This window comes from Amycolatopsis sp. NPDC028719, assembly GCF_055565395.1.
On record NZ_JBVHUL010000006.1, the window covers coordinates 110,104 to 221,608 of the forward strand.

The 111,505-nt window shown below is 72.4% G+C and carries 103 protein-coding genes and 1 pseudogene (2 of these 104 running past the window's edge); 67 read left to right on the forward strand and 37 right to left on the reverse strand.

All coding sequences use genetic code 11. The annotated features are described in order from the left end of the window. The 3 genes in view from ACZ4TR_RS28405 to ACZ4TR_RS28415 are tightly spaced (at most 41 nt apart) and all read left to right on the forward strand, a layout consistent with a single transcriptional unit that may run on beyond the window. On the forward strand, positions 1-205 hold the end of the coding sequence (locus tag ACZ4TR_RS28405; protein WP_465289973.1) for a hypothetical protein. 671 nt of this gene lie to the left of the window's left edge; only the last 205 of its 876 coding nucleotides appear in the window; its start codon lies off the left edge, out of view; its stop codon occupies positions 203-205. A gap of 41 nt (positions 206-246) precedes the next feature. Next, a complete protein-coding gene (locus tag ACZ4TR_RS28410; RefSeq protein WP_465289975.1) occupies positions 247-1,089 on the forward strand; it encodes a serine hydrolase in 843 nt (280 codons plus the stop codon). Positions 1,090-1,124: 35 nt separating this feature from the next. Continuing rightward, positions 1,125-1,706, forward strand: a complete 582-nt coding sequence (locus ACZ4TR_RS28415) for a hypothetical protein (protein ID WP_465289977.1) — start codon at positions 1,125-1,127, stop codon at positions 1,704-1,706. A 29-nt stretch (positions 1,707-1,735) separates the two neighbouring features. Here ACZ4TR_RS28415 and ACZ4TR_RS28420 read toward each other — a convergent pair whose 3' ends face one another. Beyond that, the gene (locus tag ACZ4TR_RS28420; RefSeq protein ID WP_465289979.1) at positions 1,736-3,664 is read right to left on the reverse strand and encodes a LamG-like jellyroll fold domain-containing protein; all 1,929 of its coding nucleotides are present in this window, start codon (positions 3,662-3,664) and stop codon (positions 1,736-1,738) included. A gap of 162 nt (positions 3,665-3,826) precedes the next feature. On the opposite strand from ACZ4TR_RS28420, the gene ACZ4TR_RS28425 reads away from it, so the two are divergent. Next, positions 3,827-4,585, forward strand: a complete 759-nt coding sequence (locus ACZ4TR_RS28425; protein WP_465289980.1) for an MBL fold metallo-hydrolase — start codon at positions 3,827-3,829, stop codon at positions 4,583-4,585. On the opposite strand, the gene ACZ4TR_RS28430 is transcribed toward ACZ4TR_RS28425, so the two are convergent. Genes ACZ4TR_RS28430 through ACZ4TR_RS28440 form a run of 3 tightly spaced genes read right to left on the reverse strand, consistent with a single transcriptional unit; the run spans position 4,574 to position 6,415 of the window. Beyond that, positions 4,574-5,323, reverse strand: a complete 750-nt coding sequence (locus tag ACZ4TR_RS28430; protein ID WP_465289982.1) for a phosphatase PAP2 family protein — start codon at positions 5,321-5,323, stop codon at positions 4,574-4,576. The two genes, ACZ4TR_RS28425 and ACZ4TR_RS28430, sit on opposite strands and share 12 nt — an antisense overlap. A 43-nt stretch (positions 5,324-5,366) precedes the next feature. After that, complete coding sequence (locus tag ACZ4TR_RS28435; RefSeq protein ID WP_465289983.1) at positions 5,367-5,633, reverse strand: hypothetical protein; 267 nt, start codon at positions 5,631-5,633, stop codon at positions 5,367-5,369. Continuing rightward, positions 5,633-6,415: a family 43 glycosylhydrolase gene (locus ACZ4TR_RS28440; protein ID WP_465289985.1), complete on the reverse strand. Its 783-nt coding sequence runs from the start codon at positions 6,413-6,415 to the stop codon at positions 5,633-5,635. Before ACZ4TR_RS28440 ends, ACZ4TR_RS28435 begins: the two co-directional genes overlap by 1 nt. Before the next feature lie 200 nt (positions 6,416-6,615). Between ACZ4TR_RS28440 and ACZ4TR_RS28445 the strand changes: the two genes are divergently transcribed. The 5 genes from ACZ4TR_RS28445 (at position 6,616) to ACZ4TR_RS28465 (ending at position 10,802) form a co-directional block, all read left to right on the forward strand. Beyond that, complete coding sequence (locus ACZ4TR_RS28445) at positions 6,616-6,846, forward strand: hypothetical protein (protein WP_465289987.1); 231 nt, start codon at positions 6,616-6,618, stop codon at positions 6,844-6,846. A 255-nt stretch (positions 6,847-7,101) separates the two neighbouring features. After that, a complete protein-coding gene (locus ACZ4TR_RS28450) occupies positions 7,102-7,827 on the forward strand; it encodes a (Fe-S)-binding protein (RefSeq protein WP_465289989.1) in 726 nt (241 codons plus the stop codon). 17 nt (positions 7,828-7,844) lie between these two features. Next, positions 7,845-9,293: a lactate utilization protein B gene (locus ACZ4TR_RS28455; RefSeq protein WP_465290703.1), complete on the forward strand. Its 1,449-nt coding sequence runs from the start codon at positions 7,845-7,847 to the stop codon at positions 9,291-9,293. Then, positions 9,290-9,862, forward strand: coding sequence for a LutC/YkgG family protein (locus ACZ4TR_RS28460; protein ID WP_465289991.1), 573 nt, complete (start codon positions 9,290-9,292; stop codon positions 9,860-9,862). The genes ACZ4TR_RS28455 and ACZ4TR_RS28460 overlap by 4 nt, the downstream gene beginning before the upstream one ends. A 31-nt stretch (positions 9,863-9,893) precedes the next feature. Further along, positions 9,894-10,802 carry a trypsin-like serine peptidase gene (locus ACZ4TR_RS28465; RefSeq protein WP_465289993.1) on the forward strand — a complete coding sequence of 303 codons (909 nt, stop codon included), beginning with the start codon at positions 9,894-9,896 and terminating at the stop codon, positions 10,800-10,802. Here ACZ4TR_RS28465 and ACZ4TR_RS28470 read toward each other — a convergent pair. Then, positions 10,756-12,792 (reverse strand): HelD family protein, encoded by a 2,037-nt coding sequence (locus ACZ4TR_RS28470; RefSeq protein ID WP_465289995.1) that lies wholly within the window; start codon positions 12,790-12,792, stop codon positions 10,756-10,758. The genes ACZ4TR_RS28465 and ACZ4TR_RS28470 overlap by 47 nt on opposite strands. 364 nt (positions 12,793-13,156) lie before the next feature. Further along, positions 13,157-14,116 (reverse strand): LysR family transcriptional regulator, encoded by a 960-nt coding sequence (locus ACZ4TR_RS28475; RefSeq protein ID WP_465289997.1) that lies wholly within the window; start codon positions 14,114-14,116, stop codon positions 13,157-13,159. Positions 14,117-14,257: 141 nt separating this feature from the next. Between ACZ4TR_RS28475 and ACZ4TR_RS28480 the strand changes: the two genes are divergently transcribed. From ACZ4TR_RS28480 to ACZ4TR_RS28495, 4 genes are all read left to right on the forward strand, one after another. Then, positions 14,258-15,058 (forward strand): alpha/beta hydrolase, encoded by an 801-nt coding sequence (locus ACZ4TR_RS28480; RefSeq protein ID WP_465289999.1) that lies wholly within the window; start codon positions 14,258-14,260, stop codon positions 15,056-15,058. A 2-nt stretch (positions 15,059-15,060) separates the two neighbouring features. Then, positions 15,061-15,855, forward strand: coding sequence for an SDR family NAD(P)-dependent oxidoreductase (locus tag ACZ4TR_RS28485; protein WP_465290000.1), 795 nt, complete (start codon positions 15,061-15,063; stop codon positions 15,853-15,855). Between the two features lie 61 nt (positions 15,856-15,916). After that, entirely contained in the window at positions 15,917-16,264 is a 348-nt protein-coding gene (locus tag ACZ4TR_RS28490; protein ID WP_465290001.1) for a DUF3253 domain-containing protein, read from the forward strand. A gap of 87 nt (positions 16,265-16,351) precedes the next feature. Then, positions 16,352-16,693 (forward strand): VOC family protein, encoded by a 342-nt coding sequence (locus tag ACZ4TR_RS28495; RefSeq protein WP_465290002.1) that lies wholly within the window; start codon positions 16,352-16,354, stop codon positions 16,691-16,693. A gap of 36 nt (positions 16,694-16,729) precedes the next feature. Here ACZ4TR_RS28495 and ACZ4TR_RS28500 read toward each other — a convergent pair whose 3' ends face one another. Both ACZ4TR_RS28500 and ACZ4TR_RS28505 read right to left on the reverse strand, forming a co-directional pair. After that, positions 16,730-17,446, reverse strand: a complete 717-nt coding sequence (locus ACZ4TR_RS28500; protein WP_465290004.1) for a zf-HC2 domain-containing protein — start codon at positions 17,444-17,446, stop codon at positions 16,730-16,732. A 41-nt stretch (positions 17,447-17,487) separates the two neighbouring features. Beyond that, on the reverse strand, positions 17,488-18,063 hold the full coding sequence (locus ACZ4TR_RS28505; protein ID WP_465290005.1) for a sigma-70 family RNA polymerase sigma factor: 576 nt from the start codon (positions 18,061-18,063) through the stop codon (positions 17,488-17,490). Between the two features lie 143 nt (positions 18,064-18,206). Here ACZ4TR_RS28505 and ACZ4TR_RS28510 point away from each other — a divergent pair, with 143 nt between their 5' ends. From ACZ4TR_RS28510 to ACZ4TR_RS28530, 5 genes and pseudogenes are all read left to right on the forward strand, one after another. Beyond that, complete coding sequence (locus ACZ4TR_RS28510; RefSeq protein ID WP_284741503.1) at positions 18,207-18,413, forward strand: heavy-metal-associated domain-containing protein; 207 nt, start codon at positions 18,207-18,209, stop codon at positions 18,411-18,413. Positions 18,414-18,496: 83 nt separating this feature from the next. After that, positions 18,497-20,695: a heavy metal translocating P-type ATPase gene (locus ACZ4TR_RS28515; RefSeq protein WP_465290705.1), complete on the forward strand. Its 2,199-nt coding sequence runs from the start codon at positions 18,497-18,499 to the stop codon at positions 20,693-20,695. 119 nt (positions 20,696-20,814) lie between these two features. Then, a pseudogene (locus ACZ4TR_RS28520) lies at positions 20,815-21,157 on the forward strand (acyl-CoA dehydrogenase family protein); the annotation flags it as partial. Between the two features lie 77 nt (positions 21,158-21,234). Beyond that, positions 21,235-21,792 carry a carboxymuconolactone decarboxylase family protein gene (locus ACZ4TR_RS28525; protein ID WP_465290007.1) on the forward strand — a complete coding sequence of 186 codons (558 nt, stop codon included), beginning with the start codon at positions 21,235-21,237 and terminating at the stop codon, positions 21,790-21,792. Further along, positions 21,785-22,579 carry a helix-turn-helix domain-containing protein gene (locus ACZ4TR_RS28530; RefSeq protein ID WP_465290009.1) on the forward strand — a complete coding sequence of 265 codons (795 nt, stop codon included), beginning with the start codon at positions 21,785-21,787 and terminating at the stop codon, positions 22,577-22,579. The genes ACZ4TR_RS28525 and ACZ4TR_RS28530 overlap by 8 nt, the downstream gene beginning before the upstream one ends. Positions 22,580-22,582: 3 nt before the next feature. On the opposite strand, the gene ACZ4TR_RS28535 is transcribed toward ACZ4TR_RS28530, so the two are convergent. Beyond that, positions 22,583-24,028 carry a hypothetical protein gene (locus ACZ4TR_RS28535; protein WP_465290010.1) on the reverse strand — a complete coding sequence of 482 codons (1,446 nt, stop codon included), beginning with the start codon at positions 24,026-24,028 and terminating at the stop codon, positions 22,583-22,585. 171 nt (positions 24,029-24,199) lie between these two features. Here ACZ4TR_RS28535 and ACZ4TR_RS28540 point away from each other — a divergent pair, with 171 nt between their 5' ends. Next, positions 24,200-24,571, forward strand: coding sequence for an STAS domain-containing protein (locus tag ACZ4TR_RS28540; RefSeq protein ID WP_465290012.1), 372 nt, complete (start codon positions 24,200-24,202; stop codon positions 24,569-24,571). A gap of 31 nt (positions 24,572-24,602) precedes the next feature. Here ACZ4TR_RS28540 and ACZ4TR_RS28545 read toward each other — a convergent pair whose 3' ends face one another. The 7 genes from ACZ4TR_RS28545 to ACZ4TR_RS28575 form a co-directional block, all read right to left on the reverse strand. Further along, positions 24,603-25,346: an ATP-binding protein gene (locus ACZ4TR_RS28545; protein WP_465290014.1), complete on the reverse strand. Its 744-nt coding sequence runs from the start codon at positions 25,344-25,346 to the stop codon at positions 24,603-24,605. A 164-nt stretch (positions 25,347-25,510) separates the two neighbouring features. Next, on the reverse strand, positions 25,511-30,193 hold the full coding sequence (locus ACZ4TR_RS28550) for a DUF6531 domain-containing protein (RefSeq protein ID WP_465290016.1): 4,683 nt from the start codon (positions 30,191-30,193) through the stop codon (positions 25,511-25,513). Between the two features lie 173 nt (positions 30,194-30,366). Beyond that, positions 30,367-31,302, reverse strand: a complete 936-nt coding sequence (locus tag ACZ4TR_RS28555; protein WP_465290018.1) for an acyl-ACP desaturase — start codon at positions 31,300-31,302, stop codon at positions 30,367-30,369. Between the two features lie 417 nt (positions 31,303-31,719). After that, entirely contained in the window at positions 31,720-33,138 is a 1,419-nt protein-coding gene (locus tag ACZ4TR_RS28560) for an MmgE/PrpD family protein (protein WP_465290019.1), read from the reverse strand. Beyond that, a complete protein-coding gene (locus ACZ4TR_RS28565) occupies positions 33,135-33,956 on the reverse strand; it encodes a cyclase family protein (protein WP_465290021.1) in 822 nt (273 codons plus the stop codon). Before ACZ4TR_RS28565 ends, ACZ4TR_RS28560 begins: the two co-directional genes overlap by 4 nt. Further along, positions 33,953-34,768 (reverse strand): HpcH/HpaI aldolase/citrate lyase family protein, encoded by an 816-nt coding sequence (locus ACZ4TR_RS28570; protein ID WP_465290023.1) that lies wholly within the window; start codon positions 34,766-34,768, stop codon positions 33,953-33,955. The genes ACZ4TR_RS28565 and ACZ4TR_RS28570 overlap by 4 nt, the downstream gene beginning before the upstream one ends. Beyond that, positions 34,765-35,952, reverse strand: coding sequence for a CaiB/BaiF CoA transferase family protein (locus ACZ4TR_RS28575; protein WP_465290025.1), 1,188 nt, complete (start codon positions 35,950-35,952; stop codon positions 34,765-34,767). The genes ACZ4TR_RS28570 and ACZ4TR_RS28575 overlap by 4 nt, the downstream gene beginning before the upstream one ends. Before the next feature lie 245 nt (positions 35,953-36,197). Here ACZ4TR_RS28575 and ACZ4TR_RS28580 point away from each other — a divergent pair, with 245 nt between their 5' ends. The 9 genes from ACZ4TR_RS28580 to ACZ4TR_RS28620 are packed head-to-tail and all read left to right on the forward strand — an operon-like array spanning position 36,198 to position 45,752. Then, positions 36,198-37,442 (forward strand): ABC transporter substrate-binding protein, encoded by a 1,245-nt coding sequence (locus ACZ4TR_RS28580; protein ID WP_465290027.1) that lies wholly within the window; start codon positions 36,198-36,200, stop codon positions 37,440-37,442. Then, complete coding sequence (locus tag ACZ4TR_RS28585) at positions 37,439-38,452, forward strand: branched-chain amino acid ABC transporter permease (RefSeq protein WP_465290029.1); 1,014 nt, start codon at positions 37,439-37,441, stop codon at positions 38,450-38,452. The genes ACZ4TR_RS28580 and ACZ4TR_RS28585 overlap by 4 nt, the downstream gene beginning before the upstream one ends. Next, the gene (locus ACZ4TR_RS28590; protein WP_465290031.1) at positions 38,449-39,498 is read left to right on the forward strand and encodes a branched-chain amino acid ABC transporter permease; all 1,050 of its coding nucleotides are present in this window, start codon (positions 38,449-38,451) and stop codon (positions 39,496-39,498) included. The genes ACZ4TR_RS28585 and ACZ4TR_RS28590 overlap by 4 nt, the downstream gene beginning before the upstream one ends. After that, on the forward strand, positions 39,495-40,229 hold the full coding sequence (locus ACZ4TR_RS28595) for an ABC transporter ATP-binding protein (RefSeq protein WP_465290032.1): 735 nt from the start codon (positions 39,495-39,497) through the stop codon (positions 40,227-40,229). Before ACZ4TR_RS28590 ends, ACZ4TR_RS28595 begins: the two co-directional genes overlap by 4 nt. Next, positions 40,216-40,917 (forward strand): ABC transporter ATP-binding protein, encoded by a 702-nt coding sequence (locus ACZ4TR_RS28600; protein ID WP_364521293.1) that lies wholly within the window; start codon positions 40,216-40,218, stop codon positions 40,915-40,917. Before ACZ4TR_RS28595 ends, ACZ4TR_RS28600 begins: the two co-directional genes overlap by 14 nt. Then, positions 40,914-42,263, forward strand: a complete 1,350-nt coding sequence (locus tag ACZ4TR_RS28605; RefSeq protein ID WP_465290034.1) for an MmgE/PrpD family protein — start codon at positions 40,914-40,916, stop codon at positions 42,261-42,263. Before ACZ4TR_RS28600 ends, ACZ4TR_RS28605 begins: the two co-directional genes overlap by 4 nt. After that, positions 42,263-42,898 carry an aspartate/glutamate racemase family protein gene (locus ACZ4TR_RS28610; RefSeq protein ID WP_465290035.1) on the forward strand — a complete coding sequence of 212 codons (636 nt, stop codon included), beginning with the start codon at positions 42,263-42,265 and terminating at the stop codon, positions 42,896-42,898. The genes ACZ4TR_RS28605 and ACZ4TR_RS28610 overlap by 1 nt, the downstream gene beginning before the upstream one ends. Further along, positions 42,895-44,274: an FAD-dependent oxidoreductase gene (locus ACZ4TR_RS28615; protein ID WP_465290037.1), complete on the forward strand. Its 1,380-nt coding sequence runs from the start codon at positions 42,895-42,897 to the stop codon at positions 44,272-44,274. The genes ACZ4TR_RS28610 and ACZ4TR_RS28615 overlap by 4 nt, the downstream gene beginning before the upstream one ends. Positions 44,275-44,282: 8 nt before the next feature. Further along, a complete protein-coding gene (locus ACZ4TR_RS28620) occupies positions 44,283-45,752 on the forward strand; it encodes a dihydroorotase (RefSeq protein ID WP_465290039.1) in 1,470 nt (489 codons plus the stop codon). A 55-nt stretch (positions 45,753-45,807) separates the two neighbouring features. Here ACZ4TR_RS28620 and ACZ4TR_RS28625 read toward each other — a convergent pair whose 3' ends face one another. Next, positions 45,808-46,623: an IclR family transcriptional regulator gene (locus tag ACZ4TR_RS28625; protein WP_465290041.1), complete on the reverse strand. Its 816-nt coding sequence runs from the start codon at positions 46,621-46,623 to the stop codon at positions 45,808-45,810. Between the two features lie 104 nt (positions 46,624-46,727). Beyond that, positions 46,728-47,123: a RidA family protein gene (locus ACZ4TR_RS28630; RefSeq protein ID WP_465290707.1), complete on the reverse strand. Its 396-nt coding sequence runs from the start codon at positions 47,121-47,123 to the stop codon at positions 46,728-46,730. Positions 47,124-47,216: 93 nt separating this feature from the next. On the opposite strand from ACZ4TR_RS28630, the gene ACZ4TR_RS28635 reads away from it, so the two are divergent. Further along, positions 47,217-48,224, forward strand: a complete 1,008-nt coding sequence (locus ACZ4TR_RS28635) for a helix-turn-helix transcriptional regulator (protein WP_465290043.1) — start codon at positions 47,217-47,219, stop codon at positions 48,222-48,224. Here the strand turns inward: ACZ4TR_RS28635 and ACZ4TR_RS28640 are convergent. Continuing rightward, positions 48,185-49,213 (reverse strand): epoxide hydrolase family protein, encoded by a 1,029-nt coding sequence (locus tag ACZ4TR_RS28640; protein ID WP_465290045.1) that lies wholly within the window; start codon positions 49,211-49,213, stop codon positions 48,185-48,187. The genes ACZ4TR_RS28635 and ACZ4TR_RS28640 overlap by 40 nt on opposite strands. Positions 49,214-49,250: 37 nt before the next feature. Between ACZ4TR_RS28640 and ACZ4TR_RS28645 the strand changes: the two genes are divergently transcribed. After that, positions 49,251-49,811 (forward strand): TetR family transcriptional regulator, encoded by a 561-nt coding sequence (locus tag ACZ4TR_RS28645; RefSeq protein WP_465290047.1) that lies wholly within the window; start codon positions 49,251-49,253, stop codon positions 49,809-49,811. A gap of 2 nt (positions 49,812-49,813) precedes the next feature. Here ACZ4TR_RS28645 and ACZ4TR_RS28650 read toward each other — a convergent pair whose 3' ends face one another. Next, positions 49,814-50,383 (reverse strand): TetR/AcrR family transcriptional regulator, encoded by a 570-nt coding sequence (locus tag ACZ4TR_RS28650; protein ID WP_465290049.1) that lies wholly within the window; start codon positions 50,381-50,383, stop codon positions 49,814-49,816. 39 nt (positions 50,384-50,422) lie between these two features. Here ACZ4TR_RS28650 and ACZ4TR_RS28655 point away from each other — a divergent pair, with 39 nt between their 5' ends. Both ACZ4TR_RS28655 and ACZ4TR_RS28660 read left to right on the forward strand, forming a co-directional pair. Then, the gene (locus tag ACZ4TR_RS28655) at positions 50,423-51,334 is read left to right on the forward strand and encodes an SAM-dependent methyltransferase (RefSeq protein ID WP_465290051.1); all 912 of its coding nucleotides are present in this window, start codon (positions 50,423-50,425) and stop codon (positions 51,332-51,334) included. Between the two features lie 65 nt (positions 51,335-51,399). Then, complete coding sequence (locus ACZ4TR_RS28660) at positions 51,400-53,163, forward strand: glycoside hydrolase family 3 protein (protein WP_465290053.1); 1,764 nt, start codon at positions 51,400-51,402, stop codon at positions 53,161-53,163. Here the strand turns inward: ACZ4TR_RS28660 and ACZ4TR_RS28665 are convergent. Genes ACZ4TR_RS28665 through ACZ4TR_RS28680 form a run of 4 tightly spaced genes read right to left on the reverse strand, consistent with a single transcriptional unit; the run spans position 53,132 to position 56,632 of the window. Continuing rightward, positions 53,132-53,830 (reverse strand): prolyl oligopeptidase family serine peptidase, encoded by a 699-nt coding sequence (locus tag ACZ4TR_RS28665; protein ID WP_465290055.1) that lies wholly within the window; start codon positions 53,828-53,830, stop codon positions 53,132-53,134. The genes ACZ4TR_RS28660 and ACZ4TR_RS28665 overlap by 32 nt on opposite strands. Continuing rightward, positions 53,827-55,086: an amidohydrolase family protein gene (locus ACZ4TR_RS28670; RefSeq protein ID WP_465290057.1), complete on the reverse strand. Its 1,260-nt coding sequence runs from the start codon at positions 55,084-55,086 to the stop codon at positions 53,827-53,829. The genes ACZ4TR_RS28665 and ACZ4TR_RS28670 overlap by 4 nt, the downstream gene beginning before the upstream one ends. 31 nt (positions 55,087-55,117) lie before the next feature. Beyond that, positions 55,118-55,882, reverse strand: coding sequence for an SDR family NAD(P)-dependent oxidoreductase (locus ACZ4TR_RS28675; protein WP_465290059.1), 765 nt, complete (start codon positions 55,880-55,882; stop codon positions 55,118-55,120). A 12-nt stretch (positions 55,883-55,894) separates the two neighbouring features. Next, the gene (locus tag ACZ4TR_RS28680) at positions 55,895-56,632 is read right to left on the reverse strand and encodes an SDR family NAD(P)-dependent oxidoreductase (protein WP_465290061.1); all 738 of its coding nucleotides are present in this window, start codon (positions 56,630-56,632) and stop codon (positions 55,895-55,897) included. A 121-nt stretch (positions 56,633-56,753) separates the two neighbouring features. On the opposite strand from ACZ4TR_RS28680, the gene ACZ4TR_RS28685 reads away from it, so the two are divergent. The 3 genes from ACZ4TR_RS28685 to ACZ4TR_RS28695 are packed head-to-tail and all read left to right on the forward strand — an operon-like array spanning position 56,754 to position 59,013. Next, entirely contained in the window at positions 56,754-57,320 is a 567-nt protein-coding gene (locus ACZ4TR_RS28685) for a carboxymuconolactone decarboxylase family protein (protein ID WP_465290063.1), read from the forward strand. Beyond that, positions 57,317-58,183 (forward strand): fumarylacetoacetate hydrolase family protein, encoded by an 867-nt coding sequence (locus ACZ4TR_RS28690; protein ID WP_465290064.1) that lies wholly within the window; start codon positions 57,317-57,319, stop codon positions 58,181-58,183. The genes ACZ4TR_RS28685 and ACZ4TR_RS28690 overlap by 4 nt, the downstream gene beginning before the upstream one ends. Beyond that, complete coding sequence (locus tag ACZ4TR_RS28695) at positions 58,183-59,013, forward strand: fumarylacetoacetate hydrolase family protein (protein WP_465290066.1); 831 nt, start codon at positions 58,183-58,185, stop codon at positions 59,011-59,013. The genes ACZ4TR_RS28690 and ACZ4TR_RS28695 overlap by 1 nt, the downstream gene beginning before the upstream one ends. Here ACZ4TR_RS28695 and ACZ4TR_RS28700 read toward each other — a convergent pair. The 3 genes from ACZ4TR_RS28700 to ACZ4TR_RS28710 form a co-directional block, all read right to left on the reverse strand. Then, positions 59,002-59,511 (reverse strand): roadblock/LC7 domain-containing protein, encoded by a 510-nt coding sequence (locus ACZ4TR_RS28700; RefSeq protein ID WP_465290068.1) that lies wholly within the window; start codon positions 59,509-59,511, stop codon positions 59,002-59,004. The genes ACZ4TR_RS28695 and ACZ4TR_RS28700 overlap by 12 nt on opposite strands. Next, a complete protein-coding gene (locus ACZ4TR_RS28705) occupies positions 59,508-59,876 on the reverse strand; it encodes a hypothetical protein (RefSeq protein ID WP_364521272.1) in 369 nt (122 codons plus the stop codon). Before ACZ4TR_RS28705 ends, ACZ4TR_RS28700 begins: the two co-directional genes overlap by 4 nt. 309 nt (positions 59,877-60,185) lie before the next feature. After that, positions 60,186-61,829: an ArnT family glycosyltransferase gene (locus tag ACZ4TR_RS28710; protein ID WP_465290070.1), complete on the reverse strand. Its 1,644-nt coding sequence runs from the start codon at positions 61,827-61,829 to the stop codon at positions 60,186-60,188. Between the two features lie 169 nt (positions 61,830-61,998). On the opposite strand from ACZ4TR_RS28710, the gene ACZ4TR_RS28715 reads away from it, so the two are divergent. The 3 genes from ACZ4TR_RS28715 (at position 61,999) to ACZ4TR_RS28725 (ending at position 64,389) form a co-directional block, all read left to right on the forward strand. After that, entirely contained in the window at positions 61,999-62,130 is a 132-nt protein-coding gene (locus ACZ4TR_RS28715; protein ID WP_364521270.1) for a hypothetical protein, read from the forward strand. 15 nt (positions 62,131-62,145) lie between these two features. Beyond that, positions 62,146-63,336: a cupin domain-containing protein gene (locus tag ACZ4TR_RS28720; RefSeq protein WP_465290072.1), complete on the forward strand. Its 1,191-nt coding sequence runs from the start codon at positions 62,146-62,148 to the stop codon at positions 63,334-63,336. Between the two features lie 126 nt (positions 63,337-63,462). Further along, complete coding sequence (locus ACZ4TR_RS28725; protein ID WP_465290073.1) at positions 63,463-64,389, forward strand: sucrase ferredoxin; 927 nt, start codon at positions 63,463-63,465, stop codon at positions 64,387-64,389. 34 nt (positions 64,390-64,423) lie between these two features. Here the strand turns inward: ACZ4TR_RS28725 and ACZ4TR_RS28730 are convergent, their stop codons facing one another. Then, the gene (locus tag ACZ4TR_RS28730; protein ID WP_465290075.1) at positions 64,424-64,846 is read right to left on the reverse strand and encodes a hypothetical protein; all 423 of its coding nucleotides are present in this window, start codon (positions 64,844-64,846) and stop codon (positions 64,424-64,426) included. Positions 64,847-64,922: 76 nt separating this feature from the next. On the opposite strand from ACZ4TR_RS28730, the gene ACZ4TR_RS28735 reads away from it, so the two are divergent. Beyond that, positions 64,923-65,870, forward strand: a complete 948-nt coding sequence (locus ACZ4TR_RS28735; protein ID WP_465290077.1) for an NAD(+)/NADH kinase — start codon at positions 64,923-64,925, stop codon at positions 65,868-65,870. Positions 65,871-65,927: 57 nt separating this feature from the next. Here the strand turns inward: ACZ4TR_RS28735 and ACZ4TR_RS28740 are convergent, their stop codons facing one another. The 3 genes from ACZ4TR_RS28740 to ACZ4TR_RS28750 form a co-directional block, all read right to left on the reverse strand. Further along, positions 65,928-66,605, reverse strand: coding sequence for a hypothetical protein (locus ACZ4TR_RS28740; protein ID WP_465290078.1), 678 nt, complete (start codon positions 66,603-66,605; stop codon positions 65,928-65,930). After that, complete coding sequence (locus tag ACZ4TR_RS28745) at positions 66,602-67,867, reverse strand: hypothetical protein (protein WP_465290079.1); 1,266 nt, start codon at positions 67,865-67,867, stop codon at positions 66,602-66,604. The genes ACZ4TR_RS28740 and ACZ4TR_RS28745 overlap by 4 nt, the downstream gene beginning before the upstream one ends. Before the next feature lie 81 nt (positions 67,868-67,948). Then, complete coding sequence (locus ACZ4TR_RS28750) at positions 67,949-70,759, reverse strand: AbfB domain-containing protein (protein ID WP_465290081.1); 2,811 nt, start codon at positions 70,757-70,759, stop codon at positions 67,949-67,951. Between the two features lie 186 nt (positions 70,760-70,945). Between ACZ4TR_RS28750 and ACZ4TR_RS28755 the strand changes: the two genes are divergently transcribed. Continuing rightward, a complete protein-coding gene (locus ACZ4TR_RS28755; protein ID WP_465290082.1) occupies positions 70,946-71,263 on the forward strand; it encodes a hypothetical protein in 318 nt (105 codons plus the stop codon). 13 nt (positions 71,264-71,276) lie between these two features. On the opposite strand, the gene ACZ4TR_RS28760 is transcribed toward ACZ4TR_RS28755, so the two are convergent. Together ACZ4TR_RS28760 and ACZ4TR_RS28765 are read right to left on the reverse strand one after the other, a co-directional pair. Then, positions 71,277-71,909 (reverse strand): CoA transferase subunit B, encoded by a 633-nt coding sequence (locus tag ACZ4TR_RS28760; protein WP_465290084.1) that lies wholly within the window; start codon positions 71,907-71,909, stop codon positions 71,277-71,279. Between the two features lies 1 nt (position 71,910). After that, positions 71,911-72,690, reverse strand: a complete 780-nt coding sequence (locus tag ACZ4TR_RS28765; RefSeq protein ID WP_465290086.1) for a CoA transferase subunit A — start codon at positions 72,688-72,690, stop codon at positions 71,911-71,913. A 104-nt stretch (positions 72,691-72,794) separates the two neighbouring features. Between ACZ4TR_RS28765 and ACZ4TR_RS28770 the strand changes: the two genes are divergently transcribed. The 5 genes from ACZ4TR_RS28770 (at position 72,795) to fahA (ending at position 77,610) form a co-directional block, all read left to right on the forward strand. After that, positions 72,795-73,562, forward strand: a complete 768-nt coding sequence (locus ACZ4TR_RS28770; RefSeq protein ID WP_465290088.1) for an IclR family transcriptional regulator — start codon at positions 72,795-72,797, stop codon at positions 73,560-73,562. A 196-nt stretch (positions 73,563-73,758) separates the two neighbouring features. Beyond that, the gene (locus tag ACZ4TR_RS28775; RefSeq protein ID WP_465290090.1) at positions 73,759-74,280 is read left to right on the forward strand and encodes a MarR family winged helix-turn-helix transcriptional regulator; all 522 of its coding nucleotides are present in this window, start codon (positions 73,759-73,761) and stop codon (positions 74,278-74,280) included. 170 nt (positions 74,281-74,450) lie between these two features. Next, a complete protein-coding gene (locus tag ACZ4TR_RS28780) occupies positions 74,451-75,650 on the forward strand; it encodes a cupin domain-containing protein (RefSeq protein ID WP_465290092.1) in 1,200 nt (399 codons plus the stop codon). Continuing rightward, on the forward strand, positions 75,617-76,447 hold the full coding sequence (locus tag ACZ4TR_RS28785; protein WP_465290094.1) for a hypothetical protein: 831 nt from the start codon (positions 75,617-75,619) through the stop codon (positions 76,445-76,447). Before ACZ4TR_RS28780 ends, ACZ4TR_RS28785 begins: the two co-directional genes overlap by 34 nt. Next, positions 76,444-77,610, forward strand: a complete 1,167-nt coding sequence (gene fahA, locus ACZ4TR_RS28790) for a fumarylacetoacetase (protein WP_465290096.1) — start codon at positions 76,444-76,446, stop codon at positions 77,608-77,610. The genes ACZ4TR_RS28785 and fahA overlap by 4 nt, the downstream gene beginning before the upstream one ends. 392 nt (positions 77,611-78,002) lie before the next feature. On the opposite strand, the gene ACZ4TR_RS28795 is transcribed toward fahA, so the two are convergent. Both ACZ4TR_RS28795 and ACZ4TR_RS28800 read right to left on the reverse strand, forming a co-directional pair. Further along, entirely contained in the window at positions 78,003-78,728 is a 726-nt protein-coding gene (locus ACZ4TR_RS28795) for an AfsR/SARP family transcriptional regulator (RefSeq protein ID WP_465290098.1), read from the reverse strand. 112 nt (positions 78,729-78,840) lie between these two features. Continuing rightward, positions 78,841-79,047, reverse strand: coding sequence for a hypothetical protein (locus ACZ4TR_RS28800; RefSeq protein WP_465290100.1), 207 nt, complete (start codon positions 79,045-79,047; stop codon positions 78,841-78,843). Between the two features lie 180 nt (positions 79,048-79,227). Between ACZ4TR_RS28800 and ACZ4TR_RS28805 the strand changes: the two genes are divergently transcribed. The 21 genes from ACZ4TR_RS28805 to ACZ4TR_RS28905 are packed head-to-tail and all read left to right on the forward strand — an operon-like array spanning position 79,228 to position 103,144. Further along, positions 79,228-79,800 carry a Pvc16 family protein gene (locus ACZ4TR_RS28805; RefSeq protein ID WP_465290102.1) on the forward strand — a complete coding sequence of 191 codons (573 nt, stop codon included), beginning with the start codon at positions 79,228-79,230 and terminating at the stop codon, positions 79,798-79,800. After that, positions 79,797-80,525 carry a carboxypeptidase regulatory-like domain-containing protein gene (locus ACZ4TR_RS28810; protein WP_465290104.1) on the forward strand — a complete coding sequence of 243 codons (729 nt, stop codon included), beginning with the start codon at positions 79,797-79,799 and terminating at the stop codon, positions 80,523-80,525. Before ACZ4TR_RS28805 ends, ACZ4TR_RS28810 begins: the two co-directional genes overlap by 4 nt. A gap of 18 nt (positions 80,526-80,543) precedes the next feature. Further along, positions 80,544-82,832 (forward strand): phage tail sheath family protein, encoded by a 2,289-nt coding sequence (locus ACZ4TR_RS28815; protein ID WP_465290106.1) that lies wholly within the window; start codon positions 80,544-80,546, stop codon positions 82,830-82,832. Positions 82,833-82,851: 19 nt separating this feature from the next. Next, positions 82,852-83,310 (forward strand): phage tail protein, encoded by a 459-nt coding sequence (locus ACZ4TR_RS28820; protein WP_465290108.1) that lies wholly within the window; start codon positions 82,852-82,854, stop codon positions 83,308-83,310. Positions 83,311-83,320: 10 nt separating this feature from the next. Then, positions 83,321-84,793: a phage tail sheath subtilisin-like domain-containing protein gene (locus tag ACZ4TR_RS28825; RefSeq protein ID WP_465290110.1), complete on the forward strand. Its 1,473-nt coding sequence runs from the start codon at positions 83,321-83,323 to the stop codon at positions 84,791-84,793. Beyond that, positions 84,790-85,290, forward strand: a complete 501-nt coding sequence (locus ACZ4TR_RS28830) for a phage tail protein (RefSeq protein ID WP_465290112.1) — start codon at positions 84,790-84,792, stop codon at positions 85,288-85,290. The genes ACZ4TR_RS28825 and ACZ4TR_RS28830 overlap by 4 nt, the downstream gene beginning before the upstream one ends. A gap of 11 nt (positions 85,291-85,301) precedes the next feature. Next, positions 85,302-85,484, forward strand: coding sequence for a putative phage tail protein (locus ACZ4TR_RS28835; RefSeq protein WP_465290114.1), 183 nt, complete (start codon positions 85,302-85,304; stop codon positions 85,482-85,484). Then, positions 85,481-86,149 carry a CIS tube protein gene (locus tag ACZ4TR_RS28840; RefSeq protein ID WP_465290116.1) on the forward strand — a complete coding sequence of 223 codons (669 nt, stop codon included), beginning with the start codon at positions 85,481-85,483 and terminating at the stop codon, positions 86,147-86,149. The genes ACZ4TR_RS28835 and ACZ4TR_RS28840 overlap by 4 nt, the downstream gene beginning before the upstream one ends. 13 nt (positions 86,150-86,162) lie before the next feature. Next, on the forward strand, positions 86,163-87,356 hold the full coding sequence (locus ACZ4TR_RS28845; RefSeq protein ID WP_465290118.1) for a phage late control D family protein: 1,194 nt from the start codon (positions 86,163-86,165) through the stop codon (positions 87,354-87,356). Then, positions 87,353-87,985: a phage baseplate assembly protein V gene (locus ACZ4TR_RS28850; RefSeq protein WP_465290120.1), complete on the forward strand. Its 633-nt coding sequence runs from the start codon at positions 87,353-87,355 to the stop codon at positions 87,983-87,985. The genes ACZ4TR_RS28845 and ACZ4TR_RS28850 overlap by 4 nt, the downstream gene beginning before the upstream one ends. Then, positions 87,982-88,386 (forward strand): GPW/gp25 family protein, encoded by a 405-nt coding sequence (locus ACZ4TR_RS28855; RefSeq protein WP_465290122.1) that lies wholly within the window; start codon positions 87,982-87,984, stop codon positions 88,384-88,386. The genes ACZ4TR_RS28850 and ACZ4TR_RS28855 overlap by 4 nt, the downstream gene beginning before the upstream one ends. Next, entirely contained in the window at positions 88,383-90,272 is a 1,890-nt protein-coding gene (locus tag ACZ4TR_RS28860) for a baseplate J/gp47 family protein (protein WP_465290124.1), read from the forward strand. The genes ACZ4TR_RS28855 and ACZ4TR_RS28860 overlap by 4 nt, the downstream gene beginning before the upstream one ends. Continuing rightward, on the forward strand, positions 90,269-92,305 hold the full coding sequence (locus ACZ4TR_RS28865; RefSeq protein WP_465290126.1) for a putative baseplate assembly protein: 2,037 nt from the start codon (positions 90,269-90,271) through the stop codon (positions 92,303-92,305). Before ACZ4TR_RS28860 ends, ACZ4TR_RS28865 begins: the two co-directional genes overlap by 4 nt. Further along, complete coding sequence (locus ACZ4TR_RS28870) at positions 92,302-94,218, forward strand: phage tail protein (protein WP_465290128.1); 1,917 nt, start codon at positions 92,302-92,304, stop codon at positions 94,216-94,218. Before ACZ4TR_RS28865 ends, ACZ4TR_RS28870 begins: the two co-directional genes overlap by 4 nt. 13 nt (positions 94,219-94,231) lie before the next feature. Beyond that, on the forward strand, positions 94,232-95,431 hold the full coding sequence (locus tag ACZ4TR_RS28875) for a hypothetical protein (protein ID WP_465290130.1): 1,200 nt from the start codon (positions 94,232-94,234) through the stop codon (positions 95,429-95,431). Next, complete coding sequence (locus ACZ4TR_RS28880) at positions 95,428-97,461, forward strand: hypothetical protein (RefSeq protein WP_465290132.1); 2,034 nt, start codon at positions 95,428-95,430, stop codon at positions 97,459-97,461. Before ACZ4TR_RS28875 ends, ACZ4TR_RS28880 begins: the two co-directional genes overlap by 4 nt. Further along, complete coding sequence (locus ACZ4TR_RS28885) at positions 97,458-98,585, forward strand: hypothetical protein (RefSeq protein WP_465290134.1); 1,128 nt, start codon at positions 97,458-97,460, stop codon at positions 98,583-98,585. Before ACZ4TR_RS28880 ends, ACZ4TR_RS28885 begins: the two co-directional genes overlap by 4 nt. Then, a complete protein-coding gene (locus ACZ4TR_RS28890; protein WP_465290136.1) occupies positions 98,578-99,093 on the forward strand; it encodes a hypothetical protein in 516 nt (171 codons plus the stop codon). The genes ACZ4TR_RS28885 and ACZ4TR_RS28890 overlap by 8 nt, the downstream gene beginning before the upstream one ends. Next, positions 99,090-100,787 carry a hypothetical protein gene (locus ACZ4TR_RS28895; protein WP_465290138.1) on the forward strand — a complete coding sequence of 566 codons (1,698 nt, stop codon included), beginning with the start codon at positions 99,090-99,092 and terminating at the stop codon, positions 100,785-100,787. Before ACZ4TR_RS28890 ends, ACZ4TR_RS28895 begins: the two co-directional genes overlap by 4 nt. Position 100,788: 1 nt before the next feature. Continuing rightward, positions 100,789-102,855, forward strand: coding sequence for an ATP-binding protein (locus ACZ4TR_RS28900; protein WP_465290140.1), 2,067 nt, complete (start codon positions 100,789-100,791; stop codon positions 102,853-102,855). Beyond that, the gene (locus tag ACZ4TR_RS28905; RefSeq protein WP_465290142.1) at positions 102,848-103,144 is read left to right on the forward strand and encodes a hypothetical protein; all 297 of its coding nucleotides are present in this window, start codon (positions 102,848-102,850) and stop codon (positions 103,142-103,144) included. Before ACZ4TR_RS28900 ends, ACZ4TR_RS28905 begins: the two co-directional genes overlap by 8 nt. 32 nt (positions 103,145-103,176) lie before the next feature. Here ACZ4TR_RS28905 and ACZ4TR_RS28910 read toward each other — a convergent pair whose 3' ends face one another. Both ACZ4TR_RS28910 and ACZ4TR_RS28915 read right to left on the reverse strand, forming a co-directional pair. After that, positions 103,177-103,770 carry a hypothetical protein gene (locus ACZ4TR_RS28910; RefSeq protein WP_465290144.1) on the reverse strand — a complete coding sequence of 198 codons (594 nt, stop codon included), beginning with the start codon at positions 103,768-103,770 and terminating at the stop codon, positions 103,177-103,179. Further along, complete coding sequence (locus ACZ4TR_RS28915) at positions 103,767-107,015, reverse strand: phage tail protein (RefSeq protein ID WP_465290146.1); 3,249 nt, start codon at positions 107,013-107,015, stop codon at positions 103,767-103,769. The genes ACZ4TR_RS28910 and ACZ4TR_RS28915 overlap by 4 nt, the downstream gene beginning before the upstream one ends. A 162-nt stretch (positions 107,016-107,177) precedes the next feature. On the opposite strand from ACZ4TR_RS28915, the gene ACZ4TR_RS28920 reads away from it, so the two are divergent. Continuing rightward, positions 107,178-111,505 carry the 5' portion of an SDR family NAD(P)-dependent oxidoreductase gene (locus ACZ4TR_RS28920; protein ID WP_465290148.1) on the forward strand. 2,035 nt of this gene lie beyond the right edge of the window, so 4,328 of the gene's 6,363 nt are visible here — the first part of the coding sequence; the start codon lies at positions 107,178-107,180; its stop codon lies beyond the right edge, outside the window.

The following is a 111,505-nucleotide window of genomic DNA, read 5'->3' on the forward strand; positions in this document are numbered from 1 at the left end:
GGCGAGGAAGACCCCGCTCGACAGCCGCTGTTTCTCGCTGACCGTGTCGCTGACCGGCAAGGCCGCGACCAGCACGTTCCCGCAGGACCCGCTGCCCGTGCACCAGCACCGTGAGCTCGGCGCCTACACCGTCGAAATCGACAGCTCACCCGCCAACGAGCAGGCCGCGTCGACCTTGCTGGATTCCGTTCAGCTCAAGCGATAGGCCGGCCGGAACGCAGTCGGTCTTCTGCCGAAGGAGTTTCGATGCGTGTTCTCGTGGTCGTCATCCTGGTGGCCGCCGTTCTCGGCTCGCTCACCGCGGCGTCCAGTCTTCGCTCCGCGAAGGTGAACGCCGCGGCGGAAGAGCCGGTTTCGTCCGGGCAACCGGACACCGCTCCGCGCTTCTCGGGTACGCGCCCGGGCAACGCCGACGTGGCGGTCGACGTCCGGGGCGAATGGTCCTGGGCGTTGCGTGAGCTCACCACCGGTGCCGTGGTCGGCGGCGGAATCCTGCGCACCACGGCCGAATCCCTGATCAAGATCTGGCTCGTCGTGGACTTCCTCGCTTCGCGCGAGTCGCGGATTTCGGCCGCCGACGAGGCCCGGGTGACCCGGATGATCCGGGTCAGCGACGACCGCGCCGCCCAGACGCTGTACCTCCGGCTCGGCGAGGACGACTCGATCACGCGGATGATCCGGACCTGCGGGTTGCGGGAGACGGTGGTCCGCCCGCATTGGTGGTCCAAGACCACGATGTCGGCGGCCGACGCCAGCCTGCTCGGCCGGTGCGTGGCCCGCGGTCCGGGCGTGAGCCCGCAGTGGCGGGGCAAGCTGCTCGACCTTATGCGCTCGGTCGATCCCGGCGACGCGTTCGGCATCGCGGAGGCCCCGGCGCTGGCGGGCGAGCGTCCGGCGGTCAAGAACGGCTGGACCCGGCACGGGAGTTCGTGGACGGTGAACTGCCTGGCGATCTGGGACCACTGGGTGCTCGCGGTCCTGGTGCACTACCCGGACCAGGGCGACGAGCACCGGTACGGGGCCGAAGTGTGCAAGGCGGTCGCCCAGCAGCTGTTCGGCCGGACCGGCGCCGGGTTCGCGCCGGGCTGACGACCCGGGCGATCACCCGGCGGTACGGTCGGCGGATGGGGTTCGGGGAGCGGGCGCGCCGGGTGCGTGACGGGAGCCTGGCGCACGGCCGGCGCGTCGCGGCGCTGTGCTCGTGCGTGAGTCTGTATCACCCGATCGGTCACCGGGCCACGTTGAGCTTCCTCGCGGAGCTGGCCGGGCCGTACCAGCGGCACGAGCGGGCTCTGCTGCGTGCGCTGGAGGAGCTGGAGGCCAGTCGCGCGGTGTGGCGCGTGGAGGCCACCGCCTACGCGAATTCGCGCTTGACGCAGAAACGGCTCGGCCGGCGGGTGCCGCCACCGGGCGATCCGCCGCCGCGGGGCCGGCTGGGCGGGCACTGGTACGCGGCGGTCCCGGAGGTGTCGCGACGCGCGGTCGTGCACGCGCTGAAGCTCTGGGAGCGGGACCTTCGGCCGGACTTCGCGCAGGACGAGGTGCGGTCGGTCGTCCGGTCGTGCATCGCCGCCGGTGGCCGGCTCGGCGACGAGCTTGCGGACACCGTCTCGAGCCTCCGGGCGCAGGACGAGAGCGCGGAAGTCCGCCGGGCGCTGATCCTGCTGCGCGGTGCGTCGCGGAGTGACCCGCCCGGCAGCGGGTGACCACCGGGGTCACCCGCTGCCGGGGGAGATCACCGGGTCATGAACTCGTCCGGCCGCAGCGCGCGGCCGACGATCCGGACGTCGCCGATCCAGCCGTGGAACACGTTGTCGAGCGCGCCGCCGTATTCGTGGCCGCCGAGGAGCCACGGGAGACCGAGGGAGGCGATGCCGACGGAGTCGGTGAAGGGGTTGTCGGCCACCGGGGAGCTTTCGACGTAGACCTTCGTGTGGTGCCCGTCGTTGACGACCGCGATGTGCCACCACTGGTCTTCGGCCAGGCCGTGGCTCCAGTTGGTGGTCGGGTAGGTCTGGCTGAGCGGGTAGCAGTTGAACTGCACCTCACGACCGTTGTTCGTGGTCATGAGCTGGGCCACCGGCTCCTTCGGGTCGGTGTTCTTGCCGTGCTTGCCCGCGTCGCCGGACGCGCCGCGGCGGACCAGGACGGGCATGTTGCCGTTGGCGCCGCCGTCCCAGTCACGCGGGATCTTCACGAACGTCTCGATCGTGTAGCCGCGGGTGAACGTCTCGGTGTTCAGCGGCGCGCGCGAGCCCGTGGTCAGGTACCCGCCGTGCAGCGGGTTCCGGCCGCCGGCGAACCGGAGGCTGGCGTGGCCCGGCTGGTCGGCGTGGTGGTCGTCGGTCCAAGTCAAGGCGCCGGGGGCGGTGCCGGCGACGGACTGCAGCGTGAGGTCGTTGCCGTGACCCGACAGATCGCGCACCTTCTGGCCGGAGGTCACGGCGCTGCCGTTCGCGCCGACGTTGTCGAACCGCCAGTACGCGAGCGTGCCCGGTACGAGCACCGCACCGGCCGGACGCGCCGGGCGGATCGGCACGGGGATGAAGCCGGAGAACCGCTGTTCGAAGTCGATCGGCGTCGAGAAGCGGTCGACGGACGTGGTGAGCCGCGACTCCAGCACCTCCAGGCGGTTGCGCTTCGCGGGGTCCTTCTCGAGGATCCACGGCGAGATCGTCTCGACGTCGATGGTGTTGCGTTCGAGGTCGAAGTGGTACAGGCGCAGCATGCCGCCGCCGCTCATGTAGCGGTTCTGGTAGTTCGTGATGTGCAGGTGCACGTCGTTGCCGGCGGCGTTCTTCTTCGTCATGCGACCCGAAGGCCAGTAGTGGCCGTTGAGCGTGAGGAAGATCTGGTCGTTGTCCTTGATCAGCGAGTCCCAGACCGTCTGGCCGTAATCGGTGATCTCGGCATTGTTCTCGGCGTCGCCCGACTCGTACGGGTAAACCTCGTCGCCGTAGGTCGGCGCGACGATCTCGTGGCAAGTCAGGATCACGGGCAGGTGCGGGTTCTTCTTGATCACGTCGTTGGCCCACGCGAAGCCCGCGGCCGAGGTGCGCCAGTCCATGGCCAGCAGCAGCCACTCACGCCCGGCGGCGCGGAAGACGTGCGCGGTGTTGTAGCCGCTCGCGTCGGAGCCGAGGAACGACTTCCGGCGGCGGAACCGCTGCGGGCCCATCGTCTGCAGGTACGGCGTGGTGCCGCGGGTGTCGTCGCCGGACACGTCGTGGTTGCCCGCGAGCACGCTGTAGGCGACGCCGGCCGCGTCGGCCGCCTTGAACGTCTTGTCCACGGCCTGAAACGACGTGACGTCGGCGTCTTGGGTCAGGTCGCCGAGGTGGGCCAGGAAGACGATGTTGCCGTCCGGTTTGCCGCTGTTCTCGATGACGTACCGCAGCGACGCTTCCTGCGGTTCCGGGTTGATGCTGTTCTGGCTGCCCCAGTAGAGGTACTGGGTGTCCGGCATCACGGCGACGGTGAACTGACGGCTCTCGCCGTCCGGGTTCCACCGGCCGCCGCCCCGGTTCGCGCTGTCCGTGGTGTTCGCGGGGCCGGCTTCCGCCGGTGCGGCGCCGAGCGCACCCAGCGCCGTCGCGCCGACGCCGGCCAGCCCCGCGGTGCGCAGGAAGGACCGCCGGTTCGGGCCGGCCTGGTTTTCGCGCATGATCTGCCTCATTCGGTTTTCGGGAGAATCCTTCGGCGATCCGGACGCTAATCCCGCCTGCTTGAACCGATGCGAACACCAGATGGCCGGTTCACGTCGGCTCCCTTACCCGGAGGGGGTGGACCACTCGCGTCGGGCGATGGCACCTGACACAGTGGACCGATGCTGAAGCAGGTGGCCGACGGTGTCTGGGTGCGGCAGAGCGCATGGGTCTCGAGCAACGCCGTCGTGGTGCGGGCGGACGACGGCCTGGTGCTGGTCGATCCCGGCATCGACGGCGCGGACCTGGACCAGCTCGCCGACGACGTGGACCGGCTCGGTGTGCCGGTGGTCGCCGGGTTCGCCACCCATCTCCACTGGGACCACCTGCTCTGGCATTCCCGGTTCGGCGACGTGCCGCGCTACGCCACCGCCGCCTGCGCCGAAGCCGCCGGGGCGGTCCGGGAGCGGGCGCGGGCGATGGCGGCGGAAAGCGCGACGGGCATCCCGCTGGAGCTGATCGGGCTCGTCACCCCGCTGGCCGCCGGCGGGGGACCGGTGCCGGGGGAGATCGTCCCGCACGAGGCGCACGCCATCGGCCACGCCGCGGTCCTGCTGGCCGACCGGGGTGTCCTGCTCGCCGGGGACATGCTCTCCGACGTCCTGATCCCGATGCTCGACCCTCGCCGCCCCGGTCAGGTGGACGCCTACGAGACCGCGCTCGACCGGCTGGGCGAGGCCGCCCGGCACGTCGACGTCGTGGTTCCCGGCCACGGCGCCGTGGCCGAAGGGCCCGAGGTGGCGGCGCGTTTCGCCGCCGACCGGGCCTACCTCGGCGCGCTGCGGCGCGGGGAAGAACCGGTCGACGCGCGTCTCGAGCAGGACTGGCTCGCCGGACCCCACCAGGCGAACCTGGCGCAGGCCCGAGCCTCAGCCGGGTAATTCCCGCGCAGGAACAGTCTTCCGGGCGACGCGGCCCCACAGAGACGCGGCGGCGATCGCCACGGCCAGGAGCGTGACGCTGCCCGCGATGTCGAGAACGTAGTGGTTGCCCGTGGCGAGCACGTCCGCCGTCATGAGCAGCGGGTACACCCACGCCACCAGCGCCAGCCGCGGACGCGTGTCACGCAGCGCCGACCACACGGCGTAGGCGCACCACAGCGACCAGCCCACGTGCATGCTGGGCATGGCCGTGTAGTGGGTGGGACTCGTCCAGCTCGGCACGTCGAAGATGTCGTACCGGGCAACGATGTCGACCGCGCCCGGCAGCGCGAACCGCGGCGGCGACATCGGCACCGCCCAGTAGACGGGCAGGACGAGGGCCATCATCGCGACCATCGTCCGGCGTACCCGGCGGTAGACGCCGGCGTGCCGGACGAACACCCACAGCAGCACCCCGGCGATCACCACGTAGTACAGCCGGTACAGGTACACCGCGAGCTGGCTGAGGACCGGGTTTCCGGCGAGCCGGCTGTTCACGCTCCGCTCGATGTCGAGGTGCACCGCGTGTTCCGCGGACTGGAGGGTGAGCGCGTTGGCGGTGGCGGCCGCGAAGTCCTTGCCCACAGCGGCGTCGAGGCGCGCGAAGAGCAGGAACCAGAGCACCAGCAAGATCAGCTCGACGAGTACGGCAGGCCGCGCGCCGGTACTCCGGAAGAGCACTCGACGGTAGCGACGCACGCGGTCACCCTAGCGGTCGCCCGAGCCGGTGTCCTGGGTTCGCTCATTCGAAGAACTTGAGGCTCCAGCCGGTGTCGGCGGTCGCGCCCGGGACGTTGGCGCGGCGGTACGTCGTCGAACCCCACCAGCAGAACGTTCCCGTGTACCAGGAGCGGTTGGCCCACGAATACGGCGTGCCCTTGGGGACGGCGTGGAACATCAGCGGAAACTTCGGTCCGGCGGGCGGGCTCGTCGCGATGTCGCCGTTCAGCAGGACGAAGCTGTGGCTGCCCGGCCCGTCGACGGAGAGCGTCGGGTCCCAGCCGGCCATCATCGTCTCGCGGTGGGAGCCGAAGAGGCAGCCGTTCGACTTGTACCAGTCCCAGACGTACGTCGGGTCGCCGCCGGCGCGCAGGCGGACCTCGGCGATGCAGTACTGGTCGCTCCAGCTGCCGTTGGCCGAGTAGGTGATGTGCAGCTGCCGTTCGGGTCCTTGATCACCGCGGGTGCCTCGTTGATGAACGGGTTGCCCACCACGCGTTCCCAGCTTTCCCGCGGTTGGGAGATGACGTACCGCGCGCCCGTCGGGGTCGTGGGGCTGCTCATCCGCGCCAGGTAGAGGTTCTGCTCGACGTTGGTGTCCCCGGCCCAGCCCGACCAGACGAACCACCGCTGGCCGCCGAAGGTGAACAGCGTGCCGTCGATCGCCCACTTGCCGTCGGGCAGCGCCAGCTGCGTCTCGGCCGTGTAGCCGCTGTCGGCGGCGGCAGAGCTGATCACGTACATCCGGTGTGCCGCACCGGTCCCGGCCGAGAAGTAGACGTAGAAGCGGCCGCCGTCGAGGACGATCTCCGGGGCCCACACTTCGCCGCGGCCGCGGGTGTCCGACCAGATCCGCCGGGCGGGCGCGCTCGCGAGGCCGTCGGGTGAGCCGGCCTGCCGCGCCACGATCCCACCCCCGGACGACTGCACGGCGACGTAGGTGGAGCCGACCCGGAGCACGCTGGGATCGGCGGCCCGCAACGGGGTCTGCCCGGCCTCGGCGGCGGGGGAGGCCATCGCGGCGATGAGGGCGAAAACGGCGGCGGGGTACAGGAACCGGGAGAGCTTCATGACCACATCCCTCGGTCGATCCGGGGCGGGAACCGACAGGATCACCCGTGCTCGGGTCCGTCCGGTAGGGCCGGGGGTGCTTGCTCGATCAAGATCGGCCGAAATTGGTCTGAACCGGTGAGGTCCGGCGGGAGGACGCCCCGTCGCGGCGAGGTGCGATCACCGGCCCGTCGAGCACCCGGCCCGACGCGCTCGTGGCGGTGGCCGCCCTGCTGGCGCCGGACGCTCCGGAAGTGGCCGCCCGCGCGGCGGCCGCCCACGACGCCTGCCTGCGGGAGCACGCCGACCGGCTCGACGACCGCGGCGTCGACGCACCCCTCCCGGGCTGCCGCGGATCGCGCTGGTGGACGTGCTCGCCGACCACGGCCTGCTGGCCGAGGTCGACGGGAAGGAAGCACCCGGCGAGATCCCCGGCCGCGCCGATGCAGTGAATGACCCATTTACTGCATCCGACGCCATGAATGACCCATTCCTGTCGTCAAGACCCGCCGCCCGAGCCTGCACCGTCAACGAACCTCAGACGCGTGACACCGGTGGGGGCCGGGGGCGCGTGCGGCGCGCTCCAGCGCATGGCCCGAGTGTTGAAACGTAGAAATCTCCCCCGGCAGTAGCGCGTTGACTTGGCCAAGTCCTTCGTAGTAGCGTCGCCGAACGATACATTGAAACGTTTCGATCCGGAGGCGCGCATGAAGGTCGCCGTGCTCGTCACCTGCATCAACGACTCGCTCTTCCCGGACACGGGCAAGGCGGTGTTCCGGCTGCTGCGCCGCCTCGGCGTGGACGCGGACTTCCCCGAGGCACAGACCTGCTGCGGCCAGCCGATGGTCAACACGGGCTACCTCGACGAGGCGGTGCCGGTAGTGCGCACCTTCGCGCGGGCGTTCGAGGGTTACGACTACATCGTCACCCCGTCCGGTTCCTGCGCGGGCTCGGCGCGCCACCAGCACGGCCTGGTCGCGCGGAGAGCCGGCGACCCCCGGCTGGCCGAGAGCGGGCCGAAGGTCCGCGAGCTGAGCGAGTTCCTCGTCGACGTCCTCGGCGTGACCGACGTGAACGCCTACTTCCCGCACCGCGTCACCTACCACCCGACCTGCCATGCGCTGCGCATGCTCGGCGTCGCCGACAAGCCGGTGCGGCTGCTGCGCAACGTCCGCGGGCTCGACCTGGTCGAGCTGCCCGCCGCCGAGGAGTGCTGCGGCTTCGGCGGCACCTTCGCGGTCAAGAACGCCGAGACGTCCACCGCCATGGGCGCGGACAAGGCCCGGCACGTCCTCGGCACCGGAGCCGAAGTGCTGGTCGCCGGCGACAACTCGTGCCTGCTGCACATCGGCGGGCTGCTGTCGCGGCAGCGGTCCGGCGTCCGCGTGCTGCACTTGGCCGACGTGCTGGCTTCGACCGAGGAGGACGCGTGAGCGCCACGTTCGTCGGCATGCCGGCCTTCCCGGCCGCGGCCCGGGAAGCGCTGGCCGACACGCAGCTGCGCCGCAACCTCGCCCACGCCACCGGCACCATCCGCGCCAAGCGCGCGGCCGTCGTCGGCGAGGTGGCCGAGTGGGAGGAACTGCGCCTCGCGGGCGCGGCGATCAAGGACAACACCCTGCGCCGCCTCGACGAGCACCTGCTGACGCTCGAAGCCGCGCTGCGGGCCGGGGGAGCGACCGTCCACTGGGCCCGCGACGCCCGGGAAGCCTGCGACATCGTCGCCCGCATCGCGAAGGACCACGACGTCGACGAGGTCGTCAAGGTCAAGTCGATGGCGACGCAGGAGATCGGCCTCAACGAGGCCCTGGCCGAGCACGGCGTCGCCGCCTGGGAAACCGACCTCGCCGAGCTCATCGTGCAGCTGGGCGACGACCTGCCCAGCCACATCCTGGTACCGGCGATCCACCGCAACCGCGCGGAGATCCGGGAGATCTTCCGCCGCGAGATGGCCGCGGCGGGCCGCCCGGCACCCGACGGGCTCACCGACGATCCGGCCGAGCTCGCCGGCGCGGCCCGGCTGCACCTGCGGGAGAAGTTCCTGCGGGCGAAGATGGCCGTGTCGGGCGCGAACTTCGCCGTCGCCGAGAGCGGCACCCTCGTCGTCGTCGAATCCGAAGGCAACGGCCGCATGTGCCTGACGCTGCCCGAGGTGCTCGTTTCGGTGGTGGGCATCGAAAAGATCGTGCCGACGTGGTCCGATCTGGACGTCTTCCTCCAGCTCCTGCCGCGCTCCAGCACGGGGGAGCGGATGAACCCGTACACCTCGACGTGGTCGGGCGTCACGCCCGGCGACGGGCCGCAGGAGCTGCACGTCGTGCTGCTCGACAACGGCCGCACCCGGGCGCTCGCCGACGAGGTCGGCCGCCAGGCGCTGCGCTGCATCCGCTGCTCGGCGTGCCTCAACGTCTGCCCGGTGTACGAGCGGACCGGCGGGCACGCCTACGGCTCGGTCTACCCCGGCCCGATCGGGGCGATCCTCAACCCGCTGCTCAAGGGCGTCGGCGTCGACGAGCAGACCGACTCCCTCCCGTACGCCTCCAGCCTGTGCGGCGCCTGCTTCGAGGCGTGCCCGGTGCGCATCGACATCCCCGAGGTCCTGGTGCACCTGCGGTCCCAGGTGGTCGACGCGCATCGCGGCGGCCCCCCGAAACCCGAGGCGGTGGCGATGAAAACGGCGTCGTGGGTGCTGTCCGACGCGCGGCGGCTGGGGCCGGCCGAACGCGGGCTCGGCGTCGCGAACCGCGTGCTGACCCGGTTCGGCCGCCGCGTGCTGCCGGGGGGCCGCCGTGGGGTGTCGCGGCTGCCGTGGCCCGGTTCGATGTGGACGAACGCCCGTGATCTCCCGGCCCCGCCGCGCGAGTCGTTCCGCGCCTGGTGGCGAAGGGAGAAGCGGTGAGCGCGCGCGAGGAGATCCTGGCCGCCGTCCGAGGCGCGCTGCGCGACGCGGACCGGGCCGAAGCGCCGGTCCCGCGCGGCTACCGGTCCGTCGCGGCCGCGGACGTCGTCGAGCTGTTCGCCGAGCGCGTGCTCGACTACCGCGCGGCCCTCACCCGCTGCACCGCGGCCGAGCTGCCCGGCACCGTCCGCGCCGCGCTCGGGCCGGCGCGGAAAGTCCTGGTGCCGGAAGGGTTCCCGGTCGACGTCGGCCGCACGGAAGGAGAGCTCACCGAGTTCGACGCCGTCGTCACCACGGCCGCGCTCGGCATCGCGGCCACCGGCACCATCGTGCTCGACCACGGTCCCGGCCAGGGGCGCCGCGCGCTGAGCCTGGTGCCGGACGTGCACGTGTGCGTCCTGCGCGAAAACCAGATCGTGCCGGGCGTGCCGCAGGCCGTGGCCGCCCTCGACCCGGCGCGCCCGCAGACGTGGATCAGCGGGCCGAGCGCCACCAGCGACATCGAGCTCACCCGGGTGGAGGGCGTGCACGGGCCGCGGACCCTGCACGTCATCGTCGTCGCGGAGTGAACCTCACCGGCGGCCCGCGCGTCTCCTGGTCATGATCACCGAACCGCGTTCCCGGGTCGCTGCCTCGCTCGTCGCCGTCGCCGTCACGCTGGTGGTGGTGGCCGCCCCGGCGAGCGCGGCCGACGACCTGGTGGTGACCCGGGTGAGTGCCGCGGACCGGGCCGCCGCACTGGCCCACTGGACGCCGGAGCGGATGCGGCAGTGGGTGGGCGACGACTCCTTGCCCCCGGCCGAGAAGATCGGCCGGGAATGGCCGGGGCCGGTGCCGGCGGGCGTCGGGCGGCTGTTCTTCACCGCCGAACCGGGTGTCGACGAGTCCTGCACCGCGACCGTGGTTCCCAGTGCCACCAAGGACGTCGCGCTCACCGCCGGGCACTGCGTCAACGGCGGCCTGGACCGGTTCGACAACCCGATCAAGATCGTCAACGTCGTGCTCGTGCCGGGTTACGACCACGGGCAGGCGCCGCACGGGGTGTTCCCGGTCCGGGCCTTCGCCTGGCCGAGCACCTATTCGGGGCCCACGAGCGGAACGGACGACGACGCCGTGCTCGCCCTGGACCCGGTCGACGGCCGGCACGTCGCCGACGTCGCGGGCACCCAGGACCTCTCGTTCGACCGGCCACCGTCCCCTGTGGACACCACCATGCTCGGCTACCCGGTCTCGCAGGCGGCGGGCGGCGAGGCATTGTTCTCCTGCGTCCGCCCCGCCACGCTGAAGGCCAACTCGGTCACCACGACGTGGAACACGGACTGCGACCTCGCCGGCGGCTCCAGCGGCGGCCCGTGGCTGCGCGACTTCGACCCCGCGACCGGCCGGGGCACGATCTTCAGCGTCACGAGCCGGGGAACGATGACCGAGGACGGCGTGACGACGGACCTCAGCGGCGCCGCGTTCACCGGTCCCGTGCGGGCGCTGTACGAACGCGCAGGGGAACTCTGAGCAGTTCCGCCGGGGGCGGGCCGGGGTGCACGATCCCGAGGTGGCGGGTGGCTCTGGTCATGGCGACGTAGAGGTCGTGGTGGCCGAGGGGCGGATCGAGGATCGCGGCCGGGTCGGCGATGAGGACCGAGTCGAACTCCAGGCCCTTGGCCTGGGCGGGGGAGAGGACCACCACCCGGCCGGTCAGGTCCGGGTGCGCGGTGAGCGACAGCGCGTCGCCCAGTGTCTGCGGAGTGATGATCGCGAGCCGGCCGGTGGTGTGCGCCGCGGCAAGCTCGGCGACGACACCGGGCAGCTCCGTGCGGGTGGTGCCGAGGCGCCAGGGCGGTTCGCCGGTCGAGCGGACCGACCGGGGCGGCGTCGTGCCGGGGTGGTGGGCGGCGAGCAGATCCGTGGTGGCGGCCATGATCTCGGCGGGCGTGCGGTAGTTGACGCTGAGCCGGACGAGGTGCCGGCGGTCGCGCACGTACGGCCGCAGCACGTCGTCCCACGAGGACGCGCCGGCCGGGCTGCCGGTCTGCGCCAGGTCCCCGACGATGGTCATCGACCTGCTGGGACACCGGCGCATCAGCATCCGCCAGTCCATTGCGGACAGTTCCTGGGCTTCGTCGACGACCACGTGCCCGAACACGGCGGTGTCCTGGCCGAGCAGAGCCGCGGCTTCGTCCAGCAGCGGGACGTCCGCGGCGCTCCAGCCGCCGGTCCGCTCGCCGAGGAGGTCCGCCACCACCCGCTCCGGGGTCAGCGGCGGCCACAGCGCGTCGAGGGCGGCCTGGACGGCCGGGTCGGCGAGCAGGGAGCGCCGCAGCCCGGCCCGGGCGGTCTCGTCCAGCATGGTTCGCGGTCCGTCGCTGTCGTCGACGATCACGCCCGCGGCGGCCAGCGCACGCAGGTCGGCCTCGCCGAGCCGGCCGTCCGGGCTGCCTCCGTCGATCGCCTCGCCGGTGTCGGTGAGCACGATCGCTTCCAGGTCGTCGGCGAGCCGCCGCGCGAGCACCTCGACGACCTGCCGCTGGAAGACCAGCCGGGCCTGGTGGTGCGGGAGCCGGGTCCGCCGGGCCTCGGCCGCGGCGCGGTCGCACGTGGCCGGGTCGAGCCGCAGCGTTTGTTGCTCGAACTCGATGTCGACGGGCTCGTCCGGGATCCGGACCTGGGCCCGCACCGCTTCCGCCAGCCGTCCGGCCAGGTCCGCCCGGCCCTTGTCCGCGGCGACCCCGGGCGGGTCCACCGTGCTGACCTCGGTGCCCGGCCGCAGGTCGGCGAGGGTGGCCGTGACGACGCTGTTTTCGCCGAGGCCGGGGAGAACCTGGCCGATGTAGTCGAGGAACACCCGGCTGGGGCCCACGACGAGGACACCCCGGGTGCGCAGGTGCGGCCGGGTGTAGAGCAGGTAGGCGACCCGGTGCAGGGCGACGGCGGTCTTGCCCGTGCCGGGACCGCCCTCCACCACGAGCACGCCGCCGGTCTCGTGCCGGATGATCCGGTCCTGTTCGGCGTGCAGGGTGGTGACGATGCCGGGCATCCGCCCGGTGCGCTCGGCGGTCACGGCCGCCAGGAGCGCCGCGTCCCCGACCAGGACGTCGTCGCCGGCGTCGGCGAGCAGTTCGTCGTCGAGTGCGACGACCGTGCGGCCCCGCGTGGTGATGCGCCGCCGTCGCCGCACATCGCCGGGCGCGGCCGCCGTCGCGGTGTAGAACGCCCGGGCCGCCGGGGCGCGCCAGTCCACCAGCAGCGGCTCGCCGTCGTCGTCGCGGAACAGCCCCAGCCGGCCGACGTAGACGCGCCGTCCGCCGTGCAGGTCCAGCCGGCCGAAGCACAGTCCCTGCTCCACGGAGTCCAGCCGGGCGACCTCCGCCTGCCAGACGGCCGCCGCCTCCCGGTCGTCGGTCACCGCTCGCGCGGCGGCGGTTTCGCGCAGGGCGTCCACCCGGGCGTAGAGGCCGGCGACGTAGTCACGTTCGAGTTCGAGCTCACGGTCTTCGCCGGTCACAGGCGTTCTCCCCCAGGTCGGTGCCGTCGAGGGTGCCCGGCGAATCCGGAGAAGAACAGTCTTGTTCTTTCCCGGCGGCAGGACGCCGTGCCCACGGCCTGTTCCAAAAAATGGGTTTCACCGAGTGGAGGTACTCTGCTGGCGGCTGCAATCCCGGTGCTGCAAAGACGGGCGATCGGGTGCCGGATACCGGGAGTTTCCGTCACTCGCGCCCGTACCAAGCTTCGGTCAAATCCCGCAGTGGCTTCAGCGCCGCCCACTGAGTGGCCCCAAGGTGGCCTTCGGTGCGTCAGACGCACCCAAGGTGGCCTTCGGTGCGTCAGACGCAACCAGGGCCGCTTTGGGGCGCTTGCCACCCACGGCGCTAAGCGGTGGTCAGGTCTTCGGGCGGCACCCACAGCGGCGCGGCGTCCGCACGCTCCGGATGCAGCCACCCCCGCTGCTCGGCCGTCTCGCGCGCGATCCGCAGGTAGGCCCGGACGGTTTCCGGCTGCTCGCCCTCCCGCCAGGCCAGCGACCACGGGTAGACCGGCTGCAGCTCCCGGGGCCGGTGGACCGGGACGCCGCGGTCGGCGTAGCGGCGGGCGTAACTGTCGAATTCGAGCAGGTACGCGCTGTCCCGCGCGCGGCTGACGATGGCGTGGCAGGTGTCGAACGTGCCCGGGTTGCCGAGCCAGCGCAGGGCGACGCCGGTGTGCTGTTCCCACGAGCTCAGGTACCGGCCGTGGACGTTGTACAACGCCGTGCCGGGGCCGTCCGCGAAGACCTCGACGGGCCGCTCGTGCACCGACACCGCCGGCCGGCTCGGGTCGCCGGGGCGGCCGACCAGCCAGAACGGCTCGAGCCGGAGCAGGGCGTGGTGCCAGCCGGCCGGGTGGGCGGCCTTGAGGGTCGTGGTGACGCGCAGGACCGCGACGTCGAGGTGGTCCTCGAGCAGGGCGGTGAGCTGGCGGGCGCTGTCCATCTGGCTCTGGACGAGCCGGATGCCGGCGTGGGCGGCGTGGAACGCGTCGGCGACGACCCGGCTGGTGTCCAGTTCGAAGATGTGGGCGATCCGCAGGTGGTCCGGCGCGGGTTCGCGCAGCATCTGGTCGGCGGTGGCCAGCAGCTGCCGCGCGTGGTGCAGGAACCGCTCGCCGCGCGGGGTCAGCGCGACGTGCCGGCTGTCGCGCACCAGCAGGGGCGCGCCGACGTCGGCTTCGAGCCGGCGGATCTGCTTGGACAGCGCCGGCTGGCTGATGAAGAGCTTCGTGGCGGCCCGGCCGAAGTGCAGCTCGTCGGCGACGGTGACGAAGTACCGCACCAGCCTGAGGTCGAGGTCCATGCGGGCCTTCCGGCGCGAAGGGGGTGACGTGGAGCGCCAACGATGCCATCCCGGCTATCGATGCGCACCCAACGGGTCTTGGACGCCGGTGCCGCGGTTCGTGTTGGCTTCGGGAAAGCACCGCGCTGACTGGAGGATCCGATGGCCGATCCGGGCACCCCCGTTGTGTTCGTCCACGGTCTGTGGCTGCACGCCACCTCGTGGAACCCGTGGATCGACCACTTCCGGGCGGCCGGCTACGCGCCGATCGCCCCGGGCTGGCCGCACGAGCCCGAAACCGTCGAACGGGCCCGCGAAAACCCCGAAGCCGTCGCGGACATCGGGATCGACGACGCGACCGATCACTTCGCCTCGGTCATCGCGGGCCTCGAGCAGCCTCCGGTGATCGTCGGCCACTCCTTCGGCGGCCTGATCACGGAGAAGCTGCTGGGCCAGGGCATCGGCCGGGCCGGCGTCGCCATCGACCCAGCCCAGATCAAGGGCGTCCTGCCCCTGCCGCTGGCGCAGCTGCGGGCCGGGCTGCCGGCGCTGGGCAACCCGGCCAACCTGCATCGGGCCGTTTCGCTGACCGAGAAGGAGTTCCGGTTCGGCTTCGGCAACGCCTTGACCGACGAGGAGTCGTCGGAGCTGTACCGGCGCTGGACGATCCCGTCCCCGGCCCGGCCGCTGTTCCAGGCCGCGGCCGCCAACTTCGTGATGCACTCCGAGGCGCGGGTCGACACCCACCGCGCGGACCGCGGACCGCTCCTGCTGATCTCCGGCACCGCCGACCACACCGTCCCGGACGTGGTCACCCGCTCGACGTTCAAGCAGTACCGGGATTCGGCCGCCGTCACCGAGCTGAAGCAGTTCGAAGGCCGGGGCCATTCGCTCACCGTCGACAGCGGCTGGCGCGACGTCGCCGACGCCGTGCTCGGCTGGCTGCGCGAGAAGGGACTCTAGACGTGGACCTCGGACTGGACGGCGCGGTCGCCGTCGTCACCGGAGCCGGGCGGGGGATCGGGCTGGCCGTCGCGCAGACCCTCGTCGCGGAAGGCGTCCACGTCGTGGCCGGCGCCCGCGACCCCGGGCCGGACCTCGAGGTCCTCGTCCGGGCCGGGAAGGCGCACACCCTGGCCGTGGACCTCGGCACGGCCGACGGGCCGGGGCGGCTCGCCGAGCTGGCGCTGACCGAGTTCGGGCGGATCGACATCCTGGTCAACAACGTCGGCGCCGTCACGCCGCGGACGAACGGCTTCCTGCTCGTCACCGACGAGGAGTGGACCCGGTCGCTGACCTTGAACCTCGTCAGCGCGGTCCGCGCCACGCGCGCCGTGCTGCCGGCGATGGTGACCGCCGGGCGCGGCAGCATCGTCACGATCGCCTCGGTCAACGCGAGCCTGCCCGATCCCGGCGTCATCGACTACAGTGCGGCGAAAGCCGCTCTGGTCAACTTCACGAAGTCGGTGTCGAAGGAGTTCGGCCCGCACGGCATCCGCGCCAACGCCATCAACCCGGGCCCGGTCGCGACGCGGTTGTGGCTCGGCAGCGGCGGCGTCGCCGAAACCATCGCCGCCACCACCGGCGCGAATCCCGAGTCGGTCGCCGAAGAAGCCGCCGCCCACGCGGTCACCGGGCGCTTCACCCAGCCCGCCGAGGTCGCGAACCTCGCGGCCTTCCTCGCCAGCGACCGGGTGGCCGGCAACATCACCGGCGCCGCCTTCGCCATCGACGGCGGCTACTCCACCGAGACGCACTGACCCACCGAAAAACACTGATCCATCGAAAGCGCTGGGGACCGGGCCGTGCGACCCTGACGGCATGACGGATCGGCCCGGACCGCGACGGGAACTGGAGCGGACCCGGGACGGCGGCGGCCCGGGCGCGGGGCACGCCCGCGTCGCGTTGACCGCCGATACGCCGGCGGACCGGCTTCGCGCGGCCATCCTCGCGTTGGCCACCGCGCGTGGCGCGGACAGCAGCACCTGCCCGTCGGACGCGGCGAGGGCGGTGGCCGCCGACTGGCGTCCGCTGCTGCCGGAAGCCCGGGAACTGGCCCGGGAGCTCGCCCGCGCCGGCCGGGTGCAGCTGACCCAGCGAGACCGGCCGCTCGACCCGGACGGCGAGTGGCGGGGGCCGATCAGGATCCGGCTGCCCCGCGGTGAGTGACGGCCCGGTCAATGGTCTTCGTCTTGACCTGGGGACCGCGTCCTGGCTACGTTCCGGTATTGCCGTCCGCAGAACGGAAACCCCGTCATGACCGCGATCCACCACGTGGCGGTCGTCGTCGACGACCTCGAGAAGGCCATCGGGTTCTACACGGGCGCGCTGGGCTTCCGGCTCTCCGACGCCCGCCCCGGGAACCTCGGGCCCGGGGCCTGGCTCGACGTCGGCGACCAGCAGCTGCACCTGATCGCCGGGGCGCCGGGACCTTCGCGTGGGCAGCATTTCGCGGTGCTCGTCGACGATCTCGACGCGGAGGTCCGGCGGCTGCGCACCGCCGGGTTCGCGGTCAGCGACCCCGCGCCGGTCGGCTCCGCGCGCCAAGCCTTCCTCGCCGATCCCTCGGGCAACGCCATCGAGCTCCACGAGAAATAGCCGCACGGCAGCCCACGGCCCGCGTGGTGCCGATCGTCAAGCCGCGCGGTGCCGGCTGGCCGGCCTGCGTGGGAACCGCCGAACCGGCGCGAGCGGCGCCGGCGCGTCGTGTTCCGGAAGCCGCACATCGTCCTCCGTCCCGAGTGCATCGGCGTTCACCGGCGCCGGTGCCGGCCGCCGCCGGTGTTGCCGGTGGACCACGACCATCAACACCACCCCGACCACCAGCAAGCCGTGGGTCAGCAGGCGCCCGGCGCCGACCTGGCCGCCGGACACGTCGACCACCGATACGACTCCGAGTACCAAGGCGAAGCCGGCGACCAGCGGCAACTGCGCTCCGGCGGTCCGGGGCCGCAATGCCGCCCACAGCAGGCCGATGCCGAGCGCGAGGTTCCACGCCGCGCTCTCGTTGCTCAGGTGGAGCGTGCCGGTGTGCGCGGCGTGCGCGTCCGCGGGCACCAGGAACTCGGCGAACCCGAGGCCGGACTGGACGAGCCCGACGAGCCCGAGCGCAACCCGCGCCGCCCACTTCTCGCGGGACGGCAGCGGGGCCCGCTCGAGGATCGCCGCCGTGAGGTCGGGCACCGCGGGCGCCTGGCGCACCATCGAGCGGCGCAGCCGCTGGGCCTGCTCCCGCCAGGCCTGGCACGCGCCACAGCCCCGCAGGTGGCGTTCCACTTCGGCTTCGGGCAACGGGCCGGTCTCGCCGTCCATCGCGGCCGAGAGCGATTCCCGGAAGAGTGCGCAGTCCACGTCTCCATAGTCGTCCACGGTCCCCGCCCGGTTCCCGCGGATCAGCCGACGACGCTGCGCCGGCGCGGCGCGTCGGCCATCGCGGCGAGGAGGTCGTCGCGCGCCCGGGCGACCCGCGACCGGATCGTGCCGACCGGACACCCGCACACCTCGGCGGCGTCCGCGTACGACAGCCCGAGGGCCTGGGTGAGCACGAACGCGGCCCGCCGCTCCGGATCCAGCGCACCGACCAGCTGGTCCAGCACGACCTGCTCCTCCAGGAGCGACCGCGTCACCGGCTCGTCGCGCTCGGAGAGGGTCTGCCAGTCGGTCGCGGACACCGACCGCGGCCGGCAGCGCGCGGCGCGGATCTGGTCGGCGACCGCGCGGCGGGCGATCGAGAGCAGCCACGTGCGGGCCGACGACTCGCCCTTGAAGCGGCTCAACGACCCCAGCGCCCGCAGGTAGGTCTCCTGGACCAGGTCGTCCGCGGTCTGCACGTCACCCAGGCTCGCCACGAACCGCCAGACGTGCGGCTGCGTGGCACGCACGAAGTGGTCCAGGGCGACCCGGTCGCCGCGGCCGGCGAGCCGGGCCCAGCGCGTGATCTCGTCGTCATCCGCACGAAGTGGCCTCACACCCGCTGATACGGCTCCGGAGGCGAAACGGTTGAAGATGATCTTGCCGGATATTCGCGGGAACCAACCGGGCCCGCCGGCCGACCTTGTCACGGCAAGGCCACTGCCCGATCTCGGGAAGGCCACGGCCGGAAGGCGGCACGATGACTCAAAGTACGTACGCGGTGACAGGGATGACCTGCGGGCACTGCGCGGCGTCGGTCCGCGAAGAGCTCGGCGAGCTGCCCGGCGTCCGGGACGTCGACGTCGACGTGCCGACCGGCCGCGTCGTCGTCACCAGTGAGTCGGCCCTGGCTCTCGAGCACGTCGAGAGCGCCGTCCGGGTCGCGGGCTACCAGCTCGTCCGATGACCAGCGGGTACCTGCGCGACCCGGTCACCGAGCCGCTCGCCGCGTTGCGGCCTCCGCGCGACGTGGAACTGGTGGTCGGCGGCATGACGTGCGGCTCGTGCGCCGCGCGGATCGAACGCAAGCTCAACCGCGTCGACGGCGTCCGCGCCACCGTCAACTACGCCACCGGGAAGGCCGCCGTGTCGGTTCCGGCGTCGCTCACGGTCGAGGACGTCGTCCGGACGATCGAAGCCGCCGGCTACACCGCCCAGCTGCCCGCACCGCCGGAGCAGGAGCCGGTTCCGGCGGCCGACCCGCTGCGGCAGCGGCTGCTCGTGTCCGCCGTTCTCGCGGTGCCGGTCATCGTGCTCGCGATGGTGCCCGTGCTGCAGTTCCCGGCTTGGCAGTGGGTTTCGCTGGTGCTCGCCACGCCGGTCGTGGCCTGGGGCGCGTGGCCGCTGCACCGGGCGGCGTGGGCGAACCTGAAGCACCGGACGGCCACCATGGACACCCTCGTCTCGATCGGGGTCGCCGCGGCCTACCTCTGGTCGCTGTACGCGCTGCTGCTCGGCGGGGCGGGCGAAATCGGGATGCGGCACGAGTTCGACTTCTCCCTCGCCGCCGACCACGACGTCGACGGCATCTACTTGGAGGTCGCCACCGGCGTCACGCTGTTCATCCTGGCGGGCCGGTTCTTCGAAGCCCGGTCGCGCCGGCGCGCCGGCGCCGCCTTGCGGGCGCTGCTCGACCTCGGCGCGAAGTCCGTCTCCGTGCTGCGCGACGGCCGCGAAGAACGCATCCCGATCGGGGAACTGCGCACCGGCGACCGGTTCGTGGTGCGGCCCGGCGAGAAGATCGCCACCGACGGCGTGATCGAGGACGGCACGTCGGCCGTCGACCTGAGCCTGGTCACCGGGGAAGCGGTGCCCGTCGAAGTGGCGGCCGGCGCCGAGGTCGTCGGCGCGACGGTGAACATGAGCGGGCGGCTGGTCGTGTGCGCCACCCGCGTCGGCGCCGACACCCGGCTGGCGCGGATCGCCGTCATGGTGGAGCGGGCCCAGAGCGGCAAGGCGGACGTGCAGCGGCTCGCCGACCGCGTTTCGGCCGTGTTCGTGCCGGTGGTGATGGCGCTTTCGCTGGCCACGCTGGTGTTCTGGCTCGTCTCCGGCGCGGAGACGGCGGCCGCGTTCACCGCCGCGGTCGCCGTGCTGATCATCGCGTGCCCGTGTGCCCTGGGCCTGGCGACGCCGACCGCGCTGCTCGTGGGCACCGGCCGCGGCGCCCAGCTCGGCGTGCTGGTGAAAGGCCCGGAGATGCTCGAGTCGACGCGGCGGGTCGACACCGTCGTGCTCGACAAGACCGGCACGGTGACCACGGGCAAGATGAGCCTGGCCGCGGTCCGGACGGACGACGGCACACCCCGCGACCTCGCGCTGCAGCTGGCCGGGGCGCTGGAAAACGCGTCCGAGCACCCGATCGCGGTCGCCGTCACCGCCGCGGCCGTCAAGCGGTTCGGCTGGGTGGGCCCGGTGCGGGAGTTCCGCACGGTCGCCGGGTTCGGCGTGCTCGGCCGGGTCGAGGGCCACCGGGTCGTCATCGGCCGGCCGGAGTTGCTGCAGCGGTTGAACGTCCGGCTGCCGCAGTCGTTGCTGCGCGCCAAGGAGCGGGCCGAACAGGAGGGGAACACCGCGGTGATCCTCGCCTGGGACGGGCTGGCGCACGCGGTGCTGGTGGTCTCGGACAGCGTCAAGCCGACGTCGGCGCCCGCGGTGTTCCAGCTGCGCCGGCTCGGCCTGAACCCGGTGCTGCTGACCGGCGACAACGAGACGGTCGCCCGCGCGATCGGCCGCGAAGCCGGGATCACCGACGTGATCGCCGGGGTGTCCCCGGAGCGGAAAGTCGAAGTGATCCAAGGGATGCAGGCCGAAGGCCGGGTGGTCGCGATGATCGGCGACGGCGTCAACGACGCGGCGGCGCTGGCGACGGCGGACCTGGGCCTGGCGATCGGCACGGGCACGGACGCGGCGATCGAGGCGAGCGACCTGACGCTCGTCCGCGGCGACCTCCTGGCGGCGGTGGACGCGATCCGCCTGAGCCGCCGCACGCTGGCGACGATCAAGGCGAACCTGTTCTGGGCGCTGGCGTACAACGTCGCGGCGTTGCCGCTGGCCGCGGCGGGCCTGCTGAACCCGATGATCGCGGGCGCGGCGATGGCGATGTCAAGCTGTCTCGTGGTGTCGAACAGCCTGCGGCTGACGCGGTTCCGGGGTAGTGCGGCGGGACAGCAAGGGGTTCCTGCCTGATCCGGCGTGGCATCGCGGGCGGCCGGTCCCAGCGCGCGGACTCCCGTTGACACTCCCCAGCCCTCCCGGTGTACTCGGGATCATGAACGGCGGCCAGGCGACCGCGAAGGACGTCGCCGCTCGCCGTCGACGCCGTCGAGCGTGACCGGCGCAATGCCACGCCGGACCAGGAGGTCCAGCTGCTCAAGGATGCCGGCCTGGTGACCCTGCTCGGCCCGGCCGAGCACGGCGGGGGGCGGGCAGACCTGGGAGACCGCCTACCGGGTGACCCGGGAGATCGCCCGCGCCGACGGCTCGATCGGGCAGCTGCTCGGCTCCCACTACCTCTGGGCCTGGGCGGCCCGGCTCGTCGCCACCGACGAGCAGGTCGCCGCCGTCGAAGAGCTCTACACCACCAACAACTTCTTCTTCGGCGGTGCGGTCAACCCGCGCGACTCCGACCTGACCATCACCGAAGACGGCGCCGCGCGGCAGCTGCGCTGAGGATGCTTACCTCCGAGGGAATTGTTTCCCCGGCGCGGCCGGGCCAAGCTTCCGGCATGACCAGTTATCCGATGCACACCGTGGACACCGCGCCGGACGCGGCGAAGGCGCCGCTCACCGTCCTGCGGGAGACGTTCGGGTTCGTGCCCGGCGCCGCGGCCGTCATGGCCACCTCGCCGGTCCTGCTCAACTCGTTCTTCTCCGCCTTCGGCCACTTCCGCGGTGACGGCACGTTCACCCCGGCCGAGCGGCAGGTGCTGCTCCTCTCCAACGCCGTCGCGAACGCGAGCGAATGGGCGGTCGCGTTCCACACCCTGGAGGCGCTGGCCGACGGCGTCCCTCCCGAAGCCGTCGAGGCGCTACGCCGGGGAGAGCGGCCCGGCGATCCGCGGCTGGCGGCGCTGGCCACCCTGACCACCGCATACCTCGAAAAGCGCGGTCACCTCGACGAATCCGACGTCGAAGCCTTCACCTCGGCCGGGTTCGGCGAGGACCACCTCTTCGAGGTGATCACCGGAGTGGCCATCTCGGCGATGACGAACTACGCCGCGAACGTCGCGCGGCCACCGCTCGAGCCGGTGGTCGAGCCGCACGCGTGGACCGCCGTTGCCTGACGTCGGCCCGCTGCTGAAGCACTGGCGGGCCGCCCGGCGGCTCAGCCAGGTGGCGCTGGCCGCCGAGGCGGCCGTCTCCCTGCGGCACCTGAGCTTCCTCGAGACCGGGCGCGCGAAACCCAGCCGGGCCATGGTGCTCAAGCTCGCCGACGTGCTCGACGTGCCCCTGCGGGACCGCAACACCCTGTTGCTGAGCGCCGGGTTCTCGCCGGAGTACGCGGAGTCCGCTTTGGACGCTCCGGCTCTGGCGGCCGTGCGGGACGCGCTCGAAGCCATCCTCGGGCAGCAGGAACCGTACCCGGCGCTGGTCATGGACCGCAGCTGGGACATCCGGCACACCAACGGCGCCGCCCGCCGGTTCTCCGCGTTCCTCCACAGTGGACGCGACGGGGAAGCGCCCGGCCCGCCGAACGTGCTCCGGCGGATGTTCCACCCGGACGGCGTGCGGCCGCACGTGACGAACTGGCCGGAGGTCGCCGGGGCCCTGGTCGCGCGCGTGCGCCGGGAGGCGCTCGGCGGCGTGACCGACGAGCGCGCCCGGCGGATCCTGGACGAGGTGCTGCACTACCCCGGGGTGCCGGCGACCCTGCGCGCCCTGGACGCGACCGGCCCGCTGCTGCCGATCGTCCCGATCCGCTACGCCCGCGACGGCCTGCGGTTCGGCTTCTTTTCGACGGTGACGACGCTGGGCACACCCCAGGACGTCACGCTCCAGGAACTGCGGATCGAGTGCTTCCACCCGATGGACGACGAAACCCGGGAGAACGTCCGGAGCCGGCTGGGCTGAGCGTCACGCCCGCATCAGGATGAAGTCGCCGTGGCCGCCGTAGCCGAGGACGTCTTCGGCGTACTGGGTGCCGTTGAAGGTGGGGAGCCACCACCGGCCGCCGATCCGTACCAGCATCGGGTGCGGGATGTTGGTGCCGTACGGCGCGTTCAGCGTGCCCAGCTTGCGCAGCCGCAGGTCGTAGACCGGGTACTCGCGCGCGTCGCCGTCGCTGGCGAACAGGTACCAGCGGCCGCCGACCCGTTGCAGGATGGGGCCTTCGGTCTGGCTGACCGACAGGTCCGCGCCCAGCAGCGTCAGGCCCTGGTCGTAGTCGGCGCCGCGGGGCGCGGCCGCCAGCGCGGGGTGGAACACGAACGCGGGCTGCTGCGCCGGGCTTTCCACGAACCCGATGTGCCAGCGGCCGTCGATCTTCGTCAGTCCCGGATCCCACGAGCTCACGGTCGTGGGCAGCGGGAGCTGTTCGGTGGGCAGGACGTGCACGCCCGAAAGTACGTCGGCGCGGGTGGTCGTGTGACGCACGTGGACGCCGGTGAAGGCGAAGTCACCCCAGGAGCTCATGAGCAGGATGAAGCGGTCGTGCTCGTCGTCGCGGACGATCTGGCCGGCGTGGTCGCCGAGCACGACGCCGTCGCGGGCGAAGAACAGCGTCGCCACCTGGTCGAGTTTCGTCGGGTCGGCGAGGTCGAGCGTCCACACCGCCCAGTGCGCCTGCTGGAAGAACCCGAGCCCGGCGTTGGTCATGGTCAGGTAGAGCTTGCCGTGGCGGATGTACGGCCGGCCGTCGGCGTACTGGACGACGTGGGGGTCGCGGACGCCGGCCTGGCCGAAGTAGCCGGCGCGGACCCGGCCCAGCCGCGCCGGGCCGCGGCTGCCGTAGGCGTAGCCGAGCCTGCCCAGCACGGCCGGGTCGCGCAGGTCGATCCGGGCGCGGACCCCGTCGCGCTCGGTCAGCAGCGGCCGCCAGCCGGTTCCGGTGTCGGCCAGCACCGTGACCGCGTTTTCGTTGACCACCACGGCGAACCCGAACGCCGCCGGCAGGTCAGCCGGAGCGGTCTTGACCACGGTGGTGCCGCCCGGCGTGGTGATCTCGATGGCTGCTTGCTTCGCGACGGCGTCGTAGGTGCCGAGCACCGACGTCGTGTCCCCGGCCAGCCCCGCGACGACGGAAGCGCGCTCGCCGGACACCTCGACGGTCACCGTCCCGTAGGGCGCCTTCGGCCGTACGCCGGTCTTGACGAGCGCGCCGGGCCGGGCCCGCGTGTCGACCTGGACGAACTTCGGTGCGATCAGGTCGAACGGCCGGAACTGCTCCGCCACCTCGAACTTCAGGTCCAGGGGGCTGGTGCCGGACGCTTCGGCGGTGCCGCCGAAGAGGCTCGCCGTCACGCCGGTCACCCCCAGCGCGGCGAGGGTGCTCAGGACGGCACGTCGATCGAAGTCGGTCACCTTTGACCTCCGGGGTGGGGGAGCGGGCACGACAGCGGGGCCCGCCCAGTTTGCAACGTGGCACACTCCGTGGCAAGAGTGGCCGGTGCCGTCGTGGGCCGTGCTTCACTGGGGAGCCGAGCCGGCCGCGCGTCCGCGCGACGGGCCGGCCCGGGACGGGAGGACGACGTCGTGTCCTCGAAGAGCCCGTGGCAGGCGGCGGCGAAGATCCTTTCGGTCGGGCGCGCCGAGGTGCGCCCCGGCCTGCTGGTCATCAGCGCCGTCGGCGAGATCGACGCTCTCTCCGTCCGGCTCCTGCAGCGCGCGACGGGGCCGGGCCCGGCCGCGGTCACCGTGGTGGACCTGTCCCGGGTGACCTTCCTCGGCGCGGCCGGCCTGCGGGCGCTGGGCCACGCGGCGCGGCGCGCCCACGCCGAGCGGCGGCGGCTGTGCCTCGTCACGCCGCCCCACCCGGTGTCGGTCGTGCTGCTGATGTTCTGGAACGACGATCGCGTCTCCCTGTACTCGACGCTGGCCAAGGCGCTGCGGGCGAACCCGGGCTGACGCTGTGCCGGGCGCGCGGTGCGCCGCGGCCTTACTCGCCGGCGTGCCGCTCGCTGGTGAGGACGGCCCAGACGACCTTGCCGCCGGACCACCGGGGGCTGCAGCCCCACGCGTCCGCCGAGCGCGCCACGATGTGCAGGCCCAGCCCGGCGGCGCCGGGGCGCGACCGGGGGAGCAGCACGGCCGGGTGGGGATCGTCGTCGAGCACGGCGATGGTCAGCCGTCCGCGCCGCAGGTCCAGCCGCAGGGTGGCCGCGGAGGTGGTGTGCTGGGTCGCGTTGGCCGCGAGCTCGCCGGCGACGAGGATGCCGTCGTAGACGAACTGCGGGACCGCCCACCGCGCGCACGCTTCCCGCACGGCGGCGCGGGCCATCGCCGACGCTTCGGGGGCGCGGGGCAGGACCAGTTCGGTCCGCTGCCGCGAAGGTTTGCACAGCGCGCGTTCGGCGCTCCCGACGTCCTCGCCGATCGCGACCCGGCGGTGGATCCCCTGCTCCCGCAGCGCCCGGGTCCGGTTCGCGGCGCCGGCCAGCGCGAACGGGATCCCCGGCCAGGTCCCGAGCCGCCGGGCGACCAGCCCGAACACCCCGACCGGCGCGACGGCGTCGAGGTCGAGGCCGTCGACCCCGGCGATCACGGCTTCCGGCTCGTCCGCCGCGACCTCCAGGAGGCCGTCGCGCAGGTGCCGGTAGCTGCCGAGGTGCAGGCCGCCGGTGACGGTGACCAGGGTGTAGAGCGGCTGGGACGTCACCTCGAGGTCGAGCGTGCCCAGCATCGTCTCTCCTCAGGCGAGCAGCAGTGCCGTCCCGCTCCACGCTAGGTCCACGGCGCCGGAATCGGTAGGCCCGCCACCCGCGTGCCCGCCCGATCGGGGCCGGCCGGCTTTCGGCGCCGGCCCGGCTACGCCGACTTCGCCGTCGCCGAACCTGCCTCGCCCGGTCAGGGTTTCCGGTACGGGCGCGTTGCGCCGGTCTCGGCGTTGTGCTCGGTGACCTTGATGCCGTTCTGCTCCAGCTTCGGGTACTCGATCTTGTCGAAGATGTTGTCGGGCCGGCGGTAGGGGTAGATGTCGCCGTTCGGGTTCGGGATCCCGGTGCTGGTCTCCTTCCCGGGCTTGTCCGGGAAGACGACGTGGGTGTCCGCCGTCGAGTTCTTCGCGAACGTTTCCGACGCGTGGTCCCACTTCTCCTTGACGAAGTTCTTCTGGTCGAGGTTGGACGTGCCGTGGTCGCCGTGCGACCAGTACCCCTTGTCCGGGTCCTTCATCATCTTGTCGTCGACCCAGCCGGGCATCTTCAGGTGGTTGTCGGCGACGAGACCCTCGAGGGTGTTGCCGCCGTGCTGCTTGGCGACCGAGTTCGCCTTGAACTCGATCGAGCCCAGGTACGGGTCGTCCGGCCCGCCGTGGCCCTGCTTGTACCCGCCGGACCAGAAGAAGTGCTTGTCGGCCTTCATCATCTCGTCCAGTTCGGGCTTGAACTTCTCCCACTCCTCGCGCGTCATGCGGTTCACGTCGACGCCGAGGTCGGGCTTCTTCGCCGGTGGCGGCTTGAGGTCCGGGTGCTGGTCGAAGTCGTCCGGGCGGGGCCGCTTCGTGCTCGACGGCCCGCCGGTCTTGCCGCACGCGCCCACGAGCCCGAGCGGGTCGCCGGTGAGCAGCGGTTCGGCGACGTACCCGACGGGGTCGGGCGCGGCGGCGAGCCCGAGCGGGTCCTGGCTGAGGTACCGCGCGGTTTCCGGGTCGTAGTAGCGGAACACGTTGTAGTGCAGCCCGGTTTCCTCGTCGCGGTGCTGCCCGGGGAACGCCAGCGGGACGGCCGCAGCGTCGGCGCCGGGCAGCGGCGCGCCCCAGAAGCTGCTGCGGTCCCGCCAGACCAGCGCGCCCCGCGCGTCCAGCAGCTCGGTCGGCGTGCCCGCGGGCGAGGTGATCACGCAGTGGAACCGTTCCTCGGAGGCGGTGCGCTCGACCTGCACGACCGGGCGGCTGTCGGCGGGATGCCGTTCCCACGTGAGGATCCGGCGCGAACCGTCCGGGCCGGATTCGACGCGCTCCACGAGGTCGAAGCCGCTCCAGAGGAACCGCGTGTCGGCGGCGAGCTCGGGTTCGCCGTCGGCGCCGGTGACCCAGCGCCGCTTGGCGAACCGGCGGCCCAGCGGGTCGTAGTGGTAGGTCCAGCGCGCGCCGTCCGGGGTCCGCACGCCGCGCATCCGGTCCAGCTGGTCCCACGAAAACGTCCAGGACCGCTCGCCGCGGTGCCGGCCGGTGACCCGGCCCTGCGCGTCACCGGTGTAGCGGGTGCCGCCCGCCGAGACCAGCGTGTTCCCGCGGTAGGTCCGCGGACCCGGCAGCGACGGCGAGTCGGCCGAGGTGACACTGCCCGCGGCGTCGCGGGCGAACCGCTCGGCCCCGCCGGGACCGCGCGCCTCGCCGACCCGGCCCGCGGGGTCGAACTCCAGCCGCCAGGTGTCCCCGACCGCGGCGAGCCTGCCGTCGGGCCGGTAGCCGTAGGTGCGCTGCCCGACGCCGGCGATCTCCTCCGCGGCGAGCCGGTCCTCCGCGTCGAACCGCCGCCGGAGCAGCACCGTCCCGTCGACGCCGCGGGCGACCTCGCGCCCGGCCGCGTCGTGCTCGAACCCGACGTCGTGCCCGGCGATCCGCAGCGAGCGCGGCAGGCCCGCGTCGTCGAAGGTCCATTCACTGTCCACACCGGACGAGGTGCGGCGGCGCAGGAGCGTTCCTTCGTAGCTCCAGGCCACGCCGAGCCCGTTGACCGTCTCGGCGATCACCCGGCCGTGCCCGTCCCGGAGGATCTCCAGGCGGGACTCGGCGTTCTCGGCGAGGGCCAGCCGGCCCAGGGCGTCGTAGGCGTAGCGGGTGACGTCCTCGGCCGTCCGCCGTTCGACGACGTTGCCGAGGAGGTCGTAGGCGAACTCGGTGGGTTCGCCGAGGCCGTTGGTCATGCGCCGCAGCTGCCCGGCCGCGTCGTAGGCGTAGGTGAGCCGGCGGCCGTCGTAGTCGGTCTCCTCGACCAGGCGCCCGGCCGGGTCGTAGGTGTAGCGCCAGGTGAGGCCCCGCGGGTTCGTCACCGCGGTGAGCCGCAGTTCGGTGTCGTAGCCGTACGTCGTCCGCGCGCCCGCCGCGTCGATGTCGGCCACGGCGAGCCCGAACGGCCCGTACTGGCGGCGCCGCACGCCGCCTGCCGCGTCGCGGTACTCGACGACCTGCCCTTCCGCGTCGTGCAGCCAGGTTTCGCGGTCGCCGTGCGGGCCGATCCGCCAGGCGCGGCGGCCCTCGGCCGTCCAGCCCAGCCGGGCCGCGCCGCCGGAGGCGGTGTGCACGAGTTGCGGCCGGCCGAAGACGTCGCGGTCCCCGGGGCGCCCGTCGGTCGCCGGTGCGTCGGCGAGCGGGTCGGGCGCGGCTGCCGGATCGCCCGCTCCCGCGGCACCGGGCAGGCCGGTGAACGGGTCGGCCGCGGGCACCACCCGGTGGACGGCGGCGTCGCCGTCGCCCACCTGCAGCCGCACCTCGCCCTCGGCGGCGGGTGCCGTCCGGACCACGGACCCGTCGGGGCGGATGACGGTGGCGAGCTCGCCGTCGCGGTAGTCGTACCGGGTTTCGCGGCCCAGTTCGTCCACTTGGGACAGCAGCTGGTCGTAGCGGCTCCAGGTGTAGCGGCGGGAGCCGCCCAGCGGGTCGATCCGTTCGACGAGCTGCCCGGCGTCGTTGAGCCGGTAGGTCCAGGTGTGGCCGAGCGCGTCGGTGTGCCGGGTGGCGCCGGGTTCGTAGGCGAACGTCGCGTTGTAGAAGCCGTTCGCCCCGACGGTGCGCACGCAGCGGCCGGCGGCGTCGTAGACGTAGCGGTACCAGGTACCGGTGCGGTCCTGCCAGCCGACGAGCCGGTGCTCGAAGTCGTAGTCCAGCGTCATCGGGCGGCCCGCGAAGTCCGCGACGGTGGTCAGCTGGCCCAGCCGGTTGTAGCCGAACCGGACCAGCGGCGCGGCGTCGGGCGCGCCCAGGGCGACCACCCGGCCCTCGGCGGTGCCGATCCGGATCTCGACGCCGTCGTCGCGGCGCAGCGCGGTCGGCGTGCCGTCCGCGGCGTACGCGATCTCGGTACGGCTGCCGTTCTGCTCGATCGCCGTGAGCGCCGCGATCCGGCCGCTGCCGGTGAAGTGCAGTTCACGTTCGCCGGTGGCGAGCCGGTAGCCGCCGGGGGAGCGGTGCAGCGGGTGGCGCGGGCCTTCCAGCGGCAGCGTGGGTCCGTCGGCGGGCACCGGGTAGACGAGGACCATGCCGTCCTCGGCGTAGAACCGGACGTGCTCGGGGCCGACCTCCAGCCGCTGGTCCAGGGTGGAGGTCCAGGACCGGCCGAACCAGCGGCCCGCGCGGTAGGACGACAGGTGCGTGCGGGTCAGTTCCAGGTCGCCCGCGTCGCCCGGCAGGGTCAGGTCGACCTGGGTGACCACCACCTCGCCGGTGGCGACGTCCACCGGGTCGGAGACGCAGACCTTCTTGTCGTCCGGCACCGCGCGGTCGCGCGGGCCGTCGCCCTTGGGGTCGCCCTTCGGCTTGGCTCCGCCGTCGGGGCCGCCCTTCGGCGTGCCCCCGGGCGGGTCGGCCTTCGGCGGCGGGCCGTCGGCGGGCGGGTCGCTCTTCGGCGGGGGATCGGTCTTGGGTGGTGGGTCGGTCTTGGCGCCGGAGGGTGTGGTGTCGTCGCCCTTCGCGCCCGAGGTGGTGGTGCCGTCGCCCTTCGGGGGTGGGTCGGTCTTGGGCGGCGGTGCGTCCGGGCCGCCCTTGCCGTTGGGCCCGTCGAGGCCCTTGGGGTTGCCGTTGATGTCGGCGTGCTTCGGCGGCGGCGCTGACTTGCCCGGCTTGATGTTCTTCAACGCCTTCGCCGCGTCGGAAAACAGGTCACCGGCGCGCTTGAGCAGCGGGATCAGCGCCTGCAGTGCCTTGACCAGGCGTTTGGTGAGATCGGCGATCTTCGACGCGGTCTTCGCGACGGCGGTGATGACCTGGGGGACGACCCAGGTCATGCCGATGCCGAGGGTGAAGATGACTTGCAGGGCCCAGCTGATGAGGTGGCCGACGAGTTCGGCGATGATGTCGCGGACCAGCGCCCGGACCGCGGCGACGACCTCACCGGCGGTTTTGACGCCGCTGGAGGCGCCTTCGCAGCCCTTTTGAGCGGTTTCCAGCAGAACGACGGTGTCTTGTGCGCGTTGGCGGTAGGCGTCCCCGGCGGTGCCGGTCCAGGACGAGACGTCCGTTTTGACCATGCCGGTCAGGTCTTGGCCGATGCTGCCGAGTTCGGTGGCGACGTTCTTCCAGGTCTCGGACTGGGCGGCGATCTCGTCGGCGTTGCCGGTGAGGCCGTTGAGGGCTTCTTTGAGCGGTCCGACGTGTTCGATGAGCCAGCCGACGCCGGCGGCGAGGATCGCGCCGAAGGGGTCCATGGCCATGGAGAGGGCGTCGAGGGCGGTGCCGACGGCGCCCATGGCGACCGAGGCCCAGTCGCCGCTTTCGATCGCGGATTTCAGGTCGGCTGCCGACTCCAGCAGCGAAATGCCCGAATACGCCTTGGTGGAGTCTTTGGTCTCCGCGACCAGCGGGTTGCCCACTACGCGACCTTCCTGACGTCACGGCGAACGTTCGTCAAACTTTCAAGCAAGCTTGACGCGAAGGTAGCAGCGCGGGAACGCCAGGTGTCGCGAAGGTGAACCGGATGCCCGAAAATCCGGCGGTTGCTGTCCCGGGCGGGCAACCGTCAGCTCAGGCCGCCCGCCCGGCCGCGTCAGCCGTGGGCGAGTTTGTTCCGCCGGGCCTCGGCGGCGTCCCGGCGCTCTTCGAAGCGGGCCGCCTGGGCGTCGAGGGTCTTCAGGAAGGCCGCCAGCTCGTCGCGCGCGGCTTCGCCCTCCGGGCCGAGGCCGGTCAGGTCGAACACCTTCCAGTACCGCAGCAGCGGCAGGACGACGTCGTCGTGGTGGATGCGCAGGTCGTAGATGCCCGCCTTGGCGATCAGGGCCGCCTTCCGGGCGAAGCTCGGGATCACCGCGCCCGGCATCGCGAACGACACGACCTCGTCGGTGATCGCGCGCATCATGGCGTCGGGGGAGATCTCCAGGGAGGCCTTCACCAGGTTGCGGTAGAAGACCATGTGGAGGTTCTCGTCCGTGGACACCCGGGCCAGCAGCCGCTCGGCCAGCGGGTCCTGGGTGTAGCGGCCGGTGTTGCGGTGCGAGATCCGGGTGGCCAGCTCCTGGAACGAGACGTAGGCGCAGACGTGGAGCAGCGGCTTGTCGCCGGTTTCGTAGCCCGCCTGCATCGTCTCCATCCGCATGCGCTCCAGCTCGACGGGGTCGACGGCGCGGGTGACCAGCAGGTAGTCGCGGATGCAGATGCCGTGCCGGCCCTCTTCGGCCGTCCAGCGGTGCACCCAGGTGCCCCAGGCGCCGTCGCGGCCGAACGCGCGCTCGATCTCGCGGTGGTAGCTGGGCAGGTTGTCCTCGGTGAGCAGGTTGACCTCCAGCGCCGTCCGCGCGATCGGCGTGACGCGGGACTGCTCGGGGTCCCACGCCTCGCCGCCGAGCTCGGCGAAGTCCCGCCCCTGGCTCCAGGGGACGTACTCGTGCGGCATCCACTCCTGGGCGGCGGCGAGGTGCCGGTTGAGGTTCTCTTCGACCGTCCCTTCCAGCTCGTACAACAGGCGCGTGCTTTCCGGAACCGGCATGGGGACGTCCTTCCGTACCTACGCGACCGTAACTTACGGTGCCGTAGGTAGCGTAAACGGACGTGGGGGCCGAGTGGTTCCCCCGGGTGGGCACGGTCACGATTCCCGGGAGGTCGCTACCGGCGGGTAGCGATCTCCCGGTGAGCCTCGGTCAGGTGCGCAGCCCGAGGTGGTCAGCGGCTGGTGCCGCAGCGCCACCACCCACCTAAAAGCACGCCGGCGCGCAGCGGGGACGACTTCTCCTGCAAGCGCGGCAGGGGTCGCTGCACGCGCTCAAGACGAAGTTCGTCCTGCGCGACGAGCCGACGTACCTGGCCTGCCGCGATGAAGGCCCACCTGCCGCGGATCGGCATGGCGCTCACCCGCGCGTACCTGCCGGACACGGACCCTGCGCACCCTGGTGAAACTGGCGACCACTCAGGGGTGAGCGGGCCCGGTGCGCAGCAGGCTGGTCAGCTCCGTGAGGTCGCCCAGCTCGGCCAGGCCGTAGGTCAGCTCCGTGATCCGCGCGCTGACCTCGGCCGGGAGGACCCGGGCCGCGTTGAGGCGGAACTTCGTCGCCAGCTCGTCCGCCGAGAGCGGGTTGCCCGGCCCGCCCCGGTTGACGTCGACGCGTTCCTCCAGTTCCCGGCCGTCCTTCAGCCGCGCGCGCAGGACCGCCGGGAACTGCTGGGGGAAGATCTCGTCGCACCGGGCGTCCGGGACGCAGCGGACCTTCGCCGCCAAGGCCAGGCGGGCGGGGTCCGCGGCGGCTTCGTCGGTGAAGTCGTCGTGGAACACGCCCAGCCCGCCGCCGCCCAGCAGCCCGGCCGCCACGGTGTAGGGGCCGGAGAACGCCGCGTGGTAGCCCGACCGAGGCCGGATCTTGGATTCACGCGGCTCGCCGATCGTGCGCAGCACCGCCGTCGGCGCGCCCAGCTCCAGCTCGAGAACGTCGGCGGGATCGACACCCCGGGCACGCAGCCGCCGCGCCGCGTCGATGCCGGCGTGGGTGAAGTGGTTGCACGGGTATGGCTTGAAGAAGATCCCGGGCAGCTCCCAGCGCTCGCCGAGGCCGTCGACGATCACGTCCACATCGGACTGGTCGCCGCAGAACGCCTGCAACAGGCCGAATCGGCCTTCCAGGACCGTGGGCGGGCCGGTGATGCCGTGACGCGCCATGCCGGCCGCCGTCACCGCGCCGTGGGCCGCCCAGCCGCAGTGGATCCGCTTGACCGTGCCGCCCGTGCGGTTCGCCTCCAGCAGCCCCGAACCCATGCTGGCCGCGATACCGATGGCGTCGGCGATGCCTTCGGCGTCCACATCGGACAGCAGCGCCGCGGCCGCCGCGGCCCCGAGGGCGCCGCAGATCGCGGTCGCGTGCAGGCCGCGTTCGAAGAACACCGAGTTGCCGAGTTCCTCGTCGTAGCCGGCCATGCCGAGCCGCACGGTGATCTCGACGCCGACGCCGATCGCGTCGAGCAGCTGGGCCCCGGTCGCCCCGCGCGACTCCGCGACGGCCAGCGCCGCGGGCACCACCGACGCCGACGGGTGCAGCACCGACGGCAGGTGCGTGTCGTCGAAGTCGAGCGAGTGCGCGAGGGTGCCGTTCTGCAGGGCCGCGCTCGGCTCGGGCAGCCGGTCGCCGGTGCCGATCGCGGTCGCGCGCCCGGTGCCGCCCCACTCCCGGACCAGCGCCCCGACGGCCGCGGCGGGCCGCTCCGAGGTGGCGGCCAGGCTGTTGCCGAGCACGTCGAGGACGCGCCGGGCGGCGTCGTCCCGCAGCTCCGGCGGCAGTCCCTTGGCCCGCACCGACGCGGCGAACGCGGCCAGCTGCTGCACGATCGTGGCGGTCATGCGCTCACCGCCGCGAGGGGACGCACGGGCGAGCCGGTGCCGCCGACGATCCGCAGCGGCGCCAGCACGAACGCGAACTCGTGCACGCCTTCGGCCGCGACGGCTTCCAGGTTCAGGTGCTCCAGGATGAAGATGCCCGACTCCACGAGCAGGATCCGGTGCACCGGCAGCACGGCGTGCCCGGCTCCGGCGGGGATCTGCTCGTAAGCCGTCGTGTCGGCACCGGTGGCGACGACTTCACGGGCGGCCAGCCACTCCGCCGCCGACGTCGTCGCGCCGGGGACACCGGTCTCCTTGCCCATGTACTTCGGGGCGTCGTCGAAGTTCCGCGCCCAGCCGGTGCGGATCAGCGCGACGTCGCCGGCGCCGGGCTCGGTGCCGGCCAGCTTCGCGGCCGCGTCCAGGTCGTCGGCCGTGACGCCGTACCCCGGTTCCAGCGTCGGGACGCCGTGCACCGCGGCCACGTCCAGGAGCACCGCGCGCCGCAGCAGGCCGGGGAGGTTTTCCGCGCCGTGCGTGCGGAACACGCCGCCCTGCTGGGCCTCGGCGGCGTCGACGTCGCCGTGCAGCTTGCCGTCGTGGCTGACGTGCGACAGCGCGTCGATGTGGGTGCCGACGTGCCCGCCGGTCACGATGATCTCGTTGGCGGCCGACCCACCGTCCGGGCGGCGCATGTCGCCGTGGCGGCGGATCAGCGTCATCCGGAACCCGGGGTGGTTCGGCGAGCAGGGCATGCCGGTGAAGAACGGCTGCCCGAGCTCGATCAGCCGGACCCCGCCGGCGATCGCCGACAGCAGCGGATCCTGGGGACGTGTCATGAGTGCTGGCCTTCCCTTTCCTGCGCGAGCGCGAGCACCCAGCGGGCGCGCGCCACGATCGCGGCGTCGACGAACTGTCCGTGGTGGTCGATCCAGGCCGCCGAGCCCTCCGTCGCGAGCCGGTCGAGCAGGTCGCTCGCCCAGGCGGTTTCCGCCGGGTCGGGCGCGCACACCTCGTGCACCACGGGAATCTGGGCGGGGTGGATCACCGACCGGCCGAAGAACCCGGCCCGCCGCCCGGCTTCGGTGCTCGCGCGCAGGCCGTCGAGGTCGCGCACGGCGGTCCAGACGCTCTGCACCGGGCTCGGCAGCCCGGCCGCCCGCGCCGCGACGACGACCCGGGAGCGCGGCCAGGTCAGCGCGTCCCCGCCGGTGACGCGCAGGTCCGCGGCGAGGTCGGCTTCCCCGAGGGAGATCCCGGCGACGAGCGGATGCGCGGTGGCGATGGCCAGTGCGTTCTCCACACCCAGCGCGGATTCGAGCACCGGGTACACCGGCACGCCGAGGGTGTCGGCGACCCGCCGAAGCTCGCCCGGGTCCTCGCACTTGGGCACGCGAACGCCCGCGGCCCCGGTCAGTGCCTTGATGTCGGCCTCGCCGGCGGGGGTGCCCGGCGCATTGATCCGGACGAACGCTTTCGCGCCGTCGGCCAAAGCGGCCAGCGCGTTGCGCCGCGCCTCGTCCTTCGCCGCCGCGGCGACGGCGTCTTCGAGGTCGATGATCACGGCGTCCGCCGGGCCGGCCAGTGCCTTGGCGATCCGGTCGGGCCGGTCACCCGGAACGTACAGCCAGCTGCGCAGGACCTCGCTCACTTGATCACGCCTTTGTCGCGCAGAGCCGCGAGTTCCGGTTCGCCCAGGCCGTAGCGGCCGAGGACTTCGGCGGTGTGCGCGCCGAGCGGCGCCCCGGCCGAGGTGATCTCGCCGGGCGTCTCCGACAGCCGGAACAGCACGTTCTGCATCTTCACCGGCCCGAGCTCCTCGTCGTCGACCGTCGTGATGCTGTTCAGCGCCGCGAACTGCGGGTCCGTCATGACATCGGCGGCGGTGTAGATCGGCGCGACGGCCGCCTGGGCCTCCTCGAACGCCTTCACGACGTCGTCGCGGTCGCGGTCGGCGATCCACGAGCCGACGGCGTCGTCGAGCAGGTCGGCGTGCTGCGCGCGTTCGGCCCCGCTGGCGAACCACGGCTCGTCGATCAGCTCGGGGCGCCCGACCAGCCGCATCACGCGTTCGGCGATCGACTGGGCGCTGGTGGAGATGGCGACCCAGTTGCCGTCACGGGTGCGGTAGGTGTTGCGCGGCGCGTTGTTCGTGGAGCGGTTGCCGGTGCGCGGCTGCAGTGTGCCGAGCTGGTCGTAGGCGATGATCTGCGGCCCGAGCAGCGTCAGGATCGGCTCGATGATGGCGAGGTCGACGACCTGCCCGCGCCCGGTCTGGTCCCGCGCCCGCAGCGCGGTCATCACGGCGTAGGCGGTGGTCAGCGCGGCGATCCCGTCGGCGAGGCCGAACGGGGGCAGTGTCGGCGGGCCGTCCGGTTCGCCGGTGATCGCGGCGAACCCGCTCATCGCCTCGGCGAGGGTGCCGAAGCCGGGCCGCTTGGCGTACGGGCCGATCTGCCCGAACCCGGTGACGCGGGTGAGCACCAGGCCGGGGTTGATCTCGCGCAGTTCGTCGTAGCCGAGGCCCCAGCGCTCCAGCGTGCCGGGGCGGAAGTTCTCCACGACGACGTCCGCGTCGGCTACCAGCTTCTTGAAGATCTCCTGGCCCTCGGGGGAACCGAGGTAGAGGGTGATCGCCTTCTTGCCGCGGCCGAGCATCTTCCACCAGAGGCCGACGCCGTCGCGCTGCGCGCCGTGGCTGCGCACGGGATCGCCGTTCGGGTGCTCGATCTTGATCACCTCGGCGCCGAAGTCGCCCAGCAGCGTCGCGGCCAGCGGGCCGGCGAACAGGGTGGCGGTGTCGAGCACCCGGATCCCGGACAAAGCGCCCGTCATGGGGCTTACCTGCCTTTCTCGTCCGGCGACTCGGATCTGACCGTCGTTTCGCCGGGGGGAACGCTTGTGAACGTCTGGTTTCGCAGCGACGTCTCTCGGTGTTTCCCAAGTTCGCACTGATCGCACGTGTCCGTCAAGTTATGCGCAGATGTTGACCTGAAGTCGGGCCGGGTGTCACGATGACCCGCAACAAACCTGGCGTTTCGCTTAGCGGAACGACAGCCCTTCCAGTGGGAAGAGGTGACATGTCCGCACGAATGCTCGTCGCGGGACTCGGGGCGCTGGCCCTGCTCGTGACCGGGTGCGGGGGATCGGCTCCGATGGGAGCCGGGGGCGCCGCCGCGGGGCGGGACGAGGGCCCGGTCAAGATCGGGGCACTGCACCCGGTCAGCGGCTCGAACGCGGTCGACGGCCTGCAGATGCGCCGCGGCGCGCAGCTGGCGGTCGACGCGATCAACGCGGCCGGCGGCATCTCCTCGCTCGGCGGCCGCAAGGTCGAGCTGGTCACGGGGGACACGCAGGGCAAGGCCGACATCGGGCAGAGCGAGGCCCAGCGGCTGATCTCGGCCGGCGCGGTCAGCCTGGTCGGTACCTACCAGAGCGCCGTGAGCACCAACGTCGCCGTCGTGGCCGAACGCAACCGGGTCCCGTTCGTGATGGACGTGACCGCCTCCGACGCGATCTTCTCCCACGGCTACCGGTACTCGTTCCGCGTTCAACCGGGCAGCAAGGCGATCGCGACGGCCGCCGCCCAGTACCTGAAGGCGGTTTCGGACCAGGCCGGCAAGCCCGTGCGCAAGGTCGCGTTCCTGCACGAGCAGAGCGACTTCGGCAGCGGCGCGGCCGACGCCTTCACCGCCGCGGCGAAACAGCTCGGCATCGGGATCGGACCGAACATCAGCTACGACGCCACCACCGTCAGCGACCTGACCGCCCAGATCACCCAGGTCAAGGCCTCGGGGGCGGACGTGCTGGCGGTCGCCGGCTACTACCGCGACAGTCTTTTGGCGGCCAAGGCGATCGCGTCGGTCAAACCCGGCCTCAACGCGGTCTGGGGCGTCTCGAACGGCGCGTACGACCAGCCCAAGTTCGTCGCCGACGCCGCCGCGCTCGGCAACCTCTACTTCAGCACCAACTACCACTACGACGCGACGAACCCCGAGACCGTCGCGCTGCGCGAGAAGTACCAAAAGCTCTACGGCGACCCGATGCGCACCGGCGCGGTCCTGTCCTACGACGCGGTCCAGGTGATCGCGCACGGCGTCGAGCAGGCCGCGAGCACCGACCCGCAGAAGGTGCGGGACGCGATCGCCGCCGCCCAGGTCTCGCCCCTGACCGTCGGCCGCGGGCAGATCCAGTTCGCCCCCAACGGCGACAACCGCAACGCCTTCCCCGTCCTGATGCAGGTCCGGGACGGGCGGGTCCAGCAGGTGTATCCCCCCGAAAAAGCCGAATCCCGGCCCGACTACAGGGTGGCGTGGCGACCATGACCGAACTCGACACCGGGGCGCCCGTCGTCCCCGAAACCGCACCCCCCGACCGGAGAGCCAAGGCGGACAGGGGTTTCCTCGGCCGCGCCGGCATCGTGGCCGCCGTCCTCGTCGTCGCGATCGTGCTCGCGCTGGTGCAGTCCGGCAGCGGCCTGGTGGTCTGGCAGTCGGTGGTCACCGGCATCCTGACCGGCGGGCTCTACGGCCTGATCGCGATGGGCCTGACGCTGATCTTCGGCGTGCTCGACATCGTCAACTTCGCGCACGGCGCGTTCCTCACGGTCGCGATGTTCCTCTCCTTCGGGATGATCCAGGCGACCGGGCTCCACCCCTACCTGACGCTGATCGTCGCGGTGCCCGTGCTGTTCCTGCTCGGCGCGGCCGTGCACCGCGGGCTGCTCTCCGGGAAGGGCGGGGGGTCACTGGAGAACCAGCTGCTGATCACGCTCGGCCTGTCGCTGCTGCTGGAGAACGGGCTGCTGATGTTCTTCGGTGCCGAGCCCAAGACGATCGACCTGCCCGGTGACTTCCAGTTCCCGTTGCTGGGCGCGGTCGTCGCGGGTTCGCGGCTGTACGCGTTCCTCGGCGCGATCGTGCTCGGCGGCCTCCTGTACTGGCTGCTGCGGCGGACCCGGCTGGGCACGGCGATCCGCGCGGTCGCCGCGAACGCGCCCGGTGCCGCGCTGGTCGGCATCAACGTCCGCCGGATGCACACGCTGACCTTCGCCATCGGCACGGCGTGCGCGGGTGCGGCGGCGGTGCTCGCCGGCCCGCTGGTCACGGTGACCCCGACGCTGGGGGAGCAGTTCAACATCACGGCGTTCGTCGTCGTGGTGCTCGGCGGGATGGGCAACGTCGTCGGCGCGCTCGTCGGCGGCCTGCTGATCGGGCTGGTCGAGCAGCTCACCACGATCTACCTCGGCGGCCAGAGCTCGCTGCTCGGCGTCTTCGTGGTGTTCGTGCTGGTGCTGTTCCTCCGCCCGCAGGGCCTGTTCGGGAGGCGCGCATGAGCACCATCACCATCGCCGCGCCGACCGGATCCTCGGACGCCGTCAAAGCGCCGCCGCTGCGCCCGCAGAACCGCCAGCTGGCCATCCTCGCGATTCTCGTGCTGGTCGCGATCCCGCTGCCGCTGATCCTGCCCGCCGCCCAGGGCGCGGTCGCCGTCCGGATCCTGATCTTCCTGCTGATGGCCGTCGGCTGGAACATCATGAGCGGGTTCGGCGGGATGTTCAGCTTCGGCCACGCCGCCTACTTCGGCCTCGGCGCCTACACCAGCGCGTACCTGCTGGTGAAGCACAACGTCTCGCCGTGGATCGGGATGCTGGCCGGGATGGCGGTGGCCGCCGCGGTCGCCGTGGTCATCGGGTACTTCTCCTTCCGCTACAAGCTCCAGGGCGCTTACTTCGCGCTGGCGACGTTCGCGTTCGCCGAGATGCTGCGGCTGATCGTCACGAGCAGCGCCTTCGCCAACAAGTCCGTCGGCTTCAGCGTCCCGCTGATCCAGGACTCGTCGCTGTGGCTGATCCAGTTCCCGGCCGACTCGCCGGCGTACTTCTGGGTGGCCCTGGTCCTGGCCGGGGCGGCGGTCGCGATCAGCATCGTCTTCCTGCACTCCCGCGCCGGCCGGTACGTCACGGCCATCCGCGACGACGAACTGGCCGCCGCGTCACTCGGCGCTCCGGTGTTGCGGCACAAGCTGATGACGGTCGCGCTGTCCGCCGCGATCACCGCGGTGGCGGGCGCTTTCTACACGCAGTACTACCTGTTCGTGAACCCCGATCTCGGATTCGGCTCGGCCATCTCGATCCAGGCGATCGTGCCCGTGGTCATCGGCGGCATCGGCACGGTGTGGGGTCCGGTGGTCGGCGCGATCATCATCGGCTCGCTCACCGACGTCACGGCGACGCTGCTGCGCACCCCACCGGAGTTCCTGGGCTTCCTGCAGGGCCGCAGCGGCCTCGACGTCGTGCTGTACGCGGTGCTGGTGATCCTGATCGTCCGGGTGCTGCCCAAGGGGATCGTCGGAACTATCGGTGCGAGGTGGCGACGATGAGCATCGTGGAAGTCACCGGCGTCGGCAAGGCGTTCCGCGGTGTCCACGCACTGTCCGATGTGGACCTTTCGGTCACCGAGGGCGAGATCCTCGGCGTCATCGGGCCCAACGGCGCGGGCAAGACGACCCTGTTCAACGTCATCTCCGGCGCGCTGAAGCCGGACACCGGCCGGGTGCGGCTGGCGGGCGACGACGTCACCGGCCGCGCCCCCGACCGGATCGCCCGCGCCGGGATGGTCCGCACGTTCCAGCTGATGCGGCCGTTCGCGAGCATGACGGTGGCGCAGAACGTCAGCCTCGCCGCGCAGCACCACCGGCTGAGCGCGAAAGCGTTGCGGGCGCACGCGCTCGACGTCGCCGACCGGGTCGGGCTCGGGCCGTGGGCCCACCGCGCCGCGACCGACCTGCCGACCGCCGGGCTCAAGCGCCTGGAACTGGCCAGGGCGCTCGCGACCCGGCCGAAGGTCCTGTTGCTCGACGAGGTGCTGGCCGGGCTGGTCCCGGCCGAGCGCGAACCGGTGCTCGACCTGCTCGCCACGCTGCGCGAACAGGAGGGCGTCACGCTGGTGTTCATCGAGCACATCATGGCCGCGGTGATGCGGCTGGCCGACCGCGTCCTCGTGCTCGACCAGGGCCGGGTGCTCGCCGTCGGCTCGCCCTCCGAGGTGACCAGCGACCCGCGCGTCATCGACGCCTACCTCGGTGAGGAGCCGACCCATGCTGACGCTTGAGAAGGTGTGCGCCGGGTACGGGCGGATGCGCATCCTGCACGACGTCGACCTGCACCTCGGCGCCGGCGAGATCGTCGCGCTGGTCGGCGCGAACGGGGCGGGCAAGACGACGACGCTGCGCAGCATCTGCGGGCAGCTCAAGCCGTCGTCGGGCCGCGTCACGCTCGACGGCGAGCCGACCGCGGGCCGGCGTCCGGACCAGCTCGTGCGCGATGGGCTGGTGCACGTGCCCGAGGACCGCGCGCTGTTCGGCACGCTCACCGTCGAGGAGAACCTGCGGATGGGTGCGTGGACCCGCACGCCCGCCCAGGCCGCTGCGTCGTTGGCCGAGGTCTACGAGCTGTTCCCGGTGCTCGCCGAACGCCGGACGCAGATCGCCCAGACGTTCAGCGGCGGCCAGCAGCAGATGCTCGCGATCGGCCGCGCCCTGATGGCCGGGCCGCGGCTGCTGATGCTCGACGAGCCGTCGACCGGCCTGTCCCCGAAACTGACCTGGACGGTGCTGGAAGCGGTCCAGCGCATCCGGGACGGCGGGGTGGCCGTGCTGCTGGTCGAGCAGAACGCGAAGCAGGCGCTGGCCATCGCCGACCGCGCGTACGTGCTGGAAAGCGGGTCGACCGTCCTGCAGGGCACCGGCGCCGAACTGGCCGGTGACCAGCGCGTCAGGAAGGCGTACTTGGGACTGTGAAACGCGAACAAGCCGCTGCGGCGACCGCATCGCTGGGAGCTTGGGTGTCCGAACTGGACGTCACGAGCGTCCCGGCCGCGGTGCTCGACCGGCTGTCCCTCGTCCTGCTCGACGTCGTCGGCGTCACCGCATTGGGAGCTTCGCTGCCGGAGCAGCGTTCGTTGGCCGATGCCTGGCGCGCCCCGGCCGGTCCGGCGCCGCTCATCGGTGCCGGGCGGCTCGTCACGACCGACGCGGCGGCGTGGCTCAACGGCGTCGCGCTCGTCTCGCTGGAGCTGGACGAGGGCCACAAGTACGCCAAGGGCCACCCCGCCGCCCACGGGTTCCCCGCGGTGCTGGCGCTGGCGGCGGAGCTGGACAGCACCGGCGCGGACACGGCGGCGGCGCTGCTGGCCGCCTACGAGGTGGCCGCGCGGTTCGGCCGCGCGACCACCTTGCGCGCGGGCGCGCACCCGCACGGCAGCTGGGGTGTGCCTGGCGCGGCGGCGGGCTGCGCGCGGCTGCTCGGCCTCCCGCCCGGGGCGGTCGCGGCCGCCATCGACACCGCGGCCGGGCTGGGCATCGCCGGGCACTTCGACTCGGCGACCCAGGGCAACCCCGTTCGCAACGCGTGGCTGGGTGCCTCGGCGACGTCCGGGCTCGCCGCGGCCCGGATGGCGGCGGCCGGGATGGCCCGCGTCACCGGCACGGCCGCGCTCTCGCTCGGCACCCTGCTCGGCGAGTTCGACGCGGGGGAGCTCACCGCGGACCTGGGCACCCGCTGGGACATCACGCGCGGCTACTTCAAGCGGCACGCGTCCTGCTCCTTCACCCACCCGGCGGCGGACGCCGTGCTCGAACTGCGCTCGCGGCCGGCGTTCCGGGCCGAGGGCATCACGCACATCTTGGTGGAGACGCACGTCCTGGGGGCCGGACTGTCCGAGGCGGACTGGTCGAACCGGCTCTCGGCGATGTTCTCGACGCCGTTCGTGGTGGCGACCGCCGCGCTGACCGGTGAGGTCGGCCCGGAGAGCCCGCTTTGTGACGCCGACGTGCGCTCCCTGGCGAGCCGGGTGCGCCTGGTCGAGGCCGCCGACCTCACCGCCCGGCTGCCGGACGAGCGGGCCGCCCGCGTGACCGTCGCCTTCGACGACGGCACGGCGCTGACCTGCGAAGTGCCCAACCCGGTCGGCGACGCCGACCACCGCCCGCTGACCGAGCCCGACCTGGTCGGCCTGCTCGGGAAGTGGCTGCCCGGGCCGTTCGTGGCGCGTGCCGCCGCGCTGGGCCGCGCCCTGCCCGGCCTGCCCCACGCCGGCACGGCGCTGCGCGAGCTGGCCGGAACCGAAGAGAAGGAGCCGAACTGATGCGTGCCCTCGCGGTGACGCCCATCCACCTGCCCCCCGAGGAGATCCGGCGGCGGCAGGAGCGCTACGACCGGCTCGCGCCGCCGGGCCTCGAGATCGAGCTGCGCGACGTCGGCCCGTCGGCCCCGAAGACCCTGGACACGGACGAGTCCATGCGGGTTTCCGAGAACGCCGTCGCCGCTGCGCTCGCGGCCGCCGGCGACGGCTGGGACCTGGCCTTCCCGGACTGCGTGCTGGACCCGGCCGTCCCCGACGCCGTCGCGGAGCCGCCGTTGCCGGTGCACGGCCTGCTCAAGCTGTCGGCGACCTACCTCGCCGCGAAGGGCGTCCGGTTCGGCGCGGTCGTGCGCAACGAGGCGATCGCCGACGAGTTCGCGAAACGCATCGCCGCCTACCGGCTGACCGAGTACTTCGTGGGCGTCCGCGTGCTGGACCTGCCGTTCTCCGCGATCGCCGAGACCGAGACGTGGAACGCCGCCCTCGGCACGGCCGTGCGCGAACTGGCGGAATCGGGCGCCACGGCGGTGATCAACGGCTGTTCGGCGGTCGACGTCGAGCCCGCCGACCTCCCCGCGCGCATCGTCGATCCCACCGGACTGGCGATGCGCCTGCTGACGGTCGAGGGGGTCGCGTGACCGGCGGACCGGACCTCGTCGTCGCCGGCGCGGGCGGCGGGCTCGCCGGTGCCCTGCGAGCGGCCGAACTGGGCCTGAGCGTCCTGGTGGTCGAGGCGAGCGAACACTTCCGGCGCGGCAACAACACCTCGATGTCCACGGCGATGTTCCCCGGCGCCGGCTCCCGCTGGCAGGCCGCGGAGGGCATCGACGACTCGCCCGAGAAGTTCGTCGCGGACATCGTGGCCAAGACGCACGGGCAGGCCGACGCGCGGCTGGCCCGCACCCTGGCCGAGGTGAGCGCCCCGCTCGTCGAGTGGCTCGCGGACTCGGCGGGGTTGCCGCTTTCGCTCGTCACCGACTTCAACTACCCCGGCCACGCCGTGCCCCGGTGCCACACGATCCCGGGCCGGCACGGCTCCGGCGTCATCGACCATCTCGCCCGCCGCGTGGCCGAGCACGAGAACATCGAGCTGCTCGCACCCGCCCGGCTCGTCGACGTACTGTCCGATGTGGACGGTGTCCGCGCGGCCGTCGTCCGGTACCCCGACGGCGCCGGGGAAGAGGTCCCGACGCGGGCGGTCCTGCTGGCCACCAACGGTTTCGGAGCCGACGCCGACCTCGTCGCGAAACACCTGCCCGAGATCGCGGGATCGCTCTACCAGGGCAGCGACCAGTCGCTCGGCGACGCCCTGCGCATCGGCGAGAAGCTCGGCGCCGCGACCGGGTTCCTCGACGCCTACCAGGGCCACGGCGCGGTGTCCGCCACCGCGGGCACGCTCGTGGGCTGGGCGACGATCATCCACGGCGCGATCCTCGTCGACCGTGAAGGCCGCCGCTTCGGCAACGAGACGCGCGGCTATTCCGAGTACGCCGCCGAACTGGCCGCCCGGCCCGGCTCGACCGGCTGGATCGTGCTCGACGAGACGATCTTCGAGCAGTGTCAGCCGTTCCGGGACTTCCGGGACGTGGTGTCCGCCGGCGCGCTGGTCTGGGCGGACGACGCCGCCGGGCTGGCGAAGGCGACCGGCCTTCCTCCGGACGCCCTGGAAGCGGAACTCACCACCGCGAAAGCGATCGCCCGCGGTGAACGCGAAGACGAGCACGGCCGCACCCACTGGGAGCGCCCGCTGGCCGGCCGCTACGCCGCGGTGCGCGTCGTGCCCGCGCTGTTCCACACCCAGGGCGGGCTGCTGGTCGACGAGCACGCCGCCGTCGTCGACCCCGAGGACCGCCCGATTCCCGGGCTCTACGCCGCGGGTGGCGCCGCGGCGAGCATCTCCGGGCACGGCGCCGCCGGCTACCTGCCCGGCAACGGACTCCTGCCCGCCTTCGGGCTGGCCTACCTGGCCGCCGGCGACGTCGCCCGGCGCCGAAACCTCTACACCGCAAGCTGAGGAGAACCATGGCAACGACGGAACTGCTCGTGAAGAACGTCCGGGTCGTCCGCCCCGACGACGCCGACGGGACCGAGCCGGACCTGCTGGACATCGCCGTGAACGACGGCACGATCACCCGCGTGGCGCCGGACCTGCCGACGGACGACGCCGCGCGGGTCGTCGACGGCCGCGGCCTCCTGGCCTTCCCCGGCGTGGTCGACGCGCACCAGCACTGGGGCATCTACAACGAGCTCGCCACCGACACCCGCACCGAAAGCCGCGCGAGCGCGCAGGGCGGCGTCACGACGTCGCTGACGTACATGCGCACCGGGCAGTACTACCTCAACAAGGGCGGCAGCTACCGCGACTTCTTCCCCGAGGTGCTCAGCGCGTCGGAGGGCAACGCCTACGTCGACTACGCCTTCCACCTCGCGCCGATGAGTTCGCAGCACATCTCCGAGATCCCTTACCTCGTCGAGGAATTCGGCGTCACGTCGTTCAAGATCTTCATGTTCTACGGCAGCCACGGCCTGCACGGGCGCTCCACCAGCCAGAGCGACTTCCTGATGATCCCGCCGGACGAGCGCTACGACATCGCGCACTTCGAGTTCGTGATGCGCGGGGTCCAGCAGGCGCGCGAGGTGCGGACCGAGTACGCGCCGCACCTGTCGCTCTCGCTGCACTGCGAGACGGCCGAGATCATGACGGCGTACACGAAGCTGGTGGAGCAGGACGGCTCGCTGTCGGGCCTGCGGGCCTACAGTGCGTCGCGGCCGCCGCACTCCGAAGGTCTCGCCGTCACGATCGCGTCGTACCTGGCGCACGAGACCGGGCTGCCGAACATCAACCTGCTGCACCTGTCGTCGGAGAAGGCGCTGTCGGCCGCGCTGACGATGGGGAAGGCGTTCCCGCACATCGACTTCCGGCGCGAGGTGACGATCGGGCACCTGCTGGCCGACGTCGACACGGCGTCGGGCATCGGCGGCAAGGTCAACCCGCCGCTGCGCGAGCGTGAGGACGTCGAGGCGCTGTGGCGGCACGTGCTCGCCGGTGACGTGGACTGGGTCGTCAGCGACCACGCGTGCTGTCGCGACGAGCTGAAGTTCGGCTCGGACCGCGACGACGTCTTCCTCGCGAAGTCCGGCTTCGGTGGTGCGGAGTACCTGCTGCCGGGGCTGGTCGGCGAGGGGGCCAAGCGAGGCTTGTCCCTGCAGAGGATCGCCCAGCTGACTTCGCAGAACCCCGCGCGCCGCTACGGCTTGCCGAAGAAGGGCTCGATCGCCGAGGGCTTCGACGCGGACTTCGCGCTGGTCGACCCGGACGTCCGCTGGACCGTGCGCGCGGCGGAGTCCGAGTCGACGCAGGAGTACACGCCGTTCGAGGGCTTCGAGATGACGGCGAAGGTGACCGACACGTTCGTGCGCGGCCACCACGTCTTCGCCGACGGCAAGGTCGTCGGCGACCCGGTGGGCCGGTACCTCAAGCGCGGCCGCTGAAAGACGGTCGTGAGTGAGAAAACAAAGTTCCAACCCTGTTTCTCACTCACGACCGCTACCGGCCGGACTCCTGCAGCCAGGCCCAGCTCTGCCGGATCTCGGCCGCCGCCTCACGGACGAGGCCGCGGTAGCGGCTGACGGCGTCGGGCGTGAAGCGGTACTGAGGACCGCAGATGCTGATGGACCCGTGGACCTCGCCGTCCGGCCCGAACAGCGGAGCGGCGACGGACCCCGCGCCGGGCTGGCGTTCGCCGAGCGAGACCGCGACGCCGTCGCGGGTCACGTCGGCGAGGACGTCGCGCAGCTGGTCGGCCGCGGTGATCGTGTGCTCGGTCAGCGCGGGGAGTTCCCGCTGCAGCAAGGCTTCCCGGCGGTCTTCGGGCAGGGACGCGAGGATCACCTTGCCGGAGGAACCGGCGTGCAGCGGGAACCGCCGGCCGAGCTCCACGGTCATCTTGATCTCGCGCGGGCTCTCGAACTGGTCGAGGTACACCCGTTCGTCGCCGACCAGCCCGGAGAGCGTGGTGGTCTCCCCGGTCTCGTCGCGCAGCCGCCGCAGGACGGGGATGGCCGCGACGCGGGCGTCGAACCGGCGCAGGGCGCTCGCCCCGAGGGCGACCGCCGCGGGACCGAGCCGGTAGCCGGCGACGCCGGGATCGGTGGCCAGCATCTCGCGCGAGACGAGCGACTGCAGGATCCGGTAGACGACCGCCTTCGACAGGTCGAGCTCCCGGCTGATCGTGCTGACGCCCAGGTACCGGGGGCCACCGGTGAAGAGCAGCAGCACGTCCGCCACCCGGGCGGCGGCCTCGGTGCCGGCGTTGTCCGACGCGGTGGCGGGCTTGCGCCCGGCGGTACTGTTGACGGCCAAGCTCGTGGTCCTCGACTTCGTTTCGCTGACAGGAACGGTTCGGCCCGAAGCATAGCACTTTGGGGCATTGGCCCGGGTAAACCGTTCCGGCCAGCGATACGTCGTTACGAGACGGCGGTCCCCTCCAGCTCGACCAGCTGGCCGGCGATCGCCAGCCGGGTCACCCCGAGCATCGTCGTCGCCGGGGCCACCCCCGCGGCGCCCAGCCGTGCCGCCAGCACCCCGTAGTGCGGGAGCAGCCCGTCGACGTCGGTGGTGTAGACGTTGAGCCGGACGAGGTTCGCCAGCGTCATGCCGGCCTCACCGAGCACGGCCTCCAGGTTGTCGAGGCTCAGCGCCAGCTGTGCGGCCACGTCCCCGTCGTGCTCGGGCTTGCCGTCGGCGCTCATCGCGGTCTGCCCGGAGCAGTACAGGGTCCGGGTGTGCCCGGAAACGAGCTCTCCCTGGTTGAACCCCATCTCCGCCGACCACGTCGTCGGGTTGACCGCCGTTCGTTCCACTGCCACATCAGCTCCGTTCGGTTCGACTTCGGTGCGCACGAGCCTCCCGGCAAATCACGACATCTGCTGTCGGGTATCAGCTAGGGTTTCCGGATGCGCGCCGACCGCCTGGTCTCGCTGGTCCTGCTGCTGCGGCAGCGCGGCCGGCTGACCGCGGACGCCCTCGCCCGCGAACTGGACGTGTCCACCCGGACGGTGCTGCGCGACATCGAAGCGCTGTCCACGGCCGGCGTCCCGGTCTACGCCGAACGCGGCCGGCACGGGGGATTCGCGTTGCTGCCCGGGTTCCGGACCGAGCTCACCGGGCTGAACCACGACGAGGCGCTGGCCCTGCTCGCCACCGGCCCGGGCCTCGGCCTCGGCCCGGCGCTCGCGTCGGCCCGGCGCAAGGTGGTCGACGCGCTGCCCGAAAGCCATCGGGCGACCGCGAGCGACGCGGCTCGCCGGTTCCTCGTCGAGCCGGAAACCGACTTGCTCTCCCGTCGCGCGGCGGTCGAGGAGGTGCCCGGTCCGGCCATGGTCGAAATCCGGCGCGCGGTCCTTTCCGGACACCGGCTGCGCATCCACTACGCGGCGGCCGACCAGGCGCCGCGGTGGCGCACGGTGGACCCGATCGGCCTGGTCTCCGTCCGCGACCGGGGTTACCTGCTGGCCACGAGAGCCGGCGCGGACCGCACCTACCGGTTGTCGCGGGTGCTGGCCGCCGAGGGCCTCCCCGAGCCGGCGCAACGGCCGAGCCACGTCGACCTAAACCGGGTGTGGCGGGACCGTTGCGCGCAGTTCCTCGCCGGTGGACACCTCACCGTGCTGATGAGGGTGGATCCGAAGCGGCGGGAGGAAGTGCTGAGCACCGCGGTGGCGGTCCGCGTGGCGGAACCCGGCACCGACGGCCGGCTGCGGCTGGAGGCGACGTTCCAGGACGCGTGGCACGCCGAGTGGGCGCTGTGGCAGCTCGGCACGGACGCGGAAGCGCTGGCACCGCCGTCCTTGCGCGCCGCGCTGCGCGACCGCGCCGCCGCGATCGCCGCCCGGTATGCAGACCGGCCCGCTGAAGGTGCCCTTCAGCTCAGCTCGACCGCGCGGTGCAGGTCGCGGGCGTAGGCGTCGGGCTGTTCCCACGCGGCGAAGTGGCCGCCGGCCGGGTGTTCCACGTACTCGCGGACGTTCAGGAACGCTTCGGCGTAGCTTCGCGGCTCGGGTTTGGTGTCGTGCGGGAAGATCGACAGCACGGTCGGCGTCTCGATCCGGCCGGGGAGGGCGACCGGTTCGGTGTAGGTGGCGAACGAGGTGCCGATCGTGCCGGTGACCCAGTAGGCGGTGATCCAGGTGAGCAGGTCGTCGAGGGTGAAGGCCGCTTCGCCGGACCAGGACTCGAGTTTCTCCGCGATCCACGCCGCGAGGCCGGCGGGCGAGTCGCCGAGGGCGACGGCGAGGGTGTTCGGCCGCGTGGACTGCTCGGCGATGTAGCCGCCCTCGTTCCGGAACCACCGCGCCGCCCGGCCGAGGTAGGCGGCCGCGTCGGGCGCGAGCGTCGCCGGGTCCGCCGTGAGCGCCCGCTGCGGGGCGATGTTCGTGAGGTGCAGGGCCGTCACCCGGTCCGGGTGGTCGCCCGCGAGGACTTCCGCGACGGTGCCTCCGACGTCGCCGCCCGACACCGTGTAGCGCCGGTGACCGAGTTCGGCCAGCCCGTCCGCGACGATCCCGGCGATCCGGCCGGCCGACCTGCCGGACGTGGTGAGCGGAGCCGCGAACGGGAAGCCCGGCAGCGCGGGGACCACCACGTGCACGTCCGTGAGCAGGGGCAGGACGCGTTCGAACCGCAGCACCGAATCCGGCCAGCCGTGCAGCAGCACGACGACCGGGGCGTCGGGATCCGCGGACCGCTGGTGGATCACCCGCAGGCCTGTGCTCACCGTGACCCAGGGGAGTGCGCGAATGCGGCGCTCGTGCGCGTCCCAGTCATAGCCATCGGCCCAGTGTGCGAGCAGTTCGTCGAGCCGGGCGCCGGTGATGCCGCGCGTCTCGTCGGCGGTCCAGGGGATCGTGACCCGCCGGGTCCGCCGGAGTCTCTCCCGCAGTTCGTCCATCATGTGTACGAGCATACACATGATGTGTATGCTCGTACACATGACTTCACGCGACGCGGCGGCCACCCGGCAGCGAATCCTCGAGCAGGCACGACGCCAGTTCGCCCGGCACGGGTACACGGCGGTCGCGGTCAAGGGCGTGGCCGACGCGGCCGGCGTGTCACCCAACCTCATCACGCGCTACTTCGGCGGCAAGGAGGGCCTTTTCCTCGCGGCGACCCGGGTGGAGATCCCGGTCGAGAACTCCTTCGGCGGCGACCGTTCCGAGCTCGGCGCGCGGCTGGCGGCGAGCATCGTCCGGCGCTGGTCCGGCGAACCGGGCGAGGATCCGCTGCTGGTGCTGCAACGCGCGTCGGGTGAACGCCCGGAGGCGGCGGAGGCCCTGGCGGCCTTCCTCGACACGAACTCCCTGGAGCCGCTGCACCGCTACCTGCGCGACAGCGGCCTGACCGACGCGGAGGCCCATGGCCGGGCCGCGGCGATCGACGCGTTCGTGCTCGGCGTCTCGACCCGCCGCCGGGTGCTGCGCTCGGAGCCAGGCGATTCCGCTGAGCTCGAGGCGTGGCTGGGCGCGGTGATCCAGCGCCTCGCGGATGGGTGACGTCAGGCGCGGAAGGCTTGGATGGTGAGTGCGGCGAAGCGCCGGGAGGCGGCGATGCGTGCCGCCGGGGTGCGTGCGTGGATGCCGGTGCTGGCCATCAGCATGAGGTTCAGGTCGACCAGCCCGACGTCGGCGCGCAGGTGGCCCGTTTCCCGGGCGCGGCGGATCAACCGCGCCGCGGAGGTCAGCGACGTGGTGCGCGTCGCGGCCAGGTCCAGCGTGCGGGGGAAAGCGGACTTGAACGCCGTGGTGAAGCCGTGGTCGCGGGCCTGCAGTTCACACAGCTTCCGGACCGTGACGCGGAAACCGCGCCAGGGATCGGGGTCGGCGAGTCCTTCGTCCATGGCGGTCCGCCAGGCGCGCACCTGCTCGGTGAACGCCGCGGCGACCAGCGTTTCCTTGGCCGGGAAGTGGCGGTAGACGGTCGCGGGCCCGACCTCGGCGCGCCGGGCGATCTCCCGGACCGGCACCTCCAGGCCCTCGGTGACGAACACCGCGCGCGCCGCGTCGAGGATGCGGCCGCGGGCGTCGGAACGCCGGTGGTGAGGCAATCGAGCGGTCACCGCTCTCATTTTAGCCAGGCGGACGGCGGCCTCCGCTACGGTCCGCGCATGACTTCGACCAGGCAGTACGGGGACGAGTGGGACCTGGCGTCGAGTGTCGGCGCGACCGCGACCATGGCCGCGATGACCCGGGCGATCGCGACCCGCACGGACCGTACGCGCCTCGACGACCCGTTCGCCGAGCCGCTCGTCCGCGCGGTCGGCATCGATCTGCTCACCCGGCTGGCGGCCGGGGAACTGCCGCCGGGCGAGCTGGTCGGACAGGTGGCGATCGACGGGGCCAAGGTGCGGACCCGGTTCTACGACGAGTTCTTCCTCGACGCGGCGAACGTGGGCATCGAGCAGGGGGTGATCCTGGCTTCGGGACTGGATTCGCGGGCGTACCGGTTGCCGTGGCCGGCCGGGACCGTGGTGTACGAGCTCGACCAGCCGCGGGTCGTCGAGTTCAAGACCCGCACCTTGGCCGGGCTGGGCGCCGAGCCCACGGCCGACCGCCGGGTGGTCGCGGTCGATCTGCGCGAGGACTGGCCGGCCGCGCTGTGCACCGCCGGGTTCGACCCGGCCCGGCCGAGCGCGTGGAGTGCCGAAGGCCTGCTCGGCTACCTGCCACCGGAGGCGCAGGACCGCCTGCTGGACACGGTCACCGAGCTCAGCGCTCCGGGGAGCCGGGTGGCCACCGAAAGCAGGCCGAACCCGCGGCCGGGCGCCGAAAGCCAGACGAAACGGCGGTTGAACGGCATCTCCGAACTCTGGCGCGCGCACGGCTTCGACCCCGACATGGCGCGGCTGCGGTACTTCGGCGAGCGCAACGAAGCGGCGCCGTACCTGACCGGCCTCGGCTGGACGCTGACCACGGCCGGCACTCGCGACCTGCTTGCCGCCCAAGGTCTTCCGCCCCTGGAGGACGACGACCTGCGCATGGGCGACTTGCTTTACGTGAGTGGCGTTCTCGAGAGCTAGCCGGGTTTGCCATTGAATGGCACGGCGATGGGCACCCGCTCGGACCGGCGGTCATGCTCGGCCGCATGTTCCCGTACCAGGATCCCGCGCGGCCCGCCGGCGAGCGCGTCCGTGACCTGCTCGGCCGGATGACCCTGCCGGAGAAGGCCGGGCTGCTCTTCCACGCCCCGGTGGCGGTCACCGCCGACGGTGGTTTCGTCGAGGAGCCGGCCGGCCCGCTGCCCACCGCGCCGACGACGGACGTGCTGCGGGAGCGGCACATCCGCTGCCTGTCCCTGATGGCACCGGTCTCGGCGGGTCCCCTTTCCCGCTGGCACAACGAAGTCCAGCGGATGGCGGCCGGAAGCCGGCTGGGCATCCCGGTGCTCGTCTCGTCCGACCCGCGGCACTCGGCGAACGAGAACCCGCTGACGTCGGTGCCTTCGGGCGGCTGTTCCCGCTGGCCCGAACCGCTCGGGTTCGGCGCGCTGGGCGACACCGACGCCGTGCGCGCGTTCGCCGAAGTGGTGCGTGCCGAGTACGCGGCCGTCGGGATCCGGCTGGCGCTGCACCCGATGGCCGACCTGGCGACCGAACCGCGGTGGTGCCGCACCGCGGGCACGTTCGGCGCCGACCCGGCCGTGGTCGCCCGGCTGGCCGCCGCCTACGTCGAAGGCCTGCAGGGGACGGACCTCGGGCCGGATTCGGTGGCGGCGATGGTCAAGCACTGGCCGGGCGCGGGCCCGCAGGCCGGGGGTGAGGACGCGCACTTCGCGGCCGGCAAGGACCAGGTCTACCCCGACGGGCGCTACGAGGAGCACCGGAACGTCTTCCGCCCGGCGCTGCGGGCCGGGGCGGCCGCGGTGATGCCGTACTACGGCCGCCCGGTCGGCGTGCCGGGACTCGCCGGCGTCGGGTTCGCCTTCGACCGCGAGGTGATCGCCGGGCAGCTGCGCCGCGACGAGGGCTTCGACGGCCTGGTGTGCACGGACTTCGGGCTGCTCACCGACACGACGCTCCCGGACGGCTCGGTGTGGCCCGCCCGCGCGTGGGGCGCCGAGCACCTCGACACCGCCGGGCGCGTGCTGCGGCTGCTCGACGCGGGCGTCGACCAGTTCGGCGGCGAGTGGTGCCCGGACGTCGTCGTCGGCCTGGTCGAGTCGGGCCGGCTGAAGGAGACGCGGGTCGACGAGTCGGCCGGGCGCGTCCTGACGCTGATGATGCGGCTCGGGTTGTTCGAGAACCCGTACGTCGACGAGGAGCACGCGGTCGCCACCGTCGGCCGGGCCGACTTCACCGCCGCGGGAGCCGACGCGCAACGCCGGTCGATGGTGCTGCTCGCCGGAAGGCTGCCGCCGCAGCGGGGAATCCGGCTGTACGTCGAAGGAATCGCCCCCGCGGTCGCGGCCCGTTACGGGTCCATTGTGGACGACCCGGCCGAAGCGGACGCGGCGGTGGTGCGGATCGGCACCCCGTACGAGCCGAGGCCGCGGCTCCCCGAAGCGTTCTTCCACCAGGGCCGGCTCGACCTGCCCCGGGAGGCGAGAGACCACCTCTGCGCCCTCATGGCCACCGTGCCGACGGTCGTCGACATCTTCCTCGACCGGGCGGCTGTCGTGCCCGAACTCGCCGAGCACGCCGCCGCGTTGCTGGCCGACTTCGGCGCGGCCGACGACGCCGTCCTCGACGTCGTTTTCGGTCACGCGAAAGCCGAGGGCCGGTTGCCGATCGAACTGCCGTCGTCGATGGCCGCCGTCGAAGCGCACCCGGAGGACCGGCCGGGCGGCACCGCGGGCCCGCTGTTCCCGCTCGGGCACGTCAGCGGGTCAGTGCGGTCCGCAGGAATGTGACGGAGGTGGCCACGACGGCCGCGGGGTCGGCGCCCGTCCAGCGGTGGCGGGCGCCGGGCACCAGGTGCAGCTCCACCGGCGCGCCCGCGTCCCGCAGGGCCCCGGCCAGCCGGACGCTCTGCGTGGCCGGCACGAGGTCGTCTTCCGAACCGTGCATCAGCAGGATCGGCGGCGCGCCGGCGTGCGCGTGCGTCAGCGGGCTCGCCTCGCGTGCGAGGTCCGGCACCGACTCCGGCGGCGCCCCCAGCAAGGACGCTTCGCGGGAGACGTCGCCGGTCAAGCCGAGCAGGTCGGTCGGCGGGAACCACGCCACCACGGCGTCCACTGTGGACCCGGTGAGCGCCGCCAGCAGCCCGAGGTGCGCGCCCGCCGATTCGCCCCAGACGACCAGTGGCTTGCCGTCCCGGACGAACTCGATCGCCGCCCGCACGTCCTCCAGCGGCGCGGGGAAGGTCGCTTCCCCGCTGAGCCGGTAGTCGGCCACGGCGACGCGGAACCCCTGCGCCGCCAGTTCGCCGGTCAGGTGCTCGAAGCCCGGCAGCGGCGTGAGCCGGGAGCCACGCCGCCAGCCGCCGCCGTGCAGGTGGACAATCGTGGCGACCGCGTCGTCCGGCGCGGTCAGGTCCAGCTCCAAGGGCCGGAATCCCGGCACCTCGCGGTAGATCACGCGCTCGCCTTGTGGAACCGGCCGCCCTGCATGATCACCCGCAGGTTGGCCGGGTCCTGCAGCAGCATGACGTCCGAAACCGGGTCGCCGTCGACGACGAGGACGTCGGCGAAGTAGCCCTCGGTGAGCAGCCCGACCGGCAGGTCCATCACCTGGCCGCCGTGGAAGGTGGTCGCCCGCAACGCTTCGGCGGGGGAATAGCCGAAGAGCCGGACGAACAGCTCGAGGTCGCGGGCGTTGCGCCCGATCGGGTTGTTCGGGAACCCGTAGTCACCACCGGGCAGCACGCGCAGCCCGCGCTTGCGCAGCTCCGGGTACAGCCGCTCCATCGCCTCGAGGGACTTCACCGAGCCCATCTTCTCCGCCATCGCCCGGTCGATGCCGAACTCGGCGCCTTCGTGGACGTTGGCCCACATGATGCCGACGGCGGGGGAGAGGAAGAGCGACTCCTTGTGCGCTTCCAGGAGGTCGATCGCTTCGGGGTCGGCGTAGGAGCAGTGGTAGATCGAGCGGAACCCGGCCCGCACCGCGAGCTTGATCGACTCGGGCGACTGGGCGTGGCAGTTGAGCCACACCCCGGACTCGCGCGCCTGCTCGCCGGCCGCGTTCGCCTCTTCGGCGCTGTACTGGGTGACCATCGAGCCGCCCTCGAAGAAGACGTCGTCGTTGCTCATCAGCAGCTTCACGCTGTCGAAGCCGAGTTCGGCCTGTTCGCGGATGAAGGCGCGCACGGCGTCCGGACCGGTTTCCTGCGGGGCCGGGCCGTCCGGGCCCATCCGGACCGGGTTGTTGTCCCGCTCGAACGACGCCGCCCGCATCCGCGGTCCGGCGGCCAGGCCGGCGGCGATCCGGTCGCGCAGCCGCACCTCGGTGGGCACCGGGGTCAGCGAGCCCGCGGAGTAGGCGCTGGTGAACCCGTGGTCGAGCAGGATCCGGGCGTTGCGTTCGGCGATCGCCAGGTGCTCGTCCGGGCCGGGCAGGTGCCGGAAGAAGCTCACGTCGGCCGGCGGGTTGAACGACGGGTCGACGTGCCCGACCGCGGACGGGAACGTCAGGTGGCAGTGCGACTCCACCAGGCCGGGCAGCACGGTGGCGCCGCGGCAGTCGACGACGCGGTCGTCCGGCTCGGGCTCGGTGCCGCCGCCGGGCCGCACGCCCTCGATCCGGTCGCCGCGGACGACGACGTCGCCCGGGACGGCGGGAGAGCCGCTGCCGTCGAAGACGCGGCCGCCGGTGAACACGATCCTGGGTGCCATCTGCGTCCTCCTAACCGAAATCATGGAAAGATCATGCGCCGAGCATGGTGTAGCCGCCGTCGGCGACCAGGAACCCGCCGGTGATGTGCCCGGCGTCCTCGGTGGCGAGGAACAGCGCCGCCCCGGCGAGCTCCTCGGGCTTCGGGATACGGCCCAGCGGGGTGGCGTCGCGCAGCTTTTCGGCGCGGCCGCCGCGCCAGTCTTCCCGGCCGAGCGTGGCTTCGGTTTCGATGAAGCCGGGGGCGAACACGTTCACCCGCACGGTGGGCGCGAAGGCGTGGGCGTAGGACTTGGTCAGGCCGATGATCCCGGTCTTCGCCGCCGCGTACTGCGGGGCGCGGGCGCTGCCGCGCGCGACGACGGTCGAGCCGATGTTCACGATCGCGCCGCCGCCCTGGGCGAGCATCCGGTCGCCGAACTCGTGCGTGCACAGCAACGTGCCCTTGAGGTCCACGGCGAGCACGTGGTCGACGGACTCCTCGGTGAGGTCCCGCCACGACATCTGGTCGCGGGCGACGTCGCCGACGTTGTTGACCGCGACGTCGACCCGGCCGAAGTGGCTCCACACCTCGTCGGCCATCCGGCGGATCTGCGCGTGCTCGGAAATGTCGGCCTGGACGAGGAAAGCCTTGCGGCCCAGCTCCTCGACGCGCGCGGCGGTGCGTTCGGCGCCGGCGCGCGAGCCGCGGAAGTGCACGGCGACGTCGGCGCCCTCGCTCGCGGCCCGGACGGCGATCTCGGCACCGAACCCGGTGCCGGCGCCGGTGACGAGGACGGTCTTGCCGGTGAAACGCACGGAATGACTCCTTCAGACGAGGGTGCGGCCGCCGTCGGCGTACAGGACGTGTCCCGTGACGAACGCGGCGTGGCCGGAGCAGAGGAACAGGATCGGGCCGGTCAGGTCTTCGGTGGTGCCCAGCCGCCCGGCCGGGACGAGTCCGGTGAGGCCGTCCCGGACACCCGGCTGCTCGAGGTGTTCGTGGGTCAGGGCGGTCTCGGTGTAGCCGGGCGCGACGGCGTTGACCGTGACGCCCGAGGCCGCCCATTCGCGGGCCATCACCCGCGCGAGCTGGTTGACCGCACCCTTGGTGGCCGCGTACGGCGCGTGGTGCGGGTGGGCGAGCAGGCCGGACACCGAGGAGAGGTAGACGATCCGGCCGTACCCGCGGGCGACCATCAGCTCGCCCGCCGCCTTGCCGGTCCAGAACGCGCTGTCCAGGTTGACCGCGGTGATGCGGCGCCAGACGTCGTCCGGCGTGTCGAGCACCGGCCGCCGGTCGTTGACGCCGACCGCGTGGACGAACACGTCGAGCCGGCCCAGCAGCGCGTCGGCGCGGACGACGCAGTCCCGCGCGCTTCCCACCTCGGTGAGGTCGGCGCGCAGCGTGCGGATTCCCTGGCGTGCCAGGTCCTCGAGGCGCTGCTCGTCGACGTCGGCGACGACCACGTCGGCACCCGCTTCGGCGAGCGCGAGGGCGGCCGCGCCGCCGATCCCGCCCGCGCCGGCGACCAGCGCGCCCTTGCCCCGCAGACCCAGCCAGTCCACTTCCGCTCCTCGCTCCCGACCTGGCGGCGACGCTAGGCGCGCGGTTCGCCGGCGCGGAACGGACGTGCCATTGAATGGCACACCGGCGTCCGCTCACCGGCCGTGCTGCTGGGATCGGCGCATGACGAGACTGCCCCGGCTGTCCCCGGCCGACCTGGACGACGACCAGCGCGCTCTCCGCGAAGCCATCACCGGCGGGCCCCGGGCGGGCGGCCCGTTCCCGCTCACCGACGCCGCGGGCGCGCTGACCGGGCCGTTCAACGCCCTGTTGTACGCGCCGCCGGCCGGCCAGGCGCTGCAGCGGCTGGGCGCGGCCGTGCGGTACGAGACGGCGATCGGCCACTGCGTGCGGGAGCTGGCGATCCTCGCGGTGGCGGCGCGGTGGGACTGCGCGTTCGAGCGGTACGCGCACGAGCCCGCCGCCCGCGCCGCCGGGGCGACGGACGCCCAGCTCGCGGCGGTCGCGGCGCGCACGGTGCCGGATGGGCTCGACGCGGGGGAGACCGCGGCCCTGCGGTTCGTGCTGGCGCTGCTGGACGGCGACGCCGACGACGTGACCTACGCCGAGTGCGTGCCAATCATTGGCAACCGCGTGGCCGTCGAGCTCACCACGCTGGTGGGCTACTACGCGACGCTGGCCCTCCAGCTGCGCGTCTTCCGAGTCACCGTCCCCGTGGAGCGCCCGTGAAGCTCGTGACCTTCGACGACGGCCTGGTCGGCCGTCTCGCCGACGACCTGATCCTGGAACTCGACACCGCCTCGGCCCGCGAATTCTTCGAACGCGGCGGGAGCGTGCCCGAGACCGGGCGCCGCTTCCGCGCGTCCGAGGTGCGCCTGCGGGCCCCGATCGCGCCGAAGAAGTTCTTCCACACGGCGGGGAACTTCCGCGAGCACCACGACGACCTCGCCCGCGTGAACTGGTCGCACCCGGTCAACAAGGGCATCGTGTTCTTCCAGAACGTCGACGCGATCATCGGTCCCGGCGACCCCATCGTGTACCCCTCGCACCTGACCCGCGAGCTCGACTACGAGCTCGAAATGGCCGTCGTGATCGGCAAGCCCGGGAAGTTCTTCACCGAGGAGCAGGCGGCCGAGCACATCGCCGGGTACCTCGTGTTCAACGACATCACCGCCCGCGACATCCAGCGGCGCGAGATGGAGTCCGGGGTGTTCTCCTTCTCCAAGGCCATCGACACGTTCTGCCCCATCGGCCCGTACATCGTCACCGCCGACGAGGTCGGCGACCCGCACGACCTGGACATGGAGCTGAGGGTGAACGGCCAGGTGCGGCAGAAGTCGAACACCGGCCGGATGTCCGTGACGATCCCGCAGCTCGTGGCCTACCACTCACCGCAGGTCTACAGCGCCGGCGACCTCATCACGACGGGCACGGTCGCCGGGGTCGCGGCGAGCACCGAAGACCCGTTCGCGAACTACCTGAAGCCCGGGGACGTGGTCGAAGCCGAGATCGAAAAGCTCGGGGTGCTGCGCAACCGGGTCGTCTCGTGGGAGGACGCCCACGGGACCCCGCCGCCGGCCGGTGGCCGGTGATGCGCCTGGCCGCCCTCGCCGGCCGGGCCGTCCTGATCTTCGGTGACCGCGCGCTGGACGTCTTCGACGCCGGCGGCTTCGGCCCCGACCCGATGGACGTGCTGGAGAACTGGACGGCGTTCTCCGCGTGGGCCGCTTCGGTGACTCCGGCCGGGAGCCCGTACGACCCGGCGCTGCTGGGACCGCCCGTGCCGCGGCCCCGGCAGGTGTTCGCGGTGGCGCTCAACTACCCGCCGCACGCGGCCGAAGCCGGCTACGAACCCCCGGCCGACCCGCTGGTGTTCACCAAGTTCCCGACCTGCGTCGCGGGTCCGCGAGAGACGGTCGAGCTGCCCGGTGACCGGGTCGACTGGGAGGTCGAGCTGGTCGCCGTGATCGGCCGGGGCGGGCATCGGATCGGCGAGGAGCGCGCCCTCGAGCACGTCGCCGGGTTCATGGTCGGCCAGGACCTGTCGGAGCGCCGTGTCCAGTCGCTCGGGAAGCCGCCGCAGTTCTCGCTGGCCAAGTCGTTCCCCGGCTTCGGCCCGACCGGACCGCACCTGGTCACCGAGGTCGCCCCCGATGCCGCGATCACCTGCCTGCTCAACGACGAAGTGGTGCAGAAGGCGTCGCTCGCGGACATGATCTTCGGCGTCCCGGACCTGGTCGCCCGGCTCTCGGCGGTGTGCCCGCTCCTGCCGGGCGACCTGATCTTCACCGGCACTCCGGCCGGGGTCGGCCACCGCCGGACGCCGCCGCGCTACCTCACCGCCGGCGACGTGCTCACCAGCCGCGTCGACGGGCTCGGCGAGCTGGTGACCCGCTTCCGCGACCGGCCGTCACTCCGATGACGGCCGCGTGCGGTGTGCTCCTCCCGCCGGGAGGTGGTGGCGCAGCAGCGTCAACGCCTGCTTGGCGGCGAGGGTGAACAGGCCCATGGTGATGTCCGGCTGGCCGAACACGACGAGCAGGAGCGAACCCTCGACCGGGAAGACGCAGACGTAGCCGGAGCTGCCTTCGAACATCGCACTGCGTGATTCGCCGATCCGGGCCTGGGCGGTGAACTGCGCGGCCAGGCCGATGGCGGCCGCCGACATGGCGGCGACGCTGTCGGCCTCGACGGCCTGGGTGGCGTCGGCCAGGACCAGGCCGTCGTGGGTGGCCACGAGCAGTCCGGCCACCTGGTCGACCTGGCCCTGGACCGTGCGCAACGCCTCGAGCATCCGGTCGGCGTCGAGGGGCGGGGGCTTCATCGCCCGCTCCCGCGCCGTGCCGGTGCTTTCCGGCGCCGGCGTGCGGACCGGCAGGGGCAGGCGTGAGGACTGGCTGTGGGTGTCGGCACTCGTCATACGGACAGGCTGGCTTCGATGCGCTTGAGGCTGTGCCGGGCGAGCGCGAGGTTCGCCCGTTCGCGGTCCAGGACCAGGTAGAGGAACAGGGTGGAGTTGCCGCGGGCCGACAGCGGCCGGATCACGTGGTACTGGCGGTGGAGCGTGATGAGGATGTCCTCGATGCTGTCGTCGAGCCCGAGAGAGGACATGACGCGCAATTTCGCCCGGACGACCTCGGTGTTGCCCGCCGCCGCGATGTCCAGGTCGAGCCAGTCGCCGCCACCCAGCGAACCGAGGGACATCCCGCTGTCGTAGTCGACGAGTGTCGCGCCGAGGGCGCCGGGAATGCTCATCGCTTCTTTCAACGCCAAGTCGATCGTCATGTAAAAGCTTCCTCCAGTGCGGCGATCACGAGCTACGTCCACGATCGACCGTCCGGGGACTCGTTTTCACCCATCCGCCGGGTCGATTGCGCAGGCATGTGACGTTATGTGTCCGCGGTAAAATCAAGTACGGCCGTTCGGAGCAATTTCATTTCAGCTCGTGACTTGTTGGCTGGGACCACGCTGCGTTTCGAAATTCATTTTCGGCATTGGGCGCTCGGTTGAGCGGTGAAGTCGGATCTGCAATTTGCAGTTCGCAAATGGCGTGCGCCAGTTCGGTGGGATGCGTGAGTGGCAGCAGGTGCTGCGTCACGGGCGGCGGTAGATCGTGATGGAGTGGCCGACCTCGTCGACCGGGGTGCTGCCGGCGATCAGCGCCGCCAGGCGGGCGTCCGCCTTGGCGATGGCGGAATCCGACACCGCGAGCAGGCCGTGCACCTCCGCCGGGGGCACGGCGAGCGGGTCGGCCGCGTCGATGCCGTACGCGGACGGCACCCCGCTGCCCTTGTAGACGAGCCAGACCCGCTCGTCCGGCAGGCGATCCGCCAGCCGGCGCAGGTCCTGGCCCCAGTCGACGTTCGAGTCGTGCAGGTTCAGGTGGGTCGCGGCCGGGCCGCCGAACGCCTCGTTGGAGTACGGCAGGTAGTAGGGGAACGTCCGCAGCGAACTCACCGCCGCGAACACGACCAGGGCCGCCACCGCACCCTGCGCCCACCTGCGGCGGAGGAGGACGAGGCCCGCCGCCGCGATCGCCAGGAACATCGGGACGAAGAGCGCGTACCGGACGCCGAGGTCGCGCGTACTGGTCATGGCCGCGGCCAGCAGCACGGCCGTGGGGACGAGGACGTACGGTGCCGCCGGGCGGAGCCGGGGAAGGACCACCAGGGCGACCGCGCCCGCCAACCCGAGGGCGAGGGTGCCCAGCGGCGTCTTCACCAGCAGCGCGACCGGCAGGTAGTACCACAGCGAACCGGGGTGGTACGTGCCGAGCAGGAAGGTGCTCCACGTCCGGTCTTCGAAGCCGAACTGGACGCGCATCCCGTCGAGGTACGGCCGGGGCAGCGGCAGCCGGTCGGCGAGCGAGCGCAGTCCGTGGACGGCCGGCAGGTCCGGCGGCGCCGCCCAGCGCAGCCGCGGATCCACGGCGAGGTAGGCGGCCCACACCACGGCGACCGCGATCAGGGCCACGCCCGCCGCCGCCGCCGCGGCGTGGACGATCCTTTGTGGACGATCGCCCTGGTGGGCGTGCCACACGGACAGCACGGCCAGGAGCAGCAGCACCGGAACCGCGGCCAGCGCACTCATCTTCGTGGCCACCGCCGCACCCAGGGCCAGCCCCGCGAGCGGGAGGTACCGGACGGGACGACGGCGGGCCCGCCACACCAGCCAGACCGACGTCAGCAGGAACCCGGCCACCGGCACGTCGAGGGTCGCCAACGACCCGTGCGCGATGAGGTCGGGTGAAAACGCGTACAGGGCCAGGGCTGTGACGCCGCCGGCCGCGCCGGTCAGGTCGCGCGCGAACGCGAAGACGACCAGTCCGAACAGGAGCGTCAGCACGATCACCGGCAGCCGCGCCGCCAGCAGCAGGCGCCCCGGGTCGGCGCCCGACTCGTACAGCACGCGGCGGCCGAGCTGCGTCTGGTCGCCGGTGAACGCGGGATCGAGGTGCGCGCCGGCGAAGGCCAGGCCGGTCGCGATGATCAGCTTGCCCAGCGGTGGGTGCTCCGGGTTGTACCGCAGGCTGTGCTGCTCCAGGTAGACCACCGCCGTGCCCGCGTAGACCGGCTCGTCGATGGTCGGGGACTGCTCGGCGGCCGTCGTGAGCATCGCGATCGCCATCTGCGCGAGCAGCGCGACCACCACGAGCGCGATCCACCACCGCCGCGGCGGCTTGCCCGCCGCCTCGTCGGGGATCGCCTCGGCCGGCACCTGGCACGTCGAGAGGGACAACCCGCGGTCCTTCCGTCCGAGTGAACGGGATCACTCCAGGGACGTCCGGCCGGCCCGGTGGTTCCGCACGAGCGGCCGGCTTCTCCGAGACAACCTAAATGACCTATGCCCGATCCGGGGTTTCTCACGTAGCGTGGGAATCCCTGTCGTCGACGTTTGCGAGGTCCGGATGGCTCAGGAGAACGCCGCCCACAACGAGATGCCCGCCAGTGGCCTGCTGCTCGGCGTGGAAACGCTGACGGCCGCGGTGGATCGGGGCAAGGCCAACGGTGCGGTGGCCGACAACGACGGCAACGACTAGCCGTTGTCCCGTTCCGTGACGGAGATTCCCGGACTGGCCGGCCTCGTGGCTCCGCTCGAGGCCGGCCAGTTCTTCGCCGACGTCCTCGGGAAGGCGCCGCGGCGGTTCCCGGGGGAGAAGGGCCGGTTCGCCGGTCTCCTCCCGTGGCCGGAGCTGGACCGGGTGCTGCGGCAGCACCGCCTGGAGTTCCCCCGGCTGCGCCTGGCGCTCGACGGCGACGTCGTGCCGGCGCACACCTACACCGAGATGGTGTCGACCCGCCGCAACGGCCTCGTGCCGCGCGTGCTCTCGGCGCCCTTCGCCGAACACCTGCGCGCCGGGGCGACGCTCGTCGTCGACTCGGTCAACGAGCTGGTCGACGGGGTCGGGGAGCTGGCGAGCCGGCTGGAGCACGACCTGCGCGAGCGGATCCAGGTCAACCTGTACGCGGGCTGGGGCACCACGCACGGCTTCGACGTGCACTGGGACGACCACGACGCGTTCATCATCCAGCTCTCCGGGCGCAAGCGCTGGCGCCTGCACGGCGTCACCCGCCGCTCGCCGCTGCAGCGGGACGTCGAGCTGCCGGACCGCCCCGAGGGCGAGCCGTACGAGGACTTCCTGCTGGAAGACGGCGATGTGCTCTACCTGCCGCGCGGGCACTGGCACGACGTGTCCGCCGTCGGCGAGGAGTCGCTGCACCTGACGATCGGGTTCACCGCCGCCACCGGCGTGGACCTGGTGGCGTGGCTGGCCGACCAGCTGCGGGCCGACGAACTGTTCCGGGAGGACCTGCCCCGGTTCGCCGGGCCCGGAGCGCGGGCCGAGCGGGCCGAGGCGCTGCGCCGGCGGCTCGCCGAGCTGACCGCCGGGGACGACCTCGTCGACCGGTTCCTGGCCGACCGCGACGCCCAGGCTCCCGCGCAGACCCGCGTCGGCCTGCCGTGGGCGGCCACGGCGGAGCTGCTGCCACCGGACGAAGACTTCGAGGTCCGGTTGCTCGCCCCGCGCGCCGCGCTGGCCGACGGCGAAGGCACCGTGGCCCTGGTCGGCGCCGGAAAGCGCCTGGTCTTCGCGGCTCCCGCGCGGCCGGTGCTGGCCGCGCTGCTCGGGGGCACGCCGCAGCCGTTCAAGGTGCTGGCGGACGCCGCGCCGGGTGTGGACCGGGCCACGGTCCGGGCGCTGCTGGGTGAGCTGGTCACCCAGGGGCTCGTCGCGAGGGCGTGACGCCGTTCCGGTCCGCTCGGTGACCGCTCAGCGCACGATCGAGCGTGGTGGCCGCCGAGCGGGTCACATCAGGGGGGTTGGCGCGCGCTTAATCGGGTACGCTTAGGCATGCCTAAGTCAGAGGTGATGGCTGAGGCGGGAACCTGCTCTCCCGGCCGGACCGCGGTGCCCGCGTGCGCCGCGCTGACCCGTGAGCTCGGCGGCGAGCCCGCCGGGACCGCCGCGCACATGACGTCGTGGCTGCTCATCGAGCAGCCGGGGTCCTGGGCACCGGACGCTCTCGAAGACGTGCTGGCCGAAGTACTGCCCGCCGACCGGCTCGACGGGGCCCGCGACGCCGGCCTCCGGCCCCTGCTCATCCGCAAGCCCGGCCGCCACGCGCGGGTCCCGGGCGCCCCGCGCGCGGTCTACGTCGCCAGCGGCCGGCCGGGACACCGCTGGCTCGAACGGCTCGACGTCGCCGACCTCGGCGAACTCGCCCACCTCGATCTCGAAGCCGTCGCGGCGGGGCGCGACGGGCACGGCGAGCCGGTGTCCGGGCCGCTCTTCCTCGTCTGCACGCACGGCAGCAAGGACATGTGCTGCGCCGTCTTCGGGCGCCCGGTGGTGACCGGGCTGGCGCAGAACCACCCCGGCCAGGTCTGGGAGGTCAGCCACGTCGGCGGCGACCGCTGGGCCGGCAACCTGTTGACGGTGCCCGACGGCTACCTCCACGGCAGCCTCGCGGTGACCGAGGCCGAGCTCGTCGCCAAGGAAGCGCTGAGCGGGAACGTCCGCCTGGAACACCTGCGCGGCCGGACGTCGGCGGAGAGCCCGTGGGCGCAGTTCGCCGAGATCGAGATCCGCGGCCGCACGGGCCTGCGCGGCCTCGACGCGGTGCTGGCGACCGACGAGGACCCCCGCGGCGACGTCCGGAAGGTGCTGGTGACCGGGGGAGCCCGGCGCTACGAGGTCGTCGTCCGCCGGCTGCCGTCGATCGCCTCCGGGCACAGCCGCTGCTCCGCACGGGTCGTGCTGGCCGGGTTCGAAGTGGAGTCGGTGCGCGAGATCTGACTGCGGAACCGGTCGCCGTCGCCGGCGGAAAGCTTCAGTCGCTGAAGTCGCCGTTGAGCGACTGGGTCGACTCGCCGTCCCCGCTGCCGCGGCTCTGGCCCCAGGGCTGTCCGTCCACTGTGGCCGTCGCGTTCACCTCGCCGCCGCCGGAGCGCATGACGACGTTGTAGACGTGCTTGCCGGAGTGGGCCGGGAAGCTGAACGTCCGGCTCCAGGGGAGCTTGACGTTCTTCTCTTCCATGGTTTCGCCGTCGATGGTGTAGGTCAGTGTGGACAGGACGGCCGTTCCCTCGATCTTGACCTCGAGCTTGTGCCGCTGGGCCGGGGGAGCAGTGGATTCCGACGACGCCGAGGACGACGGGGCCGGTGTCGCCGGGGCGGGCGACGGCGTGCCGGTGGTCCCGGCCGAGCACCCGGCGAGCAGAACGGTGGTGACGAACGCGGGCAGCAGCCTCATGCCCCGACTTTAGTGCCGCCGGAAGGGCTCGGGCGGATTTTCGCGTTCCGATCACCGGACGGCCACAATGGATCACATGGCAGGTTCGGAGATCACGCGCGTCGGGGTGGTGGCGCACCCGCGGAAGCCGGTGCACGAGTCGGTCGAGGTGCTCGTCTCGTACGCCTCGCGCCACGGAGTCGAGCTCGTGGTGCGGAAAGCCGACGCGGCGCAGGTCGGGGCCGGCGTGCCGGTGGTGCCCGACGCCGAGTTCGCGGCCGGGGTGGACGCCGTCGTCAGCCTCGGCGGTGACGGCACGATGCTGGGCGCGATGCGGCTGGCCGTCGAGCGGCCGGTGCCGGTGCTCGGGGTGAACTACGGCACCGTCGGCTTCCTGGTCGAGATCGCGCCGTCCGAGCTCGCCGGGGCGCTCGAACGGATGCACACCGGGGATTTCGAGATCGAGCCGCACAGCTGCATCACCCTGGCGGAGGGCGACGCGGCCGCGGTCGCGTTCAACGACGTCGTCGTCGGCGGGGCCGAGCCCGGCGCGACGGTCGAGGTCGACCTGCTGGTCGACGGTGCCCAGTTCGGCTACTACCGCTGCGACGCGCTGATCCTGAGCACCCCGACCGGCTCCACCGCCTACAACTACGCCGCCGGCGGCCCGGTGATCTCCCCGGCGGCGGAGGTGCTCGCGGTGACACCGGTGGCGTCGATGTCGGGCGTCAGCCGCTCGATCGTGTTACCCGCCCGCGACGTCGTCACGCTGCGCTGCGCGGCCCGCAGTGCCCCACCGATGCTGCGCGTCGACGGCAACGCGTGGCGGCCGCTGGATCCCGCCACCCCGCTGACCGCGACGCTGCGCCCGGACGCGGCGCAGGTCGTCCGCCTGGACCCCGGGCGGCACGCGCAGCGCAGCCGGGTCAAGCTCAGCCTGCTCGACCTGCCGCTGCGGCCGGAACAGATGGCCGAGCTCCTGCCGATGGAGATGCGCGAGGACTTGGCCCGCCTGCGCGAACGCCGGCAGCTGCCGGAGAGCTGACGGGGTCGAACGGTCGCGAGAGACCGCGAAACCTGCGGCGAGAGCGGGTCCGCCGGACTACGGCCGAGGGGTCGGCGGGAGCGAATACCGCACCGTCGTCCCGTCGCGGAGGCAGGTCGCCGCCGGGCCCGGAGGCGTGATCGTCACCTCGACGACGTCGCGGGCGCACTGGGGTGGCGGCGGGACTTCGTCACGGCCGGCCGAGGCGAAGCCGGCCACCGCCGCCACCGCACCGGCCGCGACCAGCACCCCCGCCCCCGCCCACACCAGTCCGCGGCCCGGCCGCACGGGCTCGGCGGGTGGCGAGACCCGGGGACGGGCTACCTCGGCGACTTCGGCGACCTCCATCGCGAACGGCTCCGAACGCTCCGCCCGGAAGCCTTCCTCATCGGCGAGGAACCGTTGGTACGCCGACAAAGCCGTGCTCCCGGTCCGGGCCAACGCGGCCGGCGCGGCGACCGGATCGCCGTCCGGGCACAGGAAACCGTGCAGCAGCACGAGCGGGCGGCCGTACTCGTCCCGGGGTTCGCCGCCGGCCTCGGCCGTGGTCACCGCGTGCTCGGCCCAGACCAGCACGCCGTGCGGTGTCACCGCGGCGCGCGAAGGCACGCCGTCCAGCGGGATCACCGTGGCCTCCAGGAACCCGTGCTCCCGCAGGAAACCCGGGACCAGCAGCACGGAATAGCCGCGCCGCCGGCCGCGGGCGATCAGGAACGGCCAGGCCCGGCCGGTCACCAGTCGCCCCAGCGGTCGCCGCCGAGGCGGGACACCGGCAGTTTCGCCTCGAGCACCGCGACCTGCCGCTGCAGCTCGCCGACCACCCGCCGGCGGGCCTGGACGTAGTGCTCCGCCATCCGATCGGCCTCGCCGAGCTTCGCCAGCCGGCCGGCGCGGTCGGGTTCGTCGTGCGGGGACAGTGTGTCCAGCAGCAGCATCAGGCTCGACTCGGCGACCAGGCCCGCGCCGACGGCGGACGCCAGCACCCGCGCGGCGTGTGCCGTGAAGTGGGCGCCGAGCGTCCGCAGCGCTTCGCCCGGGCCCATCCGCATCCGCCGTTGCGCGGCCGCGAGCAGCTCGGTGCGGGTGGCGCGGTCGAGCGCGAGTTCGGTCTGGCGCAGGATGTCCGGCACCACCACCGACAACGCGGCCTCGACGTTGCCCGGCCGGAACCGGCCGTCGGGCTTCTTGCGGACCACCCCGCCGGAGAAGACGGCGAAGTCGTGCCCGACCGCGGTCACCGGGATCAGCCGGACGATCCGCCGAGCGCTGTGCACCTTGACCAGGTCGGCGAACCCCGGCGTCGCCATCAGCCGGTCGCGCACGATCCGCAGCCGCTCGTTCTCGTCCGGGTGCAGGTGGTCGAGCAGGTCCCACTTGGTGATCACGAAGACGATCGGACTGCGGACCGGCAGCATCGCGTTGATCATCGCGTCGAGGGACGCTTCGAGCAGCACCTCACCGCGCTGGTCGCCCTGGTCCGCCTGCACCAGGCGGAAGCCGTCGATGATGCCGACGAGCGCGTCGGCACCGGCGATCGCCCGCAGCAGCGTCGCCTGGGCGGTCGAGCCGGGCGCGTCCGGGTCGGTCAGCAGCTCGCCCGGGTACTCGAGGTAGCCCAGCTTGACCACCGGTTCGGTGGCCCCGCCGACGTCGGTCATCACGCTGAACTCGAATTCGCGCAGTTCGCCGCGGGTCGTGCCGCGCGGCCACTCCTCCTGGACGTCGGCCGCCTTGCGGTACCACCGGTTCAGCTCGATCAGCTGCTCGTGCGGCACGCGCAGGTAGAAGCCGCGGTCACCCGGGGTCTGCAGGCGGCGGTAGATCCCGGTCAGCAGCAGGGTCTTGCCCGAACCCTGCAGGCCCAGCGTCACGACCCGGAACGCCGGGACGCCGCCGGGCGGGCCGGCCAGGACCGCCGCGGTGTGTCTGCGGCGGCGCTGGCGCACGAGCAGCACGACCACCAGCACCAGGACGAGAACGATCAGCACGACGCCCACGGTTGTCCCCTTCCGTCACCGAGGACGGAGCCGCGGACCGGTCCGGAAATACACCGGATTCCGGTACCCGGGGCAACGGGCTTACGGGGCCCAGGGTGCTGCGACGGTCCAGCTGCTGTCGGCCGTCACCGTCTGGGGCCGGTCGGAACCCGTGCCGCCGCCCGAAGCGATGTGGACCTGGGAGTCGAAGTGCCGTAGGAACGCGCCAGGGATGTTCAGCGACTCGAACGTCACGCCCGTGCCGCCAAGACCGGGCCGGGCGCAGAACGTCGCGTCGGCGCGCAGCAGGGCCGTGCCGTCGTCCGGTGAGTTGCGGACGCGGCCGTCCTGGTGGCGCAGGAACTGCCCGGGGTAGTTCACCGACTCGAAGGAGTAGCACGAAGAGTCAGCGAGCCCGCGCCGCACGGTGTAGGTGGCGTCCTGCTTGAGCAACGCACTGCTGCCGCTGTTCACGACCGCGGTGTAGGCGAGGCCGCCGGAGTGCCGCAGGTACCGGTCGGTGTACCCCCACGTCGTCACCCGCAGCGACTGCCGCGCGTTGACGGCGAGGGGAACCGAACTGCGCCACAGGGCCGGCGCCGAGACGTTCCACGTCGTGTCGGCGGCGAAGCTCGTTGCGGTGTCCCAAGGATTCGGGCCGCCGCTCTGGGCCAGGTACACGTTGTCGTTGTAGTGCCGCAGGTACCGGCCGGGGAGGTTCAGCGCCTCGAACGACGTCCCGCCGGCGGCGAGTCCCGGCCGGGTGCACCAGGTGGCGTCGGCGGCGAACGTCCCGCCGGTGTCGCCGTCGATGCGGACCCGGCCGTCGGCGTGGCGCAGGTACTTGCCGGGGAAGTCGACGGATTCGAACGAGAAGCAGCGCGGGTCCGCGAGCCCGGTGACGGTCCGGAACGAGGCGTCCTGCCGCGCTCCGTCGGTGCTGCCTGTGGTCAGGACGTCGGTGCGGGCGAAGGAGTCCGCGTGCCGCAGGTACCGGTCGGTGAACCCGGGGGTGGTCACCCGGAACGACCGGACGTGCCCGAGCGTCAGCGGCACGGCGGCGTTCAGGTTCTTCGACGCGGCGATCAGGTCGGCGTGCGCCGCGCGGACGCGGGCGGTGTCGACCTTCTGCACCCGCCGGTCGTAGGTGTACAGGCCGTTGTATTCCCCTTCGACGTCGGTGATCTCGGTGTAGACGGACGCCGAGACGCCCTTGGCGGTCATCAGCTGCCGGACGTCCCGGACCATGCCGGTGTAGCGGTCGTTGAGCTGCTCGGCGCTCGTCATCTGCTCGTAGGCGAAGAACTGGCCGTTGGGACTGTATTCGTGGCCGGGGCTGCGCAGCCCGAGCCCGCCGAACTCGCCGAGCACGGACGCCCGGGTCGCGGTCGGCCGGGGTGCGTCCGGTCCGGTGTAGACGTGCCAGTCGAGGAGGTCACCGGTGCCCGGGTCACCCTTGGCGGAACAGCAGTTGATGCCGCTGTGCGGGTTCATCAACCGGGTCGGGTCGTAGCTCTCCAGGCTGGTCGTGACCCGCTTGGTGTCGTCCAGGTTCCACTCGCCCCAGCCTTCGTTGAAGGGCACGTAGGTCACGACGGCGGGGGAGAAGCGGTGTTCGTCGACGATCTCGCGGGCTTCGGTCTCGAACTCGGCGATCTGCGCCGGGGTCCGGCTGGAGTCGGTGCTCAGCGTCGACGGGATGTCCTGCCACACCAGCAATCCGAGGCGGTCGGCCCAGTAGTACCACCGCGCCGGCTCCACCTTGATGTGCTTGCGGACCATATTGAAGCCGAGGTCCTTGTGCTTGCGCAGGTCGGACGCCAGCGCGTCGTCGGTCGGCGCGGTGTACAGGCCGTCGGGCCAGAAACCCTGGTCCAGCGTGCCGATCTGGAACAGGAACTCGCCGTTGAGCGTCGGGCGCACCACGCCGTTGACGTTCTTGGTGCCGACCTCGCGCATGCCGAAGTAGCTGACGACCTGGTCGACCGTCGTCCCCGCGGCGTTGCGCAGCGACACCCGCAGGTCGTAGAGGAACGGGTCGTCGGGTGACCACCGCCGCGCGTCCGGCACCGGCACGGAGAACTCCGTGAAGCCGCCGGTCGCGCTGCCCACGACGGCGCCGCCGGTCACCGCCTCGGCGAGCACGGAGTACCCGCCGACGTCGCCACGGCCGAACACCCGCACGCGGGCGGTGTTGTTCGCGAGGTTGGGGTAGACGTCGACGGAGAAGATCGACGTCGGCGCGGTCGGCTCGAGCCAGACGGTCTGCCAGATCCCGGACGTCGGTGTGTAGAAGATGCCCGCGGGGTTGTTGAGCTGCTTGCCCAGCGGCTGCTTCTCACCGCGGCCGTCGGTCGGGTCGTAAACGCGGACGACGATTTCGTTGGTGCCGCCGTTCAGCTGGGCGGTGACGTCGGCCTCGAACCGGTCGTAGCCGCCCTTGTGGGTAGCGACCTGGACGCCGTTGACCCACACGGTGGCTTCGTAGTCGACGGCGCCGAAGTGCAGCTGCACGTGCCGGCCGGCCCAGGCCTGCGGCACGGTGAAGGTGCGGCGGTAGAACATCAGGTCGCGGTTGTCGTTGCGCATGATGCCCGACAGCGCCGACTCGACGGGGTAGGGCACGAGGATGCGCTCGGGCAGCGTCTGGCCGAGGGGCGGCGCGGCGTAGCGGTCGACGCTGCCGCCCGCGCCGGTGGCGGGGTTGAGGAACTCCCACTCCCCGTTGAGCGACTGCCAGTCGGGCCGCGTCATCTGCGGGCGCGGGTATTCGGGCAGCGGATCGGTGGTGCTGACCTGCGAGGTCCACGGCGTCGACAGGGGCGGCGGCTTGGGCGCGACGGCGGCGCTCGCCGCCGGCGCCGAGGGGATCGTGCAGAGCAGCGCGAGAACCAGGACGGCGAGACGGCGCATCGGACTCCTCGGGCGGGGACGCACTACCGCGGGCTCGAAAATCGAACATAACACGGAACACAGACAAACGTAACAACTCAGAAACCACCAGAGAATCAACACTCGGTCGGCGGTGTCCGTCGTTCACACGCGCGACGGCCGCCCGGGGTTGAGTCGCTTCTCGGACCGGCCGGAGAAGATGGCGTCATGGCGGATGAGTGGTACGCGGTGCGGTGCGTCTTCCAGTGGACCGAAGCCGGGGGGCGGCCGTACGAAGAGCGGATCACGGTGTGGCGGGCGGCCGACTTCCCCACGGCCCTGGTCCGGGCCGAGGCGGAGGCCGGGGAGTACGCGGCGAACAGCGGGGTGACCTACCTCGGGCTCGCGCAGGCCTACGCGACCGGGGAGGAAGTCCTGCAGCCCGGTACAGAGGTGTTCTCGCTGCTGCGCGACAGCCGGCTGCCGCCGGAGCGATACCTCGACCGCCATTTCGATACCGGCTCCGAGCACCAGAACGCGCGCTGAGCCGGCGCCCGGCTCAGGGCACGCGGATCCGCGGCACGGTCTGCCTCTGCACCTGCTCGAAATCCACGCCCGGGGCGAGTTCGACGAGCTCGAGCCCGTCGGCGGTGACGTCGAGGACGCACAGGTCGGTGATGATCCGCTGGACGACGCCGCGGCCGGTGTAGGGGAGCGTGCACTCGTCGACGATCTTGGGCGAGCCGTCGCGTGCGACGTGCTCCATCAGCACGATGACCTTCTTCGCGCCGTGGACCAGGTCCATCGCGCCGCCCATGCCCTTGACCATCTTGCCCGGGATCATCCAGTTCGCGAGGTCGCCCGCCGCGGAGACCTGCATCGCGCCGAGGATGGCCGCGTCGATCTTGCCGCCGCGGATCATCCCGAAGGACAACGCCGAGTCGAAGAACGACGCGCCCTTCCGGACGGTGACGGTTTCCTTGCCCGCGTTGATCAGGTCCGGGTCGACGGCGTCCTCTTCCGGGTACGGCCCCACGCCGAGGATGCCGTTCTCCGACTGCAGCACGAGCTCGACGTCGTCGGGCACGTGGTTGGGCACCAGGGTCGGCAGGCCGATCCCGAGGTTGACGTAGTCGCCGTCGCGCAGCTCACCGGCGGCGCGGGCGGCCATCTCGTCGCGGTTCCACGCCATGTCAGCCGGCCTCCGTTCCGGTGCGCGAGGCGCGCACAGTGCGCTTTTCGATCGGCTTGTCCGCGGCCTGCTCCGGCGTCAGCGCCACCACGCGGTGCACGTACGCGCCCGGCAGGTGGACGTCGTTCGGGTCGAGCTCGCCGGGCTCGACCAGCTGCTCGACCTCGGCGATCGTGACGCGGCCGGACATCGCGGCCAGCGGGTTGAAGTTGCGGGCCGCGTCCTTGAAGACGAGGTTCCCGTGCCGGTCGCCGCGCCACGCGCGGACCAGCCCGAAGTCGGCGACGATCGCGCGCTCGAGGACGTACTCCTTGCCGTCGAAGCTCTGCTTCTGCTTCTGCGGGCTCGCCTTCTCGACGGTGCCGGCGGCGTCGTACTTCCACGGCAGGCCGCCGTCGGCGACCTGGGTGCCTGCCCCGGTGGCGGTGAAGAACGCGGGGATGCCGGAGCCGCCGGCGCGCAGCCGTTCGGCGAGCGTGCCCTGCGGGGTCAGCTCGACCTCGAGCTCGCCGCCGAGGTACTGGCGCGCGAACTCCTTGTTCTCCCCGACGTAGGAGGCGACGACCCGGCGCAGGCGCCCGGCGCCGAGCAGGATCCCCAGGCCCCAGCCGTCGACGCCGGCGTTGTTCGAAACCACTTCGAGGTCCGCGGTCCCCGCCTCGAACAGCGCGTGGACGAGAACGGCGGGCACACCGCACATCCCGAAGCCGCCCACCGCGAGGGTGGCGCCGTCGGGGATGTCGGCGACGGCCTCCGCGGCCGAGACGATCACCTTGTCCATGGCCGCCATCAGACTCGATCTCTGTGAGGTGGTCAACCAGTGAACGCGCTTGACCAGGTGGTTGTTCGTCTCACGGTCGACTTGGGTAGGTTAGTGTTCACTGAGTGGACACACCGGTAGACCTCGTCGGGCGGACTCATCGGGCGTTGCGCGCGGTCGCGGTTCACGAGCCCGGTGGGGCGACGACGACCGCCGTCGCCCGGGAAGCCGGGCTGCCGCGGCCGACCGTGCATCGGTTGCTGACGTCGTTGCAGAGCGTCGGGTTGGTGGAGCGGGAGATCGATCACTGGGTCTTGGGGCCGGAGCTGTACTTCCTCGGTGTGGCCGCGGCTCGGCGCTATGACGTGACGGAGGCTGCTCTGCCGGTGGTTCGGCGGCTCGCCTTGGCTACGGGGGAGAGTGCGTTCTTCTCGGCTCGGCGCGGGGAAGAGACGATCTGTCTTATTCGGGAGGATGGCGCTTTTCCCATCCGGAGTCATGTTCTCTTCGAAGGGGCGCGGTTTCCGCTGGGGGTTGTTTCGGCCGGGATGGTGGTGCTTGCTCATCTGCCTGATCGGGAGGTCGAGGAGTATCTCGGGCGGGTGGATCTGGCTGCGACCCATGGGCCGCAGCACTCGGCCGGTGAGATTCGGCGGCATATCGCGGCGACTCGGATGCAGGGGTATGCGGTTAATCCGGGGCTGGTGGTGGAGGGGAGCTGGGGGCTTGCGGCGGCGGTGTTCGATCAGGGTGGGGCGCCGCGGTGGGCGCTTACTTTGACTGGCGTTGCGCATCGGTTCGGGGGTGAGCGGATTCCGCAGCTGGGGGCTTTGTTGCTGCGGGAGGCTCACGCGCTGTCGGAAACCTTGGCGCGTGGGCAAACGCGTGGCTGAGGCCGGCTGCCGGGCCGCCAAGCCCCGCCGATTTGGTCTCCGTAACCCCGAAGCCCGGCCGTGTTCTGGCTTCGGATCGGGGTTGCGGGGGCCTGGGTTGCGTGCGGTTGGGGCTGGGTTGCTCGGGTCTCGGCTCTGTGCGGCCGATGCGCCAGCGCAACCAGTTTCGAGATTGACTATTTGTTAGGGTGCTCCGATGGAAGAGGAGCTGGACTTCTGGTCGTTCGTCGAGCTGGCCAACCGCCGCCTCGCGACGGAGTACGGCTTCCGCCACCAGTTGGCCACCGAGGTACTGCTGACCCTCAACCGGGCCTCGGACCTGGTCACCTACGACCTGGAGGCCGCGGTGCACCGGCCGCGCGGCCGGTCATGGTCGGCGTTCCGGCTGCTGTTCGTGGTCTGGCTGGCCGGGCCGCTGGAGCCGAAGAGCGCCGCCCGGCTCACCGGGATGAGCCGGGCTGCGGTGTCCAACCTGATGAAGCCGCTCGTCGCGGACGGGCTGCTCGACCGCGTCCCGGACGAGCGTGACGGCCGTTCGGTCCAGCTGTCGCTGACGCCGGCCGGCCGCGAAGAGATGGTTTCGGTGTTCCGGGAGCACAACGAGCGCGAGTTCGGCTGGACGGACGCCCTCACCGAGGAGGAGCAGCGGATCCTGGTGATGCTGCTGGGCAAGCTGATCACCGGCCGCACGGCGGCCGACACCCGCAGCCGCCGCTAGGGGCGATCCGCGGGCCGGTGGTGTCGTCCGTTCGCGGAGCCGGCGCTGAGCGGGGAACTGCGGCCCCGCCGGCGCGGCTGACCCTTCCGGCCGGGCGGGCGGCGGACTACTCTGCCCAGAAGATAGTAAATACGTGAACTACATTGGCCGGATCGGTCAGGAGGCGAACCATGGCGTACTACCGCCGAGCGGGGACCATCCCGCCGAAGCGGCACACCCAGCACCGCACGCCCGAGGGCGGGCTGTACTCCGAGGAGCTGATGGGCGAGGAGGGCTTCTCGTCGGACTCGTCGCTGCTCTACCACCGCGGGGTGCCGTCGGCGATCGTCGGCGCGACGCCGTGGGAGCTGCCGGACCAGACGCTCACCGAGAACCGCCCGCTCCTGCCACGCCACCTGAAGCTGCACGAGCTGTTCGCGGGCCAGGACTGGAAGAGCGCCGACGTCGTCACCGGCCGGCGGCTCGTCCTGGGCAACGGCGACGTGCGCATCTCCTACGTCGCGGCGGGGGAGGCGTCTCCGCTCTACCGCAACGCCGTCGGCGACGAGTGCGTGTACGTCGAGTCCGGCCAGGCGCGGGTCGAGACGGTGTTCGGCGTGCTGGACGCCCGTCAGGGCGACTACGTGATCCTGCCGCGCGCCACCACGCACCGCTGGGTGCCGGCCGGAGACGAGCCGCTGCGCGCGTACGTCATCGAAGCGAACTCGCACATCACGCCGCCGAAGCGCTACCTGTCCCGCTTCGGCCAGCTGCTGGAGCACGCGCCGTACTGCGAGCGCGACCTGCACGGGCCCGAAGAGCCGTTCCTGGCCGAGGGCGAGGACGTCGACGTGCTGGTCAAGCACCGCGGCTCGCGCGGCATCACCGGCACCCGGTACGTCTATCCGACGCACCCCTTCGACGTCGTCGGCTGGGACGGGTTCCTCTACCCGTACACGTTCAACATCGCCGACTTCGAGCCGATCACCGGCCGCGTGCACCAGCCGCCGCCCGTGCACCAGGTCTTCGAAGGCCACAACTTCGTCATCTGCAACTTCGTCCCGCGCAAGGTCGACTACCACCCCCTCGCGGTGCCGGTGCCGTACTACCACTCCAATGTGGACTCCGACGAGGTGATGTTCTACTGCGGCGGGAACTACGAGGCCCGCAAGGGATCCGGCATCACGCAGGGCTCGATCAGCCTGCACCCGGGTGGGCACAGCCACGGCCCGCAGCCCGGCGCGGTCGAACGCTCCCTCGGCGCGGAGTTCTTCGACGAGCTGGCCGTCATGGTCGACACCTTCCGCCCGCTCGAACTCGGCGAAGGCGGCCTGGCGAGCGAAGACCCCGGCTACGCGTGGACCTGGGCCGGACGGGGGCCGGTCGCGTGATCCCCGCGCTCTTCGCCGGCCTCTGCGACGACGCCGCGGTGTTCCCGCCCGGCCTGGCGCCCCTGCCGGACGCGATCGCCGCGCACGACGCCTACGAGCGGGCCTGGTACACCGACCTCGTCGGCCCGCTGGTGCTCGCCGCCCCGGCCCTCGACGCGCTGGGCGACCTGCTCGGGCCGCGCGAGACGCCACTGCCGGTCGCGGTGACGCTGCCCGGCGGCCCTGACCGGCTGCCGGCCGTGCTCGAGGCCGTCAAGACGCTGCCGGTGGACCTGCGTGCCCTGGAGATCGCCGTGCCGGACGGCCTGGCGCCGGACGAGATGCTCGACGCGATTTCCGCCGCCACCGCGCCGGTGTACGTCGAGATCCCGCGGGACGACCGCCGCGGGGCGCTCCTGCGGGCGCTCGCGGGAACGGGCCACCGCGCGAAGTTCCGCACCGGCGGCGTCCGCGCGGACCTGTACCCCGGCGAGGCCGAGCTGGCCGCGTCGATCCGGGCCGCCGTCGAGGCCGGGGTGCCGTTCAAGGCCACCGCCGGGCTGCACCACGCGCTGCGCAACACCGACCCGGAGACCGGGTTCGAGCAGCACGGCTTCCTCAACCTGCTGCTCGCGGCCGCCGACCCGGACCGCTGTGAAGCCCTGCTCGCCGAGCGCGACGGCGCGGTGGTCGCCGCCGCCGTCCGCGAGCTCAGCCCGGACGTCCGCGCTCGGTTCACGTCCTTCGGCACCTGCAGCATCACCGACCCCCTGACCGAGCTGGCCGCCCTCGGCCTGCTGCCCCGAGGAGAGGCATGACCACGATCGACATCCCCGCCGGTTCCCCGTTCGGGCTCGCCAACCTGCCCTACGGCGTGTTCTCCGCCGGCGGGGACGCCCCGCGCGTCGGCGTCCGGGTCGGGGACTCCGTGCTCGACCTGGCTCGCGCGCTGGGCGACGACGTCTTCGCCGCGCCGTCGCTGAACCCGTTCATGGCGCAGGGGTACGACCGCTGGGTGGCCGTCCGGTCGCGGGTGACCGAGCTCGTGACGGGCGAGGTCCCGGACGACGCCGTGCACGCGGTGGACAGCGTCACGCTGCGCCTGCCGTTCGAGGTCGCGGACTACGTCGACTTCTACGCGTCGGAGCACCACGCGTCCAACGTCGGGCGGCTGTTCCGGCCGGACGCGGAACCGCTGCTGCCCAACTGGAAGCACCTGCCGGTCGGCTACCACGGCCGCGCGGGGACGATCCTGGTCTCGGGCACGGACATCGTCCGCCCGAGCGGCCAGCGCAAGGGCGACCCGGCGCCGGTGTTCGGCCCGAGCACCCGCCTGGACATCGAGGCGGAACTGGGCTTCGTCGTCGGCACGGGCACGCCGCTGAACACCCCGATCGCCCCGGACGACTTCGCGCGGCACGTCTTCGGCGCGGTGCTGCTCAACGACTGGTCCGCGCGCGACATCCAGGCCTGGGAGTACGTGCCGCTGGGCCCGAACCTGGGCAAGAGCTTCGCGACGTCGGTCTCGGCGTGGGTCGTCCCGATCCTCGCGCTGGAAGCCGCCCGGATCCCGCTGCCGGGCCAGGACCCGGAGCCGCTGCCGTACCTGCGGGAGAGCCGCCCGTGGGGGCTGGACGTCGAGCTGGTCGTGGAGTGGAACGGCGAAGAGGTCAGCCGCCCGCCGTACCGCGAGATGTACTGGTCACCGGCGCAGATGCTGGCCCACCTGACGATCAACGGCGCGTCGTCCCGCACCGGCGACCTGTACGGCTCCGGCACGATCTCGGGCCCGGAGAAGCACCAGCGCGGCGCGTTCCTCGAGCTGAGCTGGGGCGGCAAGGAACCCCTGACGGTCAAGGGCGAGGAGCGCAGCTTCCTCCTCGACGGCGACGAGGTGGTGATCACGGGCACGGCCCCGGGCGCGGACGGCTCACGCATCGGCTTCGGCGAGGTCCGCGGAAGGATCCTCCCGGCCGGCTGACCTGCGGAACCGGTGTGCCGCGACCTCACCGGGTCGGCCTCGCCTGGCTTCGGCGCCACGCGAGGCCGGTTGCCTGACCCCGCGCCGGGTCGCCTCCGATGCAGTGAATGACTCATTCCTGGCGTCCGGCGCCAGGAATGAGTCATTCACTGCACGCAAGCTCGGGCCTGCGCGACCGGCTTGGGCTCGGCGGCGCGGCGACGTCGTGAACGACTCGTTCATGACGTCCGGGCCGCGCCCACCCGCGTCCCCCAAACGCGGATCTCGTCGGCGCCGACCCGGTTCACGGCGAATTCGCCGTAAAACCGCGATCGGTCGCCGACAATCCGCGCAAAGATCGCTCCGCGCTATTCCGGTAATGATCACCGTCCGCAATTAACGGAATTCGGCGGTCAGTGCGCCGAAGTGTCCGGCAGGAGGCCGCGCAGGGCGTCCGATGGTTCGAGTCCCAGTTCTTCGAGCAGCGTGCGCCGGCACTGCTCGTACTGGTGCCGGGCCGACGCCCGGTTGCCGGCGGCCAGGTGCGCGTCGATGAGAACGCGGTGCGCGCTCTCGCGCAACGGTTCCGCGCGCACCGCGGCCAGCCCGGCCGCCACCGCCTCGCCGTGCCTGCCCGCCGTCGTGAGGCGCTTTGCCATGGCCTCCAACGCATACAGCCGCAGCTGGTGGTACTGCTCCTGTTCCAGGAGCACCCACTCGTTGTCCGACCACTCGGGCAGCAGGTCGGCCGACAGGTCGTCGCGGGTCCGGCGGTCCAGGATGTCGTCGCACCCGCAGGACCGGTCGAGCAGGCGGTGCGCGCTGGCGACCGCGTCGTGGATGTCGACGGTGATGTTGCCCGCCAGCGCCATCTCCTGCACCGACGCGTCGATCACCCGATGGCCGGTGCGCGACGCGCGCCACAGCGACGAGCGCAGGTTCGCGTTGGCCCGCGGCGTCGGCGCCTCCGGCCACAGCGTTCTCGCCACGTAGGTTCTCGTCCGAGGCCGGTCCTGCAGTGCCAGGAACGCGAGCAGCCGCTGCGCGCTCGACGACAGCGCCACGCGGTCGTCGTCCACGAGCAGCGCGAAACCCTTCAACAGCCGCAGTGTCACGATCTGCGTTTCTCCAGTGCGCATCGGCTCCCCAACCTATGCCCGGCACCGATCGGATCGACCCCACCGTTGAGCAATTCGCGACCCCGGTGCGAAACGTTACCGCGATTATCGCCGGTGCGGCGTCAACAGGGCGTCACGAAAACGTCATCGGGCCTGATCCGAGGTCTTCCAGCCAGGCCCGGACGGCCTCGAGCACCGCCTCCGGGGACGTCACCGCCAGCTGCTTGGCCTCGGTGGGGCCGATCGTGGAGAGGATGCGGACCCGGAGGGCGTCGGGCTCGCCGCCTTCCAGCCACGCACGGAGGACCATGCTGCCGGAACGCTCCTCGGGTGGCTCCACCACCGCAGGATGCGCGCCGGTGTGTCACCACCCCGTCGCGGGCACGTCAACGCCCGTCCGGGCAACGCCGCCGTGACGCCGGTGCGACGCGCCGATCGCGGTCCTGCCACGCCACCCCTGCGATGCTGCGCCCCGGTACGCCGGAGCCACCTCCCGGCGGGCCACCGGGGAGGAAATGGCATGGGCGATTTCGGGGTCGTCGCCGACGTTTCGACGATCATCGTGGAAAGGCTCGGCGAGGCGCTGCGCACGCTCGATCCGAACGACCCGCCGAAGGCGATGCTGAGCGACCTCGAGGACCGGCCGAGCCAGGCCGCGCTCACCGTCTTCCTGTACGAGATCGCGGAAGATCCGACCTCGCGCAACCGGCCGCCGGTCCGCTCGCTGCCGCCGTCCGCGCCCACGAGCCGCAAACCGCCGATGGCGCTGCTGCTGCGCTACCTGATCACCCCGTGGGGTGGCAACCAGGAGACCCAGCACCAGATGATCGGCCGCGCCCTGCAGGTCTTCTACGACGACGCGATCTGGTCCGGCGAGGAGCTGACGGGCAGCTTGGCGGGCACCACGGAGGCGCTGCAGTTCACGCTGACGCCGCTGACGCTCGACCAGAAGTCGTGGATCTGGTACGCGATCCAGAAGCCGTACCGGCTGTCCCTCAACTACGAGGTCCGGGTCGTCAACCTCGACTCCCTCGACGTCGCCGAGCTCCGCCTCGTGCGGAGCCGGACGATCAGCGGGGCGCCGCTCCCATGAGCCACTACTACCCGGTCGAGACCTCCGTCCTGCACAGCCCGGCGTGGTTCGTGCCGTTCGACGAGTTCGCCCAGCGCGCGCGGGCCGCCGACGTCGCCACCGAGCTGGACCGCTTCGACCCGGACGGGAACGTCTGGGTGCCGCAGGACACGCCGGCGATCCGGACGCCGAGCGCCGCGATCGCCTATCCGGAGCTCGGCCGCCGCCGGGGGCCGGGTGCCGAGCCGGAGCGGTTCCGCGTCCGGTTCTCCGCCATCGGCCTCGCGCCGCTGTACCCGGCGGACGGCGCGGACTTCGACGCGGGCCTCACCGGGATCGAGTTCACCGCGTACCCGTACGACGACGCGCAGCCACCCGCCGCCGGCAGCGAGCCGAGGCTGGTCCGGCTGCTGCCCGGCGTCGCGTTCCCGTACGGGCCAGGCATCCGCACGGTCTACGGCGTCGTGGTCGACGCCGTCACCCGGGCACCGGTGGCGAACGCGCTGGTCGAGGCGAGCGGCACCACGATCCGGGACGGCGTCGGATGGCTGGAGCGGACCCTCACCAACCTCGACGGCGCGTTCCGGCTCGCGCTGCGCTGGGAGGGCGAGCCGGTCACCGGACCGCCGCCCGTGCGGATCTTCCACCTCACGGCCACCGAGCGGCCGGGCCGGGCCGGGGCGCTGGACGTCCGGCTGCCCGCCGAGCGGGACCGCCGGCACGTCATCGAAATCGTCCAGCAGTAGCAGAGAAGGAGCCAAGCCATGCCCGAGTACCTGAGCCCCGGCGTCTACGTCGAGGAGGTCGACGCGGGGCCACGGCCGATCGCGGGGGTGAGCACCAGCACGGCGGGCATGGTCGGGGTCACCCAGCGCGGCCCGACCACCGGGAAACCGAAGCTGGTCACGAACTTCCTGGAGTACCAGACGACCTTCGGCGGGTTCCTGCCCGAGCCGGACCCGGCGATCCGCGACGCCTGGGCCGAGAACCCGGGCGAGGGCGGCCGCTGGTGGCTGTTCCCCTTGGCGGTCAAGGGCTTCTTCGACAACGGTGGACAGCGCCTCTACGTCAAGCGCGTCGTCAGCGGCGCCGCCGAGCCCGCCTCCGGCACCCTCCGCCGAGGCCGGGTCAGCCTGATCGCGCAGGACGCGGCGGCCGGCGCCACCACGCTGACCCTCACGCACCTGATCGGGTTCACCGGCACGGACGAGATCGGGTTCTTCCGCGGTGACACCGGCGCCGCGATCGGTGCCGCGACGATCACCGGCTACAGCACGGCCACCGGCCGGGTCCAGCTCGACGCGGGACCGACCGAGCCGGTGAAGGTGGCTCGCGGCGACTACGTCCAGGCCGGGGACCGCCCCGAGGCCGAGACCCTGCGGTTCGCCGCGTCGAGCCCCGGCTCCTGGGGCCGGACGGTCCAGGTGCGGATCCAGCCGTCGGTGAGCGCCACCCTCCCGGTGCTGCCCGCTCCGGACCAGGGCGCGCTGATCACCACCCGGGTCGCCGAGGAGTCCCCGGCGGACAGCGCCACGCTCCGGGTGGACGCGGCGGCCGGGCTGGACGCGCTCACCCCGCCGTTCCGGATCCTGATCGGCCCGCGGCGGTTCCCGGTGGTCGGCGTGGCCACCGCGGACGGCCACCTGGAGCTGACCCTGGCCGAGGGCACCCGGCACGCCCTGTGGCAGCCCGGCCTCGCCGTGCGCGTGGTGCGGTCGGGCCGCGCCGCCGACGCCGATCCGGGCCGGCCGCTGACCCTGCGGATCGGCGGCGCGAACCGGCTGTACGAGGGCGCGGTCACCCAGCTCGACACCGGCACCGGGCTCACCGCCCTGCGCGTCCGCTCGGTGGCCGGGGAGCTCGTCGAGCTGGAGCCCTTCGCGGCCGACGCCGGCGTGCCGGAGGAGATCCTCGAAAACGACCGGCTCGCGCTCGTCGAGGCCACCGTGGAAACCCGGTTCGCCGACCCCGGCGGCGGCTCGACGACCGAGACGTTCCCGAACCTGCGCCTGACCGGGGAGGCCCCGGGGACCGTGGTGGGGGCCTTGGCGAGCCGGTCGCGGCTGGTCCGGGCGACCGCCCTCGAAGATCTCGCCGCCGATCCCGCGGCCTTCCCCACCCCCGCCACCGGCTCTTGGATCAGCCTCGCCGACGAAGGCACGGACGCGTTCGACGGGCTCGCGGTCGCGGACTTCGTCGGCACGGACGGCGGAAGCGGCAAGCGCACCGGCATCGTGGCGCTGGAGGACATCGACGAGGTCGCGATCTGCGCGGTGCCCGGCGTGTGGGCCGGCACGGTCGAGTCGGCGCTCGTGACCCACTGCGAGCAACTGAAGGACCGCTTCGCCGTCCTGGACCCGCAGGACGGCCTCGACATCGAGGGCATCCAGGCGTTCCGCGAGGCGTTCGACACCAAGTACGCGGCGCTGTACTACCCGTGGCTGGTGGTCAACGACCCCTCGACCGGCCAGTTCGTCGAGGCGCCGCCGTCCGGGCACATCATCGGCATCTACGCCCGCACCGACACCGAGCGCGGGGTGCACAAGGCGCCGGCCAACGCGGTCATCCGCGGCATCCGGCCGGCCGACGGCATCGCCCAGGACGTCACCAAGCGGCACCAGGACGTCCTGAACCCCCGGGGGATCAACGCGTTGCGGTTCTTCCCCGGCCTCGGCCAGCGGGTGTGGGGCGCGCGCACGCTGTCGTCGGACACCTCGTGGAAGTACGTCAACGTACGCCGGCTCTTCCTGTTCCTCGAGGAGTCGATCGACGAGGGCACGCAGTGGGTCGTGTTCGAGCCGAACGACGAGCCGCTCTGGGCCCTGGTGCGGCAGACGGTCGCGAACTTCCTCGCCACGGTCTGGCGCAGCGGCGCGCTCGCCGGCACGACCGCGGACGAGGCGTTCTTCGTCCACTGCGACCGCACCACGATGACCGACGACGACATCGCCAACGGACGGCTCATCTGCGTGATCGGGGTGGCGCCCGTGTTCCCGGCGGAGTTCGTGATCTTCCGGATCCAGCAGAAGACCCGCGAGCCCCAGCTCGTCTGACCACTGAAAGGCAACGCAAATGCCCCCTGTGACGCGGGACGACCCGTATGCCGCGTATAACTTCCTGGTCATCGTGACCAACGTCAGCGACGACGGCGTTTCGGTGAGCGGATCGTTCACCGAAGCCAGCGGGCTGGACGTGGAACTGCCGGTGATCGAGTACCGCACCGGCAGCGAGGACATCACCGTCCGCAAGCTCGTGGGGCTGAAGAAGGCCCCGAGCGCGCTGACGTTCAAGCGCGGGGTCACCGGCCACGTCGGCTTCTGGAACTGGGTGAAGGAAGCCCTCGACGGCCGCGTGCGGCGCACGGCCGGCTCGATCGTGATGCTCGACGAGAACCGCCAAGAGGTCATGCGGTGGAACTTCGACCGGGCCTGGCCGACGAAGTACACCGGACCTTCGTTCAACGCGACCAAGAACGAGATCGCCATGGAGACGCTCGTGCTGGCCGTCGAGAGCTTCGTGATCGACGCGTGAGCGGGCGGACATGACCAGCGCGGCGCTTCCCGGCGTTTCCCTGACCTTCGAGCGTGCGGCCACCGGCGGCGAGCCGTTGCGCACGGACGTGGCCGTGTTCCTCGGCCGCACCCGGCGTGGCCCGGTCGGCCGGCCCGTGCGCGTCGAGAGCTGGAACGACGTCGTCGGCGCGTTCGGCCCGCCGGACGGCACGTCGGCGACGCCGTACGCGCTGCGCGGGTTCTTCGAGAACCAGGGCCGGACGGCGTGGGTCCTGCGGGTGTCCGGGCCGGCCGAGTTCGCGAGTGCACTGTGGACGGACGGCTTCCGCGTGGTGGCAGCGAGTCCCGGCGCGTGGGCGAACGGTGGCCGCGTCACCGTGCGGTACCGGGCGAGCAGCGTCGCGGGCCCGCCGGTGGTCACCGTGCGGGTGCTCGTGCCGGGCGAGCCGGCGGAGGTGTTCGCCGGCCTGGCACCCGGCGAGGTCGTCGGCCGGATCGCCGCGTCCCGGCTCATCCGGGTGGTTCCGGTGGGTACCGCGGACCCGATTCCGGCGGCCGGGCCGATCTCGCGGTCCTGGGACCTGACGCTCACCGGCGGCACGGACAGCCCGCCGGGGCGCGCGGACTACGCGTCCGCGGTGGTGACGCAGGCCGAGCTGCCGGAGCCGGCCCTGGTGGCCCTGCCGGACCTCGGCGCCGACCTGAGCGGCACCGAGCACACGACCCTGGTGCTGGACCTGCTGGGCGCCGTGGCGCCGCTGCTGGACCGGCTGGTGCTGCTCGACGTGCCCCCCTGGGTGTCCACAGTGGACGCGGTGGCGGCCTGGACCGGCGCGCTGGCGGACTTCGGCGACGAGGCGCTGCTCGCCGCGGCGGCGGTGTACCACCCGCCGCTGCGGGCGCCGTCGCTCGACGGGACGGGCCTGCGGACCGTGCCGGCGTCCGGGCACGTCGCCGGGCTGATCGCCAGGCTCGACGCCCAGCGGGGCCCCGCGGGCACCCCGGCGAACGCCACGCTGCTGGACGCCGTGGACCTGGCGGCCGGGTACCCGGAGGCGCAGCAGGTCCGCCTGTTCGAAGCGAACATCGACCTGGTGCGGTGCGTGCGGGGGCGGGGTCTCGTGGTCTGGGGCGGGCGGACGCTGTCGGGCGACCCGCGGCGGGTGTACATCGCCCACCGCCGGCTGCTGCACCTGCTGGTGCGGGCCATCCGGCGGGCCGCCGCGCCGCTGGTGTTCGAGGTGAACTCGCCGGAGCTGCGGCTGTCGCTGGTCCGCGCGATCACCTCGGTGCTGCTGGAAGCGTTCCGTACCGGCGCGCTCGCCGGCAGCCGGCCGGAGGACGCCTTCCGCGTGGTGTGCGACGAGACGAACAACCCGCCGGAGCAGGACCCCGGCCAGGTCGTGTGCGAAATCGGTGTCGCGCCGGCCGTGCCCATGGAGTTCATCGCGCTGCGGCTCGTGCTCGGCCAGGACCGCGGCCTGGAGGTGATCGAGCGGTGACGACACCGGTCGACCGGCTGCTCGCGCTGACCGAGCCGCTGACCAAGTTCCGCTTCCTCGTGACGCTCGCGCCGGCGGACGTGTACCTGCCGCCGGCGCAGGCCCTGCTGCTGCCGGCGGTGGCCGGGGGCGCCTTCCAGGAGGTCACCGGGATGGGGGCGCAGCTGGAGGTGGTGACGTACGCGGAAGGCGGCCGCAACGACTCCGTGCACCGGCTGCCGCTGCGCCACTCGTGGAACCCGATCACCCTCAAGCGCGGTGTGGTCCGCGACCGGCTCCTGTGGTCCTGGTACGAAGCCGGGCTGCACGGCTCGCTGGGGGCCCGCCGCGACGGCGCCGTGATCATGCTCGACGAAGCCGGCCTGCCCGCGAAGTCGTGGATCTTCCACGGCGGGCTGGCCGCCAAGTGGACCGGCCCGGACCTGCACGGCGAGCAGAACGCGGTCGCGATCGAGTCACTGGAAATCGCCCACGAGGGCCTGACGGCCGTCCTCTAGGAGAGCAGACCGTGCCCAAGAACCTGATCATCCACAACCTCGAGGTGCGCTTCCAGGTGGAAGGCGACGACGGGGCGTTGTTCACCCGCCTGTTCAACAAACACATCCAGGCGTGGGCACGGTTGTACGAAGAGGAGTGCGCCCGGGCCGAGCGCAGCGACAACGACCGCAAGCTCGGGGGAGGTGGCCGATGAGCGTCACGCCGTTCTCGCTGGTGAGCCAGGGCGCCGACGCGCACCTGGAGATCGAGCAGCCCGAGAACCCGCAGGACGTGCCGAAGCGGATCCCGCTGCGGTTCAACCCGACCGAGTACAAGCTGAGCAAGAGCAACACCTTCGCCGAGATCACCATCCCGGGCCTCGAAACCCCGCCGATCCAGTACATCCGCGGCGGCAGCGAGTCGCTGTCGGTGCAGGCGCTGGTGGACACCTCCGACACGCTCGACGACGTCCGCAAGTCCTATGTGGACAGCATTCGCAAGCTGATGCGGCCCCAGGAGACCCTGCACGCGCCGCCGATCGTCAAGTTCGTCTGGGACAAGACCGTGTTCCGGGGCGTGCTGGAGAAGCTGGACGTGAACTACGTGCTGTTCGCCAAGAACGGCGTGCCGCTGCGGGCCCAGCTCGACCTCACGCTGAAGGAGTACCGGCCGGCGAGGGAACAGGCCAACGACCCGCCCCGGTCGTCACCGACGGTGGAGAAGAGCTACGTGGTGCGGCGCGGCGACACCTGGGACCGCATCTCCGTGGCCGTCTACCGGCGCCCGGACGCGTGGCGGGAACTGGCGCGCGCCAACGGGATCGCCGATCCCCGCGACCTGAAGCCGGGGCTGGTGCTGACCGTGCCCCGGCTGCCGTGAGAGGAGACCGGCGATGACCGTGCCCGCGGGCACCCAGCCCGAAGTCGCCGACCCGGACCGCTACGCCCCCGGGTTCGAGGTGGTCGTCGACGGCCTCCAGGCCGATCCGACGACCCGCAACGACATCCTCGACGTCAAGGTGCACCGCGACCTCGACGAGATGTCCGGCTTCGACCTCGAGCTGAACAACTGGGACGACGTCACGCTGAAGTTCAAGCACAGCGACTCGGAGAAGCTGCAGATCGGCACACGCGTCTCCGTCCGGCTCGGCTACGCGGACAAGCTGCTGACCGTCGGCACCGGGACGATCAGCTCGCTCGCGCCCAAGTTCCCCGACGGCGGTTCGCCGACCGTCTCCATCACCTGCGTGGACGGGATGCTCGCGCTCAAGGACCGCAAGCCCACCAAGGAAGAGGACAAGAACTTCGTCGGGAAGACGGACTGGGAGATCGCCGAACAGATCGCGCGGCGCAACAAGCTGGCGTTCAAGACGACCCACGAGGGCCCGCGGCACGACCTGGTGGTGCAGAAGAACCAGTCCGACGCGCAGTTCCTGATGGAGCGGGCGAAGCGGATCGACTTCGACTGCTATCTCCTGCCGGACCCGGAAACGGGCGCGCAGACGCTCTACTTCATCAAGCCCACCGACGGCCGCGACAGCCGCCCGATCCGGTTGTTCCGCCTCGCCTACGCACCCGGACTGGCCACCGGACCCGCCGGGCAGCCGGCGGGCCTGGTGCCCAACCTCATCGACTTCACGCCGACCATGACGGTGTCCAACCAGGTCAGCAAGCTCACCGTGCACGGCTGGGACCCGGTCAAGGCGGAGCCGATCGAGTACGTCGCGACCGCGAACGACCTGCCCGGCGGGCAGAACCAGGCCGACGGGCAGAGCGGGCCGGAGGCGGCGGAGAGCGCGGCCGGCGGCCGGCAGGAGGTGGTCGTCGACGCGCCGGTGCTCAGCCAGGAGGAGGCCAAGGAGCTGGCGATCGCGCTGCTGCGGGAGCGGGCGTACGAGTTCATCACCGCGACCGGCCGCGTGGCCGGGCTGCCGGAGCTGCGGCCGGGGGACAACCTCGAGATCTTCGGCCTCGGCAAGCGCTTCTCCGGCACCTACTTCGTCAAGCGCGTCGAGCACGCCCTCAACTCGAGCGGATTCTTCACCACGTTCACCGGCCGGAAGATCTTCCAGGGGGACAGGAAATGACGGCGATGCCCCGCGCGATGGCGAGCGACCAGCGCTTCTACGGCGTCGCGCCCGCCGAGGTCGTGCAGAACGACGGGGACGACGAGGGCCGCGTCAAGGTCAAGTACTACTGGCTGGACGGCGGCGCGTCGATCAGTCCGTGGATCCGGGTCAGCCAGCTCCACGCGGGCGCCGGCTACGGCTCGGTGTTCGTGCCCGAGGTCGGCGACGAGGTGCTGGTCGCGTTCTTCCAGGGCGACATGCGGCAGCCGTACGTGCTCGGCGGGCTCTACAACGGCAAGAAGAAGCCGCCGGCCGCGCACCAGGACGGGCGCGACCGGAAGATCATCCGCACCCGGGCCGGGCACCAGATCCTCTTCGACGACCAAGCGAAGGAGATCACCATCAGCACCGCCGCGGGCGCGAAGGTGGTGCTGAAGGACAGCGGGGAGATCACCCTCGAGGCTCAGAAGGTGACCGTCAAGGCGAGTGACGTCGACCTCGGCGGCGGCTCGACCGAGCCCGTCGTGCTCGGCAACGCGCTCCTCCAGGCCTTCGTCCAGCACACCCACCCGGCGCCGGGCGGCGCCACCGGTCCCGCGACGCCGCTGCCGCCGTCCGTGCTCGCGAAGAAGGTGAAGGCGACGTGAGCGAACCCTTCCTCGGCACCGGCTGGCGGTTCCCGATCCTGCCCGACGAGGCCGGCCGGCTTTCCTACGCCGTCGGCGAGACGAGCATCGAGCACTGCCTGCGCGCGCTGCTGCTCACCGCGACCGGCGAGCGCGTGATGCGGCCGGACCTGGGCACCCAGGCCCAGGAGTCGGTGTTCGCGCCCGGCAGCGTGCAGAACCTGCGCGAGCTGGAGCGGTCGATCGCCGACGCGGTGCGCGACTTCGAGCCGAGGGTGGAGCTCGCCGACGTCCTCGCCGAGGCCGACCCGGCCGACGAGTCCCGCGTGACCGTGTCGATCGAGTACCGGATCCGGCGCACCAACACCAAGGCCAACCTGGTCTTCCCGTTCTACCTCGGCCTGACGGGGACGACGCCATGACCCTCCCCGTGCCGAAGCTCGACGACCTGACCTGGGCCGACCTGATGTCGGCCGGCACCCGGCGCGTCCCGGCGGAATCGGGCGGCACGTGGACGCTGCACGCGCCCGTCGATCCGGGGATCACGCTGCTGGAGCTGTTCGCGTACCTGCTGGAGCAGCGGCTCTTCTGGCTGGACCAGGCCCCGGACGAGCTCGTCGTCGCGATCCTCAAGCTCCTGGGCCTCGAGCCGCCGCGGCCCGCGCGGCCGGCGGCCACGGTCCTCGCGCTCACCACCGAGTCGCCGGAGCCGGCGGTGGTGCCCGCCGGGACCGTCTTCGCCCGCGACCCGGCCGCGGCGATCCGGTTCACCCTCGACGACGACGTCACCGCGTTCCCCGTCTCGGGTGAGGCGGCGGTGTTCACCGATCGCGACCGCACCGCGGACCTGCTCGCCCGCCGCGGGGTTCCGCTGCTGGCCGCCGACGGCTCGGCCGCTTCGGCGCGCTTCACGCTACCGCTCTCCGGTGCCCACACCACGTCCGGCTGGGTGTCGCTGCTCGTCGAGCTCGACTCGCCGGTGCCGCCGTCGTGGTCGCGGCCGGCCGTCGCCGACGTGCGGCCTCCCGCCGCCCTGACCTGGTCGTGGTTCCGGCCCAGCGGCGACGCTTCCGGGACGTTCGAAGAGGTCCAGGACGGCACCGGCGGGTTGCGGCGGTCCGGGGTGGTACGCCTGCGGCCCCCGGCCGGCTGGTCCACAGTGGACAACGGGGTGCTGGTGTCGACGCCGGCCGCGACCTACGCGTCACCGCCGCTGCTGCTGCGGCTGGCGGTCAACGTGTCGGGTGCCCGGCACGCCGAGAGCCGCACGGTGACCGGGCTGGCGGACCAGACGGACGACTGGCTGAAGCTGCCCGGCCAGCGGCTCGTGCTGCCCGACGCCGCCGGCCGCCTGCTCACCGCGTGCCTTCGCCTCGACCGGGAAAAGTGGGAACCGGTGGCGGACTTCGCCTTCGGCGCCTCCCGGGACCGGATCTTCCTGCTGGACCGCCACGACGGCGCGCTCGTGTTCGGCGACGGGCTCACCGGCCGGATCCCGCGGCCGGACGGCGACGTGCTGGTCGAGTACACGATCGGCGGCGGGCGCGACGGCAACGGCGGAGTCACGGACAACTGGCTGCCCGTCTCGGCCGACGCGCCGGTGCGCGCCGCGAACCTGGTCCAGGCCGAGGGCGGCGAGGACCCGGAAACGGTGACCCGGGCGCGTGACCGGGCGGCGGGCGCGCTCGGTGAGGTGACCAGGGCCGTCACCGCGGAGGACTTCGTCACCCTGGCCGTGACGACCCCCGGCGTGGCGGTCGGCCGGGCCTTTGCCTCGGTCGGCGAGCACCCGGGCTTCCCGTGCGCGCGGGTGCCCGGCGCGGTGACCGTCCACATCGTCCCGGCGGTGCCTTCGGGCGCCGCGCCGGAGCCGGACCCGGGCACGCTGTGCGCGGTCGCGGACCGGCTGGCGGAAGCCCGGCTGCTGACAGCCGAGGTGTTCGTGCGCGCCCCGGCGTACCGCGACGTCCGGCTGCGGGTCGACCTGGCCGGCGCCCCGGCCGACCGGGCCCGGGTGTCCACTGTGGCCGGTGACGCGCTGGGCCGGTTCCTCGACCCCTTGCTGGGCGGAGACGACGGGACGGGCTGGCCGTTCGGCGAGGCGCTGCGGCCGTCGGCGTTGCTGCGGGCCGCGCAGCGGGCACTCGGCGACCTGGCGGACGTGACCGCGGTCGCGATCGGCATCGACGGCGCGCAACCGGCGGAAACCTGCGACGACGTCCCGCTGCGCGCCGGCGAACTGCCGTCGGTGCGGGAGGTCCGCACGCACGTCGTGGCCACCGTCGAGCCGGGGGAGGGACTGCTGTGACCGACGTCTGGTGGGCGGGTGACTCCACCGAGGAACCCCGCATCGTCCCCGGCCCCGGGCCGTCCGGGGAGCAGCCCGAACTGGTCGGCGCCACGCGGGAAGCCGTTCGCGCCGCCGTGCGGGACCGTGTTCCCGGCTACACCCCGGACTGGACCAACCCCGGCCGGGAGGACGCCGGGGTCGCTCTCGTACGCCTCTTCGGCACCCAGGCCGAGCCCGTGCTCGCCCGCGTCAACCGGCTGCCGGAGAAGATCCTCGCCGAGCACCTGAACACCGCGGGCGTGCGCCGCCGGCCGGCCACCGCGGCCGCCGCGCTGCTGGAGTTCACCGTGGCCCCGCCGGACGGCGCGTCGGTGCTCGTCCCCGCCGGTTTCCAGGCCGCCGCGTCCGGCTCCGGTGGCGACATCGTCTACGAGACCGGCCAGGACCTCTACGCCACCCCGACCACCTTGGGCGTGCTCGCGGTGCAGCGAGGCGGCGCGCTCGAGCCGGTCCCGCTGGGGCCGAACGGGCCCGGCCGGCCCTTCGCGCCGTTCGGCACCGAGCCCCGGCCGGGCAACGCCCTGTGGCTGGGCCTCGACGGCACCTCGAGCCCGTTCCCCTCGCTGTCGCTGGGCTTCGTGATCGCGGCCGCGCCGCCCGCGCCCGCGACCGCCGGCGGGCTCACCCCGCTGCCGCCGGAACCCCGGCCGCTGCTGCGCTGGGACGTGCTCGACGGCGGCCGCTTCGTGCCCGCCGAAGTCGTCCGCGACGAAACCCAGGGGCTGCGCGCCGGCGGCACGATCGAGCTGCGGCTGCCGCGGACGTGGGCACCCGGCCGCCCGCCCGCCACGCGCCCCGGCCCGGCCCTGCGGTGGCTGCGGCTGCAGGTGGCGCACGGCCTCTTCGCCGTCGCGCCGCCGCTCGTGTCCGGCCTGCGGCTGAACACCGTCGCCGCCACCGCCGCCCACACGATCTTCGACGAGCCCCTGGAGCCGATCCAGGACCCCGCGGCACCGGCCGAGCGGCGCCGGCTGCGGCTGAGCCAGGTCCCGATCCTCGCCGGCACCGTCGTCATCGAGGTCGACGACGACCCCGGCAGCGACCTCTTCGGTACCACCGGGCAGACCGCGTCGCGCTGGCAGGAGGTGCCGAGCCTCGCCGCGTACGGCCCGGACGACCGCGTGTTCGCGGTCGACTACGACACCGGCGTGGTCACCTTCGGCGACGGCGTCAACGGCGCACGCGTGCCGCCGGGCTTCCGCAACGTCCGGGCCCTCCGGTACCGCGTCGGCGGGGGAAAGGCGGGTGCCGTGGCCGCCGGCGCGGTCAACGGCGTCGTCACCGCGAGGCCGTTCGTGACCGGTGTGACCAACCCGTTCCCCGCCACCGGCGGCACCGACGCCGAGCCGGACGCGGACGTCGTGCGGCGCGGGGTGGGGGAGCTGCGGTCGCGCGGCCGGGCCGTCGCGCCCGCCGACTACGGCCTGCTGGCCCTGCGCGCGCCGGGTGCCTCGATCGCCCGCGCGCACGGCGTTCCAGGCCTGCACCCGGGCTTCCCGGGAACGCCCATCCCCGGCGTCGTCGGCGTTCTCGTGGTGCCGCCGATCGACCCGGGCGACCCCGAGCCGCCCGTCCCCACGGCCGCCACCCTGCGCGCGGTGGCGGACTTCCTGACCCGCGAGGTGGCGCCCGCCGGTGTCACGGTCGCCACCGGCCCGACGGGGTTCCGGCGGATCGCCGTCGAGGCCCGGGTCGTGCTCGACGCCGACGAGGACCGGGCCGCCGTCCTCGCCCGGGCCGCCGACGCGGTGACGACCTACCTGGACCCGTTGCGCGGCGGGGAAAACGGTGGCGGCTGGCCGTTCGGCGGCGCGGTGCGCCACACCCCGCTCGTGCGCCGGCTCCTGGCCGTGGACGGCGTCCTCGCCGTGTCCGGGCTCTCGCTCACCGCCGACGGCCTGCGGCTGCCGCCGTGCACCGACCACGCGATCCCGCCGGACGACCTCGTCTGGCCGGACCGCCCGCTGCTGATCCCGGTGGAGGAGTCATGACCTGCACGCCCACCGCCGGCACCTTCCGGCTCCTCGACGACGTCGTCGGGTGGGACGAAGCGACGATGACCGGCGTCGTCGGGTTCACCGACAAGGCCGGTGTGCGGCTGGCCTGCGCGGGCGCTTCCCCCGAGGGCCCGACGCGCGCACAGCTGCTGCCGTGGTTCCCGGACCCGCGCCTGGCGCCGGGCTGCCGGCCCGGGGGCTGGTACCTGCTGTCCGGCAAGAGGTTGCTGCGCCGGGACACCTGCGCCGGTGGCTGGCTGCCCGTGTGGCCGCGTCACTGCGACCCCCGCCTGCTGCACGAACCGACGGCCGTGGCCGCGCGTGGGCACCGGATCGCGGTCGCCGACTCCGGCCGGGTCTTCGTCTGGCGCAACGAAGGCGACCACCTCACCGCGGTGATCCACCACCGTCACGCCACCGTCGTCGCGCTCGCGCAGGACGAGCAGGTCCTGGTGGCGAGTGCCGGCAGCGACCGGCTCCGGCGGTACGGCCCCGACGGAACGCTGTGCGAGGTCATCCGGACCCACGTCGACGGCGAGATCATCGGGATCCGCACCGGCCCGTGCCGCGAGATCCGGCTCCTCACGGAAGAAGCCGGCCGGTTCCGGATCTACCGCGGCCAGCACGAGTCCACAGTGGACGAGCTGGTCGCCGCTCTCCCGCCGAGCGACCTCTTCGCCGCGGACGAGGACGGCTTCTGCCTGCGGGACAAGAATCCGGACGGCGACGTCACCTCCTGCTACGACTGGACGGGACGGCCGCGCGTAACCCCGCCGTCCGAGGCCGGTCGGTTCGTGACCGAGGGCGAGTTCACCACCCACCTGATCGACAGCGGCATCTCGCGCTGCCGCTGGCACCGGGTGCGGGTCGAGGCGGACGTGCCGGCCGGCACCGCGGTGACCGTGTCGATCGTGGTCTCCGAGGACGACCGGTTCGCCGAAAGCGACTGGCAGACCGCGCCCGCCGGGGTCACCGACTTCCTCGTCGACCAGCCGCCCGGGCGCCACCTCACCCTGCGCGCCCGCCTGTCCGGCGACTCCGCCGCGACCCCGGTCCTGCACCGGATCCGGCTCGACTTCCCGCGCTCCACCAGCGCGGACCTGCTGCCCGCCGCGTTCCGGCAGGACCCGGCCGCGGACGACTTCACCGAGCGGTTCCTGGCGCTGTTCGACGCGAGCGTCGCCGAAATCGACCAGGTCGTCGAGCGGTACCCCGCGCTGCTCGACGCGACCGGCGTGCCGGACGCCGCGCTGCCGTGGCTGGCCGGGCTGCTCGGCCTCTCGTTCGAGGCCGGCTGGGACGCGGACACGCGCCGGAAGCTGATCGCCGCCGCGCCCCGCCTGAACCGGCGGCGCGGCACGCCGCGCGCGCTGAAGGAGGCGATCTGCCTCGTCTTCGGCGTCACCCCGGTGATCGACGAGCTGGCCGGCGACCGCCACTGGGCGCAGGTGCACGCGACCGCGGCACCGGCGACCGCCCGCGGTCTCGGGTCGGTGCGGCTCTTCGGCCGCTCGTCGTCGCGGCTGCGGCTCGGCACCTCGACGCTGGGCGCGACGCCGCTGCGGGCGTTCGGCGACCCGGACACCGATCCCCTCACCGAGCACGCCCACCGGTTCCGGGTCCTGCTGCCCTCCGGGGCCGCGGACGAGGACGCGGTGCGGCGCCTGGTGGCCCGGCAGGCACCCGCGCACACGAGGGGATCGGTGCGCGCCGGCGGGACGGGGTTCGTGGTCGGGACGCGGTCGGCGGTCGGCATCGACACGGCGTTCGTCCCGCTGCCGCCACCCGTGGTCGGGACGGCGCGCCTGAACCACGACGGAGTACTGAGGCCCGGGCCCCACGGCGCACGGCAAGGGGTGACCGCCGGCGTGGTGTCCGCGGTCGGGGTCCACACGCGAGTGTCTTGAGAGGACAGAAGAGATGACCGAGGCAACGACACAGGAACAGCCCTTCCGCCGGCTGCGGTACTTCCACGGCCGGCTGCTCACCGCGCGCGACTTCCAGCGCGAGCAGGAGTACTTCCGCGAGAAGCTGAAGCTGCGCATGCGCTGTCTGCTCGGCTACGGCGTGGTCTGCGGGCTCTTCGTGGAACCCGCTCCGCCGGCGGACCCGAAGGACAAGACGGAACACCACGCGAAGGTACGCATCACAGACGGGCTCGGGGTCGACTGCGACGGCAACGAGATCGTCGTCCCCGGCGGCTGCGCGATCGACCTGTGGGACGCGCTGCACGAGGACGAGCGCACCGGCACCACGACGGTCTGGGTCGGCGTCGAGTACACCGAGCGCGCGGTCGAGCCGACGCGGACGGTGTTCAACTCGGCGTGCGCGGACACCTCGGACTGCGACTACGGCTACACCGAGGAGAGCTACTGCGTCCGGGTCACCACCAAGACCCCGCCGAAGGACGACCGCTGCGAGACCTGCTGCACCCCGTGCGAGCACAAGGTCCTGTGGCTGGCCAGGATCGACGACGTCGACTTCGGCAAGCCGGTCCGCGAGGAGCAGATCCACCTGGACGTCCGGCGCTTCTTCGGCCGCCGCGTGCCGACCGTGATCACCGGCGTCAACTGGCGGCACGGCCACACCTATTCGGTGAACGAGGCCAAGGAGCTGCTCGGCACGCAGAAGAACTCGGGCGGGCTGGTGGTCCGGTTCTCCGACGGCGTCCGCGTCGACAGCCTGCGCCGCGGCGTCGTGGAGATCCAGGTGATCGAGGGCGGCGCCGGCCGCAACGCCGACACCTGGTACATGGGCGGCCAGTTCGAGGAGCCCACCGGCAAGGACGGTGAGTTCACCGACCACTTCCGCTACCGGCAGACGACCCGCGAGACGCTGCAGGACGGCGACCGCGTGCTGATCACCGTCCGCGCCGCGTTCATCCTCGACCACTGCTGCCGCCCGGTCGACGGCACCAACGTCGGCGGCCGGGTGCCCTTCCTCGGCCGGGCGGAGGCCGACGCCGAAACGGAAACCGGCCACGGCCACGACCCCCACCCCGAGCCCGACCCGGCCGGCTGCCTCGTCCCGCCGTCCGGCATCGGGCCGTGGACGTCCGGCACCGGCGCGGGCGGGGACGTCTTCGAGAGCTGGTTCTTCGTCACCGAGGAGCGTTCATGAGCAAGCCCGACTGCGGGTGCGGGTGCGGTGGCGCGCCCGCCTTCCCGGCCGCGTTCGTCCGGCCGCGGTTCTTCGCCGGCCAGCTGCTCACCGAGGACGACCTCGGCCTGCTGACCGACTACGTGGCCGGGAAGGACCGGCTGCACAACCGGATGGTGTCCGGCCCGGGTGTCGTGTGCGGGCTCGAGGTCACGTGCGATTCGTGCGCCGGCGGGACGGTGTCCGTCCACCCCGGGCACGCCCTCGACTGCTGCGGCAACGACATCGTCCTGTCCTGCAAGGAGAAGGTGGACGTGCAGGCGCTCGTGCGGGAGCTGCGGGTGTCCTCGCCGGGCGTCTCGTGCGGCGACCCGTGCGATGACGACCAGCGCCACTACGGGCTCTTCGTGCGGTACGAGGAGAGCATGGCCGACCCGGTCTCGCCGTTCGCGACCGAGGAGCCGTGCCCGGCGCCGGGCTGCGTGCCCTCGCGGGTCCAGGAGGGCTTCCGGTTCGTCGTCAAGTGCGACACCGGCGACGACCACCGGTACAACCCGGCCACCAAGCTCCTGACGCAGATCGGGGACAAGGACGCCTACGAGCGGGTCCGGCTGCTGAGCCGGCGGCTCGGGCACTACCTGGCCCCGATGTCGGTCGCGGGCTCGTCCTCGACCCGGACGATCCGGTTCGACGACGCCGACGCCGTCCGGTACGCCGACAACCTCCGGCTGCTGCGGGACAGCGGCGAAGGCGTCCCGCAGCCGCCCGTGGCGCGGCAGCAGACCGAGTACGTGCGGGCCTTGGCGAGTGCCCTCGCCCGGTACGACACCCATGACGCCGCGGGCCAGAAGGACCTGCAGGCCAAGCACGACCTCGGCGAAATCGACACCGCCCGGCAGGTGCTCGGCGCGGCGTGCGACCGGCTGGCCGGCACGAGCCCGGAGGAGGTGTGGCCGGAGCCGGCGCACCGGGCGGTCGCGCTGGCCGTCGTGGCCGAGGCGAAGAACCGGGTGGCGACCGCCGACCCGGACGCGCCCCTCGAGGTGCGCCTGCTGGCCCAGGGCACCCCGCTGGACAACGTGCTGGAGGCCGAGTTCCGGGCCGACCTCGTGCGGATCCGGGAGTGGCTGCTCGGCCGGCTGGACCGGGTGGCCGGGGTCGCGGACTGCCTCCTGCACGACGACGTGCGCAAGGTCGCCGTCCCGCAGCCGCTGCCCGTCCCGGAGCCGGACTCCGCGCACCGGCTGGCGCTCGCCGACCTGGGGCTGCTCGCGGACGCGGCCGGGAAGCTGACCACCTGCGTGCGCCGGTTCGTCACCGACGCGGCCTGCTCGACGCTGAACCCGCCGTGCGCGGACTGCGCCGACGACGACGTGCTGCTCGCGCACCTCGAGCTGGACGGCTGCGACGTCGTGCGCGTGTGCTCGGCGACGCGCGAGCAGGTGCTGCCGGGCGGCTCGGCGTACGGCGAGTGGCTGCCGAAGCTCTACCAGCTGCGCCACCTCGCCGAGCAGATCTGCTGTCAGCCGACCCCCGAGTACGCACCGCCGGGGGTGCCGGCGTCGGGCCCGATCCCGCGGCCGTACGTGCCGGGACTGCTCGAACCGTGGCGGCAGCGAGGCCCGCTGGAGCACATGTGGGACCTCCTGGTGACGCCGGCGCCGGGGGAGACCGTGCCCAAGCCCGTGCGCGATCAGGTGTACACGGTGCCCGCCGAGGTGACCGACAGCCTGCAGGAGATGACCGCGCTGCGAGGACAGGTGAGTGACCTGATCGCCACCGTGGAGGCGTTGCGGGGACAGCTGGACACCGCGCGGGAGCAGGTCTCGCAGGTGCGGGAGGAGCTGCCGGACCGGCTCTCCGACCGGCTGTCGGAACTGGAGAGCGCCCCGGCCGCCGAGTCCGGCACCGAGTCCGACTCGGAATCGGACTCGGCAGCGGAGGATCAGGAGGAGACGGTGAAACCGAAACCGCCGCCGCGGCGCGCCCGGTCGTCGTCGAGCCGGAGTGGCGGGTCCGCCCGCAAGCCGCGGTCGGGTGAGACGTCGTGACCGGTCCGCTGCGCCCGGAGTTCCGCGAAGGGCAGGTGCTCGCGGCCGCGGACCTGGCGGCGACCGTCGCCTACGCCCGCGCGGCCGCCGTCCGGCACGCGCGCCTGTCGCACGAGTGGGGCATCGCCGACGGGCTCGCCCTGACCACCGAGAACCGGACCGACCCGGAGACCGGCGCCCGCTTCGTCGAGGTGAGCGTGCAGGCCGGGCTCGCGATCGACGGGACCGGCCGGGAGATCGTGGTGCCGGCGCCGGTCGTGCTGTCGGAGGCGGACTTCGAGGCCGTCAACGGTGCCGACCGGCCGACCTCCGAGCCGTACCCGGTGTTCCTCACCGCCGCGGACCGCGCCCAGCCGGCGACCGGGCCCACGTCGTGCGCCGGATCCGCCGGGCCGTCCCGCGTCGAGGAGTCGTACCAGATCCTCTTCCGGCGACTGGGTGACGAGCGGCTGGTCGCCGACCAGCAGCCGCCCCCGGTGAGCGCCGCGCCGGCCGCCCCGCCCGTGCCGTGGCTGGTGCTGCTGGGCTACGTCCAGTGGACCGCCGGTCACTTCACGGCGGCGGTCCCGGAAGCCCGGACCGTCGGCCCGCGGTTCGCCGGGGTGCGCGCGGACACCGTGTCGGCCCGGTCCGGCTCGCTGTCCCTGCGGACCCGGCCGCTGGCCGGCGAAGGCGAGCCGGCGCTGGTGCTGTCCGGATCGGACACTCCCACGCTGGTCTACGGCCTGTACCGGGGAACCGGGGAAGTCGACCCGCTGATGACGGTGGAGGCCAACGGGAACCTGACCATCGCCGGCAGCTTCTCCGGCCGGATCTCCGCGGGCAGCGTGCTGGCGACCTCCGGCAGCGCGACGGACGGCATGGTGCTGCCGCTGCCGGCCGGGGTGACGCCGGAGGAGGTCGACGACGGCCGCGTGTCGCTGCACGTATATGTGACCCCGCGCATCCCGCCTTCTGATGCGGGACTCACGGTGCCGGCGGAAGCCACTGTGGACGGTGACCGGCGGGTCCGGTGCCTGCTGCGGTCCTATGACCCCGGCACCGGCCCGGCGGTCACCGAACGGCCGGGCTCGGTCGACTTCCTGGTGCTGGCGACGGTCCCGGCGACGAGTGGGGGTGGCTGAGGTGAGTGTCTTCGCGGTGTACGAGTCGAGCACCGGAGTCGTGGTGGGTGCGGTCAAGGCGATCGACCTCCCGGTGCCGGCGGTGGAGGCGCTGGTCGGTGCCGCGCTGCCGGTGCGCGCGGGCGCGGCGACCTTGACGTTGCCGGGCCGGGAACTGGCCGTGCACGAGGCGGACGACCAGCCGGAGGTGTTCACCGACCCCCTGGCGTACGGGGTCACGCGTGTGCCGAACCAGCCGCCCAAGCCCGCGCTGGCGAAACTGCCGACGCTGGACCCGCCCACGTTCGACGGCACCGGGCTGCTCGTCGCGCTGCCGGGGAACCCGGCCCAGGACACCGCTGTGTTCGCGCTGGTGTCCGAGGGCCAGGGGACGGTGCCGGTCACCGGGACCGTCACGAAGGACACCGACCACGTGGCGCTCCCGGTCACGGTGAGCGCGGGCACGCACGCCGTGCTGCTGCTGGTGGCGGGCTGGGCGGGCCGGCTGGACGAGGTCGAGAAGCAGTGAGCGCCCCCACCGGCGGCGAGATCACCGTGCACCGCTGCGCGGTGCGCGTGGTCCGGCGCGGTGGGTGGAGCTGGGGGCCCGATCCCCGGGGGCTGGTCCAGCGGGTGCTCGACGCGCTGCCGGACCTGCTGGCCGCGGAGTTCGGCGAGTACCTCACCGGCGACGGCCCGGACCTGGAGATCACCGAGCCGGTGCGCCTGTCCGTCCGCCTGGCCGCGCGTGGCGGAGGCGGGCTGCTGCCGGCGAGTTCGGTCCTCGACCGGGCGGCGAGCGGGGAGCCATTGTCCGAACCGGTTCCCACCCCGGTGCCGGTGTCGGTGCCGGATGGGACGGCGGCCGCGTCGGTCGCACCGTCCACACCGGACGCTTTCGTCGAGCCGCCGGACTTCGTCACGGATGCGCCGGTCGCCGCGCTGTTCGAGGAACTCGCCGCACGGGACGAGCTGACCGCGTTGCTCGCCTTGCTCCCCGAGGAGACGGTGCGGCGGTACCTGTCCGCGCTTCTTGCCGAGGGCGCCGGCGAACCGGCTGACCCGGGCGCTCCCGGACCCGTCGCCGGGCCGGCGGCGGAACTGGCCCGCCGGCTGGGTCTTCCGGGTCCACCCACGACGCGTGCGGAACTCCTCGAGTTGCCGGGCTCGCCGCCCGGGGAAACCGGCGAGCGGGCTGGTGCTGCCGCCGCCGTCGACAGCGCGTCCGATGGCGTGACCGCCGTCCCGAGACCGGTGGGGGAGACGAGGGTCGGCTCGGTGCTGCCGTTCCTCCTCCCGGGTCCACTGGCGCGGACCGGCTACCTGGACGCGATCGGCCCGGCACTGTCCGGAGTGGACCTGCTCGGCGACGCGCCGCTGTTCGCCGCCGCCCTGGCGTACCAGGTCCTGGGCGAGCCGCAGCGGGGCTGGCGGCGGACCCCCGAGGACGACGTCGCGGCCGCGACGTTCGCGGGCCTGGGCTCGGTTCCGGACCTGACGGGCTTCGCCCGGCAGATCGGTCCCGCGCTGCCGGTGCTGGACGGCGTGCTGGCGCTGTCCCTGTGCCGCGGCCACGATCCCGCCGTGCCGCTGCTGGTCGCCGGCGTCGACGACGGCCTGCTGCTGGTCGACGCCCCCGGCCTCTTCCCGGTGGCGTGGTCGTCCACAGTGGAGGGTCTGCTGCCGCACTGGGAAGCCTGCGCCCGGCCACCCGTCCTGGTCCGGGACGGCCCGCTGCCGCCGGCGTGCCTGCGGGAGCTGGCGGCGGCGGGCGTCCGGTTCCTGACGGACGCGCGTCCGCTGCGCGACGACCCCCTGACCCGGCTGGGCTCGCGGACTCCACTGTGGACGACCGGCGGGGTGGAACCCCGGCTGGCGGCCGGGCTTCCCGCCGAGCGCCTGGACGAGCTGGTCCGCACCTTGTTCGCCGCCCGCCGGGCGGTACCCCTGGCCCGGGACCACGCGCTCGACCACAGCGTCGCGCTCGCGGCGTCCCTCGCGCTGGGCATGATCGCCTGGCAGCTGTGGGGCGCGGAAACGCCGGTCCTGACGTTGACGCGGTTCGCCGACCTGGAGGCCACGGTGCGGTTCACCCGCGACGCGGTGCGCGTCAAGATTCCCCTGGGCCGCCGGCACGCGGACCTGTCGCGGGGCGGCGCCCTCACCGACGTGCCGAACGTGGTCTGGCTGGGTGGCCGGACCCTGACCTTCTCCGGTGGCTGAAATGAGTGGACTGGCGGTCGAGCACCTGCGAGTGCGCCTGGCGGAGCTGCACCAGGCGCTGCGGATCGCCGTCGCCCGCCAATCGGAGGCAGCGGCGTTGCTGACGCGCCCGGACCTGGCGCCGTTCTGCGTGACCGACGAGCAGGTCGACGCGTTGCTGGACCGCGTGGACGCCTTCACCGAGGCGATGACCGAGCCGCCCTCCGCGCCGCGCCCGGACCCGGAATCCGAGCAGCACCTCCGGCGCCTGGCCGCGGCCCGCGGGGTGACGCTGCCGCTGGACGCCCTCGCGACCCGCTACGGCCTCACCCGGGTCGAGCAGGACGCGCTGCTGCTGGTGGCCGCGCCGGAGCTGGACCCGGGCTACGAGCGCGTCTACGCGTACGTCGTCGACAACCTGAACCGGCGGGCGCCGTGCGTGGAGCTGCTGGTCACCGTGGTCGCGGAGAGCCCGGCGGACCGCCTGGCCGTCCGCCGGGCGCTGGGCTCCGCCGGCCGGCTGCGCCGCTACGGCCTGCTGCAGGCGTACGGCGAGGCGCCGAGCGAGCCGGCCCGGGAACTGGCGCTCGGCGGCGGCGTGTTCGAGTACCTGATGGGCTGGAGCGGCGACGCCGGGAGCCTCGGCCACGACCCCGGCGAGGTGGCGCGGCCGGAGCGGCAGGTGGCGTCCCCGTACCTCCGGTCGGAGCGGCTGGGCGCCCTCGGCCGCGCGCTGGCCGCCGGTGACATCGACGTGGTCGGTCTGTGGGGGTGCCCGGCCGACAGCCAGGTCGACGCGGCGGGGGCGTTGGCCGCGGCGGCCGGGAAAAACTTGCGCCGCGCGACCGCCGACGTCGCGCAGGACCTGCGGACCGCGGCCGCCCTGGACGCGATCCTGTGGCTGCCGATGGACCGCGGGTTCGACGACGCCTTGGTGCGATCGGGCGTGCCGCTGTGCCTGACGGGCACGAACCCGTGGCGCCCGCCCGGGCTGCTGGCCGCCCGCACGTACGCGGAGTTGACGATCCCGGCGCCGGGGTTCCCGGAGCGCCAGGAGATGTGGTCGTCCGCGTTCCCGGTGCTGGATCCGGCCGTGCTGGCGGATCTGGCCGCCCGCTACCGCATGAGCGGCGGCGAACTCCGCGCGGTGGCGGCGGTCGCGGCCGCCGGCGCGCGCCTGGCCGGCACCGGCCACCCGGGCACCGAGCACGTGGAGCCGGCGATCGCGACGGTGACCCGGGGCCGCACCAGCGGGGTCGTCCAGGCGATCACCCCGCGCCGCACGCTGGACGACCTGGTGCTGCCGGAGGCCCAGCTGAGCCAGATCACCGAGATCGCGTCGGCGTTTCGCGCGTGGCCGCGCATCGCGGAGTCCTGGGGGTTCGCCCGCCGCGCGTCGACCGGCGGGGTGAAGGCGTTGTTCACCGGCGAGCCGGGCACGGGCAAGACGATGTCGGCGGAGGTCGTCACCGGCATGCTGGGGCTCGAGCTGCTGAAGGTGGATCTGGCGCAGGTGGTGTCGAAGTGGGTGGGGGAGACGGAGAAGAACATGGAGGAGGTGTTCCGCCAGGCGGAGGACAGTCACGCGGTGCTGCTGTTCGACGAGGCCGACGCGCTGTTCGGCAAGCGCGGCGAGGTCAAGCAGGGGACCGACCGGTACGCCAACCTGGAGGTCGGCTACCTGCTGCAACGCCTCGAAGCGAGCGACGGCCTGATCATCTTGACGAGCAACCTCAAGGAGAACATCGACGCGGCGTTCACCCGCAGGTTCCACTTCGTGGTCCACTTCCCCCGGCCATCGTCGGCGGAGCGCCGCCGGCTGTGGCAGCTGGCATTCCCCCCGGAGGCCCCGCTGGCCGCCGACCTGGATCTCGACGCGTTGTGCCGCTTGGACATGACGGGAGCGGGAATCACATCGGCGGCCCGAACCGCGGCTCTTGCTGCCGCCGACTCTGCTTGTGAGTCGATCTCGATGCGGCACGTGGTCCGCGGGGTGACGCGCCAGTTCCAGCGCGAGGCGCGGCTGTTCCGCCCGGCCGAGCTGGGCCGGTATGCTGGGCTCCTGACCGAGGGGAGTTCCCATGCCTGAGCTGGTGCCTCCACAGACGAAACCGGCAGTTCCGGTGACGGCGGCCGAGCTTCGGGCTTCCGCGGCTTCCGATCGCGGTCATCAGAAGCTCGTTTTGGTGCCTGCGGTGGTCGGGAACGCTCAGGCTGCGAAGACGGCTATGGATGGTTCGTCGAAGACGGTGCCGTCGCATTTGGCGTCGACGATGGCGGTGGGGCAGGACCGGGTGGGGAACGCCGCGATCGCGGGGGCGGCTATGCGGGTGGTCCCGATGGTGGTCCCGAAGAAGGAAGCCTGCCCCGGCAGTTGACGCCGTCCATCGCCGGAGGAGGTGTGACCGGGCTACGTCACTTGCGTCCGGGCACCACGGTTCTCGCATATGCTGATCACAGTTCCGGCAGCGTCGATGATGCGCGCGAGGTCGGAACGTTCACCGGTGCTCACGGTCACCACCAGCTGTGTCTGCCGGGGAGCGAGATCGCGAACGCTGTAGCCTTCGTAGTGAACCTCGTCCCATTCGGCTTGTGCAGCACGTTCCTTGAGTTCCAATCGGCACTCTTCCGCGTCTCGAAGTCGTGAGAAGTCCGCGAACACTCGCACTGGCAGGTATTGGCTCGGCGCATCGTATGCTTCTGGTTCCGCGAAGACGCCGGCGCCCTTGATGGTGTGATACGCGGGCTTCTTCGCATCGGAAAGTATGAGCTTCACATCCCAGGATTCCTGCCAGTCACCCTTGCTGAAATATGCGGACATGAACGGATTCGTTCGCCAGGCCACCAACTGACCGGTTATTTCGGCGATGTCGAGGAGAGTCTCGAAGAAGGAGCGGGGACCGGTTGGAGCTTCGGTCCGAGTACCGCCGGTCAGGATGATGGAGGCTTCGGTGCCTGCTTGCTGCAGGGTCGGATACCACAGCCGATATAGTGGATCGCTCATGATTGTCCAGGTTCCTTGAAGTCGGGGCCGAGCTTCGCAGTGTACTCGGCAGACTCCGCGGTTTCACGGTTCACCTTGAACATCACGACCTTGGCCTCGTCCTCTCGGCCTTTGAAGTGGTAGAACGTGATTCTTGTGCTCTGGTCGGTGTTGTTTCCCTTTGTATTCCAGTGTGTGACGACCGGAAGATCGTGTTCAAGAGTCGGTTTTGTCCGATCGTCACCGATGCTGACAATCTGACCGGGAGCACCCTCCCAGTGGGTGGCCGTATCGTAAGCTGACTTCTTGAAACCTCCGGTCGCTTCGTCCTTGATATATGCCCTGGGAGTGACGAACTTTTTGATTATTCGCTGGGTGGGGCCGCGGTTGCTTGAGCTGTACAGGCGCCGTCTGATCATCTGCCCGCCAGTGTACTCGGGCTTGATCTGTTTCTTTCCGTTCACGACGATCGTGTACTTCGTCTCTCCGGGTGGCCACTTCTTGGTCGCGTGCCGCGGGTTGATTTCCGCGATGACTTCGAACTCCCCGTCGGGGAAGGTCTTCACGTGGAGATTGGTGAGCTTGTGCTTGGTTCTGATGGCGGGAAGTCGGCGGCTGAGCTTCTTCTGATCCGGAGTGGGGCCGGCGATCGACTCCACCTCGGCTGCGGCCGCGCGAACCGCTGCGAGCTTGTCCGCGGCGGATCGTTCGTCCGACGGCTTCTCGTCCTTCTTCGGATCCTCCTTGGCCTTGACTTTCTTGCGCAGTGCCTTGACCTTGGCCCACACCTTCTTGGCCAACCCGACGATCTTCCCGATCACCCAATCGACAGCCTTGTTCACCGGCCGAGCGAGTTTCTGGAAGATCTCCTTGACCTTCCCGGCGATCCCGCCAATCCCGAGCAGCGCGGCCAAAGCCCCGATCAACACCGGAATCGACCGCGCGAGAGCCTTCTCGACCAGGCCGGCGACACCCCCGGCTCCGCCCTTCGCAATGGCGATCACCGCGTCCAGCACCGTGTTCACGAACTCGATGATCTGACGGCCATTGGTCACGATGAACTTGATGATGTCGATGATCATCTTACAAGCACGAATGAAAGCCGAAGCCGGATTGAACAGCGAAATGATCCACGTAATACCGGCCATGACGATCGTCGGCAGAAGATAGGACACGAGATTGTCGACCAAAGTCTTCTTCAAATCGCCGACGCGGCCGCGAAGGTCGTCCCACAGTGCGCGGACTCCGCGCTTCCGGACCTCCAAAACGATAGGCAGCGCGTGCTCGCCCGCCTCGATCGCCGTCATGGCTTCCTTCGGCAGCTTGCGGGCCAAGCGCGCCCGCAAGTTGGCCCAGGTCAAGCCGAGCAGGCTCGTGATCATCAGGAGGATGCCCACGGCGTCGAAGCTGGTGGGCAACGTGATTCCGGCCGTCGCCGCCGTGCCCAGCAGCCACGACAACACACCCTGCTGGAGGTGGCGGCCGGCGTTTCTCATGAACAGCTTCAGCCCGCCACCGACCGCCGAAACCAGGTTGCCCAGAAAACCGATCGGATCGCGAAGGATCCCCATCACCGCCTGCGCGGCCTTCGCGAGTACCCCCAGCAGCATGTCCTTCAGCTCGAGGATCGTCTTGATGACGCCCTTGACCGCGTCCAGCGCCTTGTCGACCAGTCCCTTGTTCTTCTCCTTCTCCGCCTCGATCTCGGCGTCGACCGCCTTCACCGCGTCCGTGTACTTCGTCGCCAGCGTGTCGACCAGTTCGGTGCTCTTGTCGTCGACGGACTGGGTCAGCTCGTCGAACTGGTCGGCGAACCCGGCCGCCGCCTGCTTGCCCAGCGCCTTGAGGTCCTTCGGCAGGCTGTCGACCGTCTTCTGCAGCTCCGCACGGCCCGTCGCGATGCGCTGCTTCGCCCGGGTCAGCTCGCGGCCGATCGTGTCCGCGACGCCCGAGATGACCTCGCGCATCCGCTTGACGTAGTGGTCGCGGGCCTCGACGAAGATCCGGTTCGCTTCCTCCGGCAGCCCGAACAGCTTGTCGTGGCCCCACTTGACCAGGCCCCACCCGCCGCTGTACCGCCGGTCCTTGTACTCGTCCATCTTGCGCCGGTGTTCGGCGGTGAACGCGTCGCGGGCCTCTTTCTCGCCTTTCGTGAACTGATCGTCGACGAGTTTGTCCAAGCCCTTGAGAATGCCTTCGACGTCGGTCTTCATCGTGTCGAAGACCTTGTGCAGAATGGCCGTCACCTGGGTGCGTTTGTCCTGGTCGTCGGCCTTCGTGGACTCCTTCCCGCCGCCGACCTGCTTGCCGGTGCGCACCCGCCGGCCGGCGATCGCGCCCATGGCGGCGGCGCCGAAGTGCTTCGCCTGCGCGGTGGTTTGGCGCAGCTGCCGGGATTCGTTCTTGCGAAGTTCGGGCGGCGCCGCCGACGAATGCTTCTCCGCGGCCTTCTTGTCCTTCAGCGCCGGGCTGAACGCGGGATCCGTCGACATCTGCTTCTCGGTGACCTGGTTCTCGGCCATCTCCCGGTCGACGCTCGCCGGGCCCGCGGACAGGTCCGTGGCCGACGATGGCAGCTTGTCCGGGGTCGCCTTCGCCGGATCCGGCGTGGCCGGGGTGCCCGGCGGGCGGTCGGCCGCCATCGGCACGACCTGCTTGACCTCGGCGGCCGACGTGTCCGGGGGCGCCGCGGTCGTGTCGGCGATCTGCTCGGCCGAATCGTTCTTGCCCTCGCCGACCTTGCCGGCGACCTCGGCCTTGACCTCGGCGGGCTTGCCCGAATCCGAGAACTCGTCGGCCTCTTCGAGGTTCTTCGGCGCTTTCTCGGCGATCGCCTTCTCGACGGCCTTGATGAACGCTGCCTTGTCGAAGTCCTTCGGCTTGGCGTCGTTCATCTTCTCGGCGTTGGCCGTCTTGCCCTGCGCCACCTCGTCGTCCTTGGGCGGCACCGAGGCGTCCTGCGCCGACGTCGCTTCCTTGTTCGCCGGGGGATGCGACTTGGCGACCGCGCGCTTCTTCTGCGCGACGTCCTTCTTCAGCACCGCGAACTTCGGGTCCGCGCCGGGGCTTCTGACCAGGCCCGCCGCCACCGCGCCGTTGCCGACCTTGTCCTGCGACTGCTTCCGCGACGGGTCGGCGAGCGGCTTCTTGTCACCGGCCCGCAGCGCCGCCAGGGCCGCCGCGTTCGACGGAGGCAGCGGAGCCGGTTTCGGCCGCGGGGGACGCTCCTTCACCGCCGCCTGCACGACCGCCGGCGCCGCCTCCACGGTCAGGGTCGGGAGCTTCGCACGTGCCCTCGGTGGCGGCGGCATGGGACGGCTCTCCTCCCGCGACGGGAACCCTGGACAGCGTCGCAGCCGGCCGTCACCCAGGCGTCGCGGAAACGTCCCCGTGGCCGCGAAAGCGAAAATTGCGGTATACCCGGAGCAGTGGATCAAAACCGGGCCGGGCTCGATCGGCCGCTCACCGCCGCGTTGTCCGCCCATCCCCGTGACCGGTTGGCCTACTCGGACGGCACGCGGACCGTCACCTACGGCCGGCTCGCCGACCGCAGCGCGGAGTACGCCGCCGCGCTCGGCGTGGCGCGCGGCGAGCGGGTGCTCGTCCACGTCGGCAGCCGGGTCGAGTTCGCCGAACACCTCCTGGCCGTGCTGCGCGCCTCGGCGGTCGGCGTTCCGGTCAGCTCCCGGGCGACCGAAGCCGAACTCGCGCACATCGCCGACGACTCCGGGGCGACCCTGCTCATCACCGAAAAGCGCCACGCCGAGCCGGCCCACCGGCTCGGCAAGAGCCGTGGCCTGCGGGTCGTCTTCGTCGAGGACCCGCCGAAGCGAACGGCACGACCGCCGAGAGACGACCTCGCCCTCGACGAACCGGCCTGGCTGCTCTACACCTCCGGCACCACAGGCCGGCCCAAGGGCGTCCTGCTTTCCCAGCGCGCGATGCTGTGGACGACCGCCGCGTGTTACGTCCCGATGTACGGGCTCACCGCGGACGACACCCTCCTGTGGCCGCTGCCGACCCACCACGCCTACGCCTTGTCGCTGGCCTTCGTCACGACCATCGCGGTCGGCTCCCACACCCGGTTCGCCGAAGGCCTTTCCGCGGAGCTGTTCGCCGCCCACCCCGGCTGCGTGCTGGCCGGGGTTCCGGCCACCTACCTGCGCCTGCGCCAGGAGCACGACGGCCCGCTGGGCACCCCGAGGCTGTGCCTGACCGCCGGTGCGCCGTGCACGCCGGCGGCGCGGACCGCGGCCCGGGAGCTGTTCGGCACCGACCTGCTCAACGGCTACGGGAGCACCGAGGCGGGCGGCAAGATCGCCGTGGAAACGCCCGGCACGGCCGGGCTGACCCCGGTGGGTGGGATCGAGATCCGGATCGACGAAGGCGAGGTGCTCGTCCGCGGCCCGGGACTGATGCTCGGCTACCACGGCCAGGCCTCACCCTTGCGCGACGGCTGGTACCCCACCGGCGACGCGGGCCGGCTCGAAGGCGGCCGGCTGGTGCTCGACGGCCGGGTCGACGACGTCATCGTCTGCGGCGGCCAGAAGGTCTACCCGACCGAGATCGAGGCGGTGCTCGAAGAGTCGCCGTCGGTGCGGGACGTCCTCGTCGCCGGCCGGCCCGACGACGTCGTCGGCGCGGTACCGGTGGCGTTCGTGGTCCCCGGGCCGGCCGGCTTCGACCCCGAAGAGCTGCGGCGGCTGTGCCTGAGCCGGCTGTCGCTGTACAAGGTGCCGGTCGCCTACATCGAGGTCGGCGAGATCCCGCGAACACCGTCGGGCAAGCCACGGCGCAACGTCCTGGCGAGCGCGCCGGAACCGCCGGACCTGGCCGCGGTGGTGCGGACCGAGCTGGTCGCCCTGTGCGGCCACGACGGCGGCGACGGCTGGCGGGACCGGCCCTTCACCGAGCTCGGGCTGTCGTCCCTGGCCGGGGTGCAGTTCCGGCACCGGCTCTCCGAGCTCACCGGCGTGGATGTCCCGCACTCGCTGATCTACGACTTCCCGACCCCTGGCGAGGTCATCGCCGAGCTGGCCCGGCTCGCCTCCGGCCAGGTGAGCACGCGAGCCCCGGCACCGCCGGCACCCGCCGCCGAGCCGATCGCCATCGTCGCGATGGCGTGCCGGTACCCCGGCGGCGTGCGCTCGCCGGAAGACCTCTGGCGGCTCGTCGCGGACCAGGTCGACGCCACCGGCGAGTTCCCCGCCGACCGCGGCTGGGACACCGCCGGGCTGTACGACCCGGACCCGGACCGGATCGGCCGGTCGGTGACGCGCCGCGGCGGGTTCCTCGACGGCGCGGGCGACTTCGACGCGGGCCTGTTCGCCATCTCGCCGCGGGAGGCGCTCGCGACCGACCCGCAGCAGCGGCTGCTGCTGGAGACCACGTGGGAGGCGTTCGAGCGGGCCGGCATCGACGTCGCGACGCTGCGCGGCAGCGACACCGGCGTGTTCGCCGGGGTGATGAACGAGGACTACGCGAGCCGGTTCACCACGCCCCACGAGCTCGAGGCGTGGCTGGGCATCGGCTCCTCGCACGCGGTGGCCTCGGGCCGGATCTCCTACACCTTCGGGCTGACCGGCCCGGCGCTCACCGTCGACACGGCCTGTTCGTCCTCGCTGGTCGCCCTGCACCTCGCGGCGAAAGCACTGCGCGCGGGGGAGTGTTCGCTCGCAGTCGCCGGCGGGGCGACGGTGATGGCGACCCCGCGGACCTTCCTGGCCTTCAGCCGCCAGCGCGGCCTCTCCCCGGATGGCCGGTGCCGGTCGTACGCCGCCGGGGCGGACGGCACGGCCTGGGCCGAAGGCGCCGGCGTACTCCTGCTGGAACGGCTGTCCGACGCGCGGCGGAACGGGCACCCGGTGCTCGCGCTCCTGCGCGGCACGGCGGTCAACGCCGACGGCGCGTCGAACGGGCTGACCGCCCCGAACGGGCGCGCGCAACAAGCCTTGATCGCGACGGCCCTTTCCGACGCGGGGCTGACCGCGGCGGACGTCGACGCCGTCGAAGGCCACGGCACCGGCACGTCCCTGGGCGACCCGATCGAGGCGGAGGCCCTGATCGCGGCGTACGGCCGTGGCCGGGACGGCGACCCGCTGTGGCTCGGCTCGGTGAAGTCCAACGTCGGGCACACCCAGGCCGCCGCCGGGGTCGCCGGCGTGATCAAGATGGTGACGGCGCTGCAGCACGAGCAGCTGCCGCCGTCGCTGTACGCGAACGAGCCGAGCCCGCACGTCGACTGGTCCGGCGGCGGGGTGGCGCTGCTCGACACGGCCCGGCCGTGGCCGCGCGCGGACCGGGTCCGCCGGGCCGGGGTGTCCGCCTTCGGGATCGGCGGCACCAACGCGCACGTGATCGTCGAAGAGGCGCCGGCCCCGGAAGTCCCGGCGCGGCATCCGTTCCCCTCGGCGCCGTGGCTGCTCAGCGCGGCCGACGACGAAGGGCTGCGGCAGGTCGCGGCCCGCCTGTCCGGGGCCGCCGACACGGTGGATGTCGCCTACACCCTGGCCCGCCGGACGCCGCTCGCGCACCGCGTGCTGGTGCCCGCCGGGAACCCGGCGGCACTGCGGGCCGTCGCCGAAGGCCGGGTGCGCGGCCGGACCGTGCGCGGCGGGACCCGGCTGGCCCTGCTGTTCAGCGGGCAGGGCGCGCAACGCGCCGGCATGGGACGGGAGCTCGCCGGACTGTTCCCGGTGTTCGCCGACGCGTTCGGCGAAGCGTGCGACGCGGTCGGCGGCCCGGTGCGCGACATCGCGTTCGCCGGGGGCGAGGCACTGGACCGCACGGACCACGCGCAGGCCGCGTTGTTCGCCTTCGAAGTCGCCCAGTTCCGGCTGTTCGAGTCCTGGGGGCTGCGGCCGGACGTACTGGTGGGGCACTCGATCGGCGAGCTCGCCGCCGCGCACGTCGCCGGGGTGCTGTCCCTGGTGGACGCGGCGACGCTCGTGGCCGCCCGCGGCCGGCTCATGGCCGCCTTGCCCGGCGGCGGCGTGATGATCGCCGTCGAAGCCGCCGAAGCGGAAGTGGCTCCAGTGCTGGGTGACGGTGTCGCGATCGCGGCGGTCAACGGCCCCCGGTCGGTGGTCCTCTCCGGTGACGACGGCGCGACGACGGCCCTCGCCGCGCGCTTCGGCGGCGGGACGCGGCTGCGCGTGAGCCACGCCTTCCATTCGCCGCTCGTGGAACCGATGCTCGACGAGTTCCACGACATCGCCACCGGGCTGAAGCACCACCGGCCCTCGGTGCCGCTGGTGTCGGGCCTGACCGGACGGCTCGTCGACGAGATCGAGCCCGGCCACTGGCGGCGGCACGCCCGCTCGGCCGTGCGGTTCGCCGACGCCCTCGTCACGATCACCGCACCCGGCCCGGTGATCGGCCTCGAAATCGGCCCGGCGCCCGTGCTGAGCCGCTCGGCGGCCGACGCGCTGCCGGTGACCGCGACGACGATGTCGGGCACCGGAGTGCTGGCGGCGGCGGGCGCGGTCCACACCGCGGGGATCCCCGTCGACTGGCGGGCCGTGTTCGCCGGCAGCGGTGCGCGGGTCACGCCGGTGCCCACCTATCCGTTCAAGCGCAGCCGGTACTGGCTCGACCCGCCGTCGCCGTCGCTCGAGCCGGCCGGCGGCGACCACGCGGTCCTCGGGCCGGCTCTCGTCGCGCCCGACTCGCCGCGGGTCGTGCACGGCGGCTCGCTCGGCGTCCGCCGGCAGCGGTGGCTGGCCGACCACGTCGTCGGGGGAGCGGTCCTGGCGCC

Excerpts from the sequence above, each read along its gene's own strand:
- ACZ4TR_RS28410 (WP_465289975.1), top strand. The coding sequence starts at position 247 with ATGCGTGTTCTCGTGGTCGTCATCCTGGTGGCCGCCGTTCTCGGCTCG.
- ACZ4TR_RS28415 (WP_465289977.1), top strand. The coding sequence starts at position 1,125 with ATGGGGTTCGGGGAGCGGGCGCGCCGGGTGCGTGACGGGAGCCTGGCG.
- ACZ4TR_RS28420 (WP_465289979.1), bottom strand. The coding sequence starts at position 3,664 with ATGCGCGAAAACCAGGCCGGCCCGAACCGGCGGTCCTTCCTGCGCACC.
- ACZ4TR_RS28425 (WP_465289980.1), top strand. The coding sequence starts at position 3,827 with ATGCTGAAGCAGGTGGCCGACGGTGTCTGGGTGCGGCAGAGCGCATGG.
- ACZ4TR_RS28435 (WP_465289983.1), bottom strand. The coding sequence starts at position 5,633 with ATGGCCGGCTGGGACCCGACGCTCTCCGTCGACGGGCCGGGCAGCCAC.
- ACZ4TR_RS28440 (WP_465289985.1), bottom strand. The coding sequence starts at position 6,415 with ATGAAGCTCTCCCGGTTCCTGTACCCCGCCGCCGTTTTCGCCCTCATC.
- ACZ4TR_RS28450 (WP_465289989.1), top strand. The coding sequence starts at position 7,102 with ATGAAGGTCGCCGTGCTCGTCACCTGCATCAACGACTCGCTCTTCCCG.
- ACZ4TR_RS28455 (WP_465290703.1), top strand. The coding sequence starts at position 7,845 with ATGCCGGCCTTCCCGGCCGCGGCCCGGGAAGCGCTGGCCGACACGCAG.
- ACZ4TR_RS28465 (WP_465289993.1), top strand. The coding sequence starts at position 9,894 with ATGATCACCGAACCGCGTTCCCGGGTCGCTGCCTCGCTCGTCGCCGTC.
- ACZ4TR_RS28475 (WP_465289997.1), bottom strand. The coding sequence starts at position 14,116 with ATGGACCTCGACCTCAGGCTGGTGCGGTACTTCGTCACCGTCGCCGAC.
- ACZ4TR_RS28480 (WP_465289999.1), top strand. The coding sequence starts at position 14,258 with ATGGCCGATCCGGGCACCCCCGTTGTGTTCGTCCACGGTCTGTGGCTG.
- ACZ4TR_RS28490 (WP_465290001.1), top strand. The coding sequence starts at position 15,917 with ATGACGGATCGGCCCGGACCGCGACGGGAACTGGAGCGGACCCGGGAC.
- ACZ4TR_RS28495 (WP_465290002.1), top strand. The coding sequence starts at position 16,352 with ATGACCGCGATCCACCACGTGGCGGTCGTCGTCGACGACCTCGAGAAG.
- ACZ4TR_RS28510 (WP_284741503.1), top strand. The coding sequence starts at position 18,207 with ATGACTCAAAGTACGTACGCGGTGACAGGGATGACCTGCGGGCACTGC.
- ACZ4TR_RS28515 (WP_465290705.1), top strand. The coding sequence starts at position 18,497 with ATGACGTGCGGCTCGTGCGCCGCGCGGATCGAACGCAAGCTCAACCGC.
- ACZ4TR_RS28525 (WP_465290007.1), top strand. The coding sequence starts at position 21,235 with ATGACCAGTTATCCGATGCACACCGTGGACACCGCGCCGGACGCGGCG.
- ACZ4TR_RS28545 (WP_465290014.1), bottom strand. The coding sequence starts at position 25,346 with ATGCTGGGCACGCTCGACCTCGAGGTGACGTCCCAGCCGCTCTACACC.
- ACZ4TR_RS28555 (WP_465290018.1), bottom strand. The coding sequence starts at position 31,302 with ATGCCGGTTCCGGAAAGCACGCGCCTGTTGTACGAGCTGGAAGGGACG.
- ACZ4TR_RS28560 (WP_465290019.1), bottom strand. The coding sequence starts at position 33,138 with ATGACCGCCACGATCGTGCAGCAGCTGGCCGCGTTCGCCGCGTCGGTG.
- ACZ4TR_RS28565 (WP_465290021.1), bottom strand. The coding sequence starts at position 33,956 with ATGACACGTCCCCAGGATCCGCTGCTGTCGGCGATCGCCGGCGGGGTC.
- ACZ4TR_RS28575 (WP_465290025.1), bottom strand. The coding sequence starts at position 35,952 with ATGACGGGCGCTTTGTCCGGGATCCGGGTGCTCGACACCGCCACCCTG.
- ACZ4TR_RS28580 (WP_465290027.1), top strand. The coding sequence starts at position 36,198 with ATGTCCGCACGAATGCTCGTCGCGGGACTCGGGGCGCTGGCCCTGCTC.
- ACZ4TR_RS28585 (WP_465290029.1), top strand. The coding sequence starts at position 37,439 with ATGACCGAACTCGACACCGGGGCGCCCGTCGTCCCCGAAACCGCACCC.
- ACZ4TR_RS28590 (WP_465290031.1), top strand. The coding sequence starts at position 38,449 with ATGAGCACCATCACCATCGCCGCGCCGACCGGATCCTCGGACGCCGTC.
- ACZ4TR_RS28595 (WP_465290032.1), top strand. The coding sequence starts at position 39,495 with ATGAGCATCGTGGAAGTCACCGGCGTCGGCAAGGCGTTCCGCGGTGTC.
- ACZ4TR_RS28600 (WP_364521293.1), top strand. The coding sequence starts at position 40,216 with ATGCTGACGCTTGAGAAGGTGTGCGCCGGGTACGGGCGGATGCGCATC.
- ACZ4TR_RS28610 (WP_465290035.1), top strand. The coding sequence starts at position 42,263 with ATGCGTGCCCTCGCGGTGACGCCCATCCACCTGCCCCCCGAGGAGATC.
- ACZ4TR_RS28620 (WP_465290039.1), top strand. The coding sequence starts at position 44,283 with ATGGCAACGACGGAACTGCTCGTGAAGAACGTCCGGGTCGTCCGCCCC.
- ACZ4TR_RS28635 (WP_465290043.1), top strand. The coding sequence starts at position 47,217 with ATGCGCGCCGACCGCCTGGTCTCGCTGGTCCTGCTGCTGCGGCAGCGC.
- ACZ4TR_RS28640 (WP_465290045.1), bottom strand. The coding sequence starts at position 49,213 with ATGATGGACGAACTGCGGGAGAGACTCCGGCGGACCCGGCGGGTCACG.
- ACZ4TR_RS28645 (WP_465290047.1), top strand. The coding sequence starts at position 49,251 with ATGACTTCACGCGACGCGGCGGCCACCCGGCAGCGAATCCTCGAGCAG.
- ACZ4TR_RS28650 (WP_465290049.1), bottom strand. The coding sequence starts at position 50,383 with ATGAGAGCGGTGACCGCTCGATTGCCTCACCACCGGCGTTCCGACGCC.
- ACZ4TR_RS28655 (WP_465290051.1), top strand. The coding sequence starts at position 50,423 with ATGACTTCGACCAGGCAGTACGGGGACGAGTGGGACCTGGCGTCGAGT.
- ACZ4TR_RS28660 (WP_465290053.1), top strand. The coding sequence starts at position 51,400 with ATGTTCCCGTACCAGGATCCCGCGCGGCCCGCCGGCGAGCGCGTCCGT.
- ACZ4TR_RS28670 (WP_465290057.1), bottom strand. The coding sequence starts at position 55,086 with ATGGCACCCAGGATCGTGTTCACCGGCGGCCGCGTCTTCGACGGCAGC.
- ACZ4TR_RS28685 (WP_465290063.1), top strand. The coding sequence starts at position 56,754 with ATGACGAGACTGCCCCGGCTGTCCCCGGCCGACCTGGACGACGACCAG.
- ACZ4TR_RS28695 (WP_465290066.1), top strand. The coding sequence starts at position 58,183 with ATGCGCCTGGCCGCCCTCGCCGGCCGGGCCGTCCTGATCTTCGGTGAC.
- ACZ4TR_RS28700 (WP_465290068.1), bottom strand. The coding sequence starts at position 59,511 with ATGACGAGTGCCGACACCCACAGCCAGTCCTCACGCCTGCCCCTGCCG.
- ACZ4TR_RS28705 (WP_364521272.1), bottom strand. The coding sequence starts at position 59,876 with ATGACGATCGACTTGGCGTTGAAAGAAGCGATGAGCATTCCCGGCGCC.
- ACZ4TR_RS28715 (WP_364521270.1), top strand. The coding sequence starts at position 61,999 with ATGGCTCAGGAGAACGCCGCCCACAACGAGATGCCCGCCAGTGGCCTG.
- ACZ4TR_RS28725 (WP_465290073.1), top strand. The coding sequence starts at position 63,463 with ATGGCTGAGGCGGGAACCTGCTCTCCCGGCCGGACCGCGGTGCCCGCG.
- ACZ4TR_RS28730 (WP_465290075.1), bottom strand. The coding sequence starts at position 64,846 with ATGAGGCTGCTGCCCGCGTTCGTCACCACCGTTCTGCTCGCCGGGTGC.
- ACZ4TR_RS28735 (WP_465290077.1), top strand. The coding sequence starts at position 64,923 with ATGGCAGGTTCGGAGATCACGCGCGTCGGGGTGGTGGCGCACCCGCGG.
- ACZ4TR_RS28750 (WP_465290081.1), bottom strand. The coding sequence starts at position 70,759 with ATGCGCCGTCTCGCCGTCCTGGTTCTCGCGCTGCTCTGCACGATCCCC.
- ACZ4TR_RS28755 (WP_465290082.1), top strand. The coding sequence starts at position 70,946 with ATGGCGGATGAGTGGTACGCGGTGCGGTGCGTCTTCCAGTGGACCGAA.
- ACZ4TR_RS28760 (WP_465290084.1), bottom strand. The coding sequence starts at position 71,909 with ATGGCGTGGAACCGCGACGAGATGGCCGCCCGCGCCGCCGGTGAGCTG.
- ACZ4TR_RS28765 (WP_465290086.1), bottom strand. The coding sequence starts at position 72,690 with ATGGACAAGGTGATCGTCTCGGCCGCGGAGGCCGTCGCCGACATCCCC.
- ACZ4TR_RS28775 (WP_465290090.1), top strand. The coding sequence starts at position 73,759 with ATGGAAGAGGAGCTGGACTTCTGGTCGTTCGTCGAGCTGGCCAACCGC.
- ACZ4TR_RS28780 (WP_465290092.1), top strand. The coding sequence starts at position 74,451 with ATGGCGTACTACCGCCGAGCGGGGACCATCCCGCCGAAGCGGCACACC.
- fahA (WP_465290096.1), top strand. The coding sequence starts at position 76,444 with ATGACCACGATCGACATCCCCGCCGGTTCCCCGTTCGGGCTCGCCAAC.
- ACZ4TR_RS28795 (WP_465290098.1), bottom strand. The coding sequence starts at position 78,728 with ATGCGCACTGGAGAAACGCAGATCGTGACACTGCGGCTGTTGAAGGGT.
- ACZ4TR_RS28805 (WP_465290102.1), top strand. The coding sequence starts at position 79,228 with ATGGGCGATTTCGGGGTCGTCGCCGACGTTTCGACGATCATCGTGGAA.
- ACZ4TR_RS28810 (WP_465290104.1), top strand. The coding sequence starts at position 79,797 with ATGAGCCACTACTACCCGGTCGAGACCTCCGTCCTGCACAGCCCGGCG.
- ACZ4TR_RS28815 (WP_465290106.1), top strand. The coding sequence starts at position 80,544 with ATGCCCGAGTACCTGAGCCCCGGCGTCTACGTCGAGGAGGTCGACGCG.
- ACZ4TR_RS28820 (WP_465290108.1), top strand. The coding sequence starts at position 82,852 with ATGCCCCCTGTGACGCGGGACGACCCGTATGCCGCGTATAACTTCCTG.
- ACZ4TR_RS28825 (WP_465290110.1), top strand. The coding sequence starts at position 83,321 with ATGACCAGCGCGGCGCTTCCCGGCGTTTCCCTGACCTTCGAGCGTGCG.
- ACZ4TR_RS28840 (WP_465290116.1), top strand. The coding sequence starts at position 85,481 with ATGAGCGTCACGCCGTTCTCGCTGGTGAGCCAGGGCGCCGACGCGCAC.
- ACZ4TR_RS28845 (WP_465290118.1), top strand. The coding sequence starts at position 86,163 with ATGACCGTGCCCGCGGGCACCCAGCCCGAAGTCGCCGACCCGGACCGC.
- ACZ4TR_RS28850 (WP_465290120.1), top strand. The coding sequence starts at position 87,353 with ATGACGGCGATGCCCCGCGCGATGGCGAGCGACCAGCGCTTCTACGGC.
- ACZ4TR_RS28860 (WP_465290124.1), top strand. The coding sequence starts at position 88,383 with ATGACCCTCCCCGTGCCGAAGCTCGACGACCTGACCTGGGCCGACCTG.
- ACZ4TR_RS28870 (WP_465290128.1), top strand. The coding sequence starts at position 92,302 with ATGACCTGCACGCCCACCGCCGGCACCTTCCGGCTCCTCGACGACGTC.
- ACZ4TR_RS28875 (WP_465290130.1), top strand. The coding sequence starts at position 94,232 with ATGACCGAGGCAACGACACAGGAACAGCCCTTCCGCCGGCTGCGGTAC.
- ACZ4TR_RS28880 (WP_465290132.1), top strand. The coding sequence starts at position 95,428 with ATGAGCAAGCCCGACTGCGGGTGCGGGTGCGGTGGCGCGCCCGCCTTC.
- ACZ4TR_RS28900 (WP_465290140.1), top strand. The coding sequence starts at position 100,789 with ATGAGTGGACTGGCGGTCGAGCACCTGCGAGTGCGCCTGGCGGAGCTG.
- ACZ4TR_RS28905 (WP_465290142.1), top strand. The coding sequence starts at position 102,848 with ATGCCTGAGCTGGTGCCTCCACAGACGAAACCGGCAGTTCCGGTGACG.
- ACZ4TR_RS28910 (WP_465290144.1), bottom strand. The coding sequence starts at position 103,770 with ATGAGCGATCCACTATATCGGCTGTGGTATCCGACCCTGCAGCAAGCA.